This window comes from Streptomyces sp. f51, assembly GCF_037940415.1.
Taxonomy (GTDB): Bacteria; Actinomycetota; Actinomycetes; order Streptomycetales; family Streptomycetaceae; genus Streptomyces.
In genome coordinates this window covers 4,807,915-4,922,060 of record NZ_CP149798.1, presented here as the reverse complement: position 1 = coordinate 4,922,060, position 114,146 = coordinate 4,807,915, and the positions used below count along the sequence as shown (strand labels likewise).

Here is a 114,146-nt window from a genome sequence, read left to right as displayed (position 1 = left end):
CTCGGCCCGGTCGGCAAGGCCGCGCTGCTGCCGCTGAACATCGAGTCGTTCGGCAAGGACCTGAGCGTCCCCCAGGAGGAGGTGCGGCTCTACCTCGCCCTGCGCGAGGCCGCCCACCAGCGCCTGTTCGCCCACGTGCCGTGGCTGCGCTCGCACCTGTTCGGCGCCGTCGAGGGGTACGCGCGCGGGATCAAGGTCGACACCGCGAAGCTGGAGGACGTGGTCGGCCAGTTCGACCCGCAGAACCCCGAGGAGCTCCAGCAGGCGCTCCAGCAGGGCATGTTCCAGCCGGAGGACACGCCGGAGCAGAAGGCCGCGCTGGCCCGCCTGGAGACAGCGCTCGCGCTCGTCGAGGGCTGGGTGGACGCGGTCGTCCACTCGGCGGCCAAGCCGCGGCTCTCCTCGGCCGACGCGCTGCGCGAGACGCTGCGCCGTCGCCGCGCCACGGGCGGGCCCGCCGAGCAGACGTTCGCCACGCTGATCGGTCTCGAACTGCGCCCCCGCCGGCTGCGCGACGCCTCCCGTCTGTGGGCCTCGCTGACCGACGCGCGCGGTGTGGACGGCCGGGACGGCCTGTGGGCCCACCCGGACATGCTGCCGACGGCGTCCGACCTGGACGACCCGGACGGCTTCGTGCACCGCGAGCACATGGACTTCTCCGAGCTCGACAAGATGCTCGGCGAGGCCGCGAGCGGCACCGCGGAGAAGCCCGACCTGAAGAAGAAGGACGACGGCTCCGGGGACCCGGCCAAGGGCGACGGCACCGAGTGAGCCTGTACGACGACGCGGTCCTCGTGCTGAAGGGGCACGAGGGCCAGGAAGAGCTGCGCCAGGTCTATCTGGACCATCTGTCCGAGCACCCGGACGGGATGTGGAAGGCCTGCCACGCCGGGCATCTCACGGCGAGCGCCCTGGTGGTCGACCCGTCCCGCGGGCGCGTCCTGCTGACGCTGCACCGCAAGCTCCGGATGTGGCTCCAGATGGGCGGGCACTGCGAGCCGGGCGACGCGACCCTGGCCGAGGCCGCGCTGCGCGAGGCGACGGAGGAGTCGGGCGTCGAGGGTCTGACCCTGCTGCCGGGCGGCCCCGTGACCCTGGACCGGCACCCCATCCCGGCGCCCTGCCACTGGCATCTGGACGTCCAGTACGCGGCTCTCGCCCCGGCGGAGGCCGTCGAGGCCATCAGCGACGAGTCCCTCGACCTGCGGTGGTTCGCCTACGACGAGGTCGCCGACGTGGCCGACGCATCGGTCGTACGGCTTCTGGAGGCGACCCGCGCCCGGCTGTGACCGCAGCGAGGCGCACCGACGCGTAAGGGGCGACCGCCATGGGCGGTCGCCCCTTACCTCTGCTCGGCGGACCGACGTACCCCGTACCTCTGCTCACGGGCCCGTCGTACTCCGTACGGCCGAACGGTCAGCTCCAGGCATTGCCCTGGTTCTGCGCGTGCACGCCCTGCTGGCCCATGCCGTACTGGGCGCGCAGTCCCTGGCCGATCACCGCGTTCTGCGGCGGCAGCAGTTCACTGGGCTGCACGAGCACATAGCCGGTGCCCATGAAGCTCAGTTCCCAGCCCTCGCCGGTGTTGCCGCGGCGCCGCCACACTCCCGAGGAGTGGGTCTGGGCCTGCATCTGCACCCGCAGACCGGTGGACCAGGCGACGATCGCGTCGGCGTCGCAGTTGACGTACCGGTCCGGGGTGACCTGCATCATCAGCGGCGACCCGGAGGTCACCAGCGCGACCTTGCCGCGCCCGGTGATGTTGAGCTGGTACTTGCCGGAGCCGGAGATGCCGTACTGGCTGTCCACGGCGATGACCTCGTGGTGCAGCCCGGAGTCCATCGCCAGCACATAGGCGCTGTCGACGGTGAGGCCGTCCTGGTCGACGTCGAGGACGTGCACGTGCTGGCCGAGGTTGGCCAGATAGACCGTGCCCTGCCCGTGGCAGCGCATCAGGTCGAGTCCCTCACCGGTGTACGCGCGCGCCCGGTGCTGGCTGCTGTTCTGGTACTCGGCGTCGAACTCGACGAGGCCCTGGTACGCGACCATGGTGCCCTTGCGGGCCAGGATGTCGTCGTGGCCCTCCAGGACGACACGCAGCATCTGCGCGTTCTGGAGGCTGTAGCGGTCCTGGGTCTGCTGTTCGTTGTAGCCGAAAAGCGGGCTCTGCATGATGTCCTGCTCCCCCTCAGCCCCGGACTCGGAGGCGGTCGGTGCTGTCCTCGCTGGGCTGGACGACGACGATGCCCTGCCCGGAGAACGCCATCTGGAACGCCTCGCCGCTGCCGCGTCCGATCAGCGACTGTGCCTTGAAGCTGCGCTTGCCCTTCACCTTGAGGTTCGGGGACCAGGCGACGAGCGCGTCGGGGTCGACGTACGTCTCGTCCTCACCGCCGCCGCAGTCGACGACGATCGGGTTGCCGCGGGAGGTCAGCGCGACCCAGCCCTGACCGGAGATCTTGGTGTTCCACAGACCCTGTCCGGCGAACTTGGCGAGCCCCTTGACCCGCTCGACGCCCCAGGTGAGGTGGGCGTCGAAGGCGAGCAGATTGGTCGCGTTGACGGAGATCGCGTCCCCGTTGAGGTTGATGACGACGACGTTCGCCCCGTAGTCGGCGAGGTAGAGCAGACCGTCGCCCGAGCACTTCATGAGGGGCGCGCCCTCGCCGGTCATCCAGTCGCGGGCGATCTGGCGTACGGCGGGCGGGTTGGGCTCGTACTGCACGAACCCTTCGTAGGCGACCATCGATCCCACGCGCGCGAGGAGGTCGTTTCCGGTCTGCATGGCGACCTTCAGCATGTGACTGCCGTGGTTCTCCATGCGCGCGGTGACGGGTGCAGGGGCGAAGCCCGCGAGTGGCTGGTTCATGACGGGCTCCCTCAGACCTCGTACGGCTGGACGACGACGAAACTGCCGGGCGCGGCGCGGAACTGGAGGTTCACGCTCTCGCCGGTGTCGCCGGGGTAGGCGTTGCGGCGCATCCTCACCTGACTGGAGACGATCACCTGCGCGGCGGCCGACCAGGCGACGACGGCGTTGCAGTCGGCGAAGGTCGTGGGGGTCACCGGCAGGACGACGGGGGCGCCGTGCGTCTTGACGACGATGGTTCCCGTGCCCTGGAACTGCATGGTGAACAGCGCGCCCCCGGGGATGCCGTGTCCCTCGATGCGGCGGACCTCGTACTGGAGCGACTCGTCGAAGGCGAGGACGTTCTCGGCGGAGACGCAGATCGCGTCCCCCTGGAGCTCGATGGGGTGCACATGGGTGGCGTTCTCGGCGAAGAACACCTGGCCCTGGCCGGTGCAGCGCATCAGCTGCATCTCCTGGCCGGTCGCGCTGCCGACGAGCCGGCCGGCGAACCCGGCGCCCTTGTAGCTGAAGTCGACCTTGCCCTGGTACAGCACCATGCTGCCCTGGCGGGCCAGGACCGGCTGGCCGCCGATGCCGAGGTCGGCGCGGATGAGTTTCTTGTTCTGCGGGGTCCACCGCTGGCCGGTGGGCGTCTCCTTGAAGGCGCCCAGCGCGGCGGTCACACCGGCCCCGGCCTGCGCGGCGCCCTGGGGCGCGCCGTAGGGGGACGGGGCGCCGGGCTGGCCCGGGAACTGCCCGGGGACCTGGCCGTACTGCGGCTGCTGGCCGTAGCCGGGGGGCGCCGTCGGCGGCTGCTGGCCGTAGCCGGGAGGCGCGGCCGGTGCCTGCTGACCGTAACCGGGCGGCAGGTTGCCCGGCGGTCCCGGCGGCTGCTGACCGTAGCCGGGCGGCTGCCCGTAGGGCGCGGGGCCGGGCGGCGGGACGGCACCGGGGGGCGGGGTGTGCAGAGGTGCCACGATCGTCGGCGCGCCGTGCACCGAGGGCGCGGGCATCGGGGCGTGCGGGGTGGCGCCGGGAGGCGGCGCGAAGCCCTGCGCGGGTGCCGGAGCGGGCGACTGAGGCGCGCCGAACGTGGGCGCGGGTCCTGCCTGGGCGGGCGGGGCGAAGGACGGCGCGGCACCGGACTGCGGCTGCGGGGCGGCGGGCTCCTCCTCGGCGACCTCTCCGCCGAAGTTCTTCAGCAGCGCTTCGAGGCCGCCGTCGAAGCCCTGTCCCACCGCGGCGAAGCGCCAGACGTCCTTGAGGTAGAAATCGCCCAGCATCACGGCGCGTTCGGTGGAGAACTCGGCGCCGCTGAACGCGTACCGGGCCACCTCCTCGCCGCCCGCGACGACGCGCAGGTATCCGGGGGCGATCTGCGACATCTGTCCGGCGCCGTCGATCGTCGCCGTGAACGACAGCTTCTGGATCCGCGCCGGAATCCGGTCGAGGGTGACCCGGAAGGACTCCGTGTCGCCCGACTGCGCGCCGAGCAGCTGGATGGACTCCTCGGGGGACTTCGACTGGTTGAAGAAGATGAAGTAGCGGTCGTCCGACAGCCGTTCGTCGGCGTCCAGGCCGAAGCAGCTGATGTCGAAGGTGAGTCCGGGGCCGGTGATCTGCACACCTACGTACAGATCCGTGCCCGCGGTCAGGTCACTGATCTTGGCCTTGTGGCCGCGTTGGAATTCCCTGGCCATGCGTAACGACCGTCCCCCATCCCGAATGCGAGTGCGTCGCGTCAGGCTAACGGCAAAGTCCGGAAGTGGACGAAGCCGGTGCAGAGCCGGTACACAATCACATCCCCGGCGGGACAGGCCGGCCGGCTACTCGTCGCGTGCCGCCGGAAGGTGGGGCAGCCGGTCCGCGGCGACGACTCCTTCGAGATAGCCGCGGGCGCGCTCGGTGCGCGGATAGGCCTCCAGGAGCCGCCAGAAACGGGGCCCGTGTCCCGGTACGAGCAGATGGGCGAGCTCGTGGAGGAGGACGTAGTCGACGACGTACTCGGGCATGCCCTGCAACCGGTGCGACAGCCGGATGCTGCCCTCGGCGGGGGTGCAGGAGCCCCAGCGGGTGTTCTGGTTGGTGACCCAGCGCACCGAGGAGGGCCGCGCCCGGCCTTCGAAGTAGTGGGCCGACAGCCGCTCGGCGCGTTCGGCGAGCTCGGTGTCGCCGAGGACCCGCCGGCTTTCCTGGGCGGCCAGCTTGTCCAGCATGACGGTCACCCAGCGTTTCTCCTCCGCCTCGGACATCCGGGCGGGGATGAGCACGACGGTGCGGTCGCCCTCGCGGTAGGCGGAGACCGTTCTGCGCCGTCGGGCGCTCCTGCGGACCTCGATCGGGCTCGGCCCCGAACCGCTCGGCGGCGGGCTCGTGCTGCGCTGTGTGGTCGCGGCGCTGTGCGGTGGGTCGGCGGGCACGCCCCGACGTTACCTGCTGTGCACGGGGGAAGTCCCGCCCCCGGGACGGTTCGATGCCGATCCGCAGTCTGCCCGTCCGATTCGTACGACGAACGGTGCCATCTGTGGACAACTTCCGGCGGGGTCCGGCGGGCACGGGCATGCTGGCATCCGGTCCGCGCTGCGGGAGTGCGCCGCGGACATACGGGGACGTACCGACGGGTCTACGGGGGTAGGTCATGCATCCGATCGTGAAGCCCGCGCTGCGGCGCGGCTGGCGGGATCTCAACACCGTGCAGTTCGGGATGACACCCGCGCACGCGATGGTGCTGGGCCCGATGGACACGGCGACGGGCAGTTTTCTCGAACTGCTCGACGGGACACGCGGGATGCCGCTGCTGCGCGAGCAGGGCCGGGAGATGGGACTGCCCGACGGCCATGTGGACGGACTGGTGGACCGTCTGGCCGGGTCCGGCCTCCTGGACGACACGACGGGAGGCGGCCCGGCCTCGGCCGCCCTGCGCGAGAGGAAGGAGGCCATGGACCGGCTGCGCCCTGACCTCGCCTCCCTCTCCCTCGTCGCCCGCGAGCCGGGTGCGGCTCTCGAACGGCTGGCGGCCCGGCGCCGTCTGCGCGTGCAGGTGCGGGGGGCCGGCCGGGTGGGCGCCGTCCTGGCGGCACTGCTCGCCGGCGCGGGCGTGGGCGAGGTCGAGGTCCGTGACCTCGGGCGGGTCGAGCCGTGGGACGTGGCGCCGGGCGGGCTTCCCGTCGAGTCCATCGGCGAGCGCCGGGAGGACGCCGCCCGGCGGGCCGTGCGCCGGGCCGCCCCCGACCGTCCGCCCCGCTCGGTCGCCCGCCGGGGTGCGGGGGAGGAGACCCGCGGACTGTCCCTCGTGATCCTCGCCCCCCGCGACGGTCTGGCCGTCCACGCGCCGGACCCCCTGTCGGCCGAGGGTCTCATGGCCTCGGGGACCCCCCATCTGTACGCGGGGGTCGTCGAGGCGACCGGGGTCGTGGGTCCCCTGGTCCTGCCGGGCGAGACCGGCTGCGCGGGTTGTCTGGACCAGCGGCGCACCGACATCGATCCGGCCTGGCCGCGGCTGGTCGCGCAGTGGCGGTCCGGACGGCAGCGCCGGGTGGCCGCGTGCGATCTCGCCCTGGCCGCGGCGGTGGCCGGCCTCGCCGCGAGCCACGCGCTGTCCTTCCTGGACCGGGATCGGGCCGTCCGCGCGGGAACGCGCTGGGAGGCGTCACTGCCGGGATGCGAGTGGCGTTCGACACCGGTTCGCGCGCATCCGGCGTGCTCGTGCGGCACCGCCGGGAAAACAAATGGTGAGGGGACCCCCGAGGACGGCGAAGCACACGAGACAATGGCAGAGCGACAGCCGCACGCCGCACAGCTTGCTGGGACCTGGAGGGCGCATGTCTGATCTTCCCCGGAAGGCAGTCACCCGGACTGCCAAACTGGCCGCGCTGCCACTCGGCTTCGCCGGGCGCGCGACCTGGGGACTCGGGAAGCGGATCGGCGGGAAGTCCGCGGAGATCGTGGGCCGGGAACTCCAGCAGCGCACGGCCGAGCAGCTCTTCAAGGTTCTCGGGGAGCTGAAGGGCGGCGCCATGAAGTTCGGGCAGGCACTGTCCGTGTTCGAGTCGGCACTCCCGGAGGAGATCGCGGGTCCCTACCGAGCGGCCCTGACGAAACTCCAGGACGCGGCACCTCCCATGCCCACGCGCACGGTCCACTCCGTGCTGGAGGAGCGGCTCGGCGCGGACTGGCCCGAGCTGTTCCTGGAATTCGAGGACAAGCCGTCGGCGGCGGCCTCGATCGGCCAGGTGCACCGGGCGGTGTGGCACGACGGCCGTGAGGTCGCCGTCAAGGTGCAGTATCCGGGTGCGGGCGAGGCCCTTCTGTCCGACCTGACCCAACTCAGCCGCTTCGCACGGCTCCTGGGGCCCCTGATTCCCGGAATGGACATCAAGCCGCTCATCACGGAGCTGCGCGACCGGGTCTCCGAGGAGCTCGACTACGGCCTGGAGGCACAGGCGCAGGCCGCGCACGCGGAGGAGTTCGAGGACGACCCGGACGTGCTGGTGCCGGCCGTGGTCCACCAGTGCGAGCAGGTCCTGGTGACGGAGTGGATGGACGGGGTGCCCCTGTCCGAGGTGATCACCGACGGCACACGGGAACAGCGGGACCGCGCCGGCCAGTTGCTGGCCCGCTTCCTCTTCTCGGGCCCGGCCCGCACCGGCCTGCTGCACGCCGATCCGCACCCGGGCAACTTCCGTCTGCTGCCCGACGAGAAGGGCGGCTGGCGTCTTGGGGTCCTGGACTTCGGCACGGTGGACCGGCTTCCCGGCGGCCTGCCCCAGCCGATCGGCGACTCGCTCCGCATGACGCTGGACGGTGACGCCGAGTCGGTCTACGAACTGCTCTGCGAGGAAGGCTTCGTCAAGGAGTCGATAGACCTCGAACCCGACGCGGTCCTGGACTATCTGCTGCCGATCATCGAACCGGCGGAGCTGGACGAGTTCACCTTCACCCGGAACTGGATGCGCAGTCAGGCCGCCCGGATCGCCGATCCGCGTTCTCCCGCCCACCAGTTGGGCAGGCAGTTGAACCTGCCGCCCTCGTATCTCCTGATACACCGGGTGACCCTCAGCACCATAGGGGTCCTGTGCCAGCTCGGCGCGACGGTCCGTCTGCGCGACGAACTGGAGGCGTGGCTGCCGGGGTTCGTGCCGGAGGAGGAGCTGGAGGACGAGGAGCTGGGCGAAGAGGTGTCGGCCGCCGAGGCGTGAGCCCGCGTCGCGGAGGTGGGCGCCCGAGGGCCGGGTGTTCGTCGGACTCGGCTACCACCAGGCCGAGTCGAGACGGCCCTCGATCGATCTGAGGTTGTCGCGGGCGCAGTTGTCGCAGAAGTAGCGGCGGGTGCCGTTCTCCACGGAACAGGTCCATGTCGGCCGGGGGCCGGATGCCGTGGTGCCGCAGCGGGCGCACACGATCTTCTCGGCGTCGTCCGCTTCGGACCCGGGTGCGGGGCCGGTGCTGTCACTGTCTTCGGGAAGACTCGTCACTCTGGCGACGATATCTCCGCCTCCGGCGGTTCGCGCGGTACAACGCACCGCGGGGGCCGGTCCGTTCGGACCGGCCCCCGCGGGGTCAATATCTGTCACTGCTGCGACTGCAACGGCTGCTACGGCTGTGTGCGCCGATTACTGCATGACCGCCATGGCCAGCGCGCGCCGGGCTCGCATCGAGGCGCGCTCGGCCCGGCGCTGCATGCGGCGAGCGGCCGCCAGGCGCACGGCCTGACGTTCCCGCTCGGCCTGGTGCAGTCGCTCGTGCATATGCGCACGAGCCAGGGCTTCTGGGATGAGTTGCATCTCTCGGGTCCTGTTCTGACGCGAGTCGTTCGCGCCGGTGGTGGCGAAGTCTGTGGTGGCGGAGCCGGCGGGCTCGCTCGTGGACGGCTTCATCGGGGCCTGCTTCTTGGGGTCGTGCGTCAGGGGGCGGTCGATCGTTCCTCGGATGTTCATGCCGCGACCGGGTTCTTGCGCGGGCGGCCACGCGGCCGCTTGCGGGCCACGACGACACCCTGGACGAAGAGCTCGCCACCCCAGACGCCCCAGGGCTCACGCCGCTCCTTGGCGCCGGCGAGGCAGGCCTCCATCAGCGGGCAGGTGCGGCAGAGAGACTTGGCGTACTCGACGTCGGCCGGCGACTCGGCGAAGAAGACCTCCGGGTCGTAGGAACGGCAGGGGACGGGTACGCCGAGGTTCTCGATGGCGTCGTCGAGCGCGGTGAGCGCAGTGAGCGGGATCAAGGTGGAGTCCTCCGTGAGGCCGGGCGGGGGGATCGTTTCGGAAGGCGGTACTGACGGGGCGTGCGCTTCGAGTTGCACGGTTCGTCTTCCTCGTCTGGTCGTGCCGGCCTGGGTCGGCCGGTTGGCGGCTGGTACCGGGTCTTTTCTTGTCCCGAGGCCCCTTCGCTCTGCCGTCCCCGGTCGGGGACAAACAGAAGGGCCGCGGATCCCGGGTGGGGTTCCGCGGCCCTGAAGGCGCCGGCCTGATGGTGAATCAGGCTGGATCACTCCAGGGTTCAGGCCCACGGAAGGCCCACATCGTGTGGTGCTGCTGCGTCTGCTTCAGGGATCCGGCACCGGCTGCCGCAAAGGCATAGGCATGTGCTTCAGCCACTACTGCCGCTTCCAGTGCCTGGATCGGTCGCTCATTGCGCTCACGAACGGGAAGGCCCGTGAGAGACACAGGGGACGCCGGCCGGACGGCGGTAATGCCGGACAGACCGGTGCCCAGGTTCGAGACGCCGAGCGGGCACGTGGAGACGACGACCGAGCGATCGGTCATTTTCACGGTGGTGGTGAAGCTGGTGTCGATGCTGATCACTGGAATCGCCTCCTCTCGGCGTCTTGGGGGACCGGGGCGAACCGGTCCGACGGATATTAAGTACAGCACGGAACCAGGGCCTTCGAGAAGGCCGCTGCTGCCGTGGTTAAGAACCTATGGGGATTGCCGGGGCATGCGCAAACTATTTTCCCGACGAGTTTGAATCAGTTGCCCTCACTGTGCTCCACGACCTCCCGACCTGCGCAGATGGCCAGAACGTCGGCTCCGAAGCGGTTGAGTTTGCGGACACCGACCCCGGGGATCCGGGCGAGTTCGCCCTCGTCGTCGGGCGCGGTCTCGGCGATCGCCATGAGCGTCCTGTCGGTGAACACACAGAACGCGGGCTGCCCGCTGCGCTCCGCCTGCACCGCCCGCCACTCGCGCAACCGCTCGTACAGCCCCTCGTCCATGTCGGAGGGACAGCCGTCGCAGCGCATCAGCTTCATCTCGCCGGCGTCGGTGAGCGTGCGGCCGCAGACCCGGCAGCGCGCGGGGCTGCGGCTCGTGCGCCGCGGGGCGGTGACGCCGGTTCTTCCGGCGCCGCGCTCGATGCCTCCCGGGCGGACACCGGAACCGGCGCCGGCCGTGGCGACGGAGCCGGGACGCAGGCCGTCGAGGAACCGGCTCGGGCGTCGGCCCGCGCGGCCGCCGGGCGAGCGGGCGAGCGCCCAGGACACGAACAGGTGCTCTCTGGCGCGAGTGACACCGACGTACAGGAGGCGGCGCTCCTCCTCGATCTGCTCGTCGGTCTTTGCGTAGGTGATCGGCATCATGCCCTCGGCGACGCCCACCAGGAAGACGACGTCCCACTCCAGTCCCTTGGCCGAGTGCAGGGACGCGAGGGTGACACCCTGCACGGTCGGGGCGTGCTGGGCGCTCGCGCGTTCGTCGAGCTCGGCCACCAGGTCCCCGAGCGTCGCACCGGGCTTGGCGATCGCGAAGTCCTGCGCGAGGTTCACCAGGGCGGCCAGCGACTCCCAGCGCTCCCTGACCGCGCCGGAGCCGGCCGGGGGGTTGCCGGTCCAGCCCTCGCCCGAGAGCACCGCGCGGACCTGCGAGGGCAGGTCGACGACGTCGTCCAGGAGGGAGTCGTTGCCGCCGAAACGGGCCGCGGCGCGCAGGGCCGAACCGGCCTTGCGCACCTCGGGGCGGTCGAAGAAGCGCTCGGCGCCGCGCAGCTGGTACGGCACACCGGCGTCGGCGAGGGCCTGCTCGTAGGTCTCGGACTGGGAGTTCGTCCGGAACAGGATCGCGATCTCGGCGGCGGGGACGCCCGAGGCGATCAGGTCGCGGATGCGCCGGGCCGCGCCCTCGGCCTCGGCGGGCTCGTCCGTGTACTCGGCGTAGACGGGTTCGGCGCCCGGGGGGCGCTGAGAGATCAGTTCGAGGCGGTGCTCGGCGGCCCGGCCGCGCGCCTGGGAGAGCAGGCCGTTGGCCAGGTGGACGACCTGGGGCGAGGAGCGGTAGTCGCGGACGAGCTTGACGACGGTGGCCCCGGGGTGGCGGGTGCGGAAGTCGAGCAGGTGGTCCGGGGTCGCGCCGGTGAACGAATAGATCGTCTGGCTGGCGTCGCCCACCACGCACAGGCTGTCGCGTTCGCCGAGCCACAGCTCCAGCAGGCGCTGCTGGAGGGGGCTGACGTCCTGGTACTCGTCGACCACGAAGTGCTGGTACTGGGAGCGGACCTGTTCGGCGATGTCGTGCCGGTCCTGGAGGATCGCGACCGTGAGCAGCAGGACGTCCTCGAAGTCGATGACCGCGCGGTCGCGCTTGAGGTCCTCGTAGGCCGCGTAGATCTTGGCGGTCTCGGCCGGGTCGCGGGGGGCCTCGCGGCCGGCGCGGGCGGCGGCCGCGGCGTAGTCGGCGGGGATGGTCTGGGTGACCTTGCACCACTCGATCTCGCCGGTGACGTCCCGCAGCTCTCCCCGGTCGAGGCGGATGCGGCAGGCGGCCGCAGCGTCCGCGACGAGCTGGATCTTGCGGTCCACCAGCCGGGGCAGTGAGCCACCGACGGCTTTCGGCCAGAAGTACTGGAGCTGGCGCAGCGCGGCGGAGTGGAAGGTGCGGGCCTGGACCCCTCCGGCGCCGAGCTGGCGCAGCCGTCCGCGCATCTCTCCGGCGGCCCGGTTGGTGAAGGTGACCGCGAGCACGCTGGAGGGCTGGAGGATCCCCGCGCGCACCCCGTAGGCGATGCGGTGGGTGATCGCCCGCGTCTTGCCCGTGCCGGCTCCCGCCAGCACGCACACCGGACCGTGCAGGGCGGTGGCGACCGCGCGCTGCTCGGGGTCGAGCCCGTCGAGCACCGCGTCGGCCGTGTCCGGAACCTGCGGGAAGAGGGTGGAGTGCGTTGCTGCTGTCACACAGCCATGCTGCCAGGTCGGCGGAGACGGGTGAGCCGGTTGTCCACAGGGAGACCGCTGCGATCGTACGAATGCGGCGAGCGTCACCTCCGCCGCCCGTTCCGGGGGCACCTTTCGGCCACACCGGCGCCCGCGCCCGGGTGCCTCGCCCGGGCACCACGGGCACCACGGGCACCCCGGGCACCCGGGCACCCCAGGCGCCAGGGGCACGAGGGTCACCACATGCGGGCGCCACGCCCCTCCCCCGCCGCGACCGTCCTCACCTGCGGTGCGGCGCGGATGCGGTGAGCGTCACGTGCCGGCGGGCGGCCCGGATACCCCCCACGGGAATGGCGACCGGGTGACCTGCGTTCCACTTGCAGCGACCAGCCACCCGAAGCCGTGAAGGAGCGCATGCGACATGCAGGGAACTGTGACGATGTACAGCACCACGTGGTGCGGCTACTGCCGTCGGCTCAAGAGCCAGATGGACCGTGAGGGCATCGCGTACACCGAGATCAACATCGAGCAGGACCCGCAGTCCGCGGCGTTCGTCGAGAAGGCGAACGGCGGCAACCAGACCGTTCCGACGGTCCTGGTGGTCGCCGCAGGCGGCACCGAGGCCGTCATGACGAACCCGAGTCTCGCCCAGGTGAAGCAGGCCCTCACCGCCTGACCTCCCGCGCGCACGGCAATGCCCCTCCGTCGAACTCGTCGGAGGGGCACCGTCATGTCCGGGGCACGCTCAGGGGGCGTTGCGGGTCGGCAGGGGCTTGCCGTACCAGAGCTCGATCAGGCGCGCCGCGATCGAGATCCCGTAGGGAGGCAGCACCTCTCCTGACTCGAAGGCGGCGCGCAGGTCGTCCCGGGAGAACCAGCGGGCCTCCTCGATCTCCTCGCCGTCGACGTCGATCTCCGACGAGGTGGCGCGGGCCCGGAAGCCCAGCATCAGGCTGGAGGGGAACGGCCAGGGCTGGCTGGCTACGTACTCGACCTCGCCGACCGTGACCCCGGCCTCCTCGAAGACCTCTCGGCGCACCGACTGCTCGATGGACTCACCGGGCTCGACGAAGCCCGCGAGGGTGGAGAAGCGGCCTTCGGGCCAGTGCACCTGCCGGCCGAGCAGGATGCGGTCGTCGTCGTCCGTCACGGCCATGATCACGGCCGGGTCGGTGCGCGGGTAGTGCTCGGCACCGCAGGCGGGGCAGCGGCGGATGTGTCCGGCGGCGGCGATGACGGTGCGCTCGCCGCAGCGGGAGCAGAAGCGATGGGTGCGCTGCCAGTTCTCCAGGCCGACGGCGTGCACCATCAGGCCCGCCTCACGCGGCGACAGCAGCAGGCCCGCCTCACGCAGGCCGGCCGGGCGGGCGGACTGGTCGATGCGGCCGGGAAGCGTGTCCTTCTGGAGCGCGAAGTAGCTCACCCCGTCGTCGTCCGTGCCCAGGAAGTAGCGGTGCGCCTCGGTGAGCGGGGCCTCGAAGGAGGGCGTCATCAGCAGTTCGGTGGTGCCGTCGGCCGTCTCGTCGATGAGCACCTGACCACCGGAGACCACGAAGACACGGGTCGTGGGGTGGCTCCAGGCCGCCGCGAGCCAGGCCTCGTCGAGCCGGTGATGGGCGGCCCGGTCGATGCCGCTCGGAGCGGTCAGCGAGATGGGACGGTCGGCGCTGTGGTCGGTCCAGGTGGTCACGGATGCTTCCAACTCCCCCGGTGGAACGGATATTTCGGCGGGCGGTCCAGCAGGACGGTCGTGCGGTGCGCTCTTGGGGCTGCGATGCGGCTCGTTCAGGGTGTCCCGCGCCAGTTCTCGGCCAGGTCGGCCCACAGGTGGGCGGTCGTCTCGACGCCCTTCATGAGGAGGTCGAGTTCGACCTTCTCGCCGGGGGCGTGCCAGCCGTCGGAGGGGACGGAGATGCCCAGGAAGAGCACCGGGGCGCCGAGGACTTCCTGGAGGTCGGCGGCCGGTCCCGAGCCGCCCTCGCGGGTGTAGCGGACCGGCTGCTGGAAGGCCAGGCCCATGGCGCGTACGACGGACTGGAGGGCGGGGTGGTCCAGGGGTGTCAGACACGGACGGGTCGCCGCCCCGAACGTGATCTCGTGCCGGATGCCGGCGGGCACCTGCTCGGCCGCCCAGGCGCGTACGGCCTTCTCGACGTGGTCCGGGTCCTGCCCGGCGACGAGCCGGAAGGAGAGCTTCACCATGGCCGAGGACGGGATGATCGTCTTGCTGCCCGCGCCCTGGTAGCCGCCGCCGATGCCGTTGACCTCGGCGGTCGGGCGGGCCCAGACGCGCTCCAGGGTGGTGTGTCCGGCCTCTCCGTGGGTGGCCGTCGACCTGGCGGTGCGCAGCCACCGTTCCTCGTCGAAGGGCAGTTCGGCGAAGAGTTCGCGCTCGCGGTCGGTGAGTTCGGTGACGCCTTCGTAGAAGCCGGGCACGGCCACGCGCGCGTGGCCGTCGTGCAGCGCCGCGACCAGGCGGGCGACCGCGGTGGCGGGATTGGGCACGGCTCCGCCGAACGATCCGGAGTGGATGTCCTGCTCGGGTCCGTGAAGGACGATCTCGCACTCGGCGAGGCCCCTCATGCCCGTGCAGACCGTGGGGGTGTCCTCCGACCACATGCCGGTGTCGGAGACGATCACGGCGTCCGCGGCGAGCCGCGCGGCCCTCTCCTCGACGAGGTCGCGGAAGTGCGGGGAGCCCGACTCCTCCTCGCCCTCGATCAGCAGCTTCAGGTGCACGGCGGGGGTGGTGCGTCCGGTGGCGGCGAGGTGGGCGCGGACGCCGAGTGTGTGGAAGAACACCTGGCCCTTGTCGTCCGCGGCCCCGCGCGCGTGGAGGCGGTTGCCCCGGATCACCGGTTCGAAGGGGTCCGTGTCCCATCCGTCCTCACGGGCGGCCGGCTGCACGTCGTGGTGTCCGTAGACGAGGACGGTGGGTGCCTCGGGGTCTTCGGAGGGCCACTCGGCGAAGACGGCGGGGGCGCCCGCGGTCGGCCAGACCTCGCAGGTCGGGAAGCCTGTCTCCCGGAGTTTGGCGGCGAGCCAGTCGGCGCTGCGTGCCACGTCCGCCGCGTGTTCGGGCTGTGCCGAGACCGAGGGGATGCGCAGCCACTGACCGAGGTCGTCGAGGAAGGCGGCGCGGTGGGTCTCGATGTACGTACGGACGGTGCTGACGGCGTTGTCAACGGGCTTGCTCATGTTCCTGAGCCTATCCGCCCACAGAGGCGTGTTCGTCCGGTGGTTCTCCGGGGAGCTCGCCGCGTGCGCCCGGGTCCTCGGTGAGCAGCCGCTCCAGTGCCGCACGGCCCGGGAGCCCGTCCGGTCGTACGATCTCGCCGTCGCGCACATGGAGGAACGCGGCCGTGACGGATTCCAGGGGCACGCCCTGCCGCTCGGCCCAGCCCAGGCGGTACAGCGCGAGCTGGAGCGGGTCGGCCGTGCGACCGTGACCGGTCTTCCAGTCGATGATCTCGTACGTCGCCTCCTCGCCTTCGCCGTTCCTGTAGACGGCGTCGATGCGGCCGCGGACGACCCGGCCGGCGATCGAGAGCTGGAAGGGCACCTCGACGCGATAGGGGGTGCGGTGCGCGTAGGGACTGCGTTCGAAGGCGTCCTTCAGGGCTTGCAGGTCCTGCTCGTCGGCGATCTCCGCCTCGCCGCCGGGCAGGTCGTCGGGGTCGAGCATCGGCAGCCGCAGCTCCTCGAAGCGTGACTCCACCCAGGCGTGGAAGCGCGTGCCCCGGCGCGCGGCGGGCTGCGGTGGGCGCGGCATGGGGCGCGCGAGCTCCTGGGCGAAGCCGTCCGGGTCGGCGGCCATGCGCAGCAGCTGGGAGGCGGTGAGCGAAGCAGGCAGCGGTACGTGGGTGACGGTCTCGCGGGCGCGCTTGAGCTCCCCGGTCAGCGCGTCAAGGTCGCGGTCCCAGGAGGCGAGGGTGCGAGCCTCCTCGAGGGTGAGGCGCTCGCTCCCGGCCTCACGGGGGTGCGGGCGGGCGGAGGGGGCCTGGGCCTGGTGCGGCACCGTCGGACGTCCGCCCCCGCGGCCGGCCGGGCGGTCTCCGGGCCGCCGCGTCGTCCAGGAGTCCCAGTCCGGGTCTTCGTCGCCGGGCCGGGCGCTCTCCGCGGGGCCGTCCTGCGGGTCTCCGTAGGCCACGTCGTCCAGGAACGAGTCCTCGGGGAACGCGTCCTCGGGGAGACCGTCCTCGCCGTCCTCGCCGTACGCGTCGTACTCGTCGTAGGGCGGGACGTCGTCGTCCTCGGGCGGGGGCGGCCATTCCGGATCGTCGTGGGAGCCGGGGTCGTGGGCGGCCGTGCGCGGGTGCGCGTCGGCGCCCGGGTGGGCCCCTTCGTGGGACGCGGCCTCCTCCAGGTGGGCGAGCACCGTCTCGGCCGCCGCGCGGCGGCGGGCGAGGGCCGCGTCGTCGAGCGGGAGCGGCCAGGCGTGGTCGGTCGCCGCCTCTCCCAGGGCCGGGTTCTCCTCGCCGTCGGCCGGTTCGTCCGCCCACACCTCGATCTCGCCGTGCCCGGCCACGCAGTGGTCGTGGAGGGCGTGCAGGAAGTCCGAGGGGCCGCGCGTCCGCTTCTGGGAGGGCCCCCACCAGTGGCCGGAGCCGAGCAGGAGGGAACGGGGGCGCGTGAACGTCACGTAGCCGAGGCGCAGTTCCTCGGTGTGCTGGTGGGCCTTCATGGCCTCCTGGAAGGCCTTGATGCCCTTGGCGTCCCAGGACTCGACGTCGGGCAGCGTGTCGGCGTCGCCGCGCAGCTTGTGAGGCAGGACCTTGCCCTGGGCGGTCCACTTCTCGCGGCCCTGGCCGCTGGGGAAGGTGCCACTGACGAGACCGGGGACGGCCACGACGTCCCACTCCAGGCCCTTGGACTTGTGTGCCGTGAGCACCTTGACGGTGTTCTCCCCGCCGGGCAGGGCGTTGTCCAGGCCCTTCTCGTACTGCGCGGCGGTGCGCAGGAAGCCGAGGAAGGCCAGCAGGCTCGCCTCGCCGTCGCCGGACGCGAAGGACGCGGCGACGTCCAGGAAGTTGGACAGGGTCTCCCGGCGGCGGGCGGCCAGGGCGTGCGGGGACGCGGAGAGCTCCACCTCCAGGCCGGTGACGGCCAGGACCCGGTGCAGGACGTCCATCAGCGGGTCGGCGAGCGAGCGCCGCAGGTCGCGCAGTTCGGCGGCGAGCCGCGCGAAGCGCACGCGCGCGTCCGGCGAGAAGGGCAGCCCGTCGTCGTCCCCCGAGGCCCCGACGGGCGTCTCCAGGAACGTGTCGAGGGCGTCGGCGAGCGAGATCACCTCGGCCGGGTCGACCCCCTCGACGGCCGCGGCGAGCCTGCGGTCCGGGTCGTCGTCGGCGCCCACGCGCGCGTGGGACACGAGCAGACGGGCACGGCGCCCGAGGAGGGCGAGATCGCGCGGGCCGATGCGCCAGCGCGGGCCGGTGAGCAGTCGGACGAGGGAGGCGTTCGCCCCCGGGTCCTGGAGCACCTCGCAGACGGCGACGAGGTCGGCCACCTCGGGCAGGTGCAGCAGACCGGACAGGCCCACCACCTCGACGGGGATGTCACGGGCGACGAGCGCGCCCTGGATCTCGGCGAAGTCCGTGGCGGTGCGGCACAGGACGGCGATCTCGGCCGGTGCCGTCCCGGTGCGTACGAGATGGGCGATGGAGTCGGCGAGCCAGCCGATCTCCTCGGCGTGGGTGCGCAGCAGCGCGCAGCGCACCAGGCCGTCCCGCTCGGCCCCCGGGGCGGGCCTCAGGGATTCCACGCCCGCGTGCATGGCGCGCAGCGGCTCCGCGAGACCGTTGGCGAGGTCGAGGAGGCGGCCACCGCTGCGGCGGTTCTCGCTGAGCGACTGGCGGGTCGCGGGGCGGCCGTCGGGGCGCGCGAAGTGCTCGGGGAAGTCGTCGAGGTTGGCCACCGAGGCGCCGCGCCAGCCGTAGATGGCCTGGCAGGGGTCGCCGACCGCGGTCACGGGGTGTCCGGTGCCGCCGCCGAACAGTCCGGCGAGCAGGACGCGCTGGGCCACCGACGTGTCCTGGTACTCGTCCAGCAGGACCACCCGGAACTCGTCCCGCAGGATCTCCCCGACCTCGGGGCGGGTGCGGGCGAGGGTGGCCGAGAGGGCGATCTGGTCGCCGAAGTCGAGGAGGTCGCGCTCTCGTTTGGCCGCGCGGTAGCGGCCCACCAGCTCGGCGAGTTCGCGCCGGGCGGCGGCGGCCTCGGGGACCTTGCGCAGGTCCGCGTTGGTGAGCCTGGCGCCTTCCAGGGTGCGCAGCAGCTCGGCGTCGTGGGCGCGCAGGTCCTCGGCCGCCACGAGGTGTTCGGAGAGCTCGGAGTCGAGGGTCAGGAGGTCGCCCACCAGGTCCGGGAAGGAGCGGGTCAGGGCCGGGTACGGGCCCCGCGCCTCGCGCAGCACGCGCGCGGCGAGCTGGTAGCGGGTGGCGTCGGCCAGGAGCCGGGTCGTCGGTTCGAGCCCGATGCGCAGTCCGTGGTCGGTCAGCAGCCGGCCCGCGAAGGCGTGGTACGTGGAGATGACCGGCTCGCCCGGCGGGTTGTCGGGGTCGATGACGTCCGGGTCGGTGATGCCCGCCCTGACGAGCGCCTTGCGGACCCGCTCGGCGAGTTCGCCCGCCGCCTTGTTGGTGAACGTCAGCCCGAGGACCTGCTCGGGGGCCACCTGCCCGCTGCCGACCAGCCAGAGGACGCGGGCCGCCATCACCGTGGTCTTGCCCGAACCGGCCCCGGCCACGATCACCTGCGGGGCGGGCTCCGCGGTGATGCAGGCCATCTGTTCCGGGGTGAACGGGATGCCGAGGAGCTCCTTGAGCTGTTCGGGGTCGGTGATACGGGCGGGCATGTCGCAGAGGCTAGCGGCGTCCGCTGACAGCGGTGGCCACATCGGCGTGCGGGGCGAAAGAACCGCAGGTCAGCACATGTGGTGCTATGCGTCACTCGCCGACGTCGGGTCCCCCGTGGCCGGTCCGGCAGCCTGTCGTAGAACCGGGGGCAGGAGCGGCGCTCCCGCCATCGCCACCGGGGTAGGAGCGGGGCCCGCTACCGACGCCGGGACCGGCGAGGGCCCGTCGCTCGGCCCCGGGACCGGTGCCGCTCGGCCCCGGGACCGGTGCGGGCCCGTCACTCGACCACCTGCCGGCCCTCCGGCCGGGCACTGCACGAGGCCTGGAAGGAACAGTGGGTGCAGTGCTGTCCCGTCGTGGGCGAGAACCGTTCGTCGAGGACCTTGCCGGCGGCGTTCGCCAGCAGGTCGCCGACCCACTCGCCCTCCAGCGGCTCCTGCGCCTGCACCTTGGGAAGGGTCTCGCCGCCGTCCTTCTTGGGTGCGCCCTGGCGGAGCTGGACGAGCTCGGCGCCGCCCGCCTCGGGGCGTACGCCGTCGAAGACACCGTCGACCGCGCCCTCGCCGACGGCGAGCTGGTAGACGGCGAGCTGCGGGTGACGGGTCACCTCGGCGGCGCTCGGCGCCTGCTTGCCGGTCTTGAAGTCGACCACGTAGGCGCGGCCCTCGGTGTCCGCCTCGACACGGTCCATGGAGCCGCGGATGCGTACTTCGTAGGAGCCCGCCTCCAGGGTCACGTCGAAGTCGTGCTCGCTGGCCACGGGGGTACGGCCCGTGCGGTCCATGACGTGCCACTTCAGGAAGCGCTCGAGCGCCACACGCGCGTGCTCCTTCTCCTGGGCGGACTTCCAGGGCGCGTCGAAGGCGAGCGCGTTCCACACCGAGTCGAGGCGCTCCATGAGGACGTCGAGGTCCGCGGGGGTACGTCCGGACGCGACCTCGTCGGCGAGGACGTGCACCACGTTGCCGAAGCCCTGGGCGGCCGTCGCGGGGGCGTCGGCCTTCACCTCCCGGCCCAGGAACCACTGGAGGGCGCAGGTGTTGGCGAGCTGGTCGAGCGCGCTGCCGGAGAGCACGACGGGCTGGTCGCGGTCGCGCAGCGGGACCTTGCTCTCGGTCGGCTCGTACATGCCCCACCAGCGGTAGGGGTGCGCGGAGGGGACCAGCGGGCGGCCTTCCTCGTCGGCGAGGGCGGCGAGCCGGGCGAGACGGCGGGCCGCTGCCTGCCTGAGGGTCTCCGAGACGCGCGGGTCGACCGTGGTGGCGCGCAGTTCGGCGACCAGCGGGGCGACGGCCAGCGGGCGGCGCGGGCGGCCGGTGACGTCCTTGGGCTCGACGCCGAGTTCGGTGAGGAATCGGGAGGGCTGGTCGCCGTCGTCCGCGGGTGCCTTGACCGCGGTCACGACGAGCCGTTCACGCGCGCGCGTGGCGGCCACGTAGAACAGCCGGCGCTCCTCGGAGAGGAGTGCCCCGGGGGTGAGGGGTTCGGCGAGTCCGTCCCGCCCGATGCGGTCGGCCTCCAGCAGGGAGCCGCGGCGGCGCAGGTCAGGCCAAAGGCCCTCCTGGACGCCCGCGACGACGACGAGGCGCCACTCCAGGCCCTTGGAGCGGTGCGCCGTCATCAGGCGTACGGCCTCGGGGCGGACGGCCCTTCGGGTGAGGGTGTCGGCCGCGATGTCCTCGGCGTCGATCTCCTCCAGGAAGTTCAGGGCGCCACGGCCTCCGGTGCGCTCCTCCGCGCGTTCGGCGGTCGCGAACAGCGCGCACACGGCGTCGAGGTCCCGGTCGGCGTTGCGTCCGGCCGCGCCGCCGCGCCGGGCGGCCCGTTCCAGCCGCTGGGGCCAGGGGGTGCCGTCCCACAGGTCCCAGAGGGCCTCCTCGGCCGTTCCGCCGCCCGCGAGCCGCTCACGCGCCTTGCGCAGCAGCGCGCCGAGGCGCTGGGCGCCCCGGGCGTACGCGGGATCGTGCGCGACGAGCCGCTCCGGCTCGGCCAGCGCGCGGGCGAGCAGGACGTCGGACGGCGGCGGTACGAGGTTTCCGCCGGCGCGCTCCTCCTCGCGCAGGGCACGCCCGAGGCGCCGCAGGTCGGCGGCGTCCATGCTCGCGAGAGGGGACGCGAGGAGGGTGAGCGCGGTCTCGGTGTCGAGCCAGGACGCGACACGGACAGCGGCGGTGTCCGTCCGGAGGCCGCCGGCATCCGGACCGGTGTCGGCTCGCGGGTCGGCATCGGTCTCGGCGCCCACCTCCGGACCGGACTCGGCTCGCGGGGCGGCGTCGGCCTCAGCGCCCACGTCCGGACCGGACTCGGCTCGCGGGGCGGCATCAGCGTCGGCGTCGGCGTCAGGACCGGTCTCGGCTCGCCGATCGGCGTCGGCGTCGGCGTCAGGAGTGCGCTCGGCATCCGGCGCCGTCGCGGTCCCCGGATCGACGTCGGCAGCGTCGGAGGACTCGCCCGCGCCGGACGCACCGACCGCATGGGGCGCCCCGCCCGCGCTCGTCCCCGACTCCGCGCGGGCCACCGCCCGCAGTGCCGTCAGCAGGGGCGCGACCGCGGGTTCGTGCCGCAGGGGCAGGTCGTCGCCGTCGATGTCGAGGGGCACGCCCGCCGAGGTCAGCGCGCGACGGATCGTGGGGATCGTGCGGGAACCGGCCCGCACGAGGACGGCCATCTCGCCCCAGGGAACACCGTCCTCCAGGTGGGCGCGGCGCAGGATGTCCGCGATGTTGTCGAGCTCCGTGCCGGACGTCGGGTACGTGTAGACCTCGACCCGGCCGCCGTCCCGTACCGCGGCCAGTTCGCGGTGCGCGCGCACCTTCTGGGCCGGAAGCCGGGTCAGGGGCATGCGCTGGGTGAGTCGGCGCGTCGCGCCCAGCAGCTCGGCACCCGAGCGCCGCGACGTGCCGAGGACCTCGACCGGGGCCGGACGGCCGCCCACGCGAGGGAAGGCGTCGGGAAAGTCCAGGATGCCGTTCACATCGGCGCCGCGGAAGGCGTAGATCGACTGGTCGGGGTCACCGAAGGCGACCAGGGTGCGCCCGCCGCCGGCCAGTCCGCGCAGCAGCCGCACCTGGGCGGGGTCGGTGTCCTGGTACTCGTCCACGTAGACGGCGTCGTACTGCGCCGCGAGCCGCTCGGCGACCTCGGGGCGGCCGACGAGGAGCACCGCGCGGTGGACCAGCTCCGCGTAGTCGAGGACTCCCTGCATGTCGAGGACGTCGAGGTACTCGGCGAGGAAGGCGGCGGCCGCGCCCCAGTCCGGGCGGCCGATGCGCCGGGCGAAGGCCTCCAGGGCGTCGGGCCCGAGACCGAGCTCCCGGCTGCGGGCGAGGACCGCGCGGACCTCGTCCGCGAAGCCGCGCGTGGTCAGACAGGCGCGCAGTTCGTCCGGCCAGCGCACATGGGCGAGCCCCAGGCGCTCCAGGTCGGGCTGGCCGGCCAGCAGCTCGCGCACGGCCACGTCCTGCTCCGGGCCGGACAGCAGTCGCAGGGGCTCCACGAACAGGTCGCTGTCCTGGTGGGCGCGGATCAGGGCGTAGCAGAAGGAGTGGAACGTGGTGGCCCGGGGCGCACGCGCGGCCCCTATGCGCAACGCCATGCGGTCGCGGAGCTCGACGGCCGCCTTGCGGCTGAAGGTGAGGACCAGGATCCGCTCCGGGTCGCCGCCGCGTTCGATCCGGGCGGCCACGGACTCGACGAGCGTGGTCGTCTTGCCCGTGCCGGGACCCGCGAGCACGAGCAGCGGACCGCTCCCGTGGTCAACCACCGCGCGCTGTCCCGCGTCAAGACGAGGGGGCTCCGCCTTCGCCGGCGCGGTGCGCACCAGCCGGTACGCACCACGGGCCCCCTGGCGCACGGAAGGGTGCGTCAGGCGCCTGGTGGAGGAAGTGGAGCTCACGTGGTTCGCCGGTCCTGGTGCTCGTACTGGTGGGCGGACCGCCGCGTGGAGGGCGGTGACCGCGGGCTGAGGGGGACGTGTGCCGATGACGCTACGCCGGTGCGGTTCCCGGAAGGAGGGCTTCCGATTCTTCCCTCACACCCCGTGCGCCCCGTGCGCCTCGCGCGTCCCGTGACCTACGAACGTACGGCATGTCACGGATGTGCCTCGTTTCCCTCGTACGGGCCTCAGTGTCCCCTTCGGCCCCCTGAATGCCGGAAGCTGTCAAGTGTGACCTTCCGCGCGTTCGCCGCCGTCCCATCGGGCCCGTCTCATGTCGACGCGCGGCAGATGCCCCGCCGAGGCCCGGCTCGCCTCCTTCAGAGGCGTCCCCTCGGCGCGGTAGTGGGCCAGCGCGTCCAGTTCGTGGCCGGGCAGCAGCACACCGTCGGCGCGCATGACGCGCCACCACGGAACCGCTCCGCCGTACAGGGCCAGCACCCGGCCCACCTGGCGCGGCCCGCCCTCCTCCAGCCATTCGGCGATGTCGCCGTACGTCATGACGCGACCGGGCGGGATCAGCTCGGCGACGTCGAGGACCCGCTCCGCGTACTCCGGCAGCGCGTCCACCGGAAGGCTCTCCTCGCTCATCCGCCCCATCCTGCCGCACCCCACCGACAACGCGACCCCGCAGCGGCTGTGCATATTCCTTCCCGCGGAGTGACGCTTGTAGCAGATTGCGCGCCCCTCATTTGCACCCTGATGCCCCCGTGTGTCGGTCGGGCATGCCACCATCGTGCGGGCGGTGACTGGTGATACGAGATCAAGAAGAGACCATGAGGCAGCAGGGCGTGCACCCCGAAGACGCGGAGAGCACCTCCGCCGCCTCGTCACGCCCGGAATCCGACGGCGTCGAGGAGAAGGACACGGACGGCACGACGGCCGACTCCTCCGCGGCGGACGGGACCGACTCCGGCGAGGCCGAGCGATCCGCCGCCGAAGCCGGGGAATCCCCGTCTCCCGAGGCCGGCGAAACCCTCTCTCCCGAGGACCGGGAAACCGCCTCCCCTGAGGAGCGGGGCGCCCCGTCCCCGACCCCCTCCGACGAGAAGCGGCAGGCCGAGCGCGGCACCGGCTGCGTGGAGGAGGTCCACGCGGACGAGGTGGAGGGCGACGAACCGTTGCTCCCCGCGCGCGTGCACCGCCCCTCCGACCTGATGCGGCTCCTGGTCGGCGTCCTCGCGATCGTGGTGCTGCTCGGCATCGCCGCGTTCGCGCACGGCACCACCTCCGGCCTCGAACAGGACATCAACAAGGGCACCGGGCAGGCACCCGATCTGCTCATCAAGATCGCCGGGCTCGCGTCCAGCATCGCGATCCTCCTGGTGCCGGTCGCCTTCGCCATCGAGCGGCTGATCAAACGGGACGGGCTGCGGATCGCCGACGGCGTGCTCGCCGCCGTCCTCGCGCACGGAGTCACACTCGCCACCGACCTCTGGGTCGCCAAGGGCGCCCCCGGCTCCATCCAGGAGGCGCTCACCCAGCCCTCGCCGGGTGACGTCCACGCGCTCACCGACCCGGTGCACGGCTATCTCGCACCGGTCATCGCGTACATGACGGCCGTCGGCATGTCCCGCAGACCGCGCTGGCGCGGGGTCCTGTGGGTCGTGCTGCTCCTCGACGCCTTCTCCATGCTGGTGACCGGCTACACGACCCCGTTCTCGATCATCCTCACGGTGCTGATCGGCTGGACCGTCGCCTACGGAACGCTGTACGCCGTCGGTTCGCCGAACGTACGGCCGACCGGACGGACACTCATGGCGGGCCTCCGGCACGTCGGTTTCCACCCGGTCAGCGCGGCCCGCGAGGAGACGCCGGAGACCGCGGAGAGCGGCGACCGCGGACGGCGCTACTTCGTCACCCTGGAGGACGGCCCGCCCCTGGACGTCACGGTCGTCGACCGCGAACAGCAGGCACAGGGCTTCTTCTACCGCGCCTGGAGACGTCTGACCCTGCGCGGCATCACCACGCGCCGCAGCCTCCAGTCCCTGCGCCAGGCCCTGGAACAGGAGGCACTCCTCGCCTACGCGGCCATCGCGGCCGGGGCCAACGCGCCCAAGCTGATCGCCACCTCCGAGCTCGGCCCCGACGCCGTGATGCTCGTCTACGAGCACACCGGCGCGCACACCCTGGACTCCCTGCCCGACGAGCTGATCACCGACGAGCTGCTGCGCGACACCTGGCACCAGGTGCAGGCGCTTCAGTCCCGGCGCATCGCGCACCGGCGGCTCGCCGGGGACGCCATTCTGGTGGATCGTTCCGGCACCGTGATCCTCACGGATCTGCGCGGGGGCGAGATCGCCGCCGGCGATCTGCTGCTGCGCATGGACGTCGCCCAGCTGGTGACCACCCTCGGACTGCGCGTGGGCGCCGAACGGGCGGTGGCGTCGGCGGTGGGCGTGCTCGGCCCGGACGCCGTCGCCGACTGTCTGCCCATGCTCCAGCCGATCGCTCTCACACGCTCCACGCGCGCGACGCTGCGCCGGCTCGCCCGGGAGCGCGCTCAGCGCGAACGCGAGGCGGTCCTGGAGGTCTCGCGGCAGGCCAAGCTCGCCCGCGCCGCGGAAGCTGTCGAGGAAGGCGGGGAAACGGCCCCGCCCGTGCCGGAGAAGGCCGGGAAGAAGGCCGTACGCGCCGAGCAGCGCGCCGAGAAGCGGGCGATCGACGAGGCCCTGGACGAGGCGCGCGAGGAGGACCTGCTCACCCAGATCCGCCACCAGGTGCTGCTGATCAGACCGCAGGCGCCCGTGGAACCGGCCCGTCTGGAGCGCGTCAAGCCCCGCACCCTGATCAGTTTCATCGCCGGGGCGATCGGCGCGTACTTCCTGCTCACGCAGCTCACCCACATCGAGTTCGGGACCCTCTTCGACAACGCCGAATGGGGCTGGGTCGCGGCGGCCGCGCTGTTCTCCGCCCTGAGCTACTTCGCGGCGGCGATGAGCCTGCTGGGCTTCGTGCCCGAACGGGTGCCGTTCCTGCGGACCGCGGCGGCCCAGGTCGCCGGCTCGTTCGTGAAGATCGTGGCGCCCGCCGCGGTCGGCGGCGTCGCCCTCAACACCCGCTTCCTCCAGCGGGCGGGGGTGCGGCCGGGGCTCGCGGTGGCGAGTGTCGGCGCGTCGCAGCTGTTCGGGCTCGGCTGCCACATCCTGATGCTGCTGTCCTTCGGCTACATGACCGGCACGGAGAAGACACCGTCCCTGTCGCCGTCCCGTACGGTCATCGCGGGTCTGCTGACGGTCGCGGTGTTCATCCTCGTGGTCACGTCGGTGCCGCTGCTGCGCAAGTTCGTCTCCACGCGCGTGAGGTCGCTGTTCGCCGGCGTCGTACCGCGCATGCTGGACGTGCTTCAGCGGCCGCAGAAGCTCGTCACCGGCATCGGCGGCATGCTGCTGCTGACCGCCTGCTTCGTGATGTGCCTGGACGCGTCGATCCGCGCGTTCGGCCACGAGGAGACGACCACGCTCAGCCTCGCGAGCGTCGCGGTCGTCTTCCTCGCCGGCAACGCGCTGGGCTCGGCCGCCCCGACCCCGGGCGGTGTGGGCGCGGTCGAGGCGACCCTCACGGTCGGCCTGATCGCCGTGGGTCTGCCCAAGGAGGTCGCGGCGCCTGCGGTGCTGCTGTACCGGCTGCTGACCCTGTGGATCCCGGTGCTGCCCGGATGGCTGTTCTTCAACCACCTGACCCGCAAGGGCGCGCTCTAGGCCCCCGGCCCGCGCCCACCGGCGCGGGCCCCGGGCGCCTCCTCACCCGCACGGCTCGCGCCCCGAGCGCCCCGCTCCGCCCGCGCGCAGGATGGGGAGCATGCCGAACCCGTCCCGGTCGCACGCCGCCGCCCTGGTCGTCACCGCAGTCCTGCTGGCCTCGTGGGTGTCCGGTTGCAGCGGTGACTCCGGGCACGGGGACCTGACGGCGCAGAAGCTGGACTGGAAGGCGTGCCCCGCGCCGTCCGAGGCCCAGGGCGGCGGCAGCGCCCCCTCGCCTCTGCCGGGGGGCGCGGAGTGGGAGTGCGCCACCATGAAGGCGCCCCTCGACTGGTCCGACCCCAAGGGCGACACCATCGGGATCGCGCTGATCCGGGCGAAGGCGAGCGGCGACCCCGCCAAGCGCATCGGCTCGCTCGTCTTCAACTTCGGCGGGCCCGGCGGCTCGGGCGTCGCGACCCTGCCCGCCTTCGGACAGGACTACGCCGCCCTGCGCACCCGCTACGACCTGGTGAGCTTCGATCCCCGCGGGGTCGGCCGCAGCGCGGGGGTGAAGTGCGAGAACGACCAGCAGCTCGACAGGTTCTTCCAGCAGGACGCCACTCCGGACGACGCCGCCGAACAGCAGGCGCTCCTGCGGAACACCAAGACGTTCAACGCGGCGTGCGACAAGAACTCCGGCAAGGTCCTCCCCCACGTGCGTACCACGGACGCCGCTCGCGACATGGATCTGATGCGGCAGGTGCTCGGCGACGACAAGCTGCACTACTTCGGCATCTCGTACGGCACCGAACTGGGCGGCGTCTACGCCCACTTGTTTCCCAAGAACGTGGGCCGGGCCGTCTTCGACGGGGTCGTCGACCCGACCCAGGACGTGGAACAGAGCTCGCTCGGCCAGGCCAAGGGCTTCCAGCTCGCGCTGGACAACTTCGCGAAGGACTGCACCTCGAAGGCCGAGGACTGCCCCATCGGCGACACCCCGCAGGACGTCAAGGACCGCATCGCCAAGCTGCTGAAGGACCTCGACAGCAAGACGATCCCCGGCGTCTTCCCGCGCCGGCTCACCCAGACCGCCGCCACCAGCGGCATCGCGCAGTCGCTGTACTCCAAGGACTTCTGGGAGTACCTGACGGAGGGGCTTCAGCAGGCGTACGAGGGCGACGGCAGGATTTTGATGCTGCTGTCCGACTCGATGAACGGGCGCAGCGAGAACGGCCAGTACAGCAACATCACTCCGGCCAACATCTCCATCAACTGCGCCGACGAGAAGCCGCGTTACACGGCGGACTTCGTGAAGTCGAAGCTGCCCGGGTTCAAGGCCGCCTCCCCGCTGTTCGGCGACTATCTGGCCTGGGGCATGGTCAGTTGCACCGACTGGGCCGTGCCGGGAGCGGCCGAGCACCCGGACGTGAGCGCCCCCGGCGCCGCGCCGATCCTCGTGGTCGGCAACACCGGCGACCCCGCGACGCCGTACGAGGGCGCCCGGGCGATGGTGAACGCGCTGGGCAAGGGCGTCGGGGTCGAGCTGACGTACAAGGGCCAGGGACACGGCGCCTACGACAGCAAGAACAAGTGCGTGCAGGGTGCGGTGAACGGCTATCTGCTGAACGGCACCGTCCCGAAGGCCGGAACCGTCTGCTCCTAGAAAGCGGCAGGTCAGAGCGTTATCCACAGGCCTCGACGGCGGTCTGCGGCCGACGCCTACTATGGCCTGCATGTGATCCGCGACTTCGGGCGGACCATGGGCGAGGGGGGCACTCATGACACGTTTCGCACGGTGGACGGCCGCGGCCGCGGCCTCGTTGCTGCTGGCCGGCTGCGGAGGCTCACCGGCCGACGGCACGAACGAGGGGAAGAACGGCGACGGAGCACCGGCCAGTGCGCCACCCTCCGGCGGATCGCCGGGTCTGCCCGTCTCCCTGACCGCGCAGAAGCTCGACTGGAGCCGCTGCAAAGGCACTTCGGACTCGCCCGCACCCGGGGACGGCTGGCAGTGCGCCACGCTCAAGGCCCCGCTGGACTACGCGAAGCCGGGCGGCACGACGATCGACCTGGCCCTCATCCGCTCCAAGGCGACGGGCGGCCAGGGCAAGCGCATCGGCTCGCTCCTCTTCAACTTCGGCGGCCCGGGCGGCTCGGGCGTCTCCACGATGCCGTCGTACGCGACTGTCGTCGGACCGCTGCACGAGCGCTACGACCTGGTGAGCTGGGACCCGCGCGGGGTCGCCGCCAGCGAAGGGGTGCGGTGCCGCGGGGACCGCGCGATCCAGGCCGCCGAGTCGGTGGACGCCACCCCGGACGACGCGGCCGAGGAGGCGGCGTACTTCAAGGACTCCGCCGACTTCGGCAAGGGCTGCGCGAAGGCCGCGGGCACACTGCTGTCCCATGTCTCGACGACGGACACGGCCCGCGACATGGACCTGATGCGCCAGGTCCTCGGCGACCGCCGCACGCATTACTTCGGCATCTCGTACGGCACCGAACTGGGCGGGATGTACGCCCACTTGTTCCCGAGGAACGTGGGACGCCTGGTGCTGGACGCGGTCGTCGACCCCAGCGCCGACACCGTGGGCCACGCCAAGAACCAGACGCTGGGCTTCCAGCGCGCCCTGAACGACTACCTCAAGTCCACCGGCCAGAACCCGAAGCAGGGCTCTCTGAAAATCGCGGACCTGCTGAAGCGGATCGACGCCAAGCCGTTGCCCGCCACCGGCGGCCGTGAACTCAGCCAGACGCTGGCGCTCACCGGCATCGTGCTGCCGCTCTACAGCAAGGAGAGCTGGCCGCGCCTGACCGAGGCGCTGAAGGACGCCGAGGCGGGGGACGGTTCGGCCCTGCTGACGCTGGCCGACGCCTACAACGACCGGGACGTCTCGGGGCACTACGGCACGACGACCCATTCCCAACGGGTCATATCGTGCTTGGACGACAAGGAGCGGCCGACTCCCGCGGAGACGAAGAAGCGGCTGCCCGAGTTCGAGCGGATCTCGCCCGTGTTCGGCGACTTCATGGGCTGGGACACGGCGGGCTGGTGCCACGACTGGCCGGTGGCGGGCCAGTTCGACCATCCCGAGGTGAGCGCGCCGGGAGCCGGGCCCGTGCTGGTCGTCGGCAACACCGGGGACCCGGCGACCCCCTACGAGGGCGCGCGCAGGATGGCGGACGGGCTCGGCAAGGGCGTGGGCGTGGAGCTCACCTGGAAGGGCGAGGGCCATGGCGCCTACGGGAGCGGGAACGACTGTGTCGACTCGACCGTGAACAGCTACCTGCTGGACGGGACGGTGCCGAAGGACGGCAAGGTCTGCTCATGACGGCGGCGGGGGTTTCGCGGACACCCGGTCCGCGAAACCCCCGCCGTCGAAAGAACGGGGCGGTCTGCCGGTCAGTACACCGGCTTCTCGGGCTCGATCTGGTTGACCCAGCCGATCACACCGCCGCCGACGTGCACCGCGTCGGAGAAACCGGCGGACTTCAGGACCGCGAGGACCTCCGCACTGCGGACACCCGTCTTGCAGTGCAGGACGATCTTCTTGTCCTGCGGCAGGGTCTCCAGGGCGGTGCCCATGAGGAACTCGTTCTTGGGGATCAGCTTCGCGCCGGGGATCGAGACGATCTCGTACTCGTTGACCTCGCGGACATCGATGATCTCGATGTTCTCGCCGTCGTCGATCCACTCCTTGAGCTGCTTGGGAGTGATCGTCGAACCGGCGGCCGCCTCCTGCGCCTCCTCGGACACGACACCGCAGAAGGCCTCGTAGTCGATGAGCTCGGTGACGGTGGGGTTCTCACCGCAGACCGCGCAGTTCGGGTCCTTGCGGACCTTGACCTGGCGGTACTGCATCTCCAGGGCGTCGTAGATCATCAGGCGGCCGAGGAGCGGCTCACCGATGCCGGCGAGGAGCTTGATCGCCTCGTTGACCTGGATGGAGCCGATGGACGCGCACAGCACGCCGAGGACGCCGCCCTCGGCGCACGAGGGGACCATGCCCGGCGGCGGGGGCTCCGGGTAGAGGCAGCGGTAGCAGGGACCGTGCTCGGACCAGAAGACGGAGGCCTGGCCGTCGAAGCGGTAGATCGAGCCCCACACGTACGGCTTGTTGAGCAGCACACAGGCGTCGTTGACCAGGTAACGGGTCGCGAAGTTGTCGGTGCCGTCGACGATCAGGTCGTACTGGCTGAAGATCTCCATCACGTTCTCGGCCTCGAGCCGCACTTCGTGAAGGACCACGTTCACGTACGGGTTGATGCCCAGCACGGAATCGCGCGCGGACTCGGCCTTGGAACGGCCGATGTCCGCCTGGCTGTGGATGATCTGGCGCTGGAGGTTCGACTCGTCGACCTCGTCGAACTCCACGATGCCGAGCGTGCCGACGCCCGCCGCGGCCAGGTACATCAGCGCCGGCGATCCGAGGCCGCCGGCGCCCACACAGAGCACCTTGGCGTTCTTCAGCCGCTTCTGCCCGTCCATGCCCACATCGGGGATGATCAGGTGGCGGGAGTACCTGCGGACCTCGTCTACGGTGAGCTCAGAGGCTGGCTCTACCAGGGGTGGCAGCGACACGGGGACTCCGTTGGTCGGTCTATCACTACGGTTGTTCTCTCCGTAACACTGCCACGCCCATCTTCATTCCGAGACACCCGTTCCGATCCGCGAGACGATCTCGTCCCAGTAGCCGGGCATCGTCTCCCAGGGGTCGACCGTCCCGCCGTGGTCGGAGCGGTCGGTGAAGTAGATCGTCGAGGCGCCCTGCCAGCGAGCGATGCGCAGCGCCTCGTCCAGATGGCCGCGCGGCACGCCGTGCACGAAGTGGCAGAAGCGCTCGGGGGGATAGTCGGCGGTCCACTCGGCGACCTGCGACCAGCGGTATTCGGTCCAGGGCCCCGAGAACGTCACCAGCTGGTCGGCGCACTCGGCGTATCCCGGGTGCGGGTGGGTGCCGTGGCCGAACACGATGTGGGCGCCGTCCCGCAGCGCGCGCAGCTCGTCGACCGTCCGGCGGACGTCGGGAAGGGCGGCGCGTTCGGTGGGGCAGCGGCCGAGGACGAAGCCGTCGGCCTGGTACCAGTCGAGGTGGCGGCGCGCGTCGGCGATCATCTCGCCGAAGGGCCGCACCCCGTGACCGGCGTCGATGAGTCCCAGCACCCTGACCCCGGCGTTGCGCAGCCGTCCCGTGGCCTCCAGACAGCGCGGGTCGGGCCGCTCGCCGGGACCGTTGTCCACGTTCAGTACGACCCAGTGCAAGGGGGTGCCGGGGCGGGTGAGTTCGTCCCATTCCGTCGGGGCGACGAGAGGGTGGGCATGGCCGGGGACGCCGAAGCCGAGTCCGAGGTCGGTGCTCGCGCTGCCGGTCGCGGTCCTGGTCAGATACGACACGCCGCCTCCATCCAGATGTCGGCGAGGGACTCCTCGAGATTGATCCGGGGCCGCCAGCCGAGCCGGTCGCGTGCGGTGCGCACATCGGCCTGCTGCCAGCTGCCGCAGCCGTCGGGGTAGGGGTAGGCGACCGGGGCCGCGTGGTCGGGTTCGGGGCGGGGGTGGCCGATGGCCGGCCGCATGGAGGGGCCGGGCGGACCGTCAAGTTCGTGCAGGCTGCCGCTGTAGCCGGCCACCCGGGCGAGGACGGCGGCGGCGTCGCGGAGGCGTACGGCACGGCCCGAGCCGATGTTGATCACGCCCTGCGCGGCGGACAGCGAGGCGGCGTGGACGGCGCGGGCCACGTCGCGGACGTCGATGAAGTCGCGCTGGACACCGAGGCCGCCGAGCTTGAGTTCACCGTCGTTGGCCTGCATCGCGCGGCGCAGGGCTTCGGCGAGCCGGCCGAGCGGGGATCCGGCGGGCGTGCCGGGTCCGGCCGGGGAGAAGACGCGGAGCACGACCGCGTCCAGGCCGGAGCCGAGGACGAGTTCGGTCGCGGCGAGCTTGCTCACTCCGTACGGACCGCCCGGTCGTGGCACGGCGTCCTCCGCGGTGGAGGAGCCGGGCTGGCTGGGCCCGTACTCGGCGCCGCAGCCGATCTGGACGAGCCGGGCGCCGCAGCCGCTGCGGCGCAGGGCCTCGCAGACGGTGGCGACGGCGACGGTGTTGTGCCGGGTCAGTTCGCGGGCGCCGCCGCGGGTGGCGCCGGCGCAGTTGATGACGACTCCGGGGTGCACCGCGTCCAGGAAGCGGGTGAGCGCTCCGGGGCTGCCCGAGGCGAGGTCGAACCGGACGTCGGCGTCGTCGCCCCGGCCGAGCGCGGTGAGCTGCACGGCCGGGTCGGCGAGGAGTCTGTCGGCGACGAACCGGCCGAGGTAGCCGTTGGCTCCGATCAGCAGGACCCTCATCGGGCGGCTCCCGGGGCGGATTCTCCGGTTCGGGAGGTGATCATCTGGCTGTCTCCTTCGAGGTGATGCCGTAGGTCGGGAAGAGGGCCCGCGGTGTCGGCCCCGCGGGAGATGAGGGGCCCGGATCCGGGCAGCAGGCCGGACTCCGGGGAGGGCTCACGGCGGTGGGGACGTCGTGGGCCGGTTCCGGACGCCCTCGGGCCACCCGGCCGAGCGGACCACCGGGTGGGCCACCGGGTGGGCCACTGGGCGGACCACCGGGTGGGCTCGGTCCGCGAGGTCCCGGCGTGCGGGTTCGGCTCGGGGCGTGGGGCGGTCGTGGGTCATGGGGCCTCGCAGGGCGGGGCGTGGGCCGAGGCGCGGGTGAGCGTGCGGGCCGCCTGGACGAGGAGGACCAGGGCGGCCGCCCCGCAGGCCAGGGCGGGCACGGCCCCGGGGCCCGCCGCCGAGGTCAGCCGGTCGACGGGGGCGGCCAGGAACGAGCAGCCGGGCAGCCGCGCGGCGAAGACCGTGGCGAGGGCGACGGCCTCCGCCGCGCCCGCGCCGGCGAGCGCGCGGCCCGGGACGTGGGGGAAGCCGTGAGCGGCGAGGAGCCGTGCGAGGAGGAGGAGTACGCCGAGCGCACCTGCTCCGGCGTAGGCGGGCGGTTCGTCCAGTGCCGCCCCGCACAGCGCGAGCAGACCCCACAGCGCGGCCGCGAACAGGCCGAACGCGCCGAGGAGCAGGGGGCGTACGGCGGTGGCGAACTCCTCCAGGCCACGGCTCGCGGTCAGCCTGCGGCGGGCGCGGGCGGCGAGGAGGTGGGCGCACCAGGCGGCCGGGGCGCAGGCCAGGCAGAGGGCCAGCACGGATGCGGTGGCCAGGGGCCAGGGGCCGTGCGGGCCGCCGTCCCGGGCGGCACCCAGCAGTCCGTCGCCGACGAGGGCGTACGCGAGGAGCCAGCAGGTCCACGCGCGTGCGGCTCCCGTCGTTCGGCGCCGGGTGCTCAGGGGGCCTCGCCGGAAGGCGTAGTGCAAGGCGGGTGCCATGGCCAGGGCGCCGAACGCGGCGACGGCCGGCCGCGGTTGCCCGTCGGTGAGCCGCAGACCGGCGACGACGGCCGCGCCGAGGACGCCCGGGGTCAGCGCGAGCGCCGCCCAGTAGGGGCGCGGGCCGGGGCGGTCCGGGGTCCCGGTGCGGGGCTCTTCCTCTCCGTCGCGTGCCGCGCGGGCGTACATCTCCTCGGCGAGGGAGAAGACGTCCCGGTGCCGCAGGCGCGCGGCGGTCCGGTCGGTGACCCCGTGGGCCTCAAGGCCCGCCGCGATCTCCAGCGGGTCCACGGCCCGTGCGCAGAGCTCGCGGTGACGGTGCACGAGCGCCTTCACCGGGTCCACGCCACCGCGTCGCCCGGCGGACCGGTCCGGCTCCTCGCGGTGGCCGGCCCTGTCCGGAGCGCCCGGTTCCGCGCTGTCGATCGTCATGTGCCCTCCCCCACGGCGACGGGTACCGGCGGGGGCACGGTGGCCCGTACCGGCGCCCCCTCCGCCCAGCGCGGCCTGCGCTCGGTCGTGAAGCGGGTCCCGGTCCAGCGGCCTGGCACCCGGGCCTCGGCGGGGGTGCCGAAGGGGCGCGGCTCCCCCGCCTCGTCCACGACGACCCGGCGCACCGGGGAGTGCGAGACGATCTCCAGGTAAATGCTGTGAAATGCCGTGATGTTCTGCTCGACGGTGAAAAGTTCGAGGGCGCGGGCGCGGGCGGCGGCGCCGAGCCGCTCACGGCGTTCGGGGTCGCGCAGCAGCGTCACGCACGCCTCGGCGAGCGCCCGCGGATTGCGCGGCGGGACCACGAGACCCGTCCCGCCGATGACCTCGACGACGGCGCCCACGTCCGTGGAGACGGTGGCCCGGCCGCAGAGCATGGCCTCGACCAGGCTGACCGGGAAGCCCTCCACGACGCTGGACAGGACGACGAGGGCGCCGCAGGCGTAGGCCTCCGCGAGGCTCGGCAGCTCCGGGCCGCCGATCTCCTCGAAGGAGACCGGGTTGTCGCCGACGGCGTGGGCGCCGTCGGCCTCGTCGGGGAAGAGCTGCGCGGCCAGCGCCTTGCAGTGCGCCAGATAGGTGGCCGCCTCGGGGGCCTCGGCGGCGGCGCCGACGATCCGCAGCCGGGTCCGGGGCTCGGCCCTGCGGATCTCGGCGAAGGAGTGCAGCAGGGAGATCAGGTCCTTGGCCGGTTCCACGCGGCCGACCCACACCAGGGTGTCGGGGTCCGCGCACGGGCTGCCCGGCACCGCCTCCCCGACGTCCGCGAAGCGCGCGGCCTCCATGCCGGGATGGACCGTGCGCAGTTTGGCGCGGTCGGCTCCGCAGCGCTCCTGCCAGCGGCGGGCGTGCGTGTTGCCGGGAGTCACGAGGGTGGCGGCGCGGTAGACCTCGGTGGCGAGCCGGCCGTGGAAGGCGGCGAGCAGGGCGCGCACGGCCGGGGCCTCTTCGAGGGTCGCGGGGGCGAGGTAGTGCGCCCGCAGATGCACACCGTACTCGGTGACCAGCAGCGGGACGCCGAGCAGGTGCCGGGCGAGGAGGCCGGGCAGTGCCGCCGCCCCGCCGGCCGCCGCGTGGCAGAGGTCCGCGGAGCCGAGCGCGTCGTCCTCGTACCAGTCGAGCGAGAGGGGGCGCAGGGCGCGCTCGATGTGCGCGGCGACGGCGAGCAGGTCGCGGACCCGCGCGGTGCCCGCGCTGCGGAGCGCGCCGGGTGCGCGGCAGGCGCGTTCGAGGATGCGCACCGCGTCCTCGGAGCGCAGGGCGCCCGCCGGTCCGCCTTCGTCCCGGGCGAGTTCGGCCAGCGCGTACAGGGCGCTGGCGAAACGGTCCGCCTCGGCGCCGGCGGAATCCGCCGGCTCCCCCGTTGCTTCGGGGACCCCCGGCCCCCCGCACACCGCCGCCGCGAGTTCCCCGTACGCCTCGGCGAACCGGCGCCTGGCCCGGCGGCCGTACACCGCCCCGTCCTCGTACGGCGTCCACAGCGGTGCCGTACGGACCCGGGCGACCTGGGGCGGCAGCCCGACCCAGCCCCGGTCCTCCTGGTGCTCGGTGCGGCTGAGCGCGTAGATGTCGAACTCGTGCTGCCCGAGCCCGCGCACGAGCCGGTCGCACCAGAGTCCGGCATCACCGCTCACATACGGATAGCCACCCTCCGTAAGCAGTCCGATGCGCACGAGCACACCCCCGATCTCCCGCATGGGGAGCCGCCGTTGACCCGGCGGCTCGCAGCGGGACGAAGGTATGCGGACAAGGCGGTGGTACGACGGACGGTTGTCCGTCGCACCACCAGAAGGGGTGAACGGTCGTAACTTTCCCGCGCAGGCCGCGTTTCGCCACGCTACGAGATCACGCGGACACGTTTCCGTGAGCGCGGCTCCCGGATCAGACCGGGGCCGGCTCCCTCCGTTCCGCGCGGCGCCGTGCCGCGACCTCCGGGTCGAGCGCCGGTACGGCGGCCAGGAGTTGCCTGGTGTACGGGTCGCGGGGGTGTTCGTAGACCTCGTCGGCGGGGCCGTACTCGACGAGCCGGCCGCGCCGCATCACCGCCACGTGATCGCTGACCTGGCGTACGACGGCGAGGTCGTGCGCCACGAACACGAGCGCGAGCCCGAGTTCCCGCTGGAGCTCGCCGAGCAGGGCGACCACCTGGGCCTGCGTGGTGACGTCGAGCGCGGAGACCGGCTCGTCGCACACGATCACCCGCGGCTCGGCGGCCAGCGCCCGCGCGATGCCGACGCGCTGGCGCTGTCCGCCGCTGAACTCGTGCGGGTAGCGGTCGTAGTGCGCCCCGTCGAGTCCGACGCGCTCCAGCAGTTCCCGTACGCGCCCCCGGATGCGCCCCTCGTCCTTCTCCCCGCGCGCCCGCAGCGGGTCGGCGATGGACTCGCCCACGCTCCGCCGGGGGTTGAGGGAGGACACCGGGTCCTGGAAGACCATCTGCACCGAGGGGCGGACACCGGACTGTTCGCGCCCCTCGTGGCGGACCGCGCCGGCCGTGGGCTCCAACAGGCCGACCAGCATCCTTCCCAGGGTCGTCTTGCCGCTGCCGCTCTCGCCGACGACGCCGAGGGTCTGGCCCCGGCGGACGGTCAGCGACACGTCGTCGACGGCCGCGAACCGGCGCTTGCCGCGCCCGAACTCCCTTCGGAGTCCGGCCGCTTCGAGGACGACGTCGTCGGTGCGGACGTCCTCGCCCGGACCGTTGCCGGCCTCCGGCCCGGACGGCCGGGCCGTCCGGGGGGTGTCGACGCGGGGGACGGCGCCGAGGAGTTCGCGGGTGTACGGCTCCCGGGGCGCGCCGAGGACGGCACCGACCGGACCGTGCTCGACGGCCCGTCCGTGCCGCATCACCAGGATCTCGTCGACGCTCTCGGCCGCGACGCCGACGTCATGGGTGACCAGCAGCAGACCCGTCCCGGTCTCCTGCCGCAGGGTGTGCAGGAGGTCGAGGATCTGCGCCTGGACGGTCACGTCGAGGGCCGTGGTGGGCTCGTCGGCGATCAGCAGCTCGGGTTCGCAGACCAGGGCCATGGCGATGAGGGCGCGCTGGCGCATGCCGCCGCTGAACTCGTGCGGACGCGAGCGGGACCGACGGGCCGCGTCCGGGATGCCGACGCGGTCGAGGACGTGCACCGCACGCGCGCGTGCCGCCCGCCGGGAGGCCCGGGTGTGCACCCGGTAGACCTCGGCGATCTGGTCGCCGACCGCGTAGTACGGGTCGAGGGAGGACAGCGGGTCCTGGAAGACCATGGCCGCCTTCCGGCCGCGCAGCCCGCGCAGGTCGTCGTCGGACGCTCGCCGGACGTCGACGCCCGCCACGCGGACCGTGCCGTCGACCCGCGCGCCGGTGCCCCGGTGCAGCGCCAGCAGGGCCGAGGCCACGGTGGACTTGCCCGAACCGGACTCGCCGACCAGGCCGAGCGCCGCGCCCTTCTCCAGCCGGAAGGAGAGCCCGTCGACGGCGCGCAGGTCCCCGAAGTCGACGACGAGATCGCTGACTTCGACCAGAGGGGAGGCCGCGGACGCCGGGGAGGCGGGATTCGCGGAGGAGTCGCTCATGCCAGTACCACCCGTCGGTCGGCCACCGCGTAGAGCACGTCCGCGACGGCGTTGGCGATGACCACGAAGAAGCCGATGACCAGGACCATGCCGACGACCACGGGAAGGTCGACGACGTTCACCGCGTGCACCAGTTCCTGGCCGATGCCGGGCAGCCCGAAGAGGGTCTCGGTGAGCACCGCGCCGCCCACCGCCGAGCCGAAGGTGTTGGCGTTCAGCGCGATGATCGAGGCGAGCGCCCCCCGGACGGCGTGCCGCCCGATGATCGACCGCTCGCCCACGCCGTACGCGCGGAAGGTCCGGATGTGGTCCTCGGCCAGCGTCTCCAGCATCGAGGCCCTGGTCAGCCGGGCGAACGCGGCGGCCTCGACGAGGGCGAGCGACAGCCAGGGGAGCACCAGGTTCCAGGCCCACTGTTCGGGGTCGTCGGTGAGGTTCACGTACTGCGGGAAGGGCAGCAGTTCCAGCTGGCCGCAGACGACGATCATCAGGATCAGGCCGATGACGAAGACGGGGGTCGCGGTGCCCGCGAGGGTGAGCCCGGTCAGCACCCGCTCGCTGAGCCGGCCGCGCCGCCAGGCGGAGAGCACGCCGGTGCCGACACCGAGCACGAGCCAGACGACCATCGCGCCGAACACCAGCGACAGGCTGACCGGCAGCTTCGCCAGGATCAGCCGGGTCACCTGCTGGTCGGTCTGGTACGACAGCCCGAGGCAGGGCGCCGGGCAGTGCTGGACGGAGGTGCCCGTCGAGTAGTCCTGGCCCGCGAGGAGTCCCTGGAGGAAGTGCCAGTAGCGCATGTACAGGGGGTCCCCGAGGTGCAACTGCTGGGCGACCTGGTGCACCTGGGCGGGCGAGCAGCGCGGGCCGCAGGTGATCTGGGCGACGTTGCCCGGGGTGGCGTAGAAGACGACGTAGACGATCACCGAGATGGCCAGGAGGGTGATCACCGTGCCGAGGGTCCTGCGCAGGACGAACCCGCCGAAGCCGCTCATGCCGTGGCCTCCTTCGTTCCCTCGGCGGACGCGCCCTGGCGGGGCAGGTCCGGTCCCGACGCGTCCCGGCGGTGCAGGCCGGTCCCGTCGGCGGGGCCGCCGGTGTCCGCGTCGGCCCTGGCCTCTCCCCTGCGGCCCGTGCCGACGCGCAGCCGGGAGGCCGCGCGCGGGTCGAGGGCGGTGCGCACGCCGTCGCCGAGGACGGTCAGGGCGAGGACGGTGACGAACAGCGCGCCCGCGGGCAGCAGCAGGTACTGCGGTGCCGCCTGGTACCAGACGTCGGCGGCGGTCAGCATCTGTCCCCAGGACGGCGTCGGCGGCTTCACGCCCACGCCGAGGAAGGACAGGGCCGCCTCGACGCCGATGTTCGCCGGCACGAGGAGGGCGGAGTAGGTGATGAGCGGGGCGGCGAGGCCGGGCAGGAGATCGCGGCGGGCGATCCGCCAGGTGCCCCAGCCGCTGAGCCGCGCGGCGGCGACGTAGTCGAGCTGCTTGAGCGTGAGGGTCTGCGCGCGCACGATCTTCGCGAGGGTGCCCCAGGCGATCAGCCCGATGACGAGGGCGACGAGGACGGGCCGCGGGAAGCTGCCGGGCACGATCGCCAGCAGCGCAAGCGACATGATCATCAGCGGCAGCGCGACGATGATCTCGGTGATCCGGCTCAGCACCTGGTCGACCCATCGGTTCCCGAGCGCCGCCGAGACGCCCACGACGACGGCGATCAGGACCTGCACCAGGGTCGCGGCGAGCGCGACGCCGAGGGAGACCCGGGCGCCGTAGACGAGACGGGCGAACAGGTCGCGGCCGGTCTGGGGTTCGACGCCGAGCCAGTGGTCGGCGCCGATGCCGCCGAGCGCGCCGACGGGGACGCCGCCGCGCGCGGAGTCCACCAGCGAGGGGTGGTAGGTGGTGGGGTCCTGGCCCTCGATCGCCGTGAGCAGCGGTGCGGCGAGCGCGATCAGGACGAGCAGCGCGACGACGGCCGCCGCGACGAGGGCGGCGCGCTGCGCACGCAGCCGCCGCCAGAACTGACGGGCCCCCGAGGCCCCCGCGGCGGACGGATCCGCCGCGGGGGCCTGGGAGGCGACAAGTGCCTCGCTCACGGCGCTACTTCACCGCGACCTGGGAGATGTCCAGAACGCCGGTCCAGTCGCTGATCACGATGTTCTTGACGTCCTTGCCGTACAGACGCTTGTAGACGGGGTGGAACAGCGGGACGGTCAGCGCCTGCTCACCGATCTTCTTGTCCAGCGCGCCCCAGCGCTCGGCGGCCGCGCCGAGGTCGGTCAGCTTGTTGATCGCGTCGATCTCGTCGTTGACCGACTTGTCGTTCAGGAAGCCGGTGTTGAAGTTGGCTCCGTCCTTGACGATCTGCCGGCCGTCGAAGATCGGGGCCAGGAAGGGACCGCCGGAGGGCCAGTCGGCGCCCCAGTGCGCGAGGAAGAAGCCCGGCTCGGTCTTGGCGCCGTGGATCTTGTCGCTGTAGTCGTTCTCCTCCAGGCCCTGGAGCTTGACGGTGATGCCGGCCTTCTTGAGCGCGTCCTGGATCGCGGTCGCGATCTCGGGGCTGGTCTCGAAGTCCTTGCTGTTGGAATGCGTGAGCGTGATGCTCAGGCCGTTCTTGTAGCCGGCCTCGGCCAGAACCGCCTTGGCCTTGGCCGCGTCGCCGGACGCGCCCGCCGGGAAGTGGTCGTAGGGCGTGTAGCCGAAGGACTTCTGGTTCGGCAGGTAGGTCGTGGCGGGCTCGGCGAGCGAGGAGCCGCCCGCGGCGTTGACCACCGAGCTGCGGTCGACGGCGTACGAGATCGCCTGGCGGACCTTCGGGTTGTCGAACGGCTTCACCTTCGGGTTGAAGGCGATGTAGTCGGTGTAGCCGAAGTGCCCGGTGCCGACGCGGGAGGCCAGCTCCTTGTCGCCGGTCACCTTGGCGAGCTCGGCCGGGCCGAGGTTGGTGTCCGTGGTGACGGCGGCGGCGTCGGTTCCCTGGGAGGAGGACAGTCGCTGGTTGATCACGGAGGAGTCCAGGCCGGACCGCACGTCGATCCTGTCCGGGTACGCCTTGCGCTCGGCGTCGGTCGAAGCCGACCAGTACGTGTTGCGCTCCAGGGTGAGGCGCTCGCCGTCGTTCTCGTTCTTGACGACCTTGTACGGGCCCGAGGAGACCGGGTGCTCCTCGTACTTGGTGCCGGTGTCCTTGGCCTTGGGGACGGGCGTGAACTGCGTCTGCGTGGCCAGGTAGGGGAACTCGCCCTCGGGCTTGTTCAGGTGGAAGACGATGGTCAGCGCGTCCGGCGTCTCGATCGAGTCGAGGCCCTTCTTGTCCTTGTAGGGACCCTGGTAGCCGGCGCCGCCGATCAGCCAGTCCCTCAAGTAGGGCGCGCCGCCGGAGAGTTCGGCGGCGAAGGAACGCTCGATGCCGTACTTGATGTCGGCGGAGGTGATCGGCGTGCCGTCCTCGTACTTGAGGCCCTTCTTCAGGGTGTACGTCCACACGGTCGCGTTCTCGCTCGGGCGCCCGGTGTCGGTGGCCAGGTCGGGCACGACCTCGGCGCCGGCCGCCCCGTTCTCGCGGTTGCGGGTGGTGAGCGTGCGGAAGACGAGCGAGGGCACGTTGCCGCCGCCGGAGGTGTAGAGCCGCGCGGGGTCGAAGTCCTGCTGCGCGTTGGCGTTCAGGACGGTGAGGGTGCCGCCCTTGTGGGGCTGGGAGTCGCCACCGGAGCTCTTGGCATCGCTGTCCTTCGGCCCGCAGGCGGCGGCGCCCGCTGCCAGGACCAGGCTGACGGATGCCGCGGCCACGCGGCGCGCTGTGACGGACGATTGACGCATCGGAAGACGACCTCTCGGATGACTCGAATACTGAGACGGAATGACACGGAGTGAGACGGAAGAGCGCGGAGCTCGCCCACGGCGTCAGACGTCGGTGTTCGACCGGACCGAAAGGGGCACGGGCGCGCCGGACCGCGGAGGTCCGGGGGCGCACGGGAACAAGACGGGAAGGAAAGCGACGCACTCGCCGGGGGCGGGCGTCAGCAACAGTGGATGTCGGCCACGCAGAGCGCGGTCACGCCGATGAGCGCCAGCTCGATGGCGGCGCGAACGGAGGCGTGACGGGAGGACATGCGGAAAATATGAACGATCTTTTTCCGCATGTCAAAGCGATGTGAGCGCTTTCCGTCAACTCTTCGGATAAGGCCAGGAGTTGGGCAGGCAGTGGATTCCGTCGTGGTCGAGGAACTTGGTCTGCTGCTGCATGACCGGGGCGAGGTCCCCGTCCTTCTGGCAGGAGACGTGCCCGTATCCGAGCCGGTGGCCGACCTCGTGGTTGATGAGCATCTGGCGGTAGGCGTGGATCTTGTCGCCGAAGCCGTAGGTCTTGGATCCCTGGGCCCAGCGGTACGCGTTGATCATGACGCGCTCGGTGGACGCCGAGTCGCACGACACGTTGTCCTCGGTGGTGTCGAGCCCCGACTTGGCGCACCACTCGGCGGTGGTGCCGGGACTCGCCAGCGTGATGACGAAGTCCGGTTTGCCGGAATCGACGCGCTCGAAGGTGCGGGCGCCGTCGTGGGCCCAGCTCCTCGCGTCGTTCAGGGTCTCCTGCACGGCGTCGGCGAAGAGCGCGCCGTCGAGACCTAGGCCCTGCTCGATGTCGACGCGGTAGGTGTACTTGTGTCCCTTGCCGGGGGCCTTGGCGGTTCCCGGCACCACCTCGAACTTCCCCGACCCCTTGAGCTTGGCCCCGAGCGGGTACGTCCTGGCCATCTGCTGGTCGTACGTCAGGGGCGCGGAGGCCACCTGCGGCTGCCCCGACTGGGTCGGCCTGCCGTCCCCGCGCGAGGCGGAGTCCTGGGCCGCCCGGCCACCGGCGTCGGCGGACTGCGTCCGCGCGTCGGCGTCATGGCCGCCCGTGGCCATCTGTCCGGCGACGACGACGGCGAGCACCGTGGTGACGGCGGCGGCCGCGATGCCGGTGAACGCCCAGCCCTTGCGGCCCTTGCCCTCGTCCTCGCCCTGGTCGCCGGTCTCCCGGAGCGGTCGCTCACCGGCGTCGGTGGCGGGGGCGTTCCAGTCGGCGGAGTCGAGGCCGACGGCACCGGAGCGCGCTGTCCGCGCCGCGCCGCCGCGGGTTCCGGGCCGGGTGCCGTTCTCCTGCTCGTCGAGGTCGAAGGCGTCGACGTACGCCTGCCGGGGGCCCGGCACGGCCTGGGCGCGCTGCCGCGGCACCCGAGGTCCGGCTGGCGCGCCCTGCGGAGCCGCGCCGGTCCCGGACTCCCCCCAGCCGCCGCCCTGTTCACGCTGTTCGGGATGCCCGCCCCGCACCTGGGACACCCCGCGGGCGGGGGTCCCGTCGGCCAGACGAGGAGTTCCGTGCGCCGGGGTCCCGTCGGGAAGACGGGGGGTTCCGTGCGCCGGGGTCCCGTCCGGAAAACGGGGGGTTCCGTGCGCCGGGGTCCCTTCGAAAGAACGCGGCACCCCACGTGCCGGGGTGCCGTCCTGGAAGCGCGGGACGCCGTGCGCCGGCGTCCCGTCCGCGAGGCGTGGCACCCCGCGCGCGGGAGTGCCGTCGGCCACCCGCGGAAAACCGTGCGCGGGCGTGCCGTCGGGCAGCCGCGGACCGTTCTGAACCGGGGCGCCACCCTGCATACGTGGCCCGCCCTGGACCGGGGCGCCACCCTGCACGCGCGGAAACCCGTGCGCCGGAGTCCCGTCGGGAAGGCGCGGACCGCCCTGGACCGGGGGGCCGCCTTGTGTACGTGGCCCGCCCTGCGCCGGGCCGCCACCCTGCACCCGAGGAAAACCGTGAGCCGGCGTTCCGTCGGGAAGGCGGGGACCGCCCTGGACCGGGGCGCCGCCCTGCACGCGCGGGAAACCGTGCGCCGGAGTCCCGTCCGGGAGGCGTGGTGCGGCTTGTTGGGGGTACCCGCCCACCGGCGGGTAGGGGCCCGGGGAGCCGGGCGGCCGGGTCGCCGCGCGACGGGCGCCGTCCGGGCCCGGCGCCTGAGCCGACGCGCCTTCCTCCGCCGCAACCGTCCGCGTCCGCGCGGTGTCCGTCTTGTCGGCCCGCCCCCGACGACTGTGTCGTCCCACTTCCCGCCTCAGCTCTCCGCGCCGACTGCCACCGAAGAGGTCGACTCTTCCAGGTCCGCAAGGAGTTCACGGAAGGCGGTGGCGACCGTGTCCGGATACTCCATCATCGCGACGTGCCCCGCGTCCGGCAGGCACAGCAGCCGGGAGCCGCGGAAGGCACGGGCCGCGCGCTGCGCCATACGGTAGCCGACAAGTTGGTCGCGGCCTCCGTAGACCAGGAGCGTGGGGGCGAGCACCCGTTCGGCCTGACGCCACAGTCCGTGCTGCCCGCCGAGCGTGTAGGCGTTCACGACCCCGCGCGCGGAGCGTGCCATGGCGTCCCAGAAGTAGGGCAGCGCGAGCCTCCGCTCCATCTCCTCGACCGCGTCACGGAACCCCTCGGGGGTCACGATGCCAGGATCGCCGTAACAGAGGGCCAGAACCCCGCGTACGCGCTGCTCAGCGCTCCATTCCTTGGTCAGTCTCGTGAACAGCCCGGCCACTCCGGGAAGGGCGAGCAGCGCCGTCGGCCAGGCGGTGCGCTGGGCGCGGATCTCGGGCAGCGCCGGGGACACCAGCGTCAGCGTCCGCACCAGATCCGGGCGCACGGCCGCGACCCGCGTCGCGACGGCTCCGCCGAGTGAATTGCCGAAAAGATGTACCGGACCGCGTCCGGACGCGTCGAGGTGGCGGATGACCGCGCGCGCGTGGCCGGTGACCGAGTAGTCGCCGTCGTCCGGCGGCGGTGAGTCGCCGAAGCCCGGCAGGTCGAGGGCCTCGCTGTCCACGAGCCCGTCGAGCCGGGACATCAGCGCCGTCCAGTTCTGCGAGGAACCGCCCAGACCGTGCACGTACAGCGCGGGGGGAAGTCCGTCCCTGGCCGGCGGCCTCGACCGGATCGTCAGGGTGATGCCGGGGAGCCCCACCGATCTCAGCCGCTCCCCTTCCGCGACCCTGACGGCGCCGACCCTCGGCGTGAGGCTGACGGCCGGCGCGGACGGGAGTTCGGTCGAAGACATGCCGCAATGTTACGAGACGATCACGCCGGGGCTCATGTGTTCGCCGTCACAGATCGCGGACGGATCGCATAGCGTCCGGATCGCGTGTCTCCTAGGCTTCGAACGAGGGCACTCGTACGCACATCAGGAGCGCACTCGTACCGTTCGGGAAGAGGAACCATGACAGTCGACCCGACAGACCCCGCAACGTTCGACGACCAGTTCCGGGAGATTCCCGACGCGGAGACCCCCGAGGCCGACGCCGTCGAGCAGTCCGCGGAGCTCGACCCCGCGGACGACGTCGACCCGGAACCGCCGGGCGACCGCCTCAACGCCGACGAGGGGGATCTGGCCGAGCAGGCCCGGGTCGTCCGGCTGAACGAGGACGACTACAGGTGACCCGGCCGCAGGTGCCCCGGCGGCGCTGATCAGGGCCGCCGTCCCGGCCGGATGCCCCGCTCGTCCCCTTCGGCACCCTGTGCGCCGTCCCGGTCGGGGTCAGGTCCGTGAAATTCTGCGCTCGCACCGCACACAGCGGGGTTACCGAAAAGTACGATGGCGGCGCGGCGCACACCGCACGTGGACAATTTTGGGAGGCGGCGTGACAGCCATCGAGCAGACAGAGGCAGCACGCCCGCGGGGCACTCGCCTGCCGCGCCGTGCCCGACGCAACCAGCTCCTCGGCGCCGCCCAGGAAGTTTTCGTTGCGCAGGGATACCACTCGGCCGCCATGGACGACATCGCCGAGCGCGCGGGCGTCAGCAAGCCGGTTCTCTACCAGCACTTCCCGGGCAAGCTCGATCTGTACCTCGCCCTGCTCGACCAGCACTGCGAGTCCCTGCTCCTGGCGGTGCGGGCGGCGCTCGCGTCGACCTCGGACAACAAGCTGCGCGTCCGCGCCACGATGGACGCCTACTTCGCGTACGTCGAGGACGACGGCGGCGCGTTCCGGCTGGTCTTCGAGTCGGACCTGACCAACGAACCGGCGGTGCGCGAGCGCGTCGACAAGGTGACGCACGAGTGCGCCGAGGCGATCTGCGACGTCATCGCGGAGGACACGGGTCTCTCGCGCGCGGAGTCGATGCTCCTCGCCTCGGGGCTCGGCGGCCTGGCGCAGGTCGTGGCCCGTTCCTGGCTGCACAGCGACCGCAGCGTCCCGCGCGACCAGGCGGTCCAGCTGCTGACCTCGCTCGCCTGGCGGGGCATCGCGGGTTTCCCGCTGCACGGCACCGACCACCACTGATCCGCCGGATCGTCCGGTCACCGGATCACCGGCACGGCGGAAGCGGCCGGGGGCGCGCCCCCGGCCGCTTCTTTGTTCCCGTCGGCTGTTCGCTCCTGGCGTTCCCGGGCGGAGCGTGCGGGTCCCCTCGCCGGGCTAATGTGTGCTGCGTACGGCGCGTACGAACGCGCACATGACTGACCGTCGGAGGGACAAAGCCGTGGAGGTCAAGATCGGCGTGCAGCACGCGCCCCGCGAGATCGTTCTGGAGAGCGGTCAGACCCCGGAAGAGGTCGAGCGCGCGGTGTCCGAGGCGCTGGCCGGCAAGTCGCAGCTGCTGAGCCTCGTGGACGACCACGGCCGCAAGGTCCTGGTTCCGGCCGACCGGCTCGCGTACGTGGAGCTCGGCGAGCCCACGCAGCGCAAGGTGGGCTTCAGCGCTCTGTAGGACTGCCGAGCGGCGAAGCAGTGCGGGAGGGGCCCGGTGACACGTCACCGGGCCCCTCCCGTCGTCCGTGCCCGCGTGTCTCCCCGCGGGGCCGTGATCGCGACCGCCCGTACGTGCTCGCGCGGGTCCGTGCCCGTGCCGTGTTCGCGCGGTCACGTGGCGTTCGGGGTGGCCGTCCGGTACGCCCGGCACCTGCGCGGACGCAGATGGAGCACATGCCTGGCGCGGAGGAGGGTTGCGTTCCGAACGTCAGGGGTAGGACCGGCTACGACCGATTTGCACCGGCCGTGCGGGAGGGACCCCATCATGTTCTTGGAAGCGCTCGGCTCCGCGCTGCTCGGTCTCGCCCTGGCCTGGGCGGCCTCGTACCGCCTGCCCCACCGGTTGCCGTCACGCAGCCTGGTGATGTCCACCGGCGCCGCGGGAGCCCTGTTCGGTGCCTTCCTGACCCACACGGCCCTGGGCTCCGGCCACTTCCTGGCCATCCTTCTCGGCGCCGTGGCCGTCTCGGCCGCCCTGCTGTCGCTGCTGCTGCGCCCCGAGGAGCGCTTTCGACGCCGCTCGGCGACCGCGTAAGCCACCGCGAAGGCCTCGCTTCCGCGACCGCGAACCGCGCCCGTAGACGGCGCGGCGATCAGGTCCGGGACAGCGAGGCCTTCGGTGTTCCGGCCGGGGACGAGCCCCGGCGCTCGGGCCGGGGACGAGCCGCCGGCCAGCCGCGTTTCCGGACGGGGACGAGCCCCGGCGCTCCGGTCGGGGACGAGCCCGGCCACCCGCGCTTCCGGACGGGGGCGAGGCCCCGGTGCTCCGGGACCGTGCCCTAGGCCGCGAGGCCCAGCGCCGCCATCCGCTTGGTGTGCGCCTCGGTGATGCGGGAGAACATCCGGCCGACCTCGGCGAGGTCGAATCCGTCCGCGACACCGCCCACGAGCATCGTCGACAGGGCGTCGCGGTCGGCGACCACGCGCTGCGACTGCGACAGGGCCTCGCCCATCAGCCGGCGCGCCCACAGCGCGAGCCGGCCGCCCACGCGCGGGTCGGCGTCGATCGCCGCGCGCACCTTCTCGATGGCGAAACCGGCGTGACCGGTGTCGTCGAGGACGCCGAGGACGAGCTCGCGGGTGTCCGAGTCGAGGCGGGCCGCGACCTCGCGGTAGAAGTCGCTGGCGATCGAGTCGCCGACGTACGCCTTGACGAGCCCCTCCAGCCAGTCCGAGGGAGCCGTCTGCCGGTGGAAGCCGTCGAGCGCGGCGACGAAGGGGTCCATCGCCTCCGTCGGCTCGGCGCCGACCGCCGCGAGCCGGTCCCGCAGCTGCTCGAAGTGGTGGAACTCGGCGGACGCCATCTTCGCCAGCTCGGCCTTGTCACTGAGCGTGGGCGCCAGCTTGGCGTCCTCCGCGAGCCGCTCGAACGCCGCGAGCTCGCCGTACGCGAGCGCTCCGAGCAGGTCCACGACCGCGGCGCGGTAGTGGGGCTCGGCCGAGGCCGTGTCCCAGTTCTGCGCGGCGACTCCGGTGGCCGCGGGGGCGGTGTCGGCGGTGTCCTCGGCGGGCTTCTCAGCGGCGTTGTCAGGCGTCGTCATGAAGCGCACAATAGCCCGCTCACAGCACGAGGGAAGTCCCTGGTCAACCAGTGTGACGACGACTACGTGACCAAATCGGCCATCGCATGTGCGCGATTCCGGGGTATGGTGGTAATGCGCCCGGCGAGTAATTCGACGGGCCGCACGAATGAGGATGCCCGGTCGGTGGCCCGATCGGCTCCGACCCGACAGCCCTCCTCGCAGGTACGGCACATTGCGTACGGCATCCGGAGGGAACCCTCAGCGGTACGAGAGCTCGAGCGTCGGCAGTGGTCCCATGCCACCCGGCCCGCCCGTCATGAGCGGCCGATGTCCCCGGCACGGTCCCGTCACGACCCCCGCGCTCGCCTCGCATCGCGTACACAGAAGAGGCAGCACCCTGACTACGACTTTCCGAGAGCTCGGAATCCTCCCTGAGACCGCCGAGGCCCTTGAGGCCGTCGGTATCGTCAACCCCTTCCCCATCCAGGAGATGACGCTCCCGGTCGCCCTCTCGGGCACCGACATCATCGGCCAGGCCAAGACCGGCACCGGCAAGACGCTGGGCTTCGGCCTCCCCCTCCTGGAGCGCGTCACCGTCCCCGCGGACGTCGAGGCCGGCCGGGCCAAGCCCGAGCAGCTGACCGACGCCCCGCAGGCGCTCGTCGTCGTCCCCACGCGCGAGCTGTGCACCCAGGTGACCAACGACCTGCTGACCGCGGGCAAGGTCCGCAACGTGCGCGTTCTGGCCATCTACGGCGGCCGTGCGTACGAGCCCCAGGTGGAGGCCCTGAAGAAGGGCGTCGACGTCATCGTCGGCACCCCGGGGCGACTGCTGGACCTCGCGGGCCAGAAGAAGCTCAACCTCAAGAACATCAAGGCGCTCGTCCTCGACGAGGCCGACGAGATGCTCGACCTGGGCTTCCTGCCCGACGTCGAGAAGATCATGAACATGCTGCCGGCCCGCCGTCAGACGATGCTGTTCTCGGCGACCATGCCGGGCGCGGTCATCGGTCTCGCGCGCCGCTACATGTCGCAGCCCACGCACATCCGCGCCGCGGCCCCGGACGACTCGGGCGCGACCGTCGCGAACACCGCGCAGTTCATCTACCGCGCGCACAACATGGACAAGCCCGAGATGGTCGCGCGGATACTACAGGCCGACGGCCGCGGTCTCGCGATGATCTTCTGCCGCACCAAGCGGACGGCGGCGGACCTCGCCGACCAGCTCCAGCAGCGCGGCTTCGCCTCCGGCGCGGTCCACGGCGACCTCGGCCAGGGTGCCCGCGAGCAGGCGCTGCGCGCCTTCCGCAACGGCAAGGTCGACGTCCTCGTCTGCACCGACGTCGCGGCCCGCGGTATCGATGTCGAGGGTGTCACCCACGTCATCAACTACCAGTCCCCCGAGGACGAGAAGACGTACCTGCACCGCATCGGCCGCACCGGCCGCGCGGGCGCCAAGGGCATCGCGATCACCCTCGTCGACTGGGACGACATCCCGCGCTGGCAGCTGATCAACAAGGCGCTGGACCTCGGCTTCGGCAACCCGCCGGAGACGTACTCCACGTCCCCGCACCTCTTCGAGGAGCTGAACATCCCGGCCGGCACCAAGGGTGTCCTGCCGCGTTCCGAGCGCACCCGCGCCGGGCTCTCGGCCGAAGAGGTCGAGGACCTGGGCGAGACCGGCGGGCGTGGTGGTCCGCGTGGCCGCGGTGGCCGTTCGGCCGCACCGGCGACCGCCGAGCGTGAGCGCGCGCCGCGCACTCCGCGCCAGCGCCGCCGCACCCGCAACGGTGCGCCCGCGGACGAGACGGCCGGGTCGACGGCCGCTCCGGCGGCCACCGAGGCGCCCGCGTCCGCCGAGGCCACCGAGCCCCGCACCCCGCGCCGCCGCCGGCGCACCCGTGCCGGGGCGGGCGAGCCCGTGGCAGCCGTCGCCGCCCCTGTGACCGAGGCCGCCGAGGCCGCTGTCGCGACGGCGGAGGGTGTCACCGACGAGCCGGCCGCGCCGCGCCGTCGCCGTACCCGCAGGCCCGCCGCGACGGACGTCGAGACGGCACAGGCGGTGGTGACCGCCGCCGAGGCCGTGGTCGAGAACGCCGCCGCCGAGGCCGTCACCGAGGCGGCCGCCAAGCCGGCCCGCCGCAGGACCCGCAAGGCCGTCGAGACGGCACCCGCCGCCGAGACGGTCGTCGAGGCCGCCGAGATCGCCGAGGCCCCGGCCAAGCCCGTGCGGCGCCGGACCCGCAAGGTCGCGGAGACCGTGGCCGACACCGTCGAGGCCGCCGCCTCGGAGATCGCCGAGGTCACCGAGACGGTCACCAAGCCCCGGCGCACCCGCGCCAAGGCCGCCACCACGGCGACGGACACGGACACGGCCGCCGAGGCGACCGAGACCAAGCCCGTCCGCCGCCGCACCCGCAAGGCGGTCGCCGACGCCGAGATCCCGGCCCAGGCCGCCGAAGCGACGGAGGCCAAGCCGGCCACCCGCCGACGCACCCGCAAGGTCGCGGAGACCGTGGCCGACACCGTCGAGGCCGCCGCCACGGAGATCGCCGAGGTCACCGAGACGGTCACCAAGCCCCGGCGCACCCGCGCCAAGGCCGCCACCACGGCGACGGACACGGACACGGCCGCCGAGGCGACCGAGACCAAGCCCGTCCGCCGCCGCACCCGCAAGGCCGTCGCCGACGCCGAGATCCCGGCCCAGGCCGCCGAGGCCACGGAGGCCAAGCCGGCCACCCGCCGACGCACCCGCAAGGCGGTCGCCACGGAGCCCACGGAGAGCTGATCTCCACCCCGACGGCCCGGTCCCCCATCCGGTGGGACCGGGCCGTCGGCGTTCCCGCGCCCGTGCCCCGGCCGGTGGCCCCTCTCACTTCACCGCGCGCGGGCCCGGGAGCAACGCACCCGTCGCGCGGGCGTCGCCGTCGCCCGATAGCCTCCTGCGCATGAGCAGGCCCTCCACCTTCGTACCCCCCGCCGGTGTCCGCGCGTGCCGGTTGTCCACCACGCGCGGCGAGTTCGCCGTGCTCGACGCCGAGCCGGAGGGGCCGCCCAAGGGGACCGTGCTCCTGCTGCCGGGGTTCACCGGAAGCAAGGAGGACTTCATCGCCCTGCACCTGCCGCTGGCCGCGGCGGGCTATCGGACGGTGGCCGTGGACGGACGCGGGCAGTTCGAGACCGACGGGCCGCGGGACGACGAATCGGCTTACGCACAGGCCGAGTTGGCACAGGACGTGCTCGCGCAGGCCGCCGCCGTCGGCACTCCCGTGCACCTCGTGGGGCACTCGCTCGGCGGCCAGATCGCGCGTGCCGCGGTGCTGGCCGACCCGTCGCCGTTCCTCTCCCTGACGCTCATGGCCTCAGGACCCGCGCAGATCTCCGAGTCGCAGCAGCAGCGCGTCAAGCTGCTGCGGGACGCTCTGGCCGTGATGAGCATGGCCGAGGTGTGGGAGGCGATCCAGGCGATGGAGCCGCCGGAGGAGACCGACACGGGCGGGCTGGACGCGGGTCTCGACGACCTCGCCGATCTGCGCCGCCGCTGGCTCGGCAACAGCCCCGCCCAGCTCGTCGCCACGGGCCGCCAGCTCTGCGACGAGCCCGACCGTGTCGCCGAACTGGCCGCCGTCCGCCTCCCCAAGCACGTCATATCCGGTGCGCGCGACGACACTTGGCCCCTCCCGCTGCTGGACGCGATGGCCGTACGGCTGGACGCGCACCGCACGGTCGTCGAGGGGGCGGAACACTCCCCGAACGCCGACCGGCCCCTGGAGACCGCCCGCGCCCTGGCCGCGTTCTGGGACGCCACGCACGCCCCTGAGGACCCCGAGCGGCCCTAGTACTGCGCCTGAAGGTGCTCCCAGAGGCCGTCCCGCAGCGCGCGGCGCAGGTCCGACTGGCCGCGCAGGGAGTACTGGAGCAGCCCCTCGGCCTCGACCAGCAGATCCTGGTCGACCGAGCCGGGGAGATACGGGTGCCCGGGAAGCAGTTCGGCCAGGGACTCCCGGCCGCGCGCCGCCAGCCACTTCGCGGCGATCTGGGCGCCCACGAAGCGCACGTCCTCCCGGGTGGGCCGGACCGCCGCCGTCGGGTCGTACGACTGGGCGGTGCGCCTGGCCACGTACGGCTTGAAGAAGTCGAGGTCGAGCGTGCGCTGGCTGTCGACCTCCCAGAGCAGCGGCTCGGCCTGGTTGCCGCCCTCGGGCGCCTCGATGCCCCAGAGGTGGACCCGGGCGCCGTACCCCTGGGCCGCCTCGACGGCGGAGACGAGGTCCTCGTCGCCGCCGAGCAGTGCCGCGTCGCTGATGGCGCGGTGCCGGGCGAGGGACTCCAGGTCGGAGCGGATGAGTGAATCGACGCCCTTCTGCTGGTTGTTGGCGTTCAGGTTTCCCAACCTGACCTTCACGTCCGGGAGTTCGGCGATGGACTGCTGCTCCGCGGTGTGGATGCGGCGTCGCGCGCCGTCGTACCAGTAGACGCGCAGGAGCCGGCTGTCGGCGAAGATCGTGCGGGCCCTGTCGATGAGGGCCTCGATGAGCCCCTCGGTGTCCAGGTCGAACGAACGGCGGTCCTCCGTGCCGGCGACCAGGCGCCCCGCGGCGGCGTACAGATATCCGGCGTCCACGAAGATCGCGTGCGTGGAGGGGGTCTTCGCGACCTCGGCGAGCATGCGCTGAAGAAGCTCGTTCGTACGGTCGATGCGGGCGGCGAGAGCCGCGTGGTCGTCGTTCATCACTTCCATTGTCCCGGCGGTCACGCTGCGAACACAACCGGCGCCGTTCAGTCTCCGCCACCCGGGCTACCCGTGGGTAATTAGGTTCTCGAAAAATTTCCTTAGCGTAGGGAATGTTTGTAACACGCATCCCGTTGAATCCTTACGAGAGCGAGGACACTGAAGCCTCGCTCCTCGCACGAGTAGTTCTCCTCAGGAGGATGACCAGACGAAGGGAGAAGCCCATGCGCTTCGAAATCATGCGACTCGACGATGTCGACGGCACGCCCGTGGACAGCACTGTCGTGGACGCCGCCTCCGTCAACCGGATCGTTCAGCAGGCCGCCGCCATCGGGCAGCGACTGTGGATCCGCCCGGCCGACACCACCGCTTCGTAACACGACGACAGTCCGCCTTTCGTATACAGCTCGTATACAGAACGCACGAAGGCGCCTCGCAGAACGAGACGCGCGGCGGACAGCAGACGCTTCACAGACTTCAGAGACCCCGTACGGCGAGGATGCCGTACGGGGCTCTGCGCGTGCGCCAGGGGCGCGGGGGCCAGGGGGCGCGGGGCCGGGGTCCAGGGGGCCCGGGGGCCGTCAGCTCCCCCGGATCACCTGGGTCACGCCGTTGATGATCTGCTGCACCGCGATGGCGGAGAGCATCATGCCCGCGAGCCGGGTCACCAGGACCACTCCGCCGTCCTTGATGACGCGGATGATCAGCAGCGAGTAGCGCATCACGACCCACAGGACGACATGGATCGCGATGATCGCGGTCCACACGGAGACCTGGGTGGCGACCGAGTCGGCCTTCTGCACCGCGAGGATCACGGACACGATCGCGCCGGGCCCGGCGAGCAGCGGCATCCCGAGGGGGACGAGGGCGACGTTGACGTCCTTGGTCTGCTTCGGCTCGTCCGTCTTGCCGGTGAGCAGGTCGAGGGCGATGAGCAGGAGCAGCAGGCCGCCCGCGATCATCAGCGCGGGCACGGAGACGTGCAGATAGTCCAGGATCTGGTGCCCGAGGAGCCCGAAGACGGTGATGACGCCACCGGCGACGCAGACCGCCTGCACGGCCATCCGGCGCTGCACCCGGGCGGGGCGGCCGGCGGTGAGCGCCAGGAAGATCGGGGTGATCCCGGGGGGATCCATGATGACGAAGAGGGTGAGGAAGAGGGAGCCGAAGACGGCGACGTCGAACATGGTGAGGAAGAGCCTTGCGAGGTGGGTGGAGTGGGTGGGCGGGTCTTCCGGCCACCGCTTCGGGCAGTCGTCCCACGGGGCGGGACAGGGCGGCACGGCCGGCGCTGCCGGATGCCTGGGAACGGGCCGGAGAACACGGTTCCGGCCTAGCGGGGGGGCGGGGCCGCCTGGGCGCACCGCGAACGGGCGCGGGTCTCGTGCGGCCGCACCGGACGGGCCCGGTTCCGTCGCGGACCTCGCCGGCGCGGCGCGGAACGCACGGCCCCCGACCAGCGGGACCGTGCACCCGGGACGACCGGCGCCTCCTGCCGGACCTGGCCACGGGCGCCCAAACGAACCACACGAACCGCATGACGGCTGACGGCTGACGGCTGACGGCTGACGGCTGACGGCTGACGGCTGACGGCTGACGGGAGGGGCCTACGGCACCGGCGGGCGGGTCCGTACGGGCCTCACCTCATCGGCACGGTCCGTACGAGCCTCACGCGACAGTCCCGTGCGACCGGCCCGCGGACGACGGCGCGGCCTCGGTCACGGACCGGGCCGAACCCGTGCGCCTCGCGGTGTGCGGCGTCCGGGGACTCAGGCTCCGCCCGCACCGGGGACAGGGAACGCCCCGGTGGCACGGCGGGTGATCTCCCCGTAGACCTCGGGGTCGGTCGTGAAGTCACCGAGCGAGCAGGTCTTCCGGCTGCCGTGGTAGTCGGACGAGCCGGTGGTCAGCAGCCCCAGCTCGGAGGCCAGACCGCGCAGCCTCGCCCGGGTGGCCGGTTCGTGGTCCATGTGGTCGACCTCGATGCCGTCGAGGCCCGCGGACGCCAGCTCCGCGATCACCGACTCCGGCACCGTGCGGCCCCGCTTGGCGGCGGCCGGGTGGGCGAGGACGGTGACGCCTCCGGCCCCCTTGACCAGCCGGATCGCCTCGAAGGGGTCGGTCTCGTGCTTGGGGACGTAGGCGCGGCCCCCGTCGGACAGCCACTGCTCGGTGAAGGCGTCCGAGACGCTGCCGACGACGCCGAGCTCGACCAGCGCGGAGGCGACGTGCGGGCGTCCGACCGAGCCTTCGCCCGCGATGCGCGCCACCTGCTCCCAGGTGATCGGCACACCGAGACCCTGGAGCCTGGCGATCATGCCCTGGGCCCGCGGCACCCGGTCGTCCCGCACCAGTTCGCGCTCGGCGAGCAGGGCGGGGTCCTCGGGGTCGAAGAGGTAGGCCAGCATGTGCATGCTGATGCCGTCGATCCGGCAGGAGAGTTCGGCACCGGTGACGAGGGTGAGCCCCTCGGGCAGCGCGGCGACCGCCTCGGCGTGCCCGCGCGTGGTGTCGTGGTCGGTCAGCGCGACGACGTCCAGACCGGCGGCGGCCGCGTTGCGCACCAGCTCGGCCGGCGTGTCCGTACCGTCGGAAGCCGTGGAGTGGGCGTGCAGGTCGATACGCACTACGCGGACTCCAGGCGGTGACGGAACGGGCGGGACGCTCAAGGATAGCGGGAACCCGCCCTCCGATGTCACACCCGCACCTGGGGAGCACCCCCTACACGATCCGGCGCTCAGGAACACCGGGGCGGCAGGGGGAACACTCCGCTCGGGCACGCTCCGCCCTCGCCCTGCGGCGCCCCGCGCCCCTACGGTTCCAGGATGCGCGGGGACAGCGCGCCGCACGGCAGCAGGTCGACCTCCGCGCCCGCGTCGCGCAGGTCCGTCAGGACCAGTTCGTCGTACATCAGCAGCCCGGTCTGCTCGGGCCAGACGACGGCCCACAGCCACAGCCCCCGCGCCTCGCCCGCGAACACGGCGCGGTCGTCCGGGGAGCCGGAGACATGCCAGAGCGGAGTGGGCCGGCCCGCGGCGAGGACCTTCGCCTGAGGCGGCTTCTCGACGTTCATGTGCGGGCCGGGGTCGGGTCCGTCCATCCCCGCGTACCGCGCGCCGAGGCCGACGCCCAGCTCCTCGGCGACGAGGATCAGTTCACCCATGCCGCCGAGCGGCCCGGGCCCCGAGCAGGCGATGGCGGTGGCCCTGCCCCCGCTGCGGTCGTCCCCCGCGAACGCCGCCCCGGTGAACAGCCAGCCGACCGGCAGCGGCCACGGCATCCACACCGGCACCCGGGCGCGGTGCACGACCACGCCGAGGGCCTCGACGCTGGGCGGGATCACGGGCTGAAGCGGATGCACCGTGCCGTGCACATCGCACTGCCAGGAATCGGCAAAGAGGCCGGGAGCCCTGACCCGGCCACCACACTTCGGGCAACTGGGTTCGCCCCTCATAGGGCTCAACGGTCCTCCCCGTCCTTGCCCGCGTCAAGGACGATCACCCGTCCGGCGCGGGCCGGCCGCGCCAAAAACTACGTGCATCTTGCATTTATTAGCCCACCTAACTTATTGTGTGTATAAGACAACGATCCAGTCGGTGCACAGTGAGGGAGCGGGCATGATCAACAGCACGGAAGGCCCCGCGGAGGGCGACACGTTCGACGCCGGCGCGGGTGGCATCCTGCGTCAGCCGAGGGCCGTCTGGGCGACCGCCGGGGCGTCCGTCGTCGCCTTCATGGGCATCGGACTCGTCGACCCGATCCTGCCGTCCATCGCCCGGGGACTCGACGCCACGCCCGGCCAGGTGTCCCTGCTCTTCACCTCGTACTTCCTGATCACCGCCGTCGCGATGCTGCTGACCGGCTTCGTCTCCAGCCGGATCGGCGGGCGCAGGACCCTGCTGCTCGGCCTCGCGCTGGTCGTGGTCTTCGCGGGGCTCGCGGGCACCTCGGGATCGGTCGGCGAACTCGTCGGCTTCCGGGCCGGCTGGGGACTGGGCAACGCGCTGTTCGTCTCCTCGGCCCTCGCCGTGATCGTCGGCGCGGCGGCCGGCGGCAGCGCCGCGGCGATCCTGCTCTACGAGTCCGCCCTGGGCCTCGGCATGGCCTGCGGACCGCTGCTGGGGGCCCTGCTCGGCAACGCCAGCTGGCGCTACCCGTTCTTCGGCACCGCGTTCCTGATGGCGGTCGGCTTCCTGTGCATCACGGCGTTCCTGAAGGAGCAGCCGAAGCCCGCGCGCAAGACCTCGCTGCTCGACCCGCTGCGCGCCCTCGGCCACGGAGGTCTCGCCTCCGCCGCGGCCTCCGCGTTCTTCTACAACTACACGTTCTTCACCGTGCTGGCCTTCACCCCGTTCGTGCTGAACATGACCCCGTACAGGTCGGGCGCGGTGTTCTTCTGCTGGGGCCTGCTGCTCGCGGTGTTCTCGGTGATCGTGGCCCCGCGCATGCAGGCGCGGTTCGGCTCGCTGAAGGTGCTGGGCGGCTCCCTGGTGCTGCTCGCCGCCGACGTCCTCGTCCTCGGTTACGGCGACCACACCACCGCCGTGCTCTGCACGGTCCTGTCCGGCGCCTTCATCGGCGTGAACAACACCGTGTACACGGAGCTGGCCCTCGGGGTCTCCGACGCCCCGCGTCCGGTGGCGAGCGCCGGCTACAACTTCGTGCGCTGGTTCGCCGCGGCGGCGGCCCCGTACTTCGCCCCGAAGATCGAGGAGTGGAGCGACAGGCGCGTCCCGTTCGTGGTCGCCGCGGTCACCGCGCTGCTGGGTGCGGTCGTGGTCTACGTACGGCGCGACGCGCTCACCAGGAAGGCCGAGGAGCTGGAGCCGGTCCACGCCACCGAGGACGGTGTCGCGGTCTTCGCCAACTGAGCCACTGGGGACGCGATTTGACGCCTCATCACATTCGAGCCGCCGATTGGACCGGCCGGCCGGTCAGTCCAGGGCAACGGACCTGCGCAGCGGATCGCGCAGGTCCGTTCCGCCGTTCAGCCAGCGCTCCTGGAGGGCTCCCGCTCCATGGACCCGCTTCCAGGCGGCCTCGTTGGGCGTCATCGGGAGCAGCGGCAGGAAACGCACCGGATCGGCGGGGGCGTCCAGCTCCAGGTCCTCCACCAGACCGCCGGACTCGGCGACCAGGACGGAGGTGAACGGCGCGCCGGGCCACAGCGGTTCGCCCACGTCGAGCGAGGCACCGGGGGCCACGACCAGACCCTCGACCTGGGGGGAGGCGGCGAGCACGGCGAGCGGGCGAAGCACCTTGTCGGTGTCGGCCCCGGCCGGGCGGACTGAGAGGACCAGTTCGGCGCGCGGGCCCTTGACCGGATCGGCGAGCACGGCGGTGGGATCGGCCATCGGCTGGGCGGACATGCCGAGCGTGGCGTAGCGCACGATGTCGCCCTCGGAGAAGCGCAGGACCTCGATGCGGTCGGTGCCCAGGAAGGTGACCGCGGCCCGCGCGTCGGGTTCGCCCAGCGCGGAGCGCAAACGGGCCTCGACCAGAGGAAGAACATCAGCCATGAACCGAGCATAGGCCGCGTCAATTACGCCACCGCGCACCGGACCCCGGTCAACAACGCGCAAAGCGGGGCCTTGACGTATCGGTGCGCTGATACTCTTGGCCGCTGGTCGGAGCAGTGCATGACCGAGGGCCCGCAGGCCCTCTTCGGCACTGCGGGAGTTGCTCCCCGACTCCGACGCACTGAGACTGATCTGACTCCCCTTCGGAGGGAGACAGACTCCCCTTCGGGGGATGGACCGTCCCTCACGGGGGACCGACCGGAGGAGGTGGGGCTGCAATGGATCGAAGTCGATCGTGCAGTACCACCCGCTCTTCCTGTCGCTGAGTTCGTAGCCGGTTCCGCGGGGTCTTCGGCCCTGCCGGCTGCCGCCTCCCGCAATCGTGTGCGCGCGTGTCAGCGTTGCCCGGCGCACCACGGAAGAGCGCTTCGTTTCCGCCTGATCTGTCCGATCTGAACCCCTGATCTGTCTGATCTGAATCAACAGCGAAGCTGCCAACACGACGGTGCGGTGCTCCCCGCTTTGTGGACGTGCCAAACATCCGCAGTCAGGACGTCCCCATTCCGGGTAGTTCCAACCGTCGCCGGCCGCCTCCGTTGCGAGAAGGAGCCTGCCATGTCGATGATCCGTGACCTGCGTGCCGCGGTCCGTCCCCGCCCGTCCCTGCGCAAGGACAGTGGCTCGTACGACACCACCCGCGACCCCGGCACCCCGTCGGCCGTGGTCGACTGCGCCGTCTACCGCGACGGTGCCCGCGCCGCGACCCGCGCGCCGCTCACGCCGCAGGAGGCCATGCGCCAGGTGCGGCGTGACGGCGGGTTCGTCTGGATCGGCCTGCACGAGCCCACCGAGGACGAATTCGCCGGTATCGCCCGCGAGTTCGGGCTGCACCCGCTGGCCGTCGAGGACGCCGTCCAGGCCCACCAGCGGCCCAAGCTGGAGCGTTACGACGACTCCCTGTTCACCGTCTTCAAGACCATCCACTACGTCGAGCACGACCGGCTGACGGCGACCAGCGAGATCGTCGAGACCGGCGAGGTCATGTGCTTCACCGGCGGGGACTTCTTCATCACCGTCCGGCACGGCGGGCAGGGCTCGCTGCGCGGGCTGCGGCACCGTCTCCAGGACGACCCCGAACTGCTCGCCAAGGGCCCCTCGGCGGTGCTGCACGCGATCGCCGACCATGTGGTCGACGGCTACATCGCGGTCGTGGACGCCGTGCAGGACGACATCGACGAGGTCGAGACCGAGGTGTTCTCGCCGGGCCGCAAGGGCACCCCGCGCGGCACGGACGCCGGACAGATCTACCAGCTCAAGCGCGAGGTGCTGGAGTTCAAGCGGGCGGTGTCGCCGCTGCTGCGCCCCATGCAGCTGCTGAGCGAGCGCCCGATGCGGCTGATCGACCCCGACATCCAGAAGTACTTCCGCGATGTCGCCGACCACCTCGCCCGGGTGCAGGAGCAGGTCCTCGGCTTCGACGAACTGCTCAACTCCATCCTCCAGGCGAACCTCGCGCAGGCCTCCGTGGCGCAGAACGAGGACATGCGCAAGATCACCTCCTGGGCCGCGATCGTCGCCGTGCCGACGATGGTCTGCGGTGTGTACGGCATGAACTTCAAGTACATGCCGGAACTGCACGCGCGCTACGGCTACCCGGTGGTCATGGGCATCACGGTCGGCCTCTGCCTGTCCATCCACCGCATCCTGAAGCGCAACGGCTGGCTGTAGGAGGGGCTCGATAGTCTGGGCCCCATGACGCAAGAGCTGCTCGACCAGGCCCTCGTCGAGGAGGCCACCAAGAAGTCCGGGCTGATCTGGGTGCGGGACGCCGACGCGCCCGCGCCGGCCGGTCCGGATGCCGGAGCGCCCACCCGCGCGCTGTGGCACGTGTGGCACGAGGGCGCGGCCTGCCTGGTCGGCGACGGGCCCGGCGAGCAGCCGCTGCCGGGACTGGCCGACGGGGGCCGGGCGGTCGTCACCGTACGCAGCAAGGACAAGGGCGGACGGCTCGTCACCTGGTCCGCGAAGGTCGTGGAACTCGCCGCGGGCACCCCCGAGTGGGAGGCGGCCGTCGGCGAGCTCAAGGGCAAGCGGCTGAACGCCCCCGACGGCGAGGCCATGCCGGAGCGCTGGGCCCGTGAGTGCCGGGTGGTGCGCCTGGAGCCGACCGGCGCGACGGCCGCGCTGCCCGACGGCTCGCTCGCCGAACGGCCGCTGCCGACCCCGGCGACGACCCGCCGTCCGGTGCCGGCGGCGCTGCCCCGCCTGCTGCTGAAGCGGCGCGGGAAGCGCGGCTAGGGCCTGCCCGACAGTTCCCGTCCGCCCGGGCTACGACGACGGCAGCTGCTGCCCGTAGTCGACCGTGTCCTTCGTGGGCGGCTCCGCCAGCTTGAAGTCCTTGCCCCAGTCGGTCATGCGGAGCGTGCCGGCGTTGCCCGCGCGCCCGAGCAGGACCGGGTACGGGGTGCCCTGGAGGGAGACGTCCAGGGTGCCGCCGGAACCCTTGTCGCCGGTGATGCGGATGGTGCGGACACCGGACTGCTCGTGGTGGCCGTCCTTGGCGAGGGCGCCGTGCAGCCCGAGCAGCCCGTCGAGCAGGACGTCCTTGTCGGTGAAGCCGCTGAAGCGCTTGTACACGGGGTCGCCGGTCGGCACCTTCACGTACATGCCCTCCAGCTTGTCCGCCGCCGCGGTGCCCGAGGGCTTGCCGCCGCCCTTGGCGTCCTCGTGCGCCCAGAACTCGGCGTCGGCCTTGAGGAAGAGGTGCCGGCCGACCCGCAGCAGATGGAAACCGGCCCCCTTCGAGGTGACCGAGCCGGTGCCGCCGTCCGACTTGAGGCGCATGTCGAGGGTGTAGGTGGTGCCGCCCGAGACGACGGTCCCGGAGAGCCGCACGGTCGGCGCCTTCCCGGCCGCCGTCCTCGCCTTCGCCTGGATGGCGGCGGCGGACAGCTTGCCGACCCCGTTCGTGCCCGCGTCCGGATCCCCGCCGCCGCATCCCGTCAGCACCGTCCCTGTCACGGCCAGCACGCATGTCGCGGCCACCGTCACGGTTCTGCGGGTACGGCCCTGGGGAATTGCGGTCACAGGTGGGGCTGCCTCTCGTGCGCGGTCCTCAAACGGCGTACGGCAGCGTACCGGTGCGGCACCCGCCCGGCGGAGGCAGTCCGTCCGGACCGCCCACCAGGGCGTACCCGACCGGGACGGGCTAGCCTGAAGCCCACCCGAGCGGACAGACCGGCATAGAACATATCGAAGCGAAGGAGGCGCGTGCATGGCCGCAGCCGCCCCCCGGATCTTCGTCTCGCACCTGTCCGGTGTCGCCGTCTTCGACCCGAACGGCGACCAGGTGGGACGTGTGCGGGACCTCGTCGCCATGCTGCGCGTGGGGCGACGGCCGCCGCGCATGCTCGGCCTGGTCGTCGAACTGTCCACGCGCCGCCGGATCTTCCTGCCCATGACCCGGGTGACGGGCATCGAGTCCGGCCAGGTCATCACGACCGGCGTCCTGAACGTGCGCCGCTTCGAGCAGCGGCCCACCGAACGGCTCGTCTTCGGCGAGCTCCTGGACCGGCTCGTGACCCTCGTCGAGACGGGCGAGGAGGTGACGGTCCTCGACGTGTCGATCCAGCAGCTGCCGGCCCGCAGGGAGTGGGAGATCGGCCGGGTCTTCGTGCGCAAGGGGCGGGCGGGCGCGTTCCGGCGTGCCAAGGGCGAGACGATGACGGTCGACTGGTCCTCCGTCACCGGCTTCTCGCTGGAGGAGCACGGACAGGGCGCGGAGAGCCTGCTCGCCACCTTCGAGCAGCTGCGGCCGGCCGACCTCGCGAACGTGCTGCACCATCTGTCGCCGAAGCGGCGCGGCGAGGTGGCCGCCGCCCTCGACGACGACCGTCTCGCCGACGTGCTGGAGGAACTGCCCGAGGACGACCAGATCGAGATCCTCGGCAAGCTCAAGGAGGAGCGCGCGGCGGACGTCCTGGAGGCGATGGACCCCGACGACGCGGCCGACCTGCTGGCCGAGCTGCCCACCGAGGACGTGGAGCGGCTGCTGACGCTGATGCGGCCGGGCGAGGCGGCGGACGTCAGGCGGCTGATGGCCTACGCGGAACGGACGGCGGGCGGGCTGATGACCACCGAGCCCATCGTGCTGCGGCCCGACGCGACCGTCGCCGACGCGCTCGCCCGGGTCCGCAACCCCGACCTCTCCCCCGCGCTCGCCGCCCAGGTGTACGTGTGCCGCCCGCCGGACGAGACGCCGACGGGCAAGTACCTGGGGGCGGTGCACTTCCAGCGGCTGCTGCGCGATCCGCCTCCCACCCTGGTCGGCTCGCTCGTCGACGACGACCTCCAGCCGCTGGCCCCCGAGGACGAGCTGCCGGTGGTCGCCGGGTTCTTCGCGACGTACGACATGGTCGCGGCGCCCGTCGTCGACGAGAGCGGCTCGCTGCTCGGCGCGGTGACCGTGGACGACGTACTGGACCACATGCTGCCCGAGGACTGGCGGGAGACGGAGTTCCACCTGGACGAGGGCGTGCACGAGAGCATGCACGCGCAGACCCACGCGGAACACCCCGAGGGACGCCATGGCGCCTGACCGTGAGGCCCGTGAGCGGGCCGCCACGGGGGCGACCGCCTCCCGTCCGCGCACCCGGCTCGACCAGCCGAAGCCGCCGCGGCACAGGTTCCTGCCCGAGTGGGACCCGGAGGCCTTCGGGCGGCTCTCGGAGCGCATCGCCCGTTTCCTCGGCACCGGACGGTTCATCGTCTGGATGACGGTCGTCATCATCGTGTGGGTGCTGTGGAACATCTTCGCGCCGCACGACCTGCGCTTCGACAACTACCCGTTCATCTTCCTGACCCTGATGCTGTCGCTCCAGGCCTCCTACGCCGCCCCGCTGATCCTGCTCGCGCAGAACCGGCAGGACGACCGGGACCGGGTCAACCTCGAACAGGACCGCAAGCAGAACGAGCGCTCCATCGCCGACACCGAGTACCTCACCCGCGAGATCGCCGCGCTGCGGATGGGCCTCGGCGAGGTCGCCACCCGGGACTGGATCCGCAACGAGCTCCAGGACCTGGTCAAGGAGCTGGAGGACCGCCACCTCGACGGTCACGGGGCCGGACGGGTCGTATTCCCGGCGGAACGGTCGCAGGGACGTGACGTAGACGACCGCTGACGGGGCTTTCCGGGGCACATGGGGAGCGCCGTACCATCGTCCCTATGGCTACGGAAGACGCGGTGCGTGAAGCACTGGCGACGGTGAACGACCCCGAGATCAACCGACCCATCACCGAACTGGGGATGGTCAAATCGGTGGAGATCGGTGCAAATGGCGTGGTCGCGGTCGCCGTGTACCTGACGGTCTCCGGCTGCCCGATGCGCGACACGATCACCCAGCGGGTGAAGGAGGCGGTCTCCCGGGTCGAGGGCGTCACCGCCGTCGAGGTCGAACTCGACGTGATGAGCGACGAACAGCGCCGTGAGCTGGCGACCGCGCTGAAGGGGGGCACCGCCGAGCGCGAGGTCCCCTTCGCCAAGCCCGGCTCGCTCACCCGGGTGTACGCGGTCGCCTCCGGCAAGGGCGGCGTCGGCAAGTCCTCGGTCACCGTGAACCTGGCGGCCGCGATGGCCGCCGACGGTCTCAAGGTCGGTGTCGTGGACGCCGACATCTACGGCCACTCGGTGCCGCGCATGCTCGGTGCGGAGGGCCGGCCGACCCAGGTCGAGAACATGATCATGCCGCCGTCGGCGAACGGCGTGAAGGTCATCTCCATCGGCATGTTCACCCCGGGCAACGCGCCGGTCGTCTGGCGCGGCCCGATGCTCCACCGCGCCCTCCAGCAGTTCCTGGCCGACGTGTACTGGGGCGACCTGGACGTCCTGCTCCTGGACCTGCCGCCGGGCACGGGCGACATCGCGATCTCCGTCGCCCAGCTCGTCCCGAACGCCGAGATCCTGGTCGTCACGACCCCGCAGCAGGCGGCGGCAGAGGTGGCCGAGCGGGCCGGCTCGATCGCCGTGCAGACCCACCAGAAGATCGTGGGCGTCGTCGAGAACATGGCGGGGCTGCCGTGCCCGCACTGCGACGAGATGGTCGACGTCTTCGGCACCGGCGGCGGCCAGTCGGTCGCCGACGGTCTGACCCGCACCACCGGGGCGACCGTCCCGGTCCTCGGCTCCATCCCGATCGACGTCCGGCTGCGCGAGGGCGGCGACGAGGGCAAGCCGGTCGTCCTGACCGACCCCGACTCCCCCGCCGGCTCGGCCCTGCGCGCCATCGCGGGCAAGCTGGGCGGCCGTCAGCGCGGCCTGTCGGGCATGTCGCTGGGCATCACCCCGCGCAACAAGTTCTAGGTCCGGCCCGAAGGTTCCAGGTCCGGCCCGAAGGGTGCGGGGCCCGGTCCGACGAAGGAGGGGGCGCCGTCCGTGCGGACGGCGCCCCCTTCCTCGTAGCGGCTGTCCGGGACCCGCGGTGGCCCGCGGGTGCCCGCGCGGCCGCCCCGGGCCTCCCAGCCGCCGCCAGGGCCCTACTGGGCGTATGCCGCGATGTCCTTGACCATCGCGAAGCCGAGCCCGTACGCGCTCATCCCCCGGCCGTACGCCCCCAGGTGGACGCCCTCCTGGGTGGAACCCGCGAGGACCCAGCCGAACTCGGACTCGCGGTAGTGGAAGGCCGTGGGGACTCCGTCCACGGGCAGGGACAGGGTCGACCAGTCCTCCCCGTCGAGATCGTCGGCCAGCACCCACGCGGTCTCGGTCTGCTGGTCCAGCCAGTCGTCGCGCAGCGTGTGGTCCATCTGGCCGGGCCAGGTGAAGGACAGCAGCCCCACACCGGCCAGCCACGCCGCCGAGGACACCGAGGTGGCCTCCAGCAGTCCCGTGCCGTCCGCGCTGCGCCGTACGGGGCTGGCGGCGACGGTGACCACCACCGCGAACCGCTCCTTGTCCTCGCCCGGCTCGGGGCGCACCGAGGGCTCGTCCCCGTGTCCGACAGAACCGTGCTCGACCATTCCGTCCGCCGAGGTGCCCACCTGCATCAGCCAGCGCTGTCCCGTGAAGGCCTCGTCGAGGCCGTACCAGGGGAAGGGCGCCAGCAGGTAGCCGTCGACCGTACGCCGGGCGGAGGGGAGCGGTTGCCCGCCCTCCGCGGCCGGCGCCTGCGCGCCTACCCGACTTGTCGTCTCCATCTGCCGGACGCCTCCTTGCTCTCGTCGGACCGGGCGGCCCGCCCCCCTCGGGCGTCCTGGTCGGTCCGCACAACAACTGGGCAGCATAGCCACCCTGCTCCGAGCACCGGTGAAAGCGCCCGGCGCGTAAGGCGCACGAACGGCGTATTCGGACCGCGCGGGGCCCGATCGGGGCCGATGAAGGGCCCGGTCGCGAAGAACGCGGCCCCGGTACGCCGTTCGGATCAGATGACGGCGTACGGACCGGAGGACGGCGTACGGACCAGGTGCGCCGGCGTCGCGGGGATCAGGTGGCGTCGGCGTCGTAGGGCGGGTGCTCGTCGGCGTCGAGCTTCTCGCGCTTCTTCGTCATGTCGACGGAGCCGCCCGGGGTGCCGTTGGAGGACCCGGCGGAGGACTCGGACTCGCGGCTGTGCACCGCGTCCGTGACCTCGGCCATCTCCTTCTTCAGGTCGAAGCCGTTGCGGATCTCCTTGAGCCCCAGCTCGTCGTTGTCCATCTGCTTGCGTATGAACGTCTTGGGGTTGAGATCCTCGAACTCGAAGTCCTTGAACTCCGGACCGAGTTCGTCGCGGATGTCCGCCTTCGCGCTGTCCGAGAACTCGCGGATCTTGCGGATCGTGCGCGACACGTCCTGGATCAGCTTCGGGAGCTTGTCGGGACCGAACACGAGCACGGCAAGGACGACCAGCGTCACCAGCTCAAGCGGTCCTACGTCATTGAACACCTGGTAGCTCCTCGCGATGCTCTCGGTCCTCGGCCCTCGGGAAGTCTTCCGTGGTCCGGGCCGAGTCCAACGGTACCCGGCGTACCTGTCCGTCCGGAACTGTCCCGGGGCTTCCGGCTTCGTGTGCGGCGAGGGTTTTCCATGATGTTTGCCGTCCGGAGCTGCGACGTCGTGCTCGACTGTGAGGTTCGTGTCACTCGCGGGCCCCGGTGCCCGCGGCCCTCAGCCGCCGTCCGCCGAACCGAGGACGAGGGTGATCGTCCGGTCCGCGCCGCCCCGCCTCACGGTCAGCCGGAGGCGGTCGCCCGGCCGGTGGGCGCGGGTCCTGACGATGAGTTCCTCGCCCGAGTGGACCCGGGTGCCGTCGACCTCGGTGATGACGTCGCCGGCCCTGACGCCCGCCTTCGCGCCGGGCCCCCCGGCGGCGACGGCGGGACCGCCGCCGGCCGCCTTGGCACCGACCCGCGCCCCGTCGCCCGCGTAGTTCATGTCGAGCGTGACACCGATCACGGGGTGGGTGGCCCGGCCCGTGTTGATCAGCTCTTCGGCGACGCGCTTGGCCTGGTTGACCGGGATGGCGAAGCCGAGCCCGATGGAACCGGCCTGGCCGGTCTCCAGGTCGGAGCCGCCGTCGGCGGAACGGATGGCGCTGTTGATGCCGATGACACGGGCCCGGGAGTCGAGCAGGGGCCCGCCCGAGTTGCCAGGGTTGATCGGCGCGTCGGTCTGGAGGGCGTCCACGTACGAGACGTCGCTGCCGTCGCCCTTCTCGCCGCCCGCCGTGATGGGCCTCTCCTTGGCGCTGATGATCCCGGAGGTGACCGTGTTGGCGAGGTCGAAGGGCGCGCCGATGGCGACGACGGGGTCGCCGACCTGGACGCTGTCGGAGTTGCCGAGCGGCATCGGGGCCAGACCGTGGACTCCCGAGACCTTGACGACGGCGAGGTCGTAGCCGCTGTCGTGCCCGACGACCCTGGCCCTCGCGGTCTGACCGCCGCTGAACGTCACGGTGATCGTGCCGCTGCCGCCGGCGGGCCGGATCACGTGGTTGTTGGTGAGGATGTGTCCCTCGCCGTCGAGCACGAACCCGGTGCCGGTGCCGTCCTCCTCGCTGCCGTGCACATGGAGGGTGACGACGCTGGGCAGGGCGTGCGCGGCGATCCCGGCGACACTGTCCGGGGCGCGCCCCGGGGCCTCCTTGGCGGCCTGCGGCAGCTCGATGTCCGTCAGTCCCCCGTTCCGCTCCAGATACGCCCCCACGGCGCCGCCGACGCCCCCGGACACCAGGGCGAGGGCGACGGCGCCGAGCACCAGGGCTCGGCGCGCCCTGCCGCGCCGCTGCGCGGCGGTGGGCACCGCGACCCCGTTCTGCTGGAAGGGCCCGCTCCCGGGGGGCGGGCCGTCGTGCCGCGCGGATCCGGGCGTGGCCCAGGGGTCGTAGTTCCGCCAGGGATCGGGGGTCACGTCCTCGACGGGCTCGGCCTGCTCGACGGAGTCGGCGGGTGCGACGTACGCGGCGGACTCGGCCGGGGCGGAAGCCGCGGGGTCGGAAGCCGCGGGGTCGGCGAGGAGCTCGGACATGGGGGATATCGGCTCCGGGGTCCCCGAGGACTGCCCGGGCTCAGGTTCCGGTCCCTGTTCCGGTGCGCGGGGCGGGGGCAGGGCGGTGGGGTGCGCGGAATCCGGCGCGGGATCCGGTTCCGTGGGGTGTGCCGGTGCGGTGTCCGCGCCCGTGCCCGAGGGCCGGGGTCGACTCCACCACTTCGCCTTCGTGGGCCTGCCCTCGTTCATGCTCTCCCCACACCCGGCCCGCGGCACAGCTCGCCGACGGCCACCACAGACTGGTCGATTCCGCGTCCGTGATCCCTCCCGCGGACGCGGCCCACCCCGGATTCAACCAGGTTCGCGGGCCGCGGCGCAGAGGGTGGTGTCAGTGAACGTCTCGCGGGGTGGGGGACGAGGAGGACGTGGGGGACGGTGTGACGGCGGGGTCGGCGAGCAGACCCGGATGCGGGGTCAGCGCGAGCGGCTGGGTGTCGGTGAGCGGACGTATCAGCGGGGACATCGCGGCGGCGCCGGCGACCACCGGGGTCGTCAGCGTGTGCACGGCGTCCTGGCCGCGGCCCGCCGGAGGGGGAACCCCGGGCAGCAGCGGGGCGGACACGCTCGTCGGTGCGACCGGACCGCTGCCGAGCGACCGCTCGCCCTGGGCGAGCAGCGGTCCGGTGGAGCGGCGGCGCTGCGACTCGGGAGTCGAGGTCGCTCCCGTGCCCTGGGTCCGTGACGGTGTCACGTTGCTCCCGGCGCCGCGCGCGTCCGTGTCCCCGGGCATGCCGGTGGTCACCCCGCCGAGCGCGACGGCCGCGAGTGACACCGCGCCCGCGGCGACGAAGGCGAACCGCAGCCCGCGCGACGCGGACCGCTCCGCCTCGTGGCGGCTGACGTCGTGGATGCGGAAGCCGCGGCCCGCGGAGGGGGGCAGCACGTCGGTGTGCGGTCCGGCCGGAACGTATCCGAAGGGCTCGCCGCGCATTCCGAAGACACCGGGCAGTCCGGTGCCCGCGGAGCCGCCGTGCAGTCCGCCGCCGAAGCTGCCTCCGTTCAGCCGCGGGCTGTCGGAGTCGCCTCCCCCGGGGAGTCCCTGGAGGCGGGCGAGGAAGCTCTCGGAGGGCGGCGGCGGGGCCATCTCCGCGAAGACGTTCTTCAGTCGGCGCTGGGCGTCGGCCTCGGCCTTGCACTTGGCGCAGGTGGCGAGGTGGGCCAGGACGCGGTCGCGCGACTCATGGCCGAGCTCTCCGTCCACCAGGGCGGAGAGTCGGTCCCCGAGGTGCTGCTCGGCAGGGGTGGGACGGGTTCCACTCACGCGGTCGCGCCTCCTCCCCCCAGCACGGGCACACGGGCCGCGAACGAGCGACGCTCGGCGCGGGCCTCGGGAGACCGGTGTGCCAGGGCCTTGCGCAGCTGGGAGCGGCCGCGGTGGATACGGGAGCGGACCGTGCCGAGCTTGACGCCCAGCGTCGCGGCGATCTCCTCGTAGGACAGTCCCTCGATGTCGCACAGGACGACGGCGGCGCGGAACTCGGGCGCGAGGGTGTCCAGCGCCTGCTGGACGTCGGCGTCGAAGTGCGCGTCGTTGAAGACCTGCTGCGGGGAGGGCTCGCGGCTGGGCAGCCGCTCGGCCGCGTCGTCGCCGAGGGCGTCGAAGCGGATGCGCTGCTTGCGGCGCACCATGTCGAGGAAGAGGTTCGTGGTGATGCGGTGGAGCCAGCCCTCGAAGGTGCCGGGCGTGTAGGTCGACAGCGAGCGGAAGACGCGGACGAAGACCTCCTGGGTGAGGTCCTCCGCGTCGTGCTGGTTGCCCGTGAGGCGGTAGGCGAGACGGTAGACGCGACCGCTGTGCGTGCTGACGATCTCCTCCCACGTCGGGGGAGTCCACGCCTGCGACTCCGCGTCGGTGGTGAACGTCGCGGTCTGCGCCGGGGCAGCAACGGGGAGCTGGTCAGCGTTGTCGGTCACGGATTTCGGCTCACCCGTCGATCTGAGCAGGCGCCGAAGCACCCCTCCCCGATCCACAGGCGCAGCCGCACCTCCCCTGTCGGCTCTGGTGGTGTCCAGTGGAGCCCCTACCATAGCCACCTCGCCCGTTAGCTCCGGATAAGCGGTTTTACGCGAATTTGATACGGGCTCATATGGGTGCGCCGACGTCCGTCCTCGGCCCCGCTCCGTGTACCGGCCCATCGTCTTCCCCCCGCTCGGATCTCCCATCCCCTTAAACGCCCGGTCCCATCCGCAGGTTCCCAGCACCAACGGATACAGTCACGCCCAGGCAATCACGGGGACAGGAGAGGGTCATTACCGGCAACCGGCAGACGAGCTGGGCGGCGTTCGCCGACGCCTTTGTCGCCGAGGACGAGGCGCTGCGCTGGGCCCGGGACCGGGCCCACGAGGCCGGCCTGCGCTCGGTGACGCCCGGCACGGGCGCCGCGCTGCGTCTTCTCGCCGCCACCGTGGACGCGAAGGCGGTCGCCGAGATAGGTACCGGGACCGGCGTCTCCGGAATTCATCTTCTGCACGGCATGCGGCCGGACGGGGTACTGACCACGGTGGATCCGGAGCCGGAGCGCCAGCAGTTCGCCCGCCAGGCCTTCCGCGCCGCCGGTTTCGCCAGCAATCGCGCGCGCTTCATCCCGGGCCGCGCGCTGGACGTCCTGCCCCGTCTCGCGGACGCGGGATACGACCTCGTGTTCTGCGACGGCGACCGGCTGGAGAGCCTGGACTACCTCGCTGAATCGTTGCGCCTGCTGCGTCCGGGCGGGCTCGTCGCCTTCGAGGGCGTCTTCGCCGACGGCCGCACCGTGGACTCGGGACCGCAGCCGGTCGAGGTGAGCCGGCTGCGCGAACTGCTGCGCGCGGTACGTGAGAGCCAGGAGCTGGTGCCGTCGCTGCTGCCGGTGGGCGACGGCCTGCTGTGCGCGGTCAAACGCTGACCGCGGCTCCGCCCGCCGCCGTACCCCGCACCCGTCCCGCTTCCCGTCGCACGCCCCTGACCAGGGCATACATCCTTCCCGGCCGCTGCCGGGCGGGCGGCGCCCTCGTCGCGTGCGCCGGAAACACAACTTCCCCGGCACCAGGTACGGTGCCGGGGAAGCCGAAAGAGGTAGGGGTCGCGTTCCGCGTCAGCCGACGACCTTCTTGAGGGCGTCGCCGAGCGCGTCGGCCTCGTCAGGGGTCAGCTCGACGACGAGCCGACCGCCGCCTTCGAGCGGAACGCGCATGACGATGCCCCGCCCCTCCTTGGTCACCTCGAGCGGGCCATCGCCCGTCCGCGGCTTCATGGCCGCCATGCTCGTTCCCCTTCCTGAAACCAGCTCATCGTCGCCGACGGCCCCCTCGGAGGGCACGCGCGTCCCCTCATAGGACACACGTCACCGGCATCGAACACATTGCTTCCAGGCCATTATCTCGCATCTCAGGACCCGATGACCAACATCAGTCGGCATCGCTTGCGCAACGCGCTTGAGCAAAACCACCCAATTCGGCGATGTGGCTGCGATACTTCGCCGCCGCATCGCCTTCCATGGTCCGGAATTCTTTGATGCAGGTCACATGTAAGCACCGCGCCACCGTCGGTGATCTCCGCCATGCTGTCATCGGACACTGGACGTACCGGCCGGTACGACGAGCCGCGACCCCCGGAAGGGACCCACCATGGCCGACACCGTGCTCTACGAGGTGAGCGACGGACTCGCGACGATCACGCTCAACCGCCCCGAGGCGATGAACGCGATGAACATCGAGACCAAGGTCGCCTTCCGGGACGCGGCGCAGGCCGCCGCCGACGACGACGCGGTCCGGGCGATCCTGCTGACCGCGGCCGGCGACCGTGCGTTCTGCGTGGGCCAGGACCTCAAGGAGCACATCGGGCTGCTGGCCGCCGACCGGGAGTCGGGGTCGGGCGGGACGATGCGGACCGTGCGCGAGCACTACAACCCCATCGTGCGGGCGCTGACCGGCGCCGCGAAGCCGGTGGTGGCCGGGGTCAACGGCGTGGCGGCCGGTGCCGGATTCGGTTTCGCGCTGGCCGCCGACTACCGCGTCGTCGCCGACACCGCCGCCTTCAACACGTCCTTCGCCAATGTCGCGCTGACCGCCGACTCGGGGATCTCCTGGACGCTGCCCCGGGTGGTCGGCCCGAGCCGTGCCACCGATCTGCTGCTCTTCCCGCGCAGCATCAGCGCCCAGGAGGCGTACGAGCTGGGCATCGCCAACCGGCTGGTCCCGGCCGCCGAGCTGCGGGCCGAGGCGGAGAAGGTGGCGCGGGCGCTGGCCTCCGGGCCGACGCTCGCGTACGCCGCGCTGAAGAAGTCCGTCGCCTTCGGGCTCACCCACTCGCTGGAGGAGACCCTGGAGAAGGAGGACGAGCTCCAGGGGCTGGCCGGGGCGTCGGAGGACCACACCATCGCGGTCCAGGCCTTCGTGAACAAGGAGAAGCCCAAGTACCTGGGGCGCTGACCGTCCCGGGCGCGTCCGCCGCGGTCCGCGGCGGACGTGCCTCGCCCCCTCAGGGGCACCCGCGTCATCGGGCGTCGCGCGCCACGCAGTCCGCCAGATGGTCGTTCACCAGGCCGCAGGCCTGCATCAGCGCGTACGCCGTCGTCGGGCCCACGAAGCGGATGCCGCGCTTCTTGAGCGCCTTGGACAGAGCGGTCGACTCGTCGGTGACGGCCGGTACGTCGGAGAGCTTCTCGGGGGCCGGACGGGTGGCCAGGTCGGGGGCGAAGGACCAGATGAGCTCGTCCAGCTCGCCCGGGGCCCACTCGGCCAGCACGCGCGCGTTGGCGACGGTCGCCCGGATCTTGGCGCCGTTGCGGATGATCCCCGGGTCCGCGAGCAGGCGTTCCTCGTCGGCCTCCGTGTAGGCCGCGACCTTGGCGATCTCGAAGCCGGAGAAGGCCGCGCGGAAGCCGGGGCGGCGGCGCAGGATGGTGATCCAGGACAGCCCGGACTGGAAGGCCTCCAGGCACAGCCGCTCGTACAGGGCGTCGTCGCCGTGGACCGCCCGGCCCCACTCCTCGTCGTGGTAGGCCACGTAGTCCTCGGTGGACAGCGCCCAGGGGCAGCGCAGCGCGCCGTCGGCTCCGGCCAGCGCCTCGCTCACTGCTCACCCTCGGCGTGCTTGCGCAGCGAGGTCGTGGCGCTCGCCGCGCGGGCACCGGCGAGAGCGGCCTCCAGGTCGGCGATCCGGGCGTCCCGCTCGCCGATCTCGGCGCCCAGCCGGCCGAGCGCGTCGTCGACGTCCGCCATGCGGTAGCCGCGCACGGTGACGGCGAACCGCAGGGCGTCCACGTCACCCTTGTGGACCGGGCGGTCGTACGGCAGGGGATCGCGCAGCCGCTCGGGTTCGGCGTCGGGAAGGGGCGTGCTGTCGCCGCCGCCCACCACGGACAGGGTCACCGCGGCGACCACGACGGCGAGGGCGACGACCAGGAACAAGAACATGAACATCGCTGAGGTCCCCACGCTCTGGTGCCGGCGCGGTCGCGTCGGCGCGAAACTACTGGTGCTGACGAAAGCAGTCTGACGCTGGAAGTGTCAGGCTCCGATCGTGCCATGCGAGTCTGACAGTTAAGGTCGCAGGCGGCTTATCGGTGCGACTTACTGGGAGAGGTCACAGGGGATGCTCAGGCTGGGCAGGCGCGAATTCGAGGCGCACGAGCCGGTGATCATGGCGATCGTGAACCGGACCCCGGACTCCTTCTACGACCAGGGGGCCACCTTCCGCGACGAGCCCGCCCTCGCGCGCGTGGAGCAGGCGGTGTCCGAGGGCGCCGCCATCATCGACATCGGCGGGGTCAAGGCGGGACCGGGCGAGGAGGTCACCGCCGAGGAGGAGGCGCGCCGGACGGTCGGCTTCGTCGCCGAGGTGCGCCGCCGCTTCCCCGATGTGGTCATCAGCGTCGACACCTGGCGGCACGAGGTCGGCGAGGCGGTCTGCGAGGCCGGCGCCGACCTGCTCAACGACGCCTGGGGCGGGGTCGATCCGCGGCTGGCCGAGGTGGCCGCCCGGTACGGGGTGGGGCTGGTGTGCACGCACGCCGGGGAGTCCGAGCCGCGCACGCGCCCGCACCGGGTCGCCTACGAGGACGTGATGGCCGACATCCTGCGGGTCACGCTCGGCCTCGCGGAGCGCGCGGTCGCCCTCGGGGTGCCCCGTGAGTCGGTACTCATCGATCCCGGGCACGACTTCGGGAAGAACACCCGGCACAGCCTGGAGGCGACACGGCGGCTCGGGGAGATGGTCTCCACCGGGTGGCCGGTTCTCGTCTCCCTCTCCAACAAGGACTTCGTCGGCGAGACGCTGGACAGGCCGGTCAAGGAGCGGGTGGTCGGAACGCTGGCGACCACCGCGGTCTCGGCGTGGCTCGGGGCCCAGGTGTACCGCGTCCACGAGGTCGCCGAGACCCGTCAGGTGCTGGACATGGTGGCGTCGATCGCCGGGCATAGGCCGCCGGCGGTGGCCAGGCGCGGACTGGCGTAGCGGACGGGACGCGCGGGGGACGCGGCCGCGCGCGGGGCGCGGGAGGCGCCGGCTCCGCGGCCCCTCCCGTACCCCCGTCGCCTCCCGGGCCGCCGGCTAGCGGCCGGCCTCCTTCGACACCAGTGCCACCGCTTCGTCCACGTCGTCGGTCACGTGGAACAGCATCATGTCCTTCTCCGCCGCCTTGCCCTGGGCGACGAGGGTGTTCCTGAGCCAGTCCACGAGGCCGCCCCAGTACTCCGTGCCGAACAGCACGATGGGGAAGCGGGTGACCTTCTGCGTCTGGACCAGGGTGAGCGCCTCGAAGAGCTCGTCCAGGGTGCCGAGGCCGCCGGGCAGCACCACGAACCCCTGGGCGTACTTGACGAACATCATCTTCCGGACGAAGAAGTAGCGGAAGTTCAGGCCGATGTCGACGTACGCGTTCAGCCCCTGCTCGAAGGGGAGCTCGATGCCGAGGCCGACGGAGATGCCCTTCGCCTCCAGGGCGCCCTTGTTGGCGGCCTCCATGGCACCGGGCCCGCCACCGGTGATCACCGCGAACCCGGCCTCGACCAGTCCCCGGCCGAGGGCGACACCCGCCTCGTACTCGGGCGAGTCGACCGGCGTCCGCGCCGAGCCGAACACGCTGATCGCGGCCGGGAGTTCGGCCAGCGTCCCGAAGCCTTCGATGAACTCCGACTGGATGCGCAGCACCCGCCAGGGATCGGTGTGCACCCAGTCCGAGGGACCGCCCGCATCCAAGAGCCGCTGATCGGTGGTGCTCGCCTGCACCTGGTCCCGCCTGCGCAGCACCGGGCCCAGCCGCTGCTCCTCCGGTGGCCGCTTCTTGCCCCTCGGGTCTCCAGTAGCCATGTCCACTCCCTCCGCGTACGGATCTCCCCCGCTCCGGCCGAAGTCGTCGCGGGGGAAGGTCGTTCCGCCCCAGCGTAGATCTCCGCTGGTTACGGCGGGGGGACGTCGGCATGTCCGCCGTGGACAGCCGACGGGTACACGGTCCGCCTCAGGCGGTGAGCCAGGCGCGCAGCCGCTCCTCGCCCGCGAGGATCTTGGCCGTTTCCACGCGCTCGTCCCGCTTGTGCGCCAGGTGGGGATTGCCGGGGCCGTAGTTGACCGCCGGAATGCCGAGCCGGCTGAAGAGCGAGACGTCCGTCCAGCCGTACTTGGGCTGCGGGGTGCCCCCCACCGCCTCGATGAAGGCGGCGGCGGCCGGGTGGGACAGGCCGGGCAGGGCCGCGCCGCTGTGGTCGTCGATCACGAACTCCTCGACGCCGCAGTCCGCGAAGACCTCGCGGACGTGCTCGATCGCCTCCTCCTCGGAGCGGTCGGGCGCGTAGCGGAAGTTGACGGTGACGACGCACTCGTCGGGGATGACGTTTCCGGCGACCCCGCCCGAGATGTTCACCGCGTTCAGACCCTCGCGGTACTCGAGACCGTCGATCACCGGGTGGCGCGGCTCGTAGGCGGCGAGCGCGGCGAGGATCGGGGAGGCCGCGTGGATCGCGTTGGAGCCCATCCAGCCGCGGGCGGAGTGGGCCCGCTCCCCCTTGGTCTTCAGCAGGACCCGCAGCGTGCCCTGGCAGCCGCCCTCGACCTGCCCGTCGGAGGGCTCCAGGAGAACCGCGAAATCGCCCCGCAGCCACTCGGGACGGGCCTCCGACACGTGCTTGAGCCCGTTCAGATGGGCGGCGACCTCTTCGTTGTCGTAGAAGACGAAGGTGAGGTCGCGGTTGGGTTCGGGGACGGTGGCCGCGATACGGAGCTGGACGGCGACGCCCGACTTCATGTCGCAGGTGCCGCAGCCCCACAGGACGCCGTTCTCGTCGAGGCGGGAGGGCACGTTGCCCGCGATCGGCACGGTGTCGATGTGACCGGCCAGCACGACCCGCTCGGCGCGGCCGAGGTCCGTGCGCGCCACGACGTTGTTGCCGTACCGGTCGACGGTCAGGTGCGGCAGGGCGCGCAGGGCCGTCTCGACGGCGTCCGCGAGCGGCTTCTCGGTGCCGCTCTCCGAGCGGAAGTCGACGAGCCACGCGGTGAGACCGGCTGCGTCGAGGGTGAGGTCAAGGGGGGTGTCGGCCATGGCGTCGACCCTAGCGCGCCGCGTCCGGGCGTACCGAAAGCAGCCGGATGCGGTCGTATCCACCGGACGCGCGCGCGTTGTCCACACCCCGGGATCGGCCCACAGCGCTCTCCAGTACCTTGTACGCGTGTCTGAGCCGTCCCCCACTCCAGTCCGGCGCCGCCGCGGGCGCCTCCTGCGTTTCGCGGGGGCCCTCGTGGTCCTGCTCGCGGTCGCGGGCTACCTCGGCGTCCAGTACCTCACGGGCGGCGTGGGCGCGCCCCGGTGCAAGGTCGTCTCCGGCAACGCCGACGGCGCGTCGTACGAGTTCACCCCCGAGCAGGCGGTGAACGCGGCCACGATCTCGGCGGTCGGCACCTCCCGCGGGATGCCCGAGCGGGCGGTCGCCATCGCGCTGGCGACGGCGCTCCAGGAGTCGGGGCTGCGCAACATCCAGCACGGCGACCGGGACTCCCTCGGCCTGTTCCAGCAGCGTCCGTCGCAGGGCTGGGGCACCGAGAAGCAGATCATGGACCCGACGTACGCGGCGGGCGTCTTCTACGAACACCTGGCGAAGGTGCCCGGGTACTCGCGGCTGCCGCTCACCGTCGCCGCGCAGCGGGTGCAGCACAGCGGCTTCCCCCAGGCGTACGCGAAGCACGAGCCGGACGCCACCCTGCTCGCCGCCGCCCTGACCGGCCGCGCGGCGGCCACCCTGACCTGTCAGGGACGGCCGGCCGCGACCACTCCGGCGGGCGGCCCGGCGCCGGTGCGCGCCGCGCTCGCGCGGGACTTCGGACGCGATGTGCTCCAGGAGGCGGGTGCCACCGTGGACGCCGCGGGTTCCTCGGCGGCACCCGTGTCGCCGGCCTCGGACTCCCCCGTGGCCCCGGCCTCGTCGGCGTCCCCGGCCGCCCCCGCCGCCACGGAGGCCGACCGGACCGTGACCGTCCCCGTGCGCGGGGAGGGATCCGCGACCGGGGCCGGGACCGGCACGCTGCGCCGCGGCTGGGAGCTGGCGCACTGGGCCGTGGCCAACTCCTCGGTCCTGCACATCGACCGGGTGTCGTACGCGGGCCGCGAGTGGACCGCGGGCACCGCGGAGGGCTCGTGGCGCACGGCCGACGACAAGAGCGGTCCGGGGGCCGGCGAGGCCGCGGCCGAGGTCAGGATCGTGACGGGGCAGTAGCGTGACCGGGCAGTAGTGCGGGGGCTCACTCCTGGGGAGGACGCGGGCCCCGGCGGACGGGCCGGGTGCGCGCTTTCGGGTGCTCACCCCCAGGTCCGCGAAAACCCTTGGGAGCAAAGGGCTGCGGCGAGGGCACGGACCCTGTGACCAGGTATTGTTTGCCCGTTTTTATCCACAACCGATAATGCGACGCATTACCAACTCTTTGCGGCGGGCCACCGCAACCTTCGCGGACTTCGAGCGGTAAGGCAGGGCGCTTCCCCGTTCTCTTCCGTCTAAGGAGCACCATGTCCCTCTCCCTGACCCGCCGGATCGCCCGTGTCGCGCTGCTCGTCGCGGCCGGAGCGGCGCCCGTGGTCGGCGCGGCCGGCTCCGCCTGCGCGGCCACCGACCTGCCGGTCACTCCCGGCCTCGGCGGGCTGACCGCCCTGGACGGGGCGAACGTCGGCAACACCGTCGACGGAGCGGCGCACGACGTCACCGGGATCGCCGGCAAGTCCGGCGGCCAGGCGGTCAAGCAGGCCCTCCCGGCCGGCGCCAAGGTCGCCAAGAAGGCCACGCCCGCCGCGCGGAAGGTGGCCGGGGACGCGACCGGCCAGGCCGGGGGCCTCCTCGGTGCCACCACGAAGACCGCGTCCGGCGGCGGACTGCCCACGGACGCCGTGACCAAGGGCGGTCTGCCGACGGGTCAGCTGCCGCTGAAGGGCCTGCCGCTGGGCTAGGGCCCGCCGTTCGGCTCGCGCCTGCGGCCGCGTCCGTACGACGACGGGGGTCAGGGGAACTCGCTTCCCCTGACCCCCGTTCCGCTGTCGCGGGGCCGTGCCGCCGGGCCGGGCCGCGGGACACCGGGTCGTGGTGCCCCTCGCGGGCGCGGCTACCGCAGGCGTTCCACCGCCGCCGCCACCCGCTCGTCCGAGGCGGTCAGGGCCACGCGCACGAACCGCTCGCCCGCCTCGCCGTAGAAGTCGCCGGGTGCCACCAGGATGCCGAGCTCGGCCAGGTGGGCCACCGTGGACCAGCAGGACTCGTCCCGGGTCGCCCAGAGGTACAGGCTCGCCTCGCTGTGCTCGATCCGGAAGCCGTGGTCCAGGAGGGCGTCGCGCAGGGCGGTGCGGCGGGCCGCGTAGCGCTCGCGCTGCTCGCGGACGTGGGTGTCGTCCGCGAGCGCGGCGACCACGGCGGCCTGGGTCGGCGCGGAGGTCATCATGCCGCCGTGCTTGCGGATCGCGAGGAGCTCGCCGAGCACGGCGGGGTCGCCCGCGAGGAACGCGGCGCGGTAGCCGGCCAGGTTCGAGCGCTTGGACAGCGAGTGGACCGAGACGATCCCCTCGTAGGAGCCGCCGCACACGTCGGGGTGCAGCACCGAGACCGGGTCGGCCTCCCAGCCCAGCTCGATGTAGCACTCGTCGGAGAAGACGAGGACGCCGTGCTCACGGGCCCAGGCGACGATCCGGGTGAGCTCCGCGGCGGACAGGACCCGGCCGGTCGGGTTCGACGGCGAGTTCAGCCACAGCAGCTTCAGGCCCGCCGGGTCCAGCTCGGTCGGGTCGTCGTAGACCACGTGCTCCGCACGCGCGAGCCGCGCGCCGACCTCGTACGTCGGGTAGGCGAGGCGCGGGTGGGCGACCTTGTCGCCGGGGCCGAGGCCGAGCTGGGTCGGCAGCCAGGCGACCAGTTCCTTGGAACCGACGACCGGCAGGACGTGACGGTGGGTGACATCCCGCGCACCGAGCCGCCGCTCCACCCAGCCCGTCAGCGCGTCCCGCAGCTCGGGCGTACCCCACACCGTGGGATAGCCGGGCGAGTCCGCGGCCGCGACCAGGGCCTTCTGGATCAGCTCGGGCACCGGGTCGACCGGGGTGCCGACGGACAGATCGACGATGCCGCCCGGGTGAGCGGCGGCCGTCGCCTTGTAGGGCTCCAGCTTGTCCCAGGGGAAGACGGGAAGCCGGTCGGAGACTGCGGACACGGGATCAGGCTCACTTTCTCGTACGTACGCCCCGTACGCACGGGTACGGGCTGCTGCACGGATGCCGCGCGCCGGCACGGCAAATGCCTCGGTCCCGTACAGCGACCGGAAGGATCGGGCCGTACGGGACCGGGGCGACGTTCCGCCGGCTGCCGCTGGGTGGGACCCAGCGAGCCGCCTACTGGTTCTGCGGCGGGAGCGCGGCGACGAAGGGGTGGTCGCGCTCGATCAGCCCGAGCTTGCTGGCGCCGCCGGGCGAGCCGAGCTCGTCGAAGAACTCGACGTTCGCCTTGTAGTAGTCCTTCCACTCCTCCGGAGTGTCGTCCTCGTAGAAGATCGCCTCGACCGGGCACACCGGCTCACAGGCTCCGCAGTCGACGCATTCGTCCGGGTGGATGTACAAGGACCGGGAGCCCTCGTAGATGCAGTCGACCGGGCACTCCTCGATGCACGCCTTGTCCTTGACGTCGACACAAGGCTGCGCGATGACGTAGGTCACGCTGTCGTTCCTCCTCGATAGGGCGCTGGCGGGCCTGTCGTAGGCTCCGCCGCCTGGCGCGCGGGAGCGCGGCTCGTCGATGCCCGCCCCTAGTATCTCCGTTCTTGGGCATGATCCGAACAGGAGGGGTGAACTGACCTGTGGAATTCTCCGCCGCCGGCCGCCTGGAGGTCCGCGTCACGGCTGCTGACGTGGGCAAACGCGTCTCTGTGCGGCGCCTGACCGACAATGGAGACACGGTGGAGAAGTTCACCGATACGGTCGGTGTTCTCACATCATGGGACGACGGTGTGCTGCTGATCACACGACGGACCGGAGAGCGTGTCCGGATCGAGGAATCCTCCCTGGTCGCGGCCAAGGTCGTACCGTCCGCGCCCGCACGGCGGCGCGGCCCCGCGGCGTCCTACGAGGAACTCGCGCGTGTCGCCGCGCGGGCCTGGCCCCCGGTGGACAGCGAACGGCTCGGCGGCTGGGAGCTGCGGGCGGCGGGCGGGTTCACCCGGCGCGCCAACTCCGTGCTGCCGCTGGCCGACCCGGGCGTGCCGCTCGACGAGGCCCTCGCGTACGTACGGCACTGGTACGCGGCCCGTGACCTGCCCGCCTACGTGCAGACCGCCACCGGCGCCGAGGGCACCCAGGAACTGCTGTGCGCGGAGCTGGAGGAGCGCGGCTGGACGCGCGAGGTGAGCGCCGGGCTGTGGACCGGAGCGCTCGCGCCCGTCGCGGACCGGGAGGCACCCGGGGTGACGCTCTCCCGCGCGGCGGACGAGGCGTGGCTCGGCCGCTACCAGCGCAAGGGCGTCGGCGAGACGGCCCTGAAGGTGCTGAGCGGCGGTCCCTCGGTGTGGTTCGCGACGGTGCCCGGCGACCCGGGCGCGGCTCCGGCGGCGATCGGGCGGTGCGTGGTGGACGGCCGCTGGGCCGGCTTCGCCGCCGTGGAGGTCGACCCGGGTCTGCGCCGCCGTGGCCTCGCCACCGCCGTCATGGCCGCGCTGGCGGCCCGTGCCCTGGAGGAGGGCGCCTCGGCTGCGTGGCTCCAGGTGGAGACGGACAACACCGGGGCACGGGAGCTGTACGCCCGGATGGGCTTCGCCCCGCACCACGCGTACCACCACTACCGGGAGCCGTCCGGACCGGTCACGCGGGCGAGCGCCGATGCCGACGCCTCACCGGGGACGGGCGGCGCGCCGGGTGACGCCGGTCCGGCCGGCGAGCCGTATCGATCGACGTGACCGGGCACGAGTGGGCCATGCGGTTCCCTGAGCCACCCGAGCCCGGCCGGGCCGACGAGGTACGGCGGCGGTTCGCCGACGAGGCGCGCGCCGAGCGGCCCGATCTGGCGGAGCTGTGCCTGCTGGTGGGTGCCGCGGCGGACGGGACGCTGGACGACGCCGGGATGGACGCGGCGCAGGTCCTGCTGGACGAGCTGGCGGGCCGGCTGCCCTTCCGTCCGGGCGGCCCGCTGCCGTGGGCGACCGCCCTGGCCGAACTCCTCGGCGGGCGCTGCGGATTCCGGGGCTCGCCGGGCGACTACCAGCGACTGGAGTCCTCGCTGCTGCACGCGGTGCTGCGCCGGCGGCGCGGGCTGCCCATCCTGCTCTCGGTGGTGTGGATGGAGGTGGCGCGGCGGGCCGGGGCCCCGGTCCACGGGGTCGCCCTGCCCGGTCACTTCGTGGTGGGCTTCGGACCGCCCGAGCGGCAGGTGCTCGCCGATCCCTTCGACGGCGGGCGCGTGCTGACCGGCACCGACGCGCAGCTCTTCGTCGCGGGCGCGACCGGCGCCCCGCTCGACCCGTCGATGCTGTCCCCCGCCGATCCGCTGGACGTCGTCCTGCGGGTCCTGAACAACGTCCGGGCCTGGGCCGCCGCACGGCCCGAACGCTCCGACGTGGCGCTGTGGTCCGTGGAACTCTCCCTGCTGCTGCCCTCGCACCCGGCGCGCCTGCGCTACGAGCGGGCTCAACTCCTGGTCCAGCGGGGGGACTTCCTGGCCGGCGCGGCCGAACTCGACGCCTACGCGGACGTGGTGGCGGCGGTCGACGAACCGTCCGCGTCGCGGATCCGAGGCCAGGCCCACGCGGCACGGGCGATGCTCAACTGAGGCGGTGGCCGGCCCCGCCGCTCACAGCCAGCCCTTCTCCCGCGCGATCCGTACCGCCTCCGCCCTGTTGCGGGCCGCCAGCTTCTGGATCGCGGTCGAGAGGTAGTTGCGGACCGTGCCCTGGGAGAGGTGGAGTGCCTTGGCCAGTTCGGCGTTGGTGGAGCCGTCGGCCGCGGCGCGCAGGACCTCGCGTTCGCGGTCGGTCAGGGGATTGGCGCCCTCGGCCAGCGCGGCCGCCGCCAGCGTGGGGTCGATGACACGCTCCCCCGCCAGCACCTTGCGTACGGCCGCGGCGAGTTGGGCGGCCGGGGCGTCCTTGACCAGGAAGGCGTCCGCGCCGGACTCCATGGCGCTGCGCAGATATCCGGGGCGGCCGAAGGTGGTGAGGATGAGCAGCTTGATGCCCGGGAGCTCCTTGTGGACCTCGGCCGCAGCCTCTATGCCCGTCATGCCGGGCATCTCGATGTCGAGGAGCGCCACGTCCACGTCGTGGGCGCGGGCCGCCGCCAGCACCTCGTCGCCGCGGGCCACTTGGGCGACCACCTCGATGTCGGGCTCGAGTCCCAGCAGGGCGGCCAGCGCCTCGCGGACCATCGACTGGTCCTCGGCGAGCAGGACCTTGATCGTGCGGCTCATGCACCGGATCCTACGGGGTCCTCCGCCGGGCCCGCCGGGGTCCGGCCGTCCTCCAGGGGCGCCCGTGCCACCAGCCGGAATCCGCGCCGTACACGGCCCGCCTCCATCGATCCTCCCGCCTTCTCCAGGCGCTCGGTCAGACCGGTCAGGCCGTTGCCGGGCGCCGCGCCCGAGGTGCCGCCCGAGCCGTCGTCCTCCACCGAGAGTTCGAGCACGGGACCGTCCAGGGTCTGGCGGCGGACCAGTCCCACGGTGCAGCGCCGGGCACCGCTGTGCCGTACGACATTGGTGACGGCCTCGCGCAGCGCCCAGGCCAGCGCGGACTCGGTCTCCTCGGGGACGCCGTCGAGGTCGGGTTCGGCCGGGAGGTCGGCGATCACGTCGGCGGCCGTCAACGCCACCTGCGCGCCCGCGAGTTCACCGGCCAGCCGCGGCCTGCGGTAGCCGGTGACCGCCTCGCGCACGTCGACCAGGGCCTGGCGGCTGACCTGTTCGATGTCGGCGACCTGCTGGGCCGCCCGCTCGGGGTGGTCGGGGAGCATCCGCCCGGCCAGTTCGCTCTTCAGCGTGATCAGCGAGAGCGAGTGGCCGAGCAGGTCGTGCAGGTCGCGGGCGAGCCGCAGGCGCTCCTCGTTCGCGGCGAGCTGGGCGACGGTGGCCCGCGCCTTGCGCAGTTCCACCGTCGTACGGACGAGCTGGCGCACGCCGGTCATCGCGAAGCCGATGAGGACGACGAGCAGGACCAGGTTGCGGGCGTCGTCCTCGCCGCCGTGCAGGCCGACGAGCAGCATCACGACGGCGGTCAGCGGGATCGTCCAGTAGGAGACGCGCAGCGGGAACGTCGTCCCGCAGGCGACCGAGACGTACACGAACAGGCCGAGCCAGGGAGCGCCGAGCGTCAGGCACAGGACGACGGCCAGGACACCGAGTGCGAGCACCATGAGCGTGACGGCCAGGGTGCCCGTGAATGCCTTGCCCATGTGCCGGAAGACCAGCGTCAGATAGACCGCGACGAAGGCCGCGAGGCCCACCCAGCCGGCCGCGGTGGCCGCCGGTGTGTGGGTGCCGGAGGCGAGGTCGTGGACCGGTGAGCCGAGGAACACCAGCCAGATGACGATCCACACCGACTTGCGCAGGGCCTCGCGGAGGTTGCGGGGGGACTCCCCCATCCTCACGATCCGGTCCGTGCGGGCCGTGTCGGGCAGCGGGTCTTCCGTCATGGCGTTCACGCCTTCAGCGTGTCCTTCCGGTACAGCCAGGCCGCGCCGCCCGCGAAGAGGGCGAAGGACACGGCGAGGATGGCGATGTCCTTCGCGTGCGGGGCGTTCCCCAGTTCGATGGCCTGCCCCAGGGCAGCGTACGCGTGCGTGGGAAGCCACTTGGCTATGTTCTGGAGCCAGTCGGGGAAGGTCGTCGTCGGCATCCACAGGCCGCCGAGCATCGACAGACCGAAGTAGACGATCATCGTGATGGGCCGTACCGCGTCCCCGCTGGCGAGGTAGCCGATGGCGACGCCGAGCGCGGCGAAGACCAGGCTGCCCGCCCAGATCACGCCGGTGAGCGCGAACCACTGCCAGACGTCCAGGCGTACGTTCTTCACCGCCGCCGCGACCACGAAGACGATGACGATCGAGGGCAGGCTGATCACGGCCGCGCTGGCCGTCTTGGCGAACACATAGCCGCGGCCGGGCAGCGGGGTGAGCCTCAGCTGCCGTACCCAGCCGCTCTCCCGCTCCTTGGCGATGCGCTCGCTGTTGCCCATCAGGACGGCGGTCAGGGCGCCGAAGGAGGCCATGGAGACCATGAAGAAGGTCGGCAGGGTCAGGCCGGTGCCGGGGACCTTGGTGTGGTCGTCGGCACTGCCGGCGATCAGCAGGAACAAGGCCGAGGGGTAGATCACCGAGAAGAACAGGAACTTCCGGTTGCGCAGGGCGCGGGTGATCTCCAGCTTGATGAGACTGTTCACTTGGACGCGGCCTCCTCGGCGGCGGTGCCGGCACCTTCGTGGGCCCCGGCGGCGGTGAGCGCGGCCTCTTCGGCCTCGGTGATGGCGACGAATGCCTGCTCCAGGCCGAGCCCGGCGACTTCGAGGTTGCGGGGGTAGACGCCGAGCCCGTACAGCGCGTGGACGGTCGCGTCCGCGTCGGAGGACTGGATGCGGACGGTCTGCCCGGATCCCGCGGCGGAGCCGCTTCCGGACACCGTGACCGAGGTGAGGAACGGCAGCGCGCGCAGCCGGGCCTCGTCGATCACGCCCTCCAGGTCGAAGGACACACGGCGCGCTCCGGCCTTGGCCTTGATCTCGGCGGCGGTGCCGTCGGCCAGCAGCCGTCCCCGGTGCAGGACGAGGACGCGGTCCGCGATGGCGTCGGCCTCCTCCAGGTAGTGCGTGGCGAACAGGACCGTACGGCCCTGGTCGGCCTGCTCGCGCATGGTGGCCCAGAAGGCCTGCCGGGCGGAGACGTCCATGCCGGTGGTGGGTTCGTCGAGGACGATCAGATCGCTGTCGCCGGCCGTGGCGAGGGCGAAGCGGACGCGCTGCGCCTGGCCGCCGGAGAGCTTGTTGACCTTGCGGTCGGCGATCTGGGCGATGCTCGCGCGGGCGAGGACCTCGCTGGGGCGGTACGGCCTCGGGTGCAGGTCGCAGGCGAGCTTGACCAGTTCACCGACGGTGACCTCGTCCATCAGGCCGCCGCTCTGGAGCATGGCGCCCACCCGGCCGGCGACGATCGCCTCGCGCGGGGCGGTGCCGAACACCCGGACCGTCCCGCTGTCGGCGTTCTTGAGGCCGAGCAGCAGGTCCAGCGTGGTCGACTTGCCCGCGCCGTTGGGGCCGAGCAGGGCGACGGTCTCGCCGGGGTGGAGTTCGAGCGTCAGCCCGTCCACGGCCCGGACGTTCCCGTAGCTCTTGGTCACCGATTCGAACCGGACCACCGATGTGCTCGTGGTCGCCGCTGTCGTTGTCATGTCGTCCATCGTGGAGGAGAGGGGGGAGTCGGCGGCAGTGCGCTGTGTCCTGGGTCGCGGATGACAGATGTCATGTCTGCGACCCCGGTCCGGCACGGCAGAAGGGCACCCCGCCGGTGGAGTACCGGTGGGATGCCCTCCTGTCGTGCCTGCGGCGCCCGCTAGTTGGGGTTGGTGGGGATGGTCACGTCGCGTTCGGCGGTCGTCTTCCCGACCAGCGCCCTTCCTATGGCGGAGGCCACGTCCTCCGGGCTCACGGCCTTCTTGCTGCCGTCGCCCTTGGTGATCGTCACACCGTCGAAGGCGTGGCCGTACAGCGACTGGAGCACGTTCAGGTCGTAGTGCTCGACGAGCTTGCCCTGGACCGGCCGGACGCTCAGGAACTTCCAGATGGACTTCTGCGGGCTGAAGGGGATGTAGTGGCTGGCGTCCGTGCGGATGATGATGGTCGCGGACATGGCGACCGTCGCGAACGTCGACATCTTCCGGTCCACCTCGGCCTTGCTGACCGTCGGCTGACGGGTCGTGGTGGCGACCTTCACCGGAGTGGCCGCGCCGGTCTCCACCTGCGCGCGGTACGCGTCCTCGACGGCCTGGAGGGAGGGGCCGACGTCGATGCCCTTGCCCGCCTTGCCGTAGACGGCGACGGCCTTGCCCGGCTGGAACTTGATCGTGCCGTCGTTCGCCGAGCCCGAGCCGCTGGCGGCGCGCTCCAGCGCGGCCTGGAGCTTCTCCTCGTCGACCGGCATCACGGGGTCCACCACGCGTCCCTGGCCGAACAGCGAGCCGATCACGGAGATCGGGTTGTAGTCGCTGCCCGCGGCGGCGCGGACGGTGGCCTGGCTGTCCAGCTGGAGTCCGGCCTGGTCGGGCCTGAGCTTGACCGTGTCACCGTCGACGGACAGCGTGAGCGGCTTGTTCGTCCGGTCGCCGAGTGCCTCGTCGAGCTTCTTGACCGCGTCGTCGCGGGTGCCGCCGCCGATGTCGACGCCGAGCACCGTGGTGCCCTTGGGCACGTCGGAGTGGTTCATCAGCAGTCCGGCACCGTAGGCGCCGCCCGCGAGGAGCACGACGAGGGCGCCGAGGAGCGCCGGCTTGTTGCGGCCCTTCTTCTTCGCCGGCTTCGCCGGGGCGGTGGGCCGGCGGACCGGCTCGGGGAGCTTCGGCGGGGTGTGCGAGCGGGGGCCGTCGTTGCGCTCGCCCTCGAACGCGAAGTCGTGGCTGGGCGACACGACGGGCATGCCGCTGGTCAGCGTGTGTCCGGAGACGTTCTCCGCGGGGGCGCCGTAGCCACCGGGACCCGGTTCGGGTGCCGGCTTCTGCGGCGTCAGGATCGCGGTGTCGTCGCTGAGACCGCCGCTCAGTCCGCCGCGGGTGCCGGTGCCCGCGGCGGGGTAGCCCCTGCCGGTGCCCCGGTTGCCGGTGGCCGGGCCGGACTGCGCGGCCAGGCTGCCGGGGGCCGCGCCCGCACCGGTCGGAGGCCGCAGCGGGCCGTCCCCGGTGGTGGGGCCCGAGGTCGGACCGGCCGGGCCGCCCCGGCCGTTCTCGGAGAAGTACGGGAGGTCGTCACGGCGCGGCTCGCCGGATCCCGCGGGCGCACCGGATCCGCCGGACGAGCCGATGGCCGGGAACGAGCCGGTGTCGCGCAGCGCGCCGGAGACGTCGAAGGAGCCCGTGCCGCCGCCGTGGCCGGGGGCCACGGGTCCGGCGCCGGTGGCACCGGGGAGCGGTGCGCCGTTCGCGCCGCCGGGGCGGCCGCCGGTGATGCCCAGCGGTCCGGCACCGGTGGACGGCGCGGGCCGTCCCGTGCCGGGGGTGCCCGCCGCGGGCGCGGAAGGCGCGGTTCCGGCCGGAGCCGAAGCGCCGGGCATGCCCGCTCCGTTGGTCGAGCCGCCGCCCTGCCCGCCCTTGGGGGGCGTGCCGGCCTTGCGGGGCGCGAACCAGTCGCTCGTCTTCTCCTCGGCCGGCGCCGGCTGGTCCACGGGCGCCGCGGCGGGGGCGGACGGGGCCGGGACGGTGGCACTCGGACCGGCGGCGCCCGCGGGCGAACTCGCGGCCTGCGGCGCCGGTGTGCCGGTCTGGGCGCCGTCGCCGCCCCCGGACGACGCGTCGGCGTCGGCGACGGGCGTGCGGACGACCACGGGCGGGATGGGCCGCGATCCGGGGATGTTGATCCGGATCCGTGTCGTCAGGGTTGTCTCGGTCTTGCGCTCCTCCGTCGGCCCGGCGGCCGAACGGCCCGCGTCGGCACCGTTCTCGGAGGCCGCGGGCGTGCCGTACGGCGGCGTCCCCGACGGGTACGCGGCTCCACCGCGCCCGTTGGGCCCGGAGGACGAACTGTCAGTTTCACGACTCAAGGCAGGTTCTCCCGGTTGGCTCCGCCGCCCGTTTCCTCGACCTCATCTCGGGCAGCTCGGCGGCGCGCACCACCATACTGGCCATGTCCGGCCCGCAAACCTCGCCCGTCCAGGAATCTCGCACCGGACCGGCACGGGACCGATACGGCGAAGTGGTACGTCACTTGCCAAGTCGGGCACCGGAAGGGCCCGGTTGCCGCCCCTGGCCGAGAGTGGCGCACATCACAGCCGTCGCCATGCCGCCGAGCAGGAAGAGATACGAGCCGACTCCCGCGCCGAAGAGGAAGTCACCTTCCGGGCGGCTTGCGGTGAGCAGGACGACGGCGACCATCCAGCCCGCGGCGGGGGCGACGGCCCCGGCCCGGGACTCCGCCGCCCGCGCGCCGCCGAGGAAGAGTCCCGCGGCGCCCGCCAGGGCGAGCAGCAGCCCGAGGGGGAACCAGCCCGGCTGCACCAGCGCGCCCGCGACGCCGACGACGGCGCCGAGCAGAAAAAGCCCCAGGTAGGCGGCGATCCGCCCGCCCGAGGGGCGCGTCAGGGGCTGGGCGAGGAGGCTCCCGCCCCGCTGTCCGTTCGTGCTCATCGCTGCTCCGTCCCCTCGAAGAGGTCGCGCTCGCGCGCCGCCGGGCGCGGGGCGTCGGCCAGTTCGTAGTACTCGGTGGTGAAGAGCGGCTGGGCCAGCTCGTTCGAGAGGACGAACCAGGGCCCGTCCACGGTGATCTGGGTGGCGTGCGCGCGCATCGCGGCGGCCTTGGCCGCGGCGTACGCGGTGCCGTCGATCTCGGTGGTGACGATCGCCTCGTCGACCACGCCCGGCACGTCCCCGACGGCGGCGGTCCGGTCGAACGGCAGCCCGGGGAGGGCCTCGCGCAGCCGGGCGAACGCCTCCTCGGCGACCGGGCGGGGCACCCGGTTCCAGTACGTCTTGGCGATCCGCCAGGCGTCGCCGAGATCGGGGCGGTGGGCGGGGTCGGCGGCCAGCTCGGCGGCGCGCACGGCCACACGGTGGGCCTGGATGTGGTCCGGGTGCCCGTAGCCCCCGTCGGGGTCGTAGGTGACGAGCACCTGGGGCCGCACCTCGCGGATCACCTCCACGAGATGGTCCGCGGCGGTGTCGACGTCCGCGGCCCAGAAGGCGCCGGCGCGGTGGTTCTGCTCGGCGCCCATCATCCCGGAGTCGCGGAACCTCCCGGGGCCACCCAGGAAGCGATGGTCGGTGACGCCCAGTTCCTTCATGGCGGCGCTCAGCTCGCCGGTCCTGTAGGGGCCGAGTCCGCCGTCGCGGTCGGGGGCGAGATGGGCCAGTTCGGGCGGAATGACCTCGCCCTCCTCGCCGAGGGTGCAGGTCACCAGCGTCACCTGGGCGCCCTCGGCCGCGTAGCGGGCCATGGTCGCGCCGTTGTTGATCGACTCGTCGTCCGGGTGCGCGTGCACCAGGAGCAGACGCCGGTCGGGCAGTTCCGTCATGGAGCCCACCCTACGAGGCACCGGCCGCCCTCGGTCCGCCCGCCGGGCCCCGTCGCGCCGCGTCGGGCGGGGGCCGCCGCACGGCCCGGGAGGCCGGCGGAGCGGCGGTCCGCGCGCACGGACGAACGGACTCGTTTCGGGGAGGCCGGACGGGGCAGGCGGGGAGCGGGAGTCGGACGTACGCCCCGCCGCCGGTCCCGGCGCGGATCAGAACTTGATGCTGCCGATCATGCCCGCGATGTTGGTGGTCAGATCGCTGATCGTGGGAGCGATCGTCGAGGAGGCGAGATAGAAGCCGAGCAGCATGCAGACAACCGCGTGACCGCCTTTCAGCCCTGACTTCTTGATCAGGAGAAAGACGATGATCGCCAGCAGCACCACCGCCGAAATCGAGAGTGCCACGGCGGTTCACCTCCAAAGTTCCCAGGGACCTGGGGTCCGGTACGGGGTCGGACATGGGGGGTCGGTCGTTCCCAACAGCAGCCAGCAGGTTCCTACCCACACAGCGCTAGTGATCATAACTATCCGTACGCGCGCATCGATCGGCGCACGGCCGCACAAGGGGGCGCATGGCCAATATGGTCGAGGCATGACGAACGAGCCTCTCTCCTTCCCGCGCCGGTACGCCCGCACCCAGCGGTTCACCTCCGGCGCGCCGCGCGCGTTCACCGTGTCCCCCGACGGCTCCCGCGTGGTGTTCCTGCGGTCCCCCTCCGGTACGGAGCGGGCGAACCAACTGTGGGTCCTCGACGTGCCGGAGGGCCGCGAGCGGGTCGTGGCGGACCCGGCGGCGCTGCTCGGCGGCGCCGTCGAGCACCTCTCCCCCGAGGAGCGCGCGCGCCGCGAGCGCAGCCGCGAGGGCGGTGCGGGGATCGTCGGCTACGCCACGGACGCGGCTGCCGAGTTGGCCTCTTTCACCTTGTCAGGACGGTTGTTCACGGCGGAGCTGCGGGCCGGCACGGCACGTGAACTCCCGGTCCCCGGGCCGGTGATCGACCCGCGCCCCTCGCCCGACGGCAGGCTCGTGGCGTATGTGTCCGGCGGCGCGCTGCGGGTCGTGGGGGCCGAGGGCGAGGGCGACCGGGCGCTCGCAGAGCCGGAGGAGGCCGCGGGTCCCGGTGCCGTCTCCTACGGCCTGGCCGAGTTCATCGCGGCCGAGGAGATGGGGCGTTCGCGCGGCTTCTGGTGGTCACCCGAAGGGGACCGGCTGCTCGTCGCGCGCGTGGACGACACGCCGGTGCGGCGCTGGTGGATCTCCGATCCGGCGCACCCGGAAGCCGATCCGCAGCGGGTCGCGTACCCGGTGGCGGGCAGCGCCAACGCGGAGGTGCGGCTCTTCGTGTTCGGGCTCGACGGGGTCCGCACGGAGGTGTCCTGGGACCGGGCGCGCTACCCGTATCTGGCCCATGTGCACTGGTCAGCCGCCGGTGCGCCGCTGCTTCTCGTGCAGGCCAGGGACCAGCGCAGCCAGCTGTTCCTGGCCGCAGACCCGGACACCGGGGCGACCCGGATGGTGCACGCCGACGAAGATCCAACTTGGCTCGATCTTTTCCCTGGAGTGCCGTGCTGGAGCCCGGGCGGACAGCTCGTGCGGATCGCCGACGAGGGCGGCGCGCGGGTACTGGCGTTCGGCGAACGTCCGCTGACCGGGGCCCAGTTGCACGTCCGCGCGGTGCTCGACGTCTCGGCCGACGACGTGCTGGTCTCGGCCTCGGCGGGCGAGGACGCGAGTTCACCCGAAACGGGTGAAGTACATGTGTACCGGGTGAACGAACTCGGCCTGGAGCGCGTCTCGCAGGAGCCGGGCGTGCACGCGGCGGTGCGCGCCGGGGGCGTGACCGTGCTCGTGTCCTCGGTGCTCGACCGGCCGGGCGTCCAGGTACAGGTGCTGCGCGAGGGGAAGAAGGCGGCGACCATCTCCTCGTACGCCGAAGATCCCGGTTTGTCCCCGCGCGTGACACTCACACAGGGGGGCGCACAGAAAATCCCATGCGCCGTGCTGTTGCCCACCGACTATGACGGCGACGACCCCCTGCCCGTCCTCCTCGACCCCTACGGCGGTCCGCACGGCCCCCGGGTGCTCGCCGCGCACAACGCGCACCTCACCTCGCAGTGGTTCGCCGACCAGGGCTTCGCGGTGGTCGTCGCCGACGGCCGCGGCACCCCGGGGCGCTCCCCCGCCTGGGAGAAGGCGATCCGCGACGACCTGACCCTCTCCCTCGACGACCAGGTCGAGGCGCTGCACGGGCTCGCCGGGCGGTTCCCGCTCGATCTGTCCCGGGTGGCCATCCGCGGCTGGTCGTACGGCGGCTGGCTCGCGGGGCTCGCCGTGCTGCGCCGCCCCGACGTCTTCCACGCGGGCATCGCGGGCGCCCCGGTCACGGACTGGCGGCTGTACGACACGCACTACACCGAGCGGTACCTCGGCGATCCGGCGGCCAACCGGGCGGTGTACGAACGCAGTTCGCTGGTCACCGACGAGGGACTGTCCGCCCCCGCGGACACCCACCGGCCGCTGATGATCGTGCACGGCCTCGCCGACGACAACGTGGTGGTGGCGCACGCCCTGCGGCTGTCCTCGGCCCTGCTGGCGGCCGGCCGCCCGCACGAGGTGCTGCCGCTCTCCGGGGTCACGCACATGACCCCGCAGGAGACGGTCGCCGAGAACCTGCTGCTGCTCCAGGTGGACTTCCTGCGACGCGCTCTCGGAACGAACTGACCGACCGGGAAACAACGAGCCGGGGTGACATGGCTGCACCCCGGCTCGTTCACGGCACCCGCACGGCCGTACGGTGTTCACCCTGCCGCGTCCGTATATCGGTACCGCTTCCGTCAAGTTGCCTGTGTGTTAACGACGTTCGTTCACATTTGTGGCGCTATGCCGTCCCCTCGGTCGGCTCCTCCGGCGGCACGACCTGCTTCTCCTCCGCGAAGTGGCAGGCCGAGTCGTGGGCGGCCGGGCCCTCGACGAGCCGGAACTCGGCCGGCACCGCGAGCAGCGGCACCTCCAGCGTGCAGCGCTCCTGCGCCTTCCAGCAGCGGGTGCGGAAGCGGCAACCGGAGGGGATCTTCGCGGGCGAGGGCACGTCCCCGTGCAGGATGATCCGCTCCCGGTGCTCACGGGCCTCGGGGTCGGGCACGGGCACCGCCGACAGCAGCGCCTGGGTGTAGGGGTGGGTGGGATGGTCGTAGATCTCGGTGTCCCTGCCGGTCTCCACGATCCGCCCGAGGTACATCACCCCGACCCGGTCGGAGATGTGCCGCACGATCGACAGGTCGTGCGCGATGAAGACGTAGCTGAGCTCGAACTCGGCCTGGAGCCGGTCCAGCAGGTTGATCACCTGCGCCTGCACGGAGACGTCGAGCGCGGAGACCGGCTCGTCGGCGACGATGATCTCGGGCCGCAGCGCCAGGCCCCGCGCGATGCCGATGCGCTGGCGCTGGCCGCCGGAGAACTGGTGCGGATAGCGGTTGATGTACTCCGGGTTGAGCCCGACCACGTCGAGCAGCTCCTGGACCCGGCGCCGCCGGTCGCCCTTCGGCGCGACCTCGGGGTGGATGTCGTACGGCTCCCCGATGATGTCGCCGACGGTCATGCGCGGGTTGAGCGAGGTGTACGGGTCCTGGAACACCATCTGGATGTTGCGGCGCACCGCCTTCAGCGCCTTGCCCGACAGCCGGGTGATGTCCTCGCCCTTGTACTTGATCGCGCCCTCGGTCGGCCGCTCCAGGTTGACGAGCATCTTGGCGACCGTGGACTTGCCGCAGCCGGACTCGCCGACGATGCCGAGGGTCTCGCCCCGGTCGAGGTGGAAGTCGACGCCGTCGACCGCCTTGACCGCCCCGATCTGCTTCTTGAAGAGGATCCCCTGGGTGAGCGGGAAGTGCTTGACGAGTCCGCTGACCTCCAGCAGCGGCTCAGTTGCGGCTTGAGTCATCGAGGCACTCCCTCCAGAAGAAGCAGGCACTGCCGCGGTCCGCGTCGACCTCCGCGAGCGGCGGCACCTCGGTGCGGCAGATGTCCTGGGCCATCGGGCAGCGCGGGTTGAAGGCGCAGCCCGGCGGAATGTGCATCAGGTTGGGCGGCAGGCCCTTGATGGCGTAGAGCTCCTGGCCCTTCTGGTCGAGCCGCGGGATCGAGTCGAGCAGCCCCTTGGTGTACGGGTGGGCGGGCGCCTTGTAGATGTCGTGGACCGGGGCCGTCTCGACGATCCGGCCCGCGTACATCACCGCGATCTTGTCGGCGACGTCCGCGACCACGCCCAGGTCGTGGGTGATGAGGATGAGCCCCATGTGGAGCTCGCGCTGGAGCTCCGCGAGCAGGTCCATGACCTGAGCCTGCACGGTGACGTCGAGCGCGGTGGTCGGTTCGTCGGCGATGATCAGGGCGGGTTCCAGGGCCAGCGCCATGGCGATCATGATGCGCTGGCGCATACCGCCGGAGAACTGGTGCGGATAGTCCCGCACGCGCTCGGCGGCCCCCGGGATGCGCACGTGCTCCATCAGCTCGATCGCCTTGGCGCGGGCCTCCTTGCGCGACATCCCCCGGTGCACGGTGAACATCTCGCCGAGCTGGTCACCCACGTTGATGACGGGGTTCAGGGACGACAGCGCGTCCTGGAAGATCATCGCCATCTCGGCGCCCCGGACCTTGCGCCGCTCCTCCTCCTTGAACTTCAGCAGGTCCTTGCCCTGGAAGAGGATCTCGCCGCCGGTGATCTTCCCGGGCGGGATGTCGAGAATGCCCATCACGGCCTGGGCGGTCACCGACTTGCCGGAGCCGGACTCGCCGAGCACGGCGAGCGTCTCGCCCTCGTCGACGCTGTAGTTGACCCCGTTGACGGCCTTGGCGACTCCGTCCCGGGTCCTGAACTCCACGTGCAGATCGCGTACTTCGAGCAGCACGGCGGTCACCTCAGCTTCGGGTCGAGGGCGTCGCGCACCGCGTCGCCGAGCATGATGAACGCGAGCACGGTGATCGCGAGCGCGCCGGCCGGCCACAGCAGCATGTGCGGGGCCTGGCGGATGTACGCGGAGGCCGAGGAGATGTCGATGCCCCAGCTGACCGTCGGGGGCTTGAGGCCGACACCCAGGTACGACAGCGTCGCCTCCAGCGAGATGTACGTACCGAGCGCGATGGTCGCGACGACGATGACCGGCGCGACCGCGTTCGGGGTGATGTGCCGCAGCATCATCCGGGAGTTGGAGGCGCCCAGCGCGCGGGCCGCGTGGACGTAGTCGTTCTCCTTGGTGGTGATGACGGAGCCGCGCGCGATCCGGGAGACCTGCGGCCAGCCGAGCAGCACCATGAACCCGACGACCGGCCAGATCGTGTTGCTGGTCACCACGGAGAGCAGGACCAGACCGCCGAGCACGACGGGGATCGCGAAGAAGATGTCGGTGATCCGGGACAGGATCGAGTCGCCCACCCCGCCGTAGAAGCCGGCCAGGCCGCCGAGGAACGAGCCGAGCAGCGCGACCCCGATCGTGGCGAGCACGCCGACGCTGATCGAGACCCGGGTTCCGTAGACGGTCCGGGTGTAGACGTCGCAGCCCTGGCCGTCGAAGCCGAAGGGGTGTCCGGACTGCGAGCCCTCCTGGGCCTTGGCGAGGTCGCACTGGAGCGGGCTCTGGGAGGTGATCAGCGAGGGCCAGATCGAGATGACGACCAGGAAGAGGATGACCAGTCCCGAGATGATGAAGACGGGGTTGCGGCGCAGGTCCCGCCAGGCGTCGGACCACAGGGAGCGCGGCTTCTCCTTCGGTCCCGTGCCCTCCGGTCCCCCCGGCGTCCGCTCCAGGGTCTCCGCCTCGCTCGACCCGAGGTCCATCGTGCCGCCGAAGCCGGTCGGGGCGATGGCGAGGTCCTCCGGCGGCGGGCCTTCGGGACCGTGGTGGAATTCCTCTTCCTCGTACGGCGGCTGCTCAGGCATAGCGGATCCTCGGGTCGAGTACGGCGTACAGAAGGTCGACGAGCAGGTTGGCGACCATGAAGATGAGGACGAGGATGGTCACGAAGCCGACGACGGTCTGGGTGTTCTGGCGCACGATCCCCTGGTAGAGCTGGTAGCCGACCCCGTGGATGTTGAAGATCCGCTCGGTGACGATCGCGCCGCCCATCAGCGCCCCGATGTCGGTGCCGATGAAGGTGACCACGGGGATCAGCGAGTTGCGCAGCAGATGCCGGATGGTCACGCGCCGCCGCGGCAGGCCCTTGGCGACGGCGGTGCGCACGTAGTCGGACCGCTTGTTCTCCGCGATGGAGGTCCGGGTCAGACGGGTCACGTAGGCGAGGGACACCGAGGCCAGCACCAGGCCGGGCACGATCAGCTCGCCGAAGGTGGCGTCCGGGGAGACGGACGGTTTGATCCAGCCCCATTTGACGCCGAGCAGCAGCTGGGCCAGCAGACCGGTGACGAAGGTCGGCACGGAGATGACCACGAGGGTGAGCAGCAGGACGCCGGTGTCGACGGGCCGGCCGCGGCGCAGACCGGTGATGACGCCGAGCGTGATGCCGATGATGATCTCGAAGAAGATCGCGACGATCGTCAGCCGGATGGTGACCGGGAACGCGGAGGCCATCAGCTCGGTGACCGGCTGTCCGTTGAACGCGGTGCCGAAGTCGCCGGTGAAGATGTGGCCGAGGTAGGTCAGGTACTGCTGCCACAGGGGCTTGTCGAGGCCGAACTCCGCGCGCAGCTGGGCGGCCGTGGCGGGGTCGCACTTGCGCTCGCCGCAGAGCCCCGCGATGGGGTCGCCCATCACGTTGACCATCACGAAGATGAGCAGGGTGGCGCCGATGAAGACCGGGATCATCTGTAGCAGTCGCCGGATGACGTACCGTCCCATGAGTGCTCCGGGGATAGAGGGGCGGACCGGTGCGAGCGGCCCGCCCCGGGCGGCTCAGTTGACGGTGATCTCGTTGTAGACGGGCACGCTGAACTGGTTCAGGGCCACGTTCGAGACCTTGTCCGAGTAGCCGGCGCTGCCGTTCTGGTACCAGAGCGGGATGGCGGCCATGTTGTCCCCTACGACGCCTTCGGCCTGCTGGAAGAGCGAGATGGCCTTGCCGGTGTCGGTCTCCGCGTTCGCCTGGTTGACGAGGTTGTCGAACTGCTTGTTCGACCACTGGCCGTCGTTGGACGAGGCGTTCGTGTAGTAGAGCGGCTGGAGGAAGTTCTGGATCAGCGGGTAGTCCATCTGCCAGCCGGCCCGGAACGGACCGGGCATCTTGTGCTGCCCGATCTGGTTGCGGAAGTCGGCGAAGGTGCCGATCGGGTTGCCGACGCAGGCCTTGTTGTTGCCGAGGGCGTTGTTGATCGAGTTGCAGACCGCGTCGACCCATTCCTTGTGGGAGCCGGTGTCCGCGTTGTACGAGATCTTGACCTGCCCGCCGGGCAGGCCTCCGCCCTCCTGGACCATCTTCTTGGCCTCGGACGGGTTGTAGTCGCAGTACTTGCCGCACAGACCCTTCTGGAAGCCGCCCTTCTCGCCGAGCACCGGTGAGGTCCAGTCGCTCGCGGGGGTCCGCGTCTTCTGGAAGATGGTGTCGGTGATCTGCTGGCGGTTGATCGCCATGGACAGTCCCTGACGGACCTTGGTGGCGCCGCTGGTGTTCCACTTCGGGTCGTAGAACGGGAAGGCGAGGGTCTGGATGATGCCGGCCGGGGTGTTGATGTACCGGCCGTTCAGGTCGGAGTTCGCGTTCTTGAGCTGGGCTGCGGGCACGTCGTCGACGAGGTCGAGGTTGCCGGCCAGCAGGTCGTTGTAGGCGGTGTTGTTGTCCGTGTAGACCTTGAGGGTCACACCGTCGTTCTTCGCCTTGTCGTCACCGGGGTAGTCGTTCCACTTCACCAGGGACATCTGCGAGCCCTTGGTGTAGTTGTCGATGGTGTACGGGCCGTTGCCGACGGGCTTCGCCACCCAGGCCGCGTGGTCGCTGAAGAACGACTTGGGCAGCGGCGAGAAGGCCGCGTAGCCGAGGGTGTCGGGGAACGTCGAGAACTTCTGGGTCAGCGCGACGGTGAACGTGTCCGTTCCGGTCACCTTGAGCCCGGAGAGGGTGTCGGCGGTCTGCTTGCCGGTGTCGGGGTGCGTCTTGTCGTAGCCCTGGATGTAGCCGAAGAAGTACGCGTTCTTCTGGTTGTTCTTCAGGCTGGCGCCGTAGTTCCAGGCGTCGACGAAGGACTGGGCGGTGACGGCCTCCCCGTTGCTGAACTTCCAGCCGCTCTTGACCGTGATCGTGAAGTTCTGCGAATCCGTGGTCTCGATCTTCTGGGCGAGCATGTCCTCGGCGGCGCCGGTCTTGGCGTTGTACCGCTTGAGCCCGCGGAAGATCATGTCGAGGACCTTGCCGCCCTGCACCTCGTTGGTGTTGGACGGCTCCAGCGGGTTCTGCGGGTCACCCCAGGAGGCGCTGACCGTGCCGGAGCCGCTGCTGCTGCCACCCCCTCCGCCCCCGCAGGCGGACGCCGCCAGGGCTACCGCCGCCGCGCATGCGGCCCATTTGGCGTGCGTGGCTCCACGCATGGAGTGCCTCCTCGAGAGTGCGCTGTGCCGCCGGCGCCGGGGTCGGGGTCGGGCGTCCGGCTCCGGTGCGCTGTGCCTATGGGGCCCAATATCTGTCCATACGGGGCACATCGCACATTTACCCCACCCTTCCGGGTGGCGATCCATCCGGAAGGGGGCACTCCGGACGCTCCGTCAAATGATCTTGACCAACGATCAAGACGATCTTGACCTTTGGCGCAACAGATCTTCACGCATCGATGCGGAACTGTTCATTCCAGTGCACGAGATGTACGCATTCCGAGACTCTGGCGTCCGGATAACGAACTCATTGCCCGTTTCGCCACATTGGTCCGAATCCGGACACAGAACGGCCACAGTGCGCTACACGCGTAGTTACGCTGAGGTCAAGCCGAGGCAAAGAAAGTAAAGAGAAAACCAAGGCGACCGAGATTTTATTGACCTTGCATGAATTGCGTTGAAAAAGTCCGGCGTAGCCCGTAGGGAGCGCCCTGCGGAGCCCTTGACCCCTCGGGCCTGGAGCATCATGACCCCCCCTACTCCATCCGCGGCCGCCCCACTTGAGGTGACCGACGAGACCGGCAAGACCCCGGCTCCGTCTTCCACCCCCAAGGGCTCAGAGAGTCGCTCCCCGGGTCGACTCGCCTGGAAGCGGTTCCGGCGCGACCGGACCGGTGTCCTTTCCGCGTACATCGTGGTCTTCTTCTTCGCGATCGCGATCTGCGCGCCGCTGATAGCCAAGCTGTACGGGAAGAACCCGTACGAGCAGTACGGCCAGGAGACGGACGGTCTGCTCAACGACTTCGCCTTCCCGGTCAAGCCCAACGGCGGCATCGACGGCAACTTCTGGTTCGGCATCGAGCCCCAGCTGGGCCGTGACGTCTTCACGTTCCTGCTGTACGGCATCCGCACCTCGCTGATGATCGCCACCGCCGCCACCCTGCTGACCACCGTGGTCGGTGTCGTCATCGGCATCACCGCGGGATACCTCGGCGGCCGGACGGACTACCTCGTCGGCCGGGTCATCGACATCCTGCTGTCGTTCCCGTCCACGCTTTTCTTCATCGCCTTCATGCCGGTCGTCTACACGCTCTTCGTGCCCTTCAACGAGGACGTCCCGACCTGGCTGCGGGCCACCTGCCTGATCCTCGTCCTCTCCGCCTTCGGCTGGGCCTCCATCGCGCGTCTGCTGCGCGGTCAGGTCCTCGGCCTGCGGGAACGTGAGTTCGTCGAGGCGGCGAAGGTGACCGGCGCGTCCTCGCGCCGCATCGTCTTCAAGGAACTGCTGCCCAACCTCTGGACGCCGATCCTGATCCAGTCCACCCTCATGCTGCCGGCATACGTCACGGCAGAGGCGGGACTCGCCTTCCTCGGCGCGGGCATCCAGGACCCGACCCCCGACTGGGGCGTCATGATCCAGCGCGGCGCCAGCTTCTACACGGAAGACATCACCTTCATGATCTTCCCGGGCGTCTCGATGATCATCTTCGTCCTCGCCTTCAACCTGCTCGGAGACTCGGTCCGCGACGCACTCGACCCGAAGTCCAAGCGCTGACTTCCATCCCAGCCCCGGTCGAAGTCGTCCGGCTGGTTACCCGTCTCTCAATTCACCCACCACTAGGCAGGTAAGCCATGTCCTTTTCCCGCAGAAACTTCCTCATAGCCACTGGTGTGGCCGCCGGTGCGACCACGGTGCTCAGCGCGTGCAGCAGCGGCAACGGAGGCGGGAGCGGCAGCAACAAGGCCCCGTCCGTGGCGAAGGCCAAGGCGGCCACCATCGCGGTCGGCACCAAGGCCGACTCCACCGGTCCGGCCCCCGAGGTCGCCGGCGCGGTCAAGGGCGGCACGATCTACACGCTCGACCAGATCGACTGGGACCACCTGGACCCGGCGCAGCTCTACTCCTCGTACGAGGGCGCCTGCTCGGTCCTGTTCCTGCGCGGTCTGACCGGCTACAAGGTCGACTCCAAGGGCGGCACCACCCTCGTGGGTGACCTCGCCACGGACGCCGGCACCGCGGCCGACGGCGGCAAGACCTGGTCCTTCACGCTGAAGGACAACGTGAAGTGGGAAGACGGCGCCGACGTCACGATCGAGGACGTGCGCTGGACCTTCGAGCGTCTCTTCGCCTCCTTCGTCACCCAGGGCCCCCGCTACCCGCAGGGCTGGCTCATCGGCGGCGACAAGTACAAGGGCCCCTACGCGGGCAAGCACCTCGACTCCATCGAGGTCAGCGGCAAGACCATCACGTTCAAGCTGAAGGAGGCCCACGCCGACTTCAACTTCATGGTCGCCATGCGCGGCTTCTCCATCGTGCCCAAGAAGCACGACACCAAGGAGAAGTACGACAAGCACCCGCTCTCCTGCGGCCCCTACAAGATCGCCAGCCGCAGCATCGGCAAGGGCGCGTCGCTGGTCCGCAACACCCACTGGGTCGCCGAGACGGACCCGCTGCGCAACGCGTACCCGGACAAGTTCGAGTTCCAGTTCGGCTTCCAGTCGCTGGCCTCCACGGACCGCTACATCGCCGACCAGGGCAACGACCAGTTCACGCTGTCGCTGCTCAACGAGGTCGCCGCCGAGCGCATCCAGAAGGTCATGACGGACCCGACGCTCAAGAAGCGCGTCCTGACCCAGGTCGACACCACCTGCTACTACTTCGCGATCAACACCAAGCGCGTCACCGACGTCAAGGTGCGCCAGGCGCTCAACTTCGCGTGGCCCTCGAAGCAGCTCCAGCAGATCCGCGGTGGCTCGCTCTCCACGGCGACCGCCACCACGATCATCAGCCCGCTCACCCCGGGTCACAAGGACTTCGACCTCTACGAGAAGAAGTCGAAGCCCATGGGTGACCCCGAGAAGGCCAAGGCCCTCCTCAAGGAGGCCGGCAAGACGGGCCAGCGCATCGTCGTCGCCATGCAGCAGTCGGACAACGCGGTCAAGCAGGCCGTCGCGATCAAGACCGCGCTGACCAAGGCGGGCTTCACCCCGGTCGTGAAGCAGGTCGACAAGACCTCCTTCTACAGCCAGATCGGCCAGCTGGACAACCAGTACGACATGTTCGCCGCCGGCTGGGGCCCGGACTGGCCGGCCGGTTACGCGGTCATCCAGCCCTGCTTCGACAGCAGCCAGATCGCCGACGGCGGTGTCAACTGGCCGCAGCTGAAGGACGCGAGCGTGGACAAGGCGATCGCCGCCGCCACGATCGAGCCCGACGCGAAGAAGGCCGCCAAGATGTGGGGCGACATCGACGAGCAGATCATGCAGCTCGCCGCCGTGGTTCCGGACTACAACCCGATCCGCAACTACTTCCACGGCTCCAAGGTCGGCGGCGTGATCTACGACTCCGGCAACACCTGCATCGCACTGGGCAAGGTCTACGCCGCGAAGGCCTGACCCCGCTTCGGGGCGGCGGCCACCGTGCCGCCGCCCCGGCCCCTCTCACCCCCACCCCACACTCCCGGCGACGGCGCCCCGTCCGGAAAGTCACGCCATGCTCCGTTTTCTAGTCCGCCGTGTGATCGGCGCACTTGTGATTCTGCTGATCATCAGCGCCGTCACCTTCATGCTCTTCTACGCGCTCCCGCGTGACCCCGCCCGCATGGCGTGCGGCAAGGTCTGCACCAAGGAGCTCTTGGATCAGGTCAGGGTCAACCTCGGGATCGCCGACCCACTGCCGGTGCAGTACTGGCACTGGCTGGAGGGCATCTTCGCCGGGCGTGACTACGGCGGTCTGGGCAACTGCAACGCCCCCTGCCTCGGCTTCTCGTTCACCAACCGCGAGCCGGTCCTCGCCACGATCAAGGACCGCATGCCGCTGACGATCTCCCTCGCGCTCGGCGCGTCGGTCTTCTTCCTCATCATCGGTGTCGGCACGGGCATGATCGCCGCCGTCAAGCAGGGCAAGGCCGCCGACAAGATCGCCAGCTCGTTCTCGCTGATCGGCTCCTCGCTCCAGATCTACTTCGTCGGCTACATCGCGATGTACTTCCTGGTCCAGCAGCTCGGCATCCTCGAGCAGCCCTCGTACACGTCGTTCTTCGACGACCCGGCCGCCTGGGCCGGCGGTCTGCTGCTGCCCTGGCTGACGCTCTCGATCATCTTCACCGCGAACTACACCCGTATGACGCGCTCCCAGCTGGTGGAACAGCTCAGCGAGGACTACGTGCGCACGGCCCGCGCCAAGGGCCTGTCCCGGCGCGCGGTGTTCTTCCGCTTCGCCTGGCGCGGAGCGATGGGCCCGATCGTCACGATCTTCGGCATCGACCTGGGCACGCTGATCGGCGGCGCCATCATCACCGAGTCGGTCTTCAGCCTCCAGGGCATCGGCAAGCTCGCCGTGACCGCCGTCGAGGCGAACGACCTGCCCATGCTGCTGGCCGTCACCGTGGTGGCCTCCGGGGCGATCGTCTTCTTCAACATCCTCGTGGACGCGGTCTACGCCTTCATCGACCCGCGGATCCGGCTCGCCTGACCCCGGCGCCCCGCCGCCGTTCCCCCGCCGACCCGCAAGCTACCCCTCGCATCACCCCCCAGGAGCGTCCCCGTGACGAGCACCGATCAGCAGCCCTTCCTGTCCGTCAGGGATCTGAAGGTCCACTTCTCCACCGAGGACGGCGTCGTCAAGGCCGTCGACGGTCTCACCTTCGACCTGGCCAAGGGCAAGACGCTCGGCATCGTGGGCGAGTCGGGCTCGGGCAAGTCCGTCACGAACCTGACGATCCTCGGCCTGCACGACCGCGACCGCACCGCCATCGACGGCGAGATCCTGCTCGACGGCAAGGAGTTGCTGACCGCCTCCGAGCGGGAGCTGGAGAAGCTGCGCGGCAACAAGATGTCGATGATCTTCCAGGACGCGCTGGCCTCGCTGTCCCCGTACCACACCATCGGCCGGCAGATCGGCGAGACGTACCGCAAGCACACCGGTGCCTCCAAGAAGGAGGCCCGGGCGCGGGCGATCGAGATGCTGCGGCGCGTGGGCATCCCGCAGCCGGACGTCCGGGTGGACGACTACCCGCACCAGTTCTCCGGCGGTATGCGCCAGCGCGCGATGATCGCGATGGCGCTGGTCTGCGACCCCGAGCTGCTCATCGCCGACGAGCCGACCACCGCGCTCGACGTCACCGTGCAGGCCCAGATCATGGACCTGCTCAAGGACCTCCAGCAGGAGTTCGGCACCGCGATCATCTTCATCACGCACGACCTCGGCGTCATCGCCGACATCGCGGACGACGTGCTCGTGATGTACGGCGGCCGGTGCGTGGAGCGGGGCACCAAGAAGGAGGTGCTGCGCGCGCCGCAGCACCCCTACACCTGGGGCCTGCTGGGCTCCATGCCGAGCCTGGACGGACCGGTCGACGTTCCGCTGTCGCCGATCCCGGGCTCGCCGCCCTCGCTCCTCAACCCGCCGTCCGGCTGCCGCTTCCACCCGCGGTGCACCTTCGCGGAGAAGGTCACCGGCGGTCTCTGCTCCACCGAGCAGCCGCCGCTCCAGGTCACCGACGGACGCGGTGCCGCCTGCCACCTCACGGCGGACCAGCGCCGCGACTTCTTCGCCGACTTCGCCGCGACGCGGTCGCACTGACGTAACTGAGACGGGACTTCACGATCATGAGCAACACGAACCCCCTCCTGGACGTCACCGGACTGACCAAGCACTTCCCGGTGATGGGCGGCTTCCCCTTCAAGCGGAAGATCGGCGCGGTCCAGGCCGTGGACGGTCTCGACTTCCAGGTCGCCGAGGGCGAGAGCCTCGGCCTGGTCGGCGAGTCCGGCTGTGGCAAGTCGACCACGGGCCGGCTGGTCACGCGTCTGCTGGAGCCCACCGGCGGCAGCATCAAGTACCGCGGCCAGGACATCACGCACGCCAACCGCAAGCAGCTGGCGCCGGTCCGCTCCGAGATCCAGATGATCTTCCAGGACCCGTACGCCTCGCTGAACCCGCGGCAGACGGTCGGCAAGATCATCTCGGGTCCGATGGAGATCAACGGGATCAACCCGCCCGGCGGTCACGAGAAGCGCGTCCGCGAGCTGCTGGAGACGGTCGGTCTCAACCCCGAGCACTACAACCGCTTCCCGCACGAGTTCTCCGGCGGCCAGCGCCAGCGCATCGGCGTGGCCCGCGCGCTCGCGCTCCAGCCGAAGCTGATCGTCGCGGACGAGCCGGTCTCGGCGCTCGACGTCTCCATCCAGGCGCAGGTCGTCAACCTGCTCCAGGACCTCCAGCGGGACCTGGGCATCGCGTTCCTGTTCATCGCCCACGACCTCGCGATCGTGCGGCACTTCTCGCAGCGCGTCGCGGTGATGTACCTCGGCAAGATCGTCGAGATCGCCAACCGCGAGGACCTGTACGACAACCCGCGCCACCCGTACACGCGCGCGCTGATGTCCGCCGTTCCCGAGGCGACCGCGGACGACGTCCCGACCCGTGAGCGCATCCTGCTCAAGGGTGACGTCCCCTCGCCGCTCAACCCGCCGTCCGGCTGCCGTTTCCGCACCCGCTGCTGGAAGGCGACGGAGAAGTGCGCGACCGACGCTCCGCCGCTGGTGCAGATCTCGGGCAGCAACGACGGTCACCTGACGGCCTGCCACTACCCGGAGACGACGGAGACCGTCCCGGCCCCGCGTCTCGCCAAGGACCCCGAGGCGGCGGTCTGACACACCCCTTTTCGTCAGCCGCCCCCTTTCAGGAACCGACCTTCCCGGCCCATTGACCCGAGCCCACGAACGCCGGTTCCAGGGGAACGAAGGCCCGCACCACTCCGGTGCGGGCCTTCTCCCGTGTGGCGGCACGGTCCCGCTCAGGCCCCGCCCATCTCCAACGGGCCGCGTTCCATGCAGAATTCGTTGCCCTCCGGGTCCGCGAGGAGGACCCAGCCGCCGCCGTCGGGGCGGATGTGGTCGGCGACGCGGCGGGCGCCGAGGGACAGGGCGCGTTCGACCTCGTCGTCGCGGGTGCGGCCGTGCGGGGTCAGGTCGAGGTGGACGCGGTTCTTGACCGTCTTGCCCTCGGGGACCTGAACGAACAGCAGGGTCGGGCCGCCTGACGGATCCTCGATGACCGCCTCCGGGTCACCCGGCTTGTCGTCGTCGTGGAGCGGCCTGCCGAGCAGCCTGCTCCAGAACAGCCCGACGTCGTAGGGATCGCCGGTGCAGTCGAAGGTGATCGTACGGATGGTGGGGTGCGAGAGCGGTGCCTCGGTCATGGTCAGTCCCCCGTCCGGCCGTCGGCCAGCTCGCGCAGGATGTCGATGTGGCCGTTGTGCCGGGCGGTCTCCTCCACGAGGTGCAGGACGATCCAGCGGAGGTCCACGTGCCTGCCGTCGCGGCCGGGCCGCTCGGCCCTGGCGTCGAGGTCGTGGGCGGCCACCAACTCGCTGTAGCGGGAGCTCTGTTCCTCGTACTCGTCGAGCAGCTGCGACAGCGGGAGGTCGACGGCGATGCGCATCTCGCGGTCGGGGTCCTCGTCCGTCCAGGGACCCTTGTCCTCCTCGCCGAGGAAGACCACCTGGAACCAGTAGTACTCGACCCAGCGGAGATGGTTGATCAGCCCGCTCAGCGTCATCAGCGGCGATCCGGGCAGCGGAGCCTTGCGGGCGTCCTCCGCCGACAAGCCCTCGCACTTGGCGCGGGCGGTGGCACGGGCGTAGTCGAGGAAGGTGGCCAGCTGGGTGCGCTCGTCCCAGGCCGGGGGCCTGTCCGTTCGTTTCTGTGAAGTCATCGGGGTGAAGCATCCCGGCCCGCCCGGCCGATGTCGAGCGATTAACATCCCCGGGAAGGCGGCTCGCGTCTCGACGTCAACCATCCGTCCTGCGGCTGCTGTTGTCCGGGGGTTCCGCCGTGCGGCGGCCCGTCCGGCCTGGCCACCAGTTCCGCCTCGAATCCGTCGCCGTTCTCCAGATAGGCGGCCCGGTGGCCGGGACCGCCCGCGTGGGGGTGCCGGTCGGGGAACAGGAGCGTCCAACCGTGTGCCGGGGCCTCGGCGACGAGAACGTCGAGTTCGGCTCCGCTCGCGACGTGGAAGGCGAGGTGGTTCAGTCCCGGGCGCAGACGGTCGTGGCGGCCGGCGGTCAGGGCGGGGGACTGCTCGAAGACGAGGTAGGTCTCTCCCAGCCGCCAGCTGCGGCCGTCCGGCCAGTCCTGGTACGGCGCGTACCCCAGCCGCTCCAGCAGCCAGCCCCAGGAGCGCACGGCCCGCTCCAGATCAGGTACCCACAGCTCGACGTGGTGCAGCATCTCGTCCCGATTCTCGTGAGCGGTGCCGGAGCCGGTCGTCTCCCGGTTCCCTTGTACCACCCGTTCAACCTGCGATTCTTTCCGGCCACTCGCTCACCCGATTCCTTCCCGATCAACGGTTTCGGATGGCCCGGCGGGCTGACAGACTGCTGCGATGACTGACCGTTCGTTCAGTGACGTCTCGCTCGCCGCCCTGTACGACGCGCTGAATCCGTGGGGACCGAGCGACGACTTCTACCTGGATCTGGTGATGTCCGCACGGTCCGTGCTCGATGTCGGATGCGGGACGGGACGCCTGCTGACACGTGCCCGGCGGGCCGGTCACGAGGGGCGCCTGTGCGGGCTGGATCCCGCCGCGGCGATGCTGGTGCAGGCACGCGGGCGGGCCGACGTCGAGTGGGTGCTCGGGGACCTCGGATCGGTGCGCTGGGAGCGGGAGTTCGACCTCGTGGTGATGACCGGGCACGCCTTCCAGGTGCTGCTGGGCGACGAGGAGGTGCGCTCCGCGCTGGCCGCCGTGCGGCAGGCCCTGGGCGACGGAGGGCGGTTCGTCTTCGAGACCCGCAATCCCGGCGCCCGGGCGTGGGAGACCTGGCGGCCGGACCGGGCGCGCGAGGTGCGCGACGCGGACGGGAACGCCGTACGGGTACGGCACGAGGTGGAGGCCCCGGTGCTCGGGGACCGTGTGACGTTCAGCGAGACGTTCGAGCACGCGGGCTGGGGGTGCCCGAGGGTCAGCCGCAGCACGCTGCGGTTCCTGGGAGCGGACGCCCTGCGCGGGTTCCTCGGCGAGGCCGGGTTCGTCGTGCGGGAGCAGTACGGGGACTGGGCGCGCCGGCCGCCCTCCCCCACCGCACCCGAGATCATCACGGTCGCCGGCCGGGCCTGACCGGACGGGGGCCCAGGCCCGTACGCGAACGGAGCCACGGCCCGTACGCGGAGGGAGCACCGCCCGTACGCGAAGGGGCCCGCGCGCGACGGCGGCGGGCCCCTCACGTACGGCGGGTACGCCCTAGGGAGTGTCCTCCAGGGCCACCAGTGCCGGGTCCAGCACGATGTCCTCGTCGCGGGCCTCGGTGGTCGGGTCCTCCGGGAAGTGGCACGCCGTCAGGTGACCCTCGCGGTTGCCCGACAGACGGACCAGCGGCGGCTCCTCCTGGGCGCACTTGTCCTGCGCCTTCCAGCAGCGGGTGCGGAAGCGGCAGCCCGACGGCGGGGAGATGGGGGACGGCACGTCGCCCGCGAGCCGGATGCGCTCCCGGGGAGCCTTGTCGGACGCCTCCAGTTCGACCTCGGGGACGGCGGAGAGCAGGGCGTGGGTGTAGGGGTGCCGGGGCCGGGTGTAGATCGAACCCCGGTCGCCGACCTCGATCACCTTGCCGAGGTACATGACGGCGACGCGCTGCGAGAAGTGCCGTACCACCGCCAGGTCGTGGGCGATGAACAGGAACGCGATGCCCAGTTCGTTCTGCACCTTCTGGAGCAGGTTGACCACCTGCGCCTGGATGGAGACGTCCAGGGCGGAGACCGGCTCGTCCGCGACGATCAGCTTCGGCTCGGGCGCGAGCGCGCGGGCCACGCCGATGCGCTGGCGCTGGCCGCCGGAGAACTCGTGCGGGAAGCGGTTGTAGTGCTCGGGGTTGAGACCGACGATCTCCAGCAGCTCCCGGACCCGCTTCTCGCGGCCGCCGGGCGGCTCGATCCCGTTGACCTCCATCGGCGCGGAGATGATCTTGCCGACGGTCTGGCGCGGGTTCAGCGACGAATAGGGGTCCTGGAAGATCATCTGGATCTCGGAGCGGACCGGCGCCAGTTCCTTGCGGCTGGCGTGACTGATGTCCTGGCCGCGGTACTTGATGCTGCCGGCCGTCGGCTCCAGCAGACGCGTGATCAGGCGTCCGGTCGTCGACTTGCCGCAGCCCGACTCCCCCACGAGACCGAAGCTCTCGCCCACGTTCACGGTGAGGTCGATGCCGTCCACGGCCTGCACCGCGCCGATGGTGCGCCGGATGGGGAAGCCGCCCTTGACCGGGAAGTGCTTGACGAGGTTGTCGACCACCAGCAGCGGCTCGGCCGAGCCGTCGGAGCCGGCGGCGCGCGGGGCGGGCAGCGTGGCGGCGCCCGCGGTGACGTCCTTCTCGACGTCTTCCTTCATGACGCTCTTCTCCCTACCGCAGCCGGGGCTTGATCTGCTCGATGAAAATGGTCTGCTTCTGCTCGGCCGTGAGGTGGCACGCGCCTCCCCGGCCCGCCGGCAGCAGCGGGAGCTCGTCCACGCAGCGCGCGCCCCCGACCTCGCCCTGGAAGGTGCAGCGGGGGTGGAACCGGCAGCCCGACGGCGGCCTCAGCAGGGAGGGCGGCGCGCCGGGGATGGGGGCCAGCGGGGTGTCGAGGTCCGAGTCGAGGCGCGGCATCGAGTTCAGCAGGCCCCAGGTGTAAGGGTGCTGGGGCGCGCGCAGCACCTCGTTCACCGTGCCGCGCTCCACCGCCCCGCCCGCGTACATCACCATGATGTCGTCGGCCATGTCGGCGATGACGCCGAGGTCGTGCGTGATGAAGATGATGGCCGAGCCGAACTCCTGCTGGAGGTTCTTCAGGAGGTCGAGGATCTGGGCCTGCACGGTGACGTCGAGCGCGGTGGTCGGCTCGTCGGCGATCAGCAGGTCGGGGTCGCAGACCAGTGCCATCGCGATCATCGCGCGCTGGCGCATACCGCCGGAGAACTGGTGCGGATAGTCCTTCGCCCGCTCCTTGGGGTTGGGGATGCCGACCTTGCCGAGCATCTCCACCGCCCGGTCCCAGGCGGCCTTCTTCGACGCCCCGGTGTGCTTCCAGAACGGCTCGGCGATCTGCCGGCCCACCGTGTAGTACGGGGACAGCGCCGTCAGCGGGTCCTGGAAGATCATCGCGGCCTTGTTGCCGCGCACCTTCTCCAACTCCGACTCGCGGGCGGTGATCAGCTCCTGCCCGTCGAGCACGATCTCGCCCTCGATGCTCGTGAACATCGGGTTGTGCAGGCCGAGGATCGTCAGGTTGGTCACCGATTTGCCGGAGCCCGACTCCCCCACGATGCCGAGGGTCTTGCCCCGTTCGAGGTCGAAGGAGAGCCCGTCGACGGCCTTGACGACACCGTCCTCGGTCTTGAACCGGACGTACAGGTCACGCACCGACAGGAAGGGACCCTGGTCCGCAGGGGTGCCGGCGCCCGATTCCTTGGTCAGAGTGGTCACGGATTGCTCCTAGGACAGCCGCACGCGCGGGTCGATGAAGGCGTAGCAGGCATCCACGATGATGTTGAACAGAAGGATCATGGCGGCGGAGAAGAGCATCACGCCCAGCAGCAGGGGCAGGTCGCTGAAGAACACCGATTCGACGGCGAGCTTGCCGAGGCCGGGCAGTCCGAAGGTGTACTCGGTGATGATCGCGCCGCCCAGCAGCGAGCCGAGGTCGATGCCGAAGATGGTGACGATGGGGATGAGCGAACCGCGCCAGGCGTAGCGGAAGAAGACGTACTTGCGGGACATGCCCTTGGCCCGCGCGGTGCGGACGTGTTCCTCCTGGAGCTGCTCGATCATCGACGAGCGCGCCATACGGGTGTACTGCGAGGCGAAGATCGTGGACAGGATCACCCAGGGGATGATCAGTCCGGTGAACCAGCTGACCGGGTTCGCGGTGAAGTCGTTGTAGGCGGGCTTGTCGAAGAGGTGGCTCTGGTAGACGAGGGCCGCCAGGGCCAGCGGGCCGAGGAAGTAGATCTGCATCGAGCTGAGCACCATCGCGCCGGCGGTGACCGTCTTGTCCACGAGCGTGCCGCGCTTCCACGCGGAGAGCATGCCCGTGCCGAGGCCGACGACCAGGAAGCACACCGCGGCCCCCAGGGTCAGCGACACCGTCGTGGGCAGGCGGTCCATCAGCGTGCCCCAGACCGCCTCATTGGTGTGGTACGAGTACCCGAAACAGGGTGCGGGGCACGGTCCCTGGTCGAAGCCGTTGCTGCCCAGCACGAGGTTGTGCAGGAAGATCCAGTACTGCTCGGGGATCGACTTGTCGAGGCCGAGCACATGATGGATGTTCGCGAGGTTGGCGGGCGTGCAGGTCTTGCCGCACATCAGCAGGCCCGGGTCCCTCGGCATCCCGAAGAACAGCAGGAACGCGACGATACTCAGCAGGAAGAGAATGACGGCGGCGCCGAGTGTCCGGCGAATGAGGAAGCGCAGCATGACAGGGGCAGCTCTCAGACGTCAGCGGGCCCGGCGGGGCCCGGCGCGGTTGCCTCGCCGAGGGCGAGCGCGCCGGGCCCCGTCAGGGCGACGGTTACTTGACGAACAGGCGACGCGGGTCGACGCCACCGATCACGTCGTCGTAGACCAGGCCGCCGACCTTGGAGCCGGCGATCTGGGACTGCTTGTAGTACGCGGTCGGGACGACGTTGACGATGTCCTTGACCAGGTACTGGTCGACCTTCTCCCACTCGGCCGCGCCCTTGACCGGGTCGGTGATCTTGTTGATGCGGTCGATGTCCGCGTTCACCTTGGGGTCGTTGACGTGCGAGTAGTTCTGCGCGCCGTCGGCGATCGCGCGGCCGTCGTACAGCGGCGGGATCACGGTCGAGGCGGACGGCCAGTCGGCACCCCACGCGGTGTGGAAGATGTCGTAGTTGTTGTCGACCTTGCCGACCTGGTCGTAGTAGGTCTCCGCCGGGATCTCCTGGCGCTGGACGTTGAAGCCCGCCTTCTGGAGACCCGCCGCCATGGCGGTGGAGTACTGCTGGCCCTCGGGGGTGTTGATGTAGCCGAAGGTCAGCTTCATGCCCACCTTGCCGGCTTCCTTCAGCAGGGCCTTGGCCTTCTCCGGGTCACCGGCCGGCTTCTTCTTCTTGCCGAACGGGTCGAAGGAGGCGTCGTAGCCGCTGACGGTCGGGCTGATGAGACCGCCGGCGACCTCCATCGCGTCGGTGCCGCCGTAGGCACGCACGAACGGCGTGATCGGCAGGGCGTAGGCGATGGCCTCGCGGACCTTCTTGTCCTTCAGGGCCGGGTGGGTCATGTTGATGTTCATCTGGCCGACGTAGGGCTGGAAGCCCGAGACCGTACGGGACTTCATCTTCGGGTCGGCGAGGACCTTGGAGAGGTTGCCCGCGTCGACCTGGTTGTTGAAGCTGACGCCGGCCTGGTCGGCGCCGGTGTCCGCGAGCAGCGTCTTGGTGGACGTCTCGAACTGCTGGTTGAACGTGATGTTGAACTGGTCCACGTACTGGTGACGGATCGGGTCCGTCTTCGGGTCCCAGTTGGTGTTCTTCACGAGGACCATCGACTTGCCGGACTTGAACGACTGGATCTTGTACGGTCCGGTCGTCACGGGCGCCCGGTCGTACTTCGTCTTGGTGTCGCCCTTGGCCGAGACGACCGCGTAGCCCGCCATGGCGAGGGCGTACGGCAGGTCGGGGTGCGGCGTCTGGAACTTGAAGACGACGGTCTTCGCGTCCGGCGTCTGGAGGATGCTGTCCGGCAGGTGCTTGCCCTTGTAGGGGCCGTCCTTCAGCAGCTTGCGGTAGTCCGCGCCCGGGCTGTTGGCGAGCCACTGCTGGATGTAGGGCGGGCCCTGGTTGATGAACGGGGCGAAGAGGCGCTCGAAGGTCTGGCGGACGTCCTTGGACGTGATCGCCGAGCCGTCCTCGAACTTGATGCCGTCCTTGAGCGTGTACTTCCAGGTCTTGCCGCCGTCCGTCGTGGTGCCGGAGTCGGTGGCGAGGTCGCCGACGATCTCGTGCTTGGAGCCGTCGTCGCTCGTGGACTTGTAGCCGGTCAGACCACGGTGGATCAGCGTGGCGAGGGACCCCTCGTCGGAGACGTAGATCTGGGCCGGGTCGAGGTGCGCGTAGCTGTCACGCTGGAGCACCTCCATCGTGCCGCCGCTCTTCGCGCCGGGTACCTCGGCCGCGGGGCCCGTGGAGTCGGCGGTGCTGCCGAACTTGATCGACGCCTGCTGCCGCTGCGCGTTCTCCTTGTCCTTGTTGTTGTTGTTCCCCTTGTCGCTGCCGCCCTTGCTGCAACCGGTGAGCACGAGAGCTCCCGCCGCGAGCACAGAGATTGCGGCGTATGCGTGGCGTCCGCCCCTACTCATCACTCAGATTCCTACCCATCTGTTGTCACCGGTGCGAACAAGTGCACCTGTGGTGCCTGTGAGTTGCGGTCTGCGGTCTTCGGACCTGTGACTGCGCATTGAGGTGCTGTGGAGATGCCGATCGTGATCGGGGCGAAGGCGCCCACAACTCTGTGGTCAGCGAGCCGTCTTGGGATCGAAGGCGTCCCTGACCGAATCCCCGAGCAGGTTGAACGCGACGACGAAAATGATCATCGAGACGCCCGGGAAGAACATGTAGGTGATGTCGTTCTGGAGGACGAGTTCCGTGGATGCCTTGGAGAACATCTGGCCCCAGTCGGGCGTCGGTTCGACGATCCCGACGCCGAGGAACGAAAGACCCGCCTCGATCGTCACGAAGTTGGGGAGCAGATAGGTGGTCTGCACCAGGAGCGGTGTCACCACGTTGGGCAGCACTTCCTTGCGGATGATCCGCCAGGGGGAAGCCCCGCTCACCTTGGCCGCTTCGATGAACTCCCTCTCGCGCAGGGCGAGTGCGGTTCCCCGCAGGATGCGGGCGAGGCTCATCCAGCCGAGCGCCCACTGGACGGCGATCAGCGCGATCACCCGTACGTAGGTCGGTGTCTCGTCGCGCGGGCTCACGAAGAGCGAGACCACGACCGGCATGCTCGCGATGAAGAACAGCTGCGAGGGGAAGGCCAGCAGGAAGTCGATGACACGGCTGATGCCGTAGTCGACCCTTCCGCCGATGTAGCCGGCGGTGACTCCCAGCAGGATGCCGGTGAGCACGACCGTGACCGTCACCGCCACGGAGATCATCAGCGAGGTCCTGATGCCGAAGATCAGCTTGGTGAAGACGTCGTAGCCGTTGCCCGGCTCCAGGCCGAACCAGAACTCGCTGCTGATACCGCCGTTGGGCTGGAGCGGCACACCGGCGCTGTCGAACAGCTCGGGGCGCTCGTCCGCGTACACCGTGTACGGATTCTTGCCGTACAGCTTGCCGATCAGCGGGGCGAGCACCCCGATCAGGAAGAAGAACCCCACGACGTAGGCGGAGATGACCCCCGAGCGGTCCCTCTTGAAACGGGTCCACATCAGTCGGCCGGGAGACCGGCCGACGAGCGGATCGCCCTCGGTTTTCGTGGTCGCCGCCTGCCCGCCGTGCGCGACGACCGGTTCCGCGCCGTCCTCAGTCTCGATAGGACTCGTCACAATTCGCCCATTCCGCAAGTGTGGGTGTGCCGTACCCGGCGCCGCCCGCCCGCCGGAGCGGATCGGGCTGTGCCGGGCCGGCGGCCGTCACCTGGCGTGCCCGGCCACCGTTCGGTTCAGAAGAGACGTCAATTGCCCGGCAGTCGTCCGGAAACCCCAGCGGGACGCGCGTAGTTGAAACCACGGCACGGTCCCGTCGGGCCGGACGTCGACGCCGGCCCCCGCGTCAGTACGCTCGGGCGCGGATCCGGGCTCGGAACTCCGCGCCGTCATCGCGGACCGCAGGGGACGATGTGACCCACAGGGTGCTGATGACACCGCACATGGGTACCTCCTCATGACTCAACCGGTGCACGGACAGGAGGGGTACTGGCTGACCTCCGACACCCCTGACGGAGGATCAAGCACCCCACTGTGCTCGTGAGTCGGCGCT

At 71.5% G+C, this 114,146-nt stretch carries 101 protein-coding genes (1 of these 101 running past the window's edge); 35 read left to right on the top strand and 66 right to left on the bottom strand.

The genetic code is table 11. From position 1 onward, the window contains the following. Together WJM95_RS21555 and WJM95_RS21550 are read left to right on the top strand one after the other, a co-directional pair. A protein-coding gene (locus WJM95_RS21555; RefSeq protein ID WP_339131352.1) for a zinc-dependent metalloprotease crosses the window boundary here: on the top strand, nt 1–771 show its 3' portion. 663 nt of this gene lie to the left of the window's left edge; only the last 771 of its 1,434 coding nucleotides appear in the window; the start codon falls outside the window, past its left edge; its stop codon occupies nt 769–771. After that, the gene (locus WJM95_RS21550) at nt 768–1,289 is read left to right on the top strand and encodes an NUDIX hydrolase (protein ID WP_339131351.1); all 522 of its coding nucleotides are present in this window, start codon (nt 768–770) and stop codon (nt 1,287–1,289) included. The genes WJM95_RS21555 and WJM95_RS21550 overlap by 4 nt, the downstream gene beginning before the upstream one ends. A gap of 127 nt (nt 1,290–1,416) precedes the next feature. Here the strand turns inward: WJM95_RS21550 and WJM95_RS21545 are convergent, their stop codons facing one another. From WJM95_RS21545 to WJM95_RS21530, 4 genes are all read right to left on the bottom strand, one after another. Next, on the bottom strand, nt 1,417–2,172 hold the full coding sequence (locus tag WJM95_RS21545; protein ID WP_339131350.1) for an AIM24 family protein: 756 nt from the start codon (nt 2,170–2,172) through the stop codon (nt 1,417–1,419). Between the two features lie 16 nt (nt 2,173–2,188). Further along, the gene (locus WJM95_RS21540; RefSeq protein ID WP_339131349.1) at nt 2,189–2,869 is read right to left on the bottom strand and encodes an AIM24 family protein; all 681 of its coding nucleotides are present in this window, start codon (nt 2,867–2,869) and stop codon (nt 2,189–2,191) included. 11 nt (nt 2,870–2,880) lie between these two features. Next, the gene (locus tag WJM95_RS21535) at nt 2,881–4,551 is read right to left on the bottom strand and encodes a TerD family protein (RefSeq protein ID WP_339131348.1); all 1,671 of its coding nucleotides are present in this window, start codon (nt 4,549–4,551) and stop codon (nt 2,881–2,883) included. Nucleotides 4,552–4,677: 126 nt separating this feature from the next. Then, nucleotides 4,678–5,271: a M48 family metallopeptidase gene (locus WJM95_RS21530; RefSeq protein WP_339131347.1), complete on the bottom strand. Its 594-nt coding sequence runs from the start codon at nt 5,269–5,271 to the stop codon at nt 4,678–4,680. A 218-nt stretch (nt 5,272–5,489) separates the two neighbouring features. On the opposite strand from WJM95_RS21530, the gene WJM95_RS21525 reads away from it, so the two are divergent. Both WJM95_RS21525 and WJM95_RS21520 read left to right on the top strand, forming a co-directional pair. Continuing rightward, entirely contained in the window at nt 5,490–6,680 is a 1,191-nt protein-coding gene (locus tag WJM95_RS21525; RefSeq protein ID WP_339131346.1) for a TOMM precursor leader peptide-binding protein, read from the top strand. Then, nucleotides 6,673–8,049 carry an AarF/UbiB family protein gene (locus tag WJM95_RS21520; RefSeq protein WP_339131345.1) on the top strand — a complete coding sequence of 459 codons (1,377 nt, stop codon included), beginning with the start codon at nt 6,673–6,675 and terminating at the stop codon, nt 8,047–8,049. The genes WJM95_RS21525 and WJM95_RS21520 overlap by 8 nt, the downstream gene beginning before the upstream one ends. Before the next feature lie 51 nt (nt 8,050–8,100). Here WJM95_RS21520 and WJM95_RS21515 read toward each other — a convergent pair whose 3' ends face one another. The 5 genes from WJM95_RS21515 to WJM95_RS21495 all read right to left on the bottom strand — a co-directional run bounded on the left by WJM95_RS21515 (nt 8,101) and on the right by WJM95_RS21495 (nt 12,014). Next, nucleotides 8,101–8,325: a hypothetical protein gene (locus WJM95_RS21515; RefSeq protein WP_339136058.1), complete on the bottom strand. Its 225-nt coding sequence runs from the start codon at nt 8,323–8,325 to the stop codon at nt 8,101–8,103. A gap of 138 nt (nt 8,326–8,463) precedes the next feature. Further along, nucleotides 8,464–8,787, bottom strand: coding sequence for a hypothetical protein (locus WJM95_RS21510; protein ID WP_339131344.1), 324 nt, complete (start codon nt 8,785–8,787; stop codon nt 8,464–8,466). Then, entirely contained in the window at nt 8,784–9,152 is a 369-nt protein-coding gene (locus WJM95_RS21505) for a WhiB family transcriptional regulator (RefSeq protein WP_028802016.1), read from the bottom strand. The genes WJM95_RS21510 and WJM95_RS21505 overlap by 4 nt, the downstream gene beginning before the upstream one ends. 175 nt (nt 9,153–9,327) lie before the next feature. Further along, nucleotides 9,328–9,654 carry a hypothetical protein gene (locus WJM95_RS21500; protein ID WP_339131342.1) on the bottom strand — a complete coding sequence of 109 codons (327 nt, stop codon included), beginning with the start codon at nt 9,652–9,654 and terminating at the stop codon, nt 9,328–9,330. A gap of 164 nt (nt 9,655–9,818) precedes the next feature. Continuing rightward, nucleotides 9,819–12,014 (bottom strand): ATP-dependent DNA helicase UvrD2, encoded by a 2,196-nt coding sequence (locus WJM95_RS21495; RefSeq protein WP_339131341.1) that lies wholly within the window; start codon nt 12,012–12,014, stop codon nt 9,819–9,821. 400 nt (nt 12,015–12,414) lie between these two features. Between WJM95_RS21495 and WJM95_RS21490 the strand changes: the two genes are divergently transcribed. Further along, the gene (locus tag WJM95_RS21490) at nt 12,415–12,669 is read left to right on the top strand and encodes a mycoredoxin (protein ID WP_339131340.1); all 255 of its coding nucleotides are present in this window, start codon (nt 12,415–12,417) and stop codon (nt 12,667–12,669) included. Between the two features lie 69 nt (nt 12,670–12,738). On the opposite strand, the gene nudC is transcribed toward WJM95_RS21490, so the two are convergent. The 5 genes from nudC to WJM95_RS21465 all read right to left on the bottom strand — a co-directional run bounded on the left by nudC (nt 12,739) and on the right by WJM95_RS21465 (nt 23,375). After that, nucleotides 12,739–13,683, bottom strand: a complete 945-nt coding sequence (gene nudC, locus WJM95_RS21485) for an NAD(+) diphosphatase (RefSeq protein ID WP_339131339.1) — start codon at nt 13,681–13,683, stop codon at nt 12,739–12,741. A gap of 95 nt (nt 13,684–13,778) precedes the next feature. Beyond that, entirely contained in the window at nt 13,779–15,191 is a 1,413-nt protein-coding gene (locus tag WJM95_RS21480; RefSeq protein ID WP_339131338.1) for a dipeptidase, read from the bottom strand. A gap of 10 nt (nt 15,192–15,201) precedes the next feature. Further along, nucleotides 15,202–18,849, bottom strand: a complete 3,648-nt coding sequence (locus WJM95_RS21475) for an ATP-dependent DNA helicase (protein WP_339131337.1) — start codon at nt 18,847–18,849, stop codon at nt 15,202–15,204. 278 nt (nt 18,850–19,127) lie between these two features. Next, nucleotides 19,128–22,745 (bottom strand): UvrD-helicase domain-containing protein, encoded by a 3,618-nt coding sequence (locus WJM95_RS21470; RefSeq protein ID WP_339131335.1) that lies wholly within the window; start codon nt 22,743–22,745, stop codon nt 19,128–19,130. 264 nt (nt 22,746–23,009) lie between these two features. After that, nucleotides 23,010–23,375 carry an MGMT family protein gene (locus WJM95_RS21465; RefSeq protein ID WP_339131334.1) on the bottom strand — a complete coding sequence of 122 codons (366 nt, stop codon included), beginning with the start codon at nt 23,373–23,375 and terminating at the stop codon, nt 23,010–23,012. A 185-nt stretch (nt 23,376–23,560) separates the two neighbouring features. Here WJM95_RS21465 and WJM95_RS21460 point away from each other — a divergent pair, with 185 nt between their 5' ends. The 3 genes from WJM95_RS21460 (at nt 23,561) to WJM95_RS21450 (ending at nt 29,796) form a co-directional block, all read left to right on the top strand. Next, nucleotides 23,561–26,485 carry a lysylphosphatidylglycerol synthase domain-containing protein gene (locus WJM95_RS21460; RefSeq protein ID WP_339131333.1) on the top strand — a complete coding sequence of 975 codons (2,925 nt, stop codon included), beginning with the start codon at nt 23,561–23,563 and terminating at the stop codon, nt 26,483–26,485. 100 nt (nt 26,486–26,585) lie between these two features. Then, on the top strand, nt 26,586–28,130 hold the full coding sequence (locus tag WJM95_RS21455; RefSeq protein ID WP_339131331.1) for an alpha/beta hydrolase: 1,545 nt from the start codon (nt 26,586–26,588) through the stop codon (nt 28,128–28,130). 115 nt (nt 28,131–28,245) lie between these two features. After that, nucleotides 28,246–29,796, top strand: coding sequence for an alpha/beta hydrolase (locus tag WJM95_RS21450; RefSeq protein WP_339131330.1), 1,551 nt, complete (start codon nt 28,246–28,248; stop codon nt 29,794–29,796). 71 nt (nt 29,797–29,867) lie between these two features. Here WJM95_RS21450 and moeZ read toward each other — a convergent pair whose 3' ends face one another. The 12 genes from moeZ to WJM95_RS21390 all read right to left on the bottom strand — a co-directional run bounded on the left by moeZ (nt 29,868) and on the right by WJM95_RS21390 (nt 44,968). Then, nucleotides 29,868–31,046 carry an adenylyltransferase/sulfurtransferase MoeZ gene (gene moeZ / locus WJM95_RS21445; RefSeq protein ID WP_339131329.1) on the bottom strand — a complete coding sequence of 393 codons (1,179 nt, stop codon included), beginning with the start codon at nt 31,044–31,046 and terminating at the stop codon, nt 29,868–29,870. Between the two features lie 63 nt (nt 31,047–31,109). Next, nucleotides 31,110–31,859 carry a spherulation-specific family 4 protein gene (locus WJM95_RS21440; protein WP_339131328.1) on the bottom strand — a complete coding sequence of 250 codons (750 nt, stop codon included), beginning with the start codon at nt 31,857–31,859 and terminating at the stop codon, nt 31,110–31,112. Next, entirely contained in the window at nt 31,847–32,809 is a 963-nt protein-coding gene (locus WJM95_RS21435; protein ID WP_339131327.1) for an NAD-dependent epimerase/dehydratase, read from the bottom strand. The genes WJM95_RS21440 and WJM95_RS21435 overlap by 13 nt, the downstream gene beginning before the upstream one ends. Nucleotides 32,810–33,132: 323 nt before the next feature. Further along, nucleotides 33,133–34,269 (bottom strand): hypothetical protein, encoded by a 1,137-nt coding sequence (locus WJM95_RS21430; protein WP_339131326.1) that lies wholly within the window; start codon nt 34,267–34,269, stop codon nt 33,133–33,135. After that, complete coding sequence (locus WJM95_RS21425) at nt 34,266–36,002, bottom strand: DUF3492 domain-containing protein (RefSeq protein ID WP_339135746.1); 1,737 nt, start codon at nt 36,000–36,002, stop codon at nt 34,266–34,268. Before WJM95_RS21425 ends, WJM95_RS21430 begins: the two co-directional genes overlap by 4 nt. 208 nt (nt 36,003–36,210) lie before the next feature. Beyond that, nucleotides 36,211–37,887, bottom strand: a complete 1,677-nt coding sequence (locus WJM95_RS21420; protein WP_339131325.1) for an ABC transporter ATP-binding protein — start codon at nt 37,885–37,887, stop codon at nt 36,211–36,213. Then, a complete protein-coding gene (locus WJM95_RS21415; protein ID WP_339131324.1) occupies nt 37,884–38,882 on the bottom strand; it encodes an ABC transporter permease in 999 nt (332 codons plus the stop codon). The genes WJM95_RS21420 and WJM95_RS21415 overlap by 4 nt, the downstream gene beginning before the upstream one ends. After that, nucleotides 38,879–39,985: an ABC transporter permease gene (locus tag WJM95_RS21410; protein ID WP_339131323.1), complete on the bottom strand. Its 1,107-nt coding sequence runs from the start codon at nt 39,983–39,985 to the stop codon at nt 38,879–38,881. The genes WJM95_RS21415 and WJM95_RS21410 overlap by 4 nt, the downstream gene beginning before the upstream one ends. Nucleotides 39,986–39,989: 4 nt before the next feature. Beyond that, a complete protein-coding gene (locus WJM95_RS21405; RefSeq protein ID WP_339131322.1) occupies nt 39,990–41,708 on the bottom strand; it encodes an ABC transporter substrate-binding protein in 1,719 nt (572 codons plus the stop codon). Nucleotides 41,709–41,908: 200 nt separating this feature from the next. Continuing rightward, complete coding sequence (locus tag WJM95_RS21400) at nt 41,909–42,001, bottom strand: Ms4533A family Cys-rich leader peptide (RefSeq protein ID WP_318658278.1); 93 nt, start codon at nt 41,999–42,001, stop codon at nt 41,909–41,911. 55 nt (nt 42,002–42,056) lie between these two features. Next, nucleotides 42,057–43,526, bottom strand: a complete 1,470-nt coding sequence (locus WJM95_RS21395) for a DUF3152 domain-containing protein (RefSeq protein ID WP_339131318.1) — start codon at nt 43,524–43,526, stop codon at nt 42,057–42,059. Between the two features lie 452 nt (nt 43,527–43,978). Beyond that, a complete protein-coding gene (locus WJM95_RS21390) occupies nt 43,979–44,968 on the bottom strand; it encodes an alpha/beta hydrolase (protein WP_339131317.1) in 990 nt (329 codons plus the stop codon). 159 nt (nt 44,969–45,127) lie between these two features. Here WJM95_RS21390 and WJM95_RS21385 point away from each other — a divergent pair, with 159 nt between their 5' ends. The 4 genes from WJM95_RS21385 (at nt 45,128) to WJM95_RS21370 (ending at nt 47,193) form a co-directional block, all read left to right on the top strand. Then, the gene (locus WJM95_RS21385) at nt 45,128–45,346 is read left to right on the top strand and encodes a hypothetical protein (RefSeq protein WP_339131316.1); all 219 of its coding nucleotides are present in this window, start codon (nt 45,128–45,130) and stop codon (nt 45,344–45,346) included. Nucleotides 45,347–45,548: 202 nt separating this feature from the next. Continuing rightward, nucleotides 45,549–46,190: a TetR/AcrR family transcriptional regulator gene (locus WJM95_RS21380; RefSeq protein WP_339131315.1), complete on the top strand. Its 642-nt coding sequence runs from the start codon at nt 45,549–45,551 to the stop codon at nt 46,188–46,190. 199 nt (nt 46,191–46,389) lie between these two features. After that, nucleotides 46,390–46,617, top strand: a complete 228-nt coding sequence (locus tag WJM95_RS21375; protein WP_028801993.1) for a DUF3107 domain-containing protein — start codon at nt 46,390–46,392, stop codon at nt 46,615–46,617. Between the two features lie 306 nt (nt 46,618–46,923). Then, nucleotides 46,924–47,193 (top strand): hypothetical protein, encoded by a 270-nt coding sequence (locus WJM95_RS21370; RefSeq protein WP_339131313.1) that lies wholly within the window; start codon nt 46,924–46,926, stop codon nt 47,191–47,193. 244 nt (nt 47,194–47,437) lie between these two features. Here the strand turns inward: WJM95_RS21370 and WJM95_RS21365 are convergent, their stop codons facing one another. Then, nucleotides 47,438–48,208, bottom strand: a complete 771-nt coding sequence (locus WJM95_RS21365; RefSeq protein WP_339131312.1) for a ferritin-like fold-containing protein — start codon at nt 48,206–48,208, stop codon at nt 47,438–47,440. Nucleotides 48,209–48,497: 289 nt separating this feature from the next. Here WJM95_RS21365 and WJM95_RS21360 point away from each other — a divergent pair, with 289 nt between their 5' ends. Beyond that, the gene (locus tag WJM95_RS21360; RefSeq protein WP_339135739.1) at nt 48,498–50,969 is read left to right on the top strand and encodes a DEAD/DEAH box helicase; all 2,472 of its coding nucleotides are present in this window, start codon (nt 48,498–48,500) and stop codon (nt 50,967–50,969) included. Nucleotides 50,970–51,129: 160 nt separating this feature from the next. Beyond that, a complete protein-coding gene (locus WJM95_RS21355; protein ID WP_339131311.1) occupies nt 51,130–52,020 on the top strand; it encodes an alpha/beta hydrolase in 891 nt (296 codons plus the stop codon). Here WJM95_RS21355 and WJM95_RS21350 read toward each other — a convergent pair. Further along, nucleotides 52,017–52,913 (bottom strand): NYN domain-containing protein, encoded by an 897-nt coding sequence (locus WJM95_RS21350; protein WP_339131309.1) that lies wholly within the window; start codon nt 52,911–52,913, stop codon nt 52,017–52,019. The genes WJM95_RS21355 and WJM95_RS21350 overlap by 4 nt on opposite strands. Before the next feature lie 224 nt (nt 52,914–53,137). Here WJM95_RS21350 and WJM95_RS21345 point away from each other — a divergent pair, with 224 nt between their 5' ends. Further along, nucleotides 53,138–53,290, top strand: a complete 153-nt coding sequence (locus WJM95_RS21345; protein ID WP_020136747.1) for a hypothetical protein — start codon at nt 53,138–53,140, stop codon at nt 53,288–53,290. A gap of 204 nt (nt 53,291–53,494) precedes the next feature. Here the strand turns inward: WJM95_RS21345 and WJM95_RS21340 are convergent, their stop codons facing one another. From WJM95_RS21340 to WJM95_RS21330, 3 genes are all read right to left on the bottom strand, one after another. Continuing rightward, on the bottom strand, nt 53,495–54,100 hold the full coding sequence (locus tag WJM95_RS21340; RefSeq protein ID WP_339131308.1) for a MarC family protein: 606 nt from the start codon (nt 54,098–54,100) through the stop codon (nt 53,495–53,497). A 582-nt stretch (nt 54,101–54,682) separates the two neighbouring features. After that, entirely contained in the window at nt 54,683–55,540 is an 858-nt protein-coding gene (locus WJM95_RS21335) for a PHP domain-containing protein (protein ID WP_339131306.1), read from the bottom strand. A 185-nt stretch (nt 55,541–55,725) separates the two neighbouring features. Then, nucleotides 55,726–56,367, bottom strand: coding sequence for a DUF6758 family protein (locus WJM95_RS21330; RefSeq protein ID WP_339135737.1), 642 nt, complete (start codon nt 56,365–56,367; stop codon nt 55,726–55,728). A gap of 163 nt (nt 56,368–56,530) precedes the next feature. On the opposite strand from WJM95_RS21330, the gene WJM95_RS21325 reads away from it, so the two are divergent. After that, complete coding sequence (locus WJM95_RS21325; protein ID WP_339131304.1) at nt 56,531–57,784, top strand: MFS transporter; 1,254 nt, start codon at nt 56,531–56,533, stop codon at nt 57,782–57,784. A 63-nt stretch (nt 57,785–57,847) separates the two neighbouring features. Here WJM95_RS21325 and WJM95_RS21320 read toward each other — a convergent pair whose 3' ends face one another. Beyond that, complete coding sequence (locus WJM95_RS21320; RefSeq protein ID WP_339131302.1) at nt 57,848–58,432, bottom strand: suppressor of fused domain protein; 585 nt, start codon at nt 58,430–58,432, stop codon at nt 57,848–57,850. A gap of 615 nt (nt 58,433–59,047) precedes the next feature. Here WJM95_RS21320 and WJM95_RS21315 point away from each other — a divergent pair. Next, the gene (locus tag WJM95_RS21315) at nt 59,048–60,160 is read left to right on the top strand and encodes a magnesium and cobalt transport protein CorA (RefSeq protein WP_339131301.1); all 1,113 of its coding nucleotides are present in this window, start codon (nt 59,048–59,050) and stop codon (nt 60,158–60,160) included. 24 nt (nt 60,161–60,184) lie between these two features. After that, nucleotides 60,185–60,730, top strand: coding sequence for a hypothetical protein (locus WJM95_RS21310; protein ID WP_339131300.1), 546 nt, complete (start codon nt 60,185–60,187; stop codon nt 60,728–60,730). A 30-nt stretch (nt 60,731–60,760) separates the two neighbouring features. Here the strand turns inward: WJM95_RS21310 and WJM95_RS21305 are convergent, their stop codons facing one another. Then, nucleotides 60,761–61,519, bottom strand: a complete 759-nt coding sequence (locus WJM95_RS21305) for a hypothetical protein (RefSeq protein ID WP_339131299.1) — start codon at nt 61,517–61,519, stop codon at nt 60,761–60,763. 187 nt (nt 61,520–61,706) lie between these two features. Between WJM95_RS21305 and WJM95_RS21300 the strand changes: the two genes are divergently transcribed. The 3 genes from WJM95_RS21300 to WJM95_RS21290 are packed head-to-tail and all read left to right on the top strand — an operon-like array spanning nt 61,707 to nt 64,790. Next, complete coding sequence (locus WJM95_RS21300; protein WP_339131298.1) at nt 61,707–63,029, top strand: CBS domain-containing protein; 1,323 nt, start codon at nt 61,707–61,709, stop codon at nt 63,027–63,029. Beyond that, nucleotides 63,019–63,612, top strand: coding sequence for a DUF1003 domain-containing protein (locus WJM95_RS21295; protein WP_339131297.1), 594 nt, complete (start codon nt 63,019–63,021; stop codon nt 63,610–63,612). Before WJM95_RS21300 ends, WJM95_RS21295 begins: the two co-directional genes overlap by 11 nt. 44 nt (nt 63,613–63,656) lie before the next feature. Beyond that, on the top strand, nt 63,657–64,790 hold the full coding sequence (locus tag WJM95_RS21290) for an Mrp/NBP35 family ATP-binding protein (RefSeq protein ID WP_339131295.1): 1,134 nt from the start codon (nt 63,657–63,659) through the stop codon (nt 64,788–64,790). Nucleotides 64,791–64,963: 173 nt separating this feature from the next. Here WJM95_RS21290 and WJM95_RS21285 read toward each other — a convergent pair whose 3' ends face one another. The 5 genes from WJM95_RS21285 to sigE form a co-directional block, all read right to left on the bottom strand. Next, entirely contained in the window at nt 64,964–65,623 is a 660-nt protein-coding gene (locus tag WJM95_RS21285) for a hypothetical protein (protein WP_339131294.1), read from the bottom strand. Between the two features lie 286 nt (nt 65,624–65,909). Then, the gene (locus WJM95_RS21280; RefSeq protein ID WP_339131293.1) at nt 65,910–66,350 is read right to left on the bottom strand and encodes a sec-independent translocase; all 441 of its coding nucleotides are present in this window, start codon (nt 66,348–66,350) and stop codon (nt 65,910–65,912) included. A gap of 222 nt (nt 66,351–66,572) precedes the next feature. Next, entirely contained in the window at nt 66,573–68,141 is a 1,569-nt protein-coding gene (locus WJM95_RS21275) for a trypsin-like peptidase domain-containing protein (protein WP_339131291.1), read from the bottom strand. A gap of 139 nt (nt 68,142–68,280) precedes the next feature. Then, a complete protein-coding gene (locus WJM95_RS21270) occupies nt 68,281–69,213 on the bottom strand; it encodes an anti-sigma factor (protein WP_339131289.1) in 933 nt (310 codons plus the stop codon). Further along, nucleotides 69,210–69,908 (bottom strand): RNA polymerase sigma factor SigE, encoded by a 699-nt coding sequence (gene sigE, locus WJM95_RS21265; RefSeq protein ID WP_339131287.1) that lies wholly within the window; start codon nt 69,906–69,908, stop codon nt 69,210–69,212. The genes WJM95_RS21270 and sigE overlap by 4 nt, the downstream gene beginning before the upstream one ends. A gap of 227 nt (nt 69,909–70,135) precedes the next feature. Between sigE and WJM95_RS21260 the strand changes: the two genes are divergently transcribed. Then, nucleotides 70,136–70,837, top strand: coding sequence for an O-methyltransferase (locus WJM95_RS21260; RefSeq protein ID WP_339135735.1), 702 nt, complete (start codon nt 70,136–70,138; stop codon nt 70,835–70,837). Between the two features lie 189 nt (nt 70,838–71,026). On the opposite strand, the gene WJM95_RS21255 is transcribed toward WJM95_RS21260, so the two are convergent. Then, a complete protein-coding gene (locus WJM95_RS21255) occupies nt 71,027–71,194 on the bottom strand; it encodes a DUF3117 domain-containing protein (RefSeq protein ID WP_003966491.1) in 168 nt (55 codons plus the stop codon). A gap of 364 nt (nt 71,195–71,558) precedes the next feature. On the opposite strand from WJM95_RS21255, the gene WJM95_RS21250 reads away from it, so the two are divergent. Continuing rightward, the gene (locus tag WJM95_RS21250; RefSeq protein WP_339131286.1) at nt 71,559–72,362 is read left to right on the top strand and encodes an enoyl-CoA hydratase-related protein; all 804 of its coding nucleotides are present in this window, start codon (nt 71,559–71,561) and stop codon (nt 72,360–72,362) included. Nucleotides 72,363–72,426: 64 nt separating this feature from the next. Here the strand turns inward: WJM95_RS21250 and WJM95_RS21245 are convergent, their stop codons facing one another. After that, the gene (locus WJM95_RS21245; protein ID WP_339131285.1) at nt 72,427–73,008 is read right to left on the bottom strand and encodes a DNA-3-methyladenine glycosylase I; all 582 of its coding nucleotides are present in this window, start codon (nt 73,006–73,008) and stop codon (nt 72,427–72,429) included. Beyond that, a complete protein-coding gene (locus WJM95_RS21240) occupies nt 73,005–73,355 on the bottom strand; it encodes a DivIVA domain-containing protein (protein ID WP_339131284.1) in 351 nt (116 codons plus the stop codon). The genes WJM95_RS21245 and WJM95_RS21240 overlap by 4 nt, the downstream gene beginning before the upstream one ends. Before the next feature lie 172 nt (nt 73,356–73,527). Here WJM95_RS21240 and folP point away from each other — a divergent pair, with 172 nt between their 5' ends. Further along, complete coding sequence (folP, locus tag WJM95_RS21235; protein ID WP_339131282.1) at nt 73,528–74,388, top strand: dihydropteroate synthase; 861 nt, start codon at nt 73,528–73,530, stop codon at nt 74,386–74,388. Between the two features lie 96 nt (nt 74,389–74,484). Here folP and WJM95_RS21230 read toward each other — a convergent pair whose 3' ends face one another. Together WJM95_RS21230 and dapE are read right to left on the bottom strand one after the other, a co-directional pair. Then, nucleotides 74,485–75,243, bottom strand: coding sequence for a TIGR00730 family Rossman fold protein (locus WJM95_RS21230; protein ID WP_339131281.1), 759 nt, complete (start codon nt 75,241–75,243; stop codon nt 74,485–74,487). Nucleotides 75,244–75,391: 148 nt separating this feature from the next. Next, on the bottom strand, nt 75,392–76,471 hold the full coding sequence (gene dapE, locus WJM95_RS21225; protein WP_339131280.1) for a succinyl-diaminopimelate desuccinylase: 1,080 nt from the start codon (nt 76,469–76,471) through the stop codon (nt 75,392–75,394). Nucleotides 76,472–76,598: 127 nt separating this feature from the next. Here dapE and WJM95_RS21220 point away from each other — a divergent pair, with 127 nt between their 5' ends. Then, entirely contained in the window at nt 76,599–77,639 is a 1,041-nt protein-coding gene (locus WJM95_RS21220) for a heavy metal transporter (protein WP_339131278.1), read from the top strand. Nucleotides 77,640–77,926: 287 nt separating this feature from the next. Further along, entirely contained in the window at nt 77,927–78,361 is a 435-nt protein-coding gene (locus WJM95_RS21215) for an ATP-binding protein (RefSeq protein ID WP_339131276.1), read from the top strand. A 152-nt stretch (nt 78,362–78,513) separates the two neighbouring features. On the opposite strand, the gene WJM95_RS21210 is transcribed toward WJM95_RS21215, so the two are convergent. Together WJM95_RS21210 and fdxA are read right to left on the bottom strand one after the other, a co-directional pair. Continuing rightward, nucleotides 78,514–79,608 (bottom strand): bifunctional succinyldiaminopimelate transaminase/glutamate-prephenate aminotransferase, encoded by a 1,095-nt coding sequence (locus WJM95_RS21210; protein ID WP_339131275.1) that lies wholly within the window; start codon nt 79,606–79,608, stop codon nt 78,514–78,516. Nucleotides 79,609–79,786: 178 nt separating this feature from the next. Continuing rightward, a complete protein-coding gene (gene fdxA / locus WJM95_RS21205) occupies nt 79,787–80,107 on the bottom strand; it encodes a ferredoxin (protein WP_019058397.1) in 321 nt (106 codons plus the stop codon). Between the two features lie 140 nt (nt 80,108–80,247). Between fdxA and WJM95_RS21200 the strand changes: the two genes are divergently transcribed. Both WJM95_RS21200 and WJM95_RS21195 read left to right on the top strand, forming a co-directional pair. Further along, nucleotides 80,248–81,339 (top strand): GNAT family N-acetyltransferase, encoded by a 1,092-nt coding sequence (locus tag WJM95_RS21200; protein WP_339131273.1) that lies wholly within the window; start codon nt 80,248–80,250, stop codon nt 81,337–81,339. A gap of 17 nt (nt 81,340–81,356) precedes the next feature. Further along, the gene (locus tag WJM95_RS21195) at nt 81,357–82,208 is read left to right on the top strand and encodes a transglutaminase-like domain-containing protein (RefSeq protein WP_339131272.1); all 852 of its coding nucleotides are present in this window, start codon (nt 81,357–81,359) and stop codon (nt 82,206–82,208) included. A gap of 21 nt (nt 82,209–82,229) precedes the next feature. On the opposite strand, the gene WJM95_RS21190 is transcribed toward WJM95_RS21195, so the two are convergent. From WJM95_RS21190 to WJM95_RS21155, 8 genes are all read right to left on the bottom strand, one after another. Further along, on the bottom strand, nt 82,230–82,844 hold the full coding sequence (locus tag WJM95_RS21190; RefSeq protein WP_339131271.1) for a response regulator transcription factor: 615 nt from the start codon (nt 82,842–82,844) through the stop codon (nt 82,230–82,232). Beyond that, the gene (locus WJM95_RS21185; protein ID WP_339135733.1) at nt 82,841–84,064 is read right to left on the bottom strand and encodes a sensor histidine kinase; all 1,224 of its coding nucleotides are present in this window, start codon (nt 84,062–84,064) and stop codon (nt 82,841–82,843) included. The genes WJM95_RS21190 and WJM95_RS21185 overlap by 4 nt, the downstream gene beginning before the upstream one ends. A 5-nt stretch (nt 84,065–84,069) precedes the next feature. After that, on the bottom strand, nt 84,070–84,810 hold the full coding sequence (locus tag WJM95_RS21180; protein ID WP_339131270.1) for an ABC transporter permease: 741 nt from the start codon (nt 84,808–84,810) through the stop codon (nt 84,070–84,072). Beyond that, nucleotides 84,807–85,811 (bottom strand): ABC transporter ATP-binding protein, encoded by a 1,005-nt coding sequence (locus WJM95_RS21175; RefSeq protein ID WP_339131269.1) that lies wholly within the window; start codon nt 85,809–85,811, stop codon nt 84,807–84,809. Before WJM95_RS21175 ends, WJM95_RS21180 begins: the two co-directional genes overlap by 4 nt. Before the next feature lie 161 nt (nt 85,812–85,972). Beyond that, nucleotides 85,973–88,168, bottom strand: coding sequence for a hypothetical protein (locus WJM95_RS21170; protein WP_339131268.1), 2,196 nt, complete (start codon nt 88,166–88,168; stop codon nt 85,973–85,975). A 160-nt stretch (nt 88,169–88,328) separates the two neighbouring features. Further along, nucleotides 88,329–88,751, bottom strand: coding sequence for a DUF6113 family protein (locus tag WJM95_RS21165; protein WP_339131267.1), 423 nt, complete (start codon nt 88,749–88,751; stop codon nt 88,329–88,331). Then, a complete protein-coding gene (gene mshB / locus WJM95_RS21160; protein ID WP_339131266.1) occupies nt 88,748–89,635 on the bottom strand; it encodes an N-acetyl-1-D-myo-inositol-2-amino-2-deoxy-alpha-D-glucopyranoside deacetylase in 888 nt (295 codons plus the stop codon). Before mshB ends, WJM95_RS21165 begins: the two co-directional genes overlap by 4 nt. A 207-nt stretch (nt 89,636–89,842) precedes the next feature. Continuing rightward, nucleotides 89,843–90,037 (bottom strand): hypothetical protein, encoded by a 195-nt coding sequence (locus tag WJM95_RS21155; protein WP_037620693.1) that lies wholly within the window; start codon nt 90,035–90,037, stop codon nt 89,843–89,845. 187 nt (nt 90,038–90,224) lie between these two features. On the opposite strand from WJM95_RS21155, the gene WJM95_RS21150 reads away from it, so the two are divergent. Then, entirely contained in the window at nt 90,225–92,354 is a 2,130-nt protein-coding gene (locus WJM95_RS21150) for a prolyl oligopeptidase family serine peptidase (protein WP_339131264.1), read from the top strand. 157 nt (nt 92,355–92,511) lie between these two features. Here the strand turns inward: WJM95_RS21150 and WJM95_RS21145 are convergent, their stop codons facing one another. From WJM95_RS21145 to WJM95_RS21125, 5 genes are all read right to left on the bottom strand, one after another. Then, nucleotides 92,512–93,573: a dipeptide ABC transporter ATP-binding protein gene (locus WJM95_RS21145; RefSeq protein WP_339131263.1), complete on the bottom strand. Its 1,062-nt coding sequence runs from the start codon at nt 93,571–93,573 to the stop codon at nt 92,512–92,514. Beyond that, nucleotides 93,554–94,540, bottom strand: coding sequence for an ABC transporter ATP-binding protein (locus WJM95_RS21140; RefSeq protein WP_339131262.1), 987 nt, complete (start codon nt 94,538–94,540; stop codon nt 93,554–93,556). Before WJM95_RS21140 ends, WJM95_RS21145 begins: the two co-directional genes overlap by 20 nt. Nucleotides 94,541–94,545: 5 nt before the next feature. After that, nucleotides 94,546–95,466 (bottom strand): ABC transporter permease, encoded by a 921-nt coding sequence (locus tag WJM95_RS21135; protein ID WP_339135731.1) that lies wholly within the window; start codon nt 95,464–95,466, stop codon nt 94,546–94,548. Nucleotides 95,467–95,560: 94 nt separating this feature from the next. Beyond that, nucleotides 95,561–96,484: an ABC transporter permease gene (locus WJM95_RS21130; protein ID WP_339131261.1), complete on the bottom strand. Its 924-nt coding sequence runs from the start codon at nt 96,482–96,484 to the stop codon at nt 95,561–95,563. A 54-nt stretch (nt 96,485–96,538) separates the two neighbouring features. Next, nucleotides 96,539–98,164 carry an ABC transporter substrate-binding protein gene (locus WJM95_RS21125; protein ID WP_339131260.1) on the bottom strand — a complete coding sequence of 542 codons (1,626 nt, stop codon included), beginning with the start codon at nt 98,162–98,164 and terminating at the stop codon, nt 96,539–96,541. Between the two features lie 526 nt (nt 98,165–98,690). Here WJM95_RS21125 and WJM95_RS21120 point away from each other — a divergent pair. The 5 genes from WJM95_RS21120 to WJM95_RS21100 all read left to right on the top strand — a co-directional run bounded on the left by WJM95_RS21120 (nt 98,691) and on the right by WJM95_RS21100 (nt 104,821). Beyond that, nucleotides 98,691–99,719 (top strand): ABC transporter permease, encoded by a 1,029-nt coding sequence (locus WJM95_RS21120; RefSeq protein ID WP_339131259.1) that lies wholly within the window; start codon nt 98,691–98,693, stop codon nt 99,717–99,719. A 77-nt stretch (nt 99,720–99,796) separates the two neighbouring features. Then, nucleotides 99,797–101,560 (top strand): ABC transporter substrate-binding protein, encoded by a 1,764-nt coding sequence (locus WJM95_RS21115; protein WP_339131258.1) that lies wholly within the window; start codon nt 99,797–99,799, stop codon nt 101,558–101,560. Between the two features lie 97 nt (nt 101,561–101,657). Continuing rightward, on the top strand, nt 101,658–102,638 hold the full coding sequence (locus tag WJM95_RS21110) for an ABC transporter permease (RefSeq protein ID WP_339131256.1): 981 nt from the start codon (nt 101,658–101,660) through the stop codon (nt 102,636–102,638). 72 nt (nt 102,639–102,710) lie between these two features. After that, complete coding sequence (locus tag WJM95_RS21105) at nt 102,711–103,748, top strand: ABC transporter ATP-binding protein (RefSeq protein WP_339131255.1); 1,038 nt, start codon at nt 102,711–102,713, stop codon at nt 103,746–103,748. Between the two features lie 26 nt (nt 103,749–103,774). Then, nucleotides 103,775–104,821, top strand: a complete 1,047-nt coding sequence (locus WJM95_RS21100) for a dipeptide ABC transporter ATP-binding protein (RefSeq protein WP_339131254.1) — start codon at nt 103,775–103,777, stop codon at nt 104,819–104,821. A 143-nt stretch (nt 104,822–104,964) separates the two neighbouring features. Here WJM95_RS21100 and WJM95_RS21095 read toward each other — a convergent pair whose 3' ends face one another. The 3 genes from WJM95_RS21095 to WJM95_RS21085 are packed head-to-tail and all read right to left on the bottom strand — an operon-like array spanning nt 104,965 to nt 106,399. After that, nucleotides 104,965–105,369 carry a VOC family protein gene (locus WJM95_RS21095; RefSeq protein WP_339131253.1) on the bottom strand — a complete coding sequence of 135 codons (405 nt, stop codon included), beginning with the start codon at nt 105,367–105,369 and terminating at the stop codon, nt 104,965–104,967. Nucleotides 105,370–105,371: 2 nt separating this feature from the next. After that, complete coding sequence (locus WJM95_RS21090) at nt 105,372–105,884, bottom strand: DinB family protein (RefSeq protein ID WP_339131252.1); 513 nt, start codon at nt 105,882–105,884, stop codon at nt 105,372–105,374. 41 nt (nt 105,885–105,925) lie between these two features. Further along, nucleotides 105,926–106,399, bottom strand: coding sequence for a VOC family protein (locus WJM95_RS21085; RefSeq protein ID WP_339131250.1), 474 nt, complete (start codon nt 106,397–106,399; stop codon nt 105,926–105,928). Between the two features lie 154 nt (nt 106,400–106,553). Here WJM95_RS21085 and WJM95_RS21080 point away from each other — a divergent pair, with 154 nt between their 5' ends. Continuing rightward, entirely contained in the window at nt 106,554–107,288 is a 735-nt protein-coding gene (locus WJM95_RS21080; RefSeq protein ID WP_339131249.1) for a class I SAM-dependent methyltransferase, read from the top strand. A gap of 123 nt (nt 107,289–107,411) precedes the next feature. On the opposite strand, the gene WJM95_RS21075 is transcribed toward WJM95_RS21080, so the two are convergent. The 5 genes from WJM95_RS21075 to WJM95_RS21055 form a co-directional block, all read right to left on the bottom strand. Then, nucleotides 107,412–108,554 (bottom strand): oligopeptide/dipeptide ABC transporter ATP-binding protein, encoded by a 1,143-nt coding sequence (locus tag WJM95_RS21075; protein WP_339131247.1) that lies wholly within the window; start codon nt 108,552–108,554, stop codon nt 107,412–107,414. Between the two features lie 13 nt (nt 108,555–108,567). Further along, nucleotides 108,568–109,629, bottom strand: a complete 1,062-nt coding sequence (locus WJM95_RS21070; protein ID WP_339131246.1) for an ABC transporter ATP-binding protein — start codon at nt 109,627–109,629, stop codon at nt 108,568–108,570. Between the two features lie 9 nt (nt 109,630–109,638). Continuing rightward, complete coding sequence (locus tag WJM95_RS21065) at nt 109,639–110,619, bottom strand: ABC transporter permease (RefSeq protein WP_339131245.1); 981 nt, start codon at nt 110,617–110,619, stop codon at nt 109,639–109,641. Nucleotides 110,620–110,713: 94 nt separating this feature from the next. After that, nucleotides 110,714–112,522 (bottom strand): ABC transporter substrate-binding protein, encoded by a 1,809-nt coding sequence (locus tag WJM95_RS21060; RefSeq protein ID WP_339131244.1) that lies wholly within the window; start codon nt 112,520–112,522, stop codon nt 110,714–110,716. A gap of 156 nt (nt 112,523–112,678) precedes the next feature. Beyond that, entirely contained in the window at nt 112,679–113,599 is a 921-nt protein-coding gene (locus WJM95_RS21055) for an ABC transporter permease (RefSeq protein WP_339135729.1), read from the bottom strand. Between the last annotated feature and the right edge of the window lie 547 nt (nt 113,600–114,146).

Excerpts from the sequence above, each read along its gene's own strand:
- WJM95_RS21545 (WP_339131350.1), bottom strand. The coding sequence starts at position 2,172 with ATGCAGAGCCCGCTTTTCGGCTACAACGAACAGCAGACCCAGGACCGC.
- WJM95_RS21540 (WP_339131349.1), bottom strand. The coding sequence starts at position 2,869 with ATGAACCAGCCACTCGCGGGCTTCGCCCCTGCACCCGTCACCGCGCGC.
- WJM95_RS21535 (WP_339131348.1), bottom strand. The coding sequence starts at position 4,551 with ATGGCCAGGGAATTCCAACGCGGCCACAAGGCCAAGATCAGTGACCTG.
- WJM95_RS21525 (WP_339131346.1), top strand. The coding sequence starts at position 5,490 with ATGCATCCGATCGTGAAGCCCGCGCTGCGGCGCGGCTGGCGGGATCTC.
- WJM95_RS21520 (WP_339131345.1), top strand. The coding sequence starts at position 6,673 with ATGTCTGATCTTCCCCGGAAGGCAGTCACCCGGACTGCCAAACTGGCC.
- WJM95_RS21510 (WP_339131344.1), bottom strand. The coding sequence starts at position 8,787 with ATGAACATCCGAGGAACGATCGACCGCCCCCTGACGCACGACCCCAAG.
- WJM95_RS21490 (WP_339131340.1), top strand. The coding sequence starts at position 12,415 with ATGCAGGGAACTGTGACGATGTACAGCACCACGTGGTGCGGCTACTGC.
- WJM95_RS21480 (WP_339131338.1), bottom strand. The coding sequence starts at position 15,191 with ATGAGCAAGCCCGTTGACAACGCCGTCAGCACCGTCCGTACGTACATC.
- WJM95_RS21475 (WP_339131337.1), bottom strand. The coding sequence starts at position 18,849 with ATGCCCGCCCGTATCACCGACCCCGAACAGCTCAAGGAGCTCCTCGGC.
- WJM95_RS21465 (WP_339131334.1), bottom strand. The coding sequence starts at position 23,375 with ATGAGCGAGGAGAGCCTTCCGGTGGACGCGCTGCCGGAGTACGCGGAG.
- WJM95_RS21460 (WP_339131333.1), top strand. The coding sequence starts at position 23,561 with ATGAGGCAGCAGGGCGTGCACCCCGAAGACGCGGAGAGCACCTCCGCC.
- WJM95_RS21455 (WP_339131331.1), top strand. The coding sequence starts at position 26,586 with ATGCCGAACCCGTCCCGGTCGCACGCCGCCGCCCTGGTCGTCACCGCA.
- WJM95_RS21450 (WP_339131330.1), top strand. The coding sequence starts at position 28,246 with ATGACACGTTTCGCACGGTGGACGGCCGCGGCCGCGGCCTCGTTGCTG.
- WJM95_RS21435 (WP_339131327.1), bottom strand. The coding sequence starts at position 32,809 with ATGAGGGTCCTGCTGATCGGAGCCAACGGCTACCTCGGCCGGTTCGTC.
- WJM95_RS21430 (WP_339131326.1), bottom strand. The coding sequence starts at position 34,269 with ATGACGATCGACAGCGCGGAACCGGGCGCTCCGGACAGGGCCGGCCAC.
- WJM95_RS21420 (WP_339131325.1), bottom strand. The coding sequence starts at position 37,887 with ATGAGCGACTCCTCCGCGAATCCCGCCTCCCCGGCGTCCGCGGCCTCC.
- WJM95_RS21415 (WP_339131324.1), bottom strand. The coding sequence starts at position 38,882 with ATGAGCGGCTTCGGCGGGTTCGTCCTGCGCAGGACCCTCGGCACGGTG.
- WJM95_RS21405 (WP_339131322.1), bottom strand. The coding sequence starts at position 41,708 with ATGCGTCAATCGTCCGTCACAGCGCGCCGCGTGGCCGCGGCATCCGTC.
- WJM95_RS21400 (WP_318658278.1), bottom strand. The coding sequence starts at position 42,001 with ATGTCCTCCCGTCACGCCTCCGTTCGCGCCGCCATCGAGCTGGCGCTC.
- WJM95_RS21395 (WP_339131318.1), bottom strand. The coding sequence starts at position 43,526 with ATGCAGGGTGGCGCCCCGGTTCAGAACGGTCCGCGGCTGCCCGACGGC.
- WJM95_RS21390 (WP_339131317.1), bottom strand. The coding sequence starts at position 44,968 with ATGTCTTCGACCGAACTCCCGTCCGCGCCGGCCGTCAGCCTCACGCCG.
- WJM95_RS21385 (WP_339131316.1), top strand. The coding sequence starts at position 45,128 with ATGACAGTCGACCCGACAGACCCCGCAACGTTCGACGACCAGTTCCGG.
- WJM95_RS21370 (WP_339131313.1), top strand. The coding sequence starts at position 46,924 with ATGTTCTTGGAAGCGCTCGGCTCCGCGCTGCTCGGTCTCGCCCTGGCC.
- WJM95_RS21360 (WP_339135739.1), top strand. The coding sequence starts at position 48,498 with ATGAGCGGCCGATGTCCCCGGCACGGTCCCGTCACGACCCCCGCGCTC.
- WJM95_RS21355 (WP_339131311.1), top strand. The coding sequence starts at position 51,130 with ATGAGCAGGCCCTCCACCTTCGTACCCCCCGCCGGTGTCCGCGCGTGC.
- WJM95_RS21350 (WP_339131309.1), bottom strand. The coding sequence starts at position 52,913 with ATGAACGACGACCACGCGGCTCTCGCCGCCCGCATCGACCGTACGAAC.
- WJM95_RS21345 (WP_020136747.1), top strand. The coding sequence starts at position 53,138 with ATGCGCTTCGAAATCATGCGACTCGACGATGTCGACGGCACGCCCGTG.
- WJM95_RS21340 (WP_339131308.1), bottom strand. The coding sequence starts at position 54,100 with ATGTTCGACGTCGCCGTCTTCGGCTCCCTCTTCCTCACCCTCTTCGTC.
- WJM95_RS21330 (WP_339135737.1), bottom strand. The coding sequence starts at position 56,367 with ATGAGGGGCGAACCCAGTTGCCCGAAGTGTGGTGGCCGGGTCAGGGCT.
- WJM95_RS21325 (WP_339131304.1), top strand. The coding sequence starts at position 56,531 with ATGATCAACAGCACGGAAGGCCCCGCGGAGGGCGACACGTTCGACGCC.
- WJM95_RS21320 (WP_339131302.1), bottom strand. The coding sequence starts at position 58,432 with ATGGCTGATGTTCTTCCTCTGGTCGAGGCCCGTTTGCGCTCCGCGCTG.
- WJM95_RS21315 (WP_339131301.1), top strand. The coding sequence starts at position 59,048 with ATGTCGATGATCCGTGACCTGCGTGCCGCGGTCCGTCCCCGCCCGTCC.
- WJM95_RS21310 (WP_339131300.1), top strand. The coding sequence starts at position 60,185 with ATGACGCAAGAGCTGCTCGACCAGGCCCTCGTCGAGGAGGCCACCAAG.
- WJM95_RS21300 (WP_339131298.1), top strand. The coding sequence starts at position 61,707 with ATGGCCGCAGCCGCCCCCCGGATCTTCGTCTCGCACCTGTCCGGTGTC.
- WJM95_RS21295 (WP_339131297.1), top strand. The coding sequence starts at position 63,019 with ATGGCGCCTGACCGTGAGGCCCGTGAGCGGGCCGCCACGGGGGCGACC.
- WJM95_RS21290 (WP_339131295.1), top strand. The coding sequence starts at position 63,657 with ATGGCTACGGAAGACGCGGTGCGTGAAGCACTGGCGACGGTGAACGAC.
- WJM95_RS21285 (WP_339131294.1), bottom strand. The coding sequence starts at position 65,623 with ATGGAGACGACAAGTCGGGTAGGCGCGCAGGCGCCGGCCGCGGAGGGC.
- WJM95_RS21275 (WP_339131291.1), bottom strand. The coding sequence starts at position 68,141 with ATGAACGAGGGCAGGCCCACGAAGGCGAAGTGGTGGAGTCGACCCCGG.
- WJM95_RS21255 (WP_003966491.1), bottom strand. The coding sequence starts at position 71,194 with ATGGCGGCCATGAAGCCGCGGACGGGCGATGGCCCGCTCGAGGTGACC.
- WJM95_RS21250 (WP_339131286.1), top strand. The coding sequence starts at position 71,559 with ATGGCCGACACCGTGCTCTACGAGGTGAGCGACGGACTCGCGACGATC.
- WJM95_RS21240 (WP_339131284.1), bottom strand. The coding sequence starts at position 73,355 with ATGTTCATGTTCTTGTTCCTGGTCGTCGCCCTCGCCGTCGTGGTCGCC.
- folP (WP_339131282.1), top strand. The coding sequence starts at position 73,528 with ATGCTCAGGCTGGGCAGGCGCGAATTCGAGGCGCACGAGCCGGTGATC.
- WJM95_RS21230 (WP_339131281.1), bottom strand. The coding sequence starts at position 75,243 with ATGGCTACTGGAGACCCGAGGGGCAAGAAGCGGCCACCGGAGGAGCAG.
- dapE (WP_339131280.1), bottom strand. The coding sequence starts at position 76,471 with ATGGCCGACACCCCCCTTGACCTCACCCTCGACGCAGCCGGTCTCACC.
- WJM95_RS21215 (WP_339131276.1), top strand. The coding sequence starts at position 77,927 with ATGTCCCTCTCCCTGACCCGCCGGATCGCCCGTGTCGCGCTGCTCGTC.
- WJM95_RS21195 (WP_339131272.1), top strand. The coding sequence starts at position 81,357 with ATGCGGTTCCCTGAGCCACCCGAGCCCGGCCGGGCCGACGAGGTACGG.
- WJM95_RS21190 (WP_339131271.1), bottom strand. The coding sequence starts at position 82,844 with ATGAGCCGCACGATCAAGGTCCTGCTCGCCGAGGACCAGTCGATGGTC.
- WJM95_RS21185 (WP_339135733.1), bottom strand. The coding sequence starts at position 84,064 with ATGACGGAAGACCCGCTGCCCGACACGGCCCGCACGGACCGGATCGTG.
- WJM95_RS21175 (WP_339131269.1), bottom strand. The coding sequence starts at position 85,811 with ATGACAACGACAGCGGCGACCACGAGCACATCGGTGGTCCGGTTCGAA.
- WJM95_RS21165 (WP_339131267.1), bottom strand. The coding sequence starts at position 88,751 with ATGAGCACGAACGGACAGCGGGGCGGGAGCCTCCTCGCCCAGCCCCTG.
- mshB (WP_339131266.1), bottom strand. The coding sequence starts at position 89,635 with ATGACGGAACTGCCCGACCGGCGTCTGCTCCTGGTGCACGCGCACCCG.
- WJM95_RS21150 (WP_339131264.1), top strand. The coding sequence starts at position 90,225 with ATGACGAACGAGCCTCTCTCCTTCCCGCGCCGGTACGCCCGCACCCAG.
- WJM95_RS21145 (WP_339131263.1), bottom strand. The coding sequence starts at position 93,573 with ATGACTCAAGCCGCAACTGAGCCGCTGCTGGAGGTCAGCGGACTCGTC.
- WJM95_RS21135 (WP_339135731.1), bottom strand. The coding sequence starts at position 95,466 with ATGGACCTCGGGTCGAGCGAGGCGGAGACCCTGGAGCGGACGCCGGGG.
- WJM95_RS21130 (WP_339131261.1), bottom strand. The coding sequence starts at position 96,484 with ATGGGACGGTACGTCATCCGGCGACTGCTACAGATGATCCCGGTCTTC.
- WJM95_RS21125 (WP_339131260.1), bottom strand. The coding sequence starts at position 98,164 with ATGCGTGGAGCCACGCACGCCAAATGGGCCGCATGCGCGGCGGCGGTA.
- WJM95_RS21120 (WP_339131259.1), top strand. The coding sequence starts at position 98,691 with ATGACCCCCCCTACTCCATCCGCGGCCGCCCCACTTGAGGTGACCGAC.
- WJM95_RS21115 (WP_339131258.1), top strand. The coding sequence starts at position 99,797 with ATGTCCTTTTCCCGCAGAAACTTCCTCATAGCCACTGGTGTGGCCGCC.
- WJM95_RS21110 (WP_339131256.1), top strand. The coding sequence starts at position 101,658 with ATGCTCCGTTTTCTAGTCCGCCGTGTGATCGGCGCACTTGTGATTCTG.
- WJM95_RS21100 (WP_339131254.1), top strand. The coding sequence starts at position 103,775 with ATGAGCAACACGAACCCCCTCCTGGACGTCACCGGACTGACCAAGCAC.
- WJM95_RS21095 (WP_339131253.1), bottom strand. The coding sequence starts at position 105,369 with ATGACCGAGGCACCGCTCTCGCACCCCACCATCCGTACGATCACCTTC.
- WJM95_RS21090 (WP_339131252.1), bottom strand. The coding sequence starts at position 105,884 with ATGACTTCACAGAAACGAACGGACAGGCCCCCGGCCTGGGACGAGCGC.
- WJM95_RS21085 (WP_339131250.1), bottom strand. The coding sequence starts at position 106,399 with ATGCTGCACCACGTCGAGCTGTGGGTACCTGATCTGGAGCGGGCCGTG.
- WJM95_RS21080 (WP_339131249.1), top strand. The coding sequence starts at position 106,554 with ATGACTGACCGTTCGTTCAGTGACGTCTCGCTCGCCGCCCTGTACGAC.
- WJM95_RS21075 (WP_339131247.1), bottom strand. The coding sequence starts at position 108,554 with ATGAAGGAAGACGTCGAGAAGGACGTCACCGCGGGCGCCGCCACGCTG.
- WJM95_RS21065 (WP_339131245.1), bottom strand. The coding sequence starts at position 110,619 with ATGCTGCGCTTCCTCATTCGCCGGACACTCGGCGCCGCCGTCATTCTC.
- WJM95_RS21060 (WP_339131244.1), bottom strand. The coding sequence starts at position 112,522 with ATGAGTAGGGGCGGACGCCACGCATACGCCGCAATCTCTGTGCTCGCG.